Origin of the sequence: Paeniglutamicibacter cryotolerans, from assembly GCF_014190875.1 — a bacterium.
In the GTDB taxonomy this organism is placed as follows: Bacteria; Actinomycetota; Actinomycetes; order Actinomycetales; family Micrococcaceae; genus Paeniglutamicibacter; species Paeniglutamicibacter cryotolerans.
The window spans coordinates 113,208-228,550 of sequence record NZ_JACHVS010000002.1 but is presented as its reverse complement, the minus strand read 5'-3'; the positions used below and the strand labels follow the sequence as shown (position 1 = coordinate 228,550).

Annotated in this window: 92 protein-coding genes and 1 pseudogene (1 of these 93 only partly in view); 28 read left to right on the top strand and 65 right to left on the bottom strand. The window is 66.4% G+C overall.

All coding sequences use genetic code 11. The features are described 5' to 3' along the window. The 5 genes from dxs to E9229_RS14145 form a co-directional block, all read right to left on the bottom strand. Positions 1–469, bottom strand: the 5' end (the start) of a protein-coding gene (dxs, locus tag E9229_RS14165) for a 1-deoxy-D-xylulose-5-phosphate synthase (RefSeq protein WP_183512264.1). 1,499 nt of this gene lie to the left of the window's left edge; only the first 469 of its 1,968 coding nucleotides appear in the window; its start codon is at positions 467–469; the stop codon falls past the left edge of the window. Between the two features lie 260 nt (positions 470–729). Beyond that, positions 730–1,659 (bottom strand): IS982 family transposase, encoded by a 930-nt coding sequence (locus tag E9229_RS14160; RefSeq protein WP_183509723.1) that lies wholly within the window; start codon positions 1,657–1,659, stop codon positions 730–732. A gap of 85 nt (positions 1,660–1,744) precedes the next feature. Further along, positions 1,745–2,503, bottom strand: coding sequence for a succinate dehydrogenase/fumarate reductase iron-sulfur subunit (locus tag E9229_RS14155; protein ID WP_183512263.1), 759 nt, complete (start codon positions 2,501–2,503; stop codon positions 1,745–1,747). Beyond that, positions 2,500–4,443 carry a fumarate reductase/succinate dehydrogenase flavoprotein subunit gene (locus E9229_RS14150; protein ID WP_183512262.1) on the bottom strand — a complete coding sequence of 648 codons (1,944 nt, stop codon included), beginning with the start codon at positions 4,441–4,443 and terminating at the stop codon, positions 2,500–2,502. Before E9229_RS14150 ends, E9229_RS14155 begins: the two co-directional genes overlap by 4 nt. Continuing rightward, positions 4,440–5,156, bottom strand: coding sequence for a succinate dehydrogenase cytochrome b subunit (locus E9229_RS14145; protein WP_183512261.1), 717 nt, complete (start codon positions 5,154–5,156; stop codon positions 4,440–4,442). The genes E9229_RS14150 and E9229_RS14145 overlap by 4 nt, the downstream gene beginning before the upstream one ends. Positions 5,157–5,485: 329 nt before the next feature. Here E9229_RS14145 and E9229_RS14140 point away from each other — a divergent pair, with 329 nt between their 5' ends. Further along, a complete protein-coding gene (locus tag E9229_RS14140) occupies positions 5,486–5,902 on the top strand; it encodes an arsenate-mycothiol transferase ArsC (protein WP_183512260.1) in 417 nt (138 codons plus the stop codon). A gap of 177 nt (positions 5,903–6,079) precedes the next feature. Here E9229_RS14140 and acnA read toward each other — a convergent pair whose 3' ends face one another. From acnA to E9229_RS14125, 3 genes are all read right to left on the bottom strand, one after another. Next, positions 6,080–8,785: an aconitate hydratase AcnA gene (acnA, locus tag E9229_RS14135; protein WP_183512258.1), complete on the bottom strand. Its 2,706-nt coding sequence runs from the start codon at positions 8,783–8,785 to the stop codon at positions 6,080–6,082. A 166-nt stretch (positions 8,786–8,951) separates the two neighbouring features. Further along, positions 8,952–10,307: a class I SAM-dependent RNA methyltransferase gene (locus E9229_RS14130; protein ID WP_183512257.1), complete on the bottom strand. Its 1,356-nt coding sequence runs from the start codon at positions 10,305–10,307 to the stop codon at positions 8,952–8,954. Further along, complete coding sequence (locus tag E9229_RS14125; protein WP_183512256.1) at positions 10,304–12,307, bottom strand: APC family permease; 2,004 nt, start codon at positions 12,305–12,307, stop codon at positions 10,304–10,306. Before E9229_RS14125 ends, E9229_RS14130 begins: the two co-directional genes overlap by 4 nt. A 168-nt stretch (positions 12,308–12,475) precedes the next feature. Here E9229_RS14125 and E9229_RS14120 point away from each other — a divergent pair, with 168 nt between their 5' ends. Beyond that, entirely contained in the window at positions 12,476–13,165 is a 690-nt protein-coding gene (locus tag E9229_RS14120) for a potassium channel family protein (protein WP_183512255.1), read from the top strand. Then, complete coding sequence (locus E9229_RS14115; protein WP_183512253.1) at positions 13,162–13,830, top strand: potassium channel family protein; 669 nt, start codon at positions 13,162–13,164, stop codon at positions 13,828–13,830. Before E9229_RS14120 ends, E9229_RS14115 begins: the two co-directional genes overlap by 4 nt. Positions 13,831–13,902: 72 nt before the next feature. Here the strand turns inward: E9229_RS14115 and E9229_RS14110 are convergent, their stop codons facing one another. From E9229_RS14110 to dut, 4 genes are read right to left on the bottom strand one after another with little or no spacing between them, the layout of a single operon-like run. Beyond that, complete coding sequence (locus E9229_RS14110) at positions 13,903–14,655, bottom strand: DUF3159 domain-containing protein (RefSeq protein WP_183512252.1); 753 nt, start codon at positions 14,653–14,655, stop codon at positions 13,903–13,905. Continuing rightward, a complete protein-coding gene (locus E9229_RS14105; RefSeq protein WP_312855715.1) occupies positions 14,652–15,047 on the bottom strand; it encodes a single stranded DNA-binding domain-containing protein in 396 nt (131 codons plus the stop codon). Before E9229_RS14105 ends, E9229_RS14110 begins: the two co-directional genes overlap by 4 nt. A gap of 4 nt (positions 15,048–15,051) precedes the next feature. Further along, positions 15,052–15,756 (bottom strand): DUF3710 domain-containing protein, encoded by a 705-nt coding sequence (locus E9229_RS14100; protein WP_183512251.1) that lies wholly within the window; start codon positions 15,754–15,756, stop codon positions 15,052–15,054. Positions 15,757–15,787: 31 nt separating this feature from the next. Further along, on the bottom strand, positions 15,788–16,258 hold the full coding sequence (gene dut, locus E9229_RS14095; protein ID WP_183512249.1) for a dUTP diphosphatase: 471 nt from the start codon (positions 16,256–16,258) through the stop codon (positions 15,788–15,790). Between the two features lie 165 nt (positions 16,259–16,423). Here dut and E9229_RS14090 point away from each other — a divergent pair, with 165 nt between their 5' ends. Then, the gene (locus tag E9229_RS14090; protein WP_183512248.1) at positions 16,424–16,906 is read left to right on the top strand and encodes a DUF3093 domain-containing protein; all 483 of its coding nucleotides are present in this window, start codon (positions 16,424–16,426) and stop codon (positions 16,904–16,906) included. Positions 16,907–16,989: 83 nt separating this feature from the next. Here the strand turns inward: E9229_RS14090 and E9229_RS14085 are convergent, their stop codons facing one another. After that, positions 16,990–17,292: a DUF4193 domain-containing protein gene (locus E9229_RS14085; protein ID WP_183512247.1), complete on the bottom strand. Its 303-nt coding sequence runs from the start codon at positions 17,290–17,292 to the stop codon at positions 16,990–16,992. Between the two features lie 322 nt (positions 17,293–17,614). On the opposite strand from E9229_RS14085, the gene sepH reads away from it, so the two are divergent. Further along, positions 17,615–18,766 (top strand): septation protein SepH, encoded by a 1,152-nt coding sequence (gene sepH / locus E9229_RS14080; RefSeq protein WP_183512246.1) that lies wholly within the window; start codon positions 17,615–17,617, stop codon positions 18,764–18,766. Positions 18,767–18,824: 58 nt separating this feature from the next. On the opposite strand, the gene E9229_RS14075 is transcribed toward sepH, so the two are convergent. Beyond that, positions 18,825–19,973 (bottom strand): alkaline phosphatase family protein, encoded by a 1,149-nt coding sequence (locus E9229_RS14075; RefSeq protein WP_246380779.1) that lies wholly within the window; start codon positions 19,971–19,973, stop codon positions 18,825–18,827. Between the two features lie 31 nt (positions 19,974–20,004). Continuing rightward, the gene (locus E9229_RS14070) at positions 20,005–20,670 is read right to left on the bottom strand and encodes a DUF5998 family protein (RefSeq protein ID WP_183512243.1); all 666 of its coding nucleotides are present in this window, start codon (positions 20,668–20,670) and stop codon (positions 20,005–20,007) included. 381 nt (positions 20,671–21,051) lie between these two features. On the opposite strand from E9229_RS14070, the gene E9229_RS14065 reads away from it, so the two are divergent. After that, positions 21,052–21,588, top strand: coding sequence for a hypothetical protein (locus tag E9229_RS14065; RefSeq protein ID WP_183512242.1), 537 nt, complete (start codon positions 21,052–21,054; stop codon positions 21,586–21,588). 291 nt (positions 21,589–21,879) lie between these two features. On the opposite strand, the gene E9229_RS14060 is transcribed toward E9229_RS14065, so the two are convergent. Further along, positions 21,880–24,582 carry a bifunctional acetate--CoA ligase family protein/GNAT family N-acetyltransferase gene (locus E9229_RS14060; RefSeq protein ID WP_183512241.1) on the bottom strand — a complete coding sequence of 901 codons (2,703 nt, stop codon included), beginning with the start codon at positions 24,580–24,582 and terminating at the stop codon, positions 21,880–21,882. Positions 24,583–24,716: 134 nt separating this feature from the next. Between E9229_RS14060 and E9229_RS14055 the strand changes: the two genes are divergently transcribed. After that, positions 24,717–27,383 (top strand): DNA gyrase/topoisomerase IV subunit A, encoded by a 2,667-nt coding sequence (locus tag E9229_RS14055; protein WP_183512239.1) that lies wholly within the window; start codon positions 24,717–24,719, stop codon positions 27,381–27,383. Between the two features lie 147 nt (positions 27,384–27,530). Here the strand turns inward: E9229_RS14055 and cydC are convergent, their stop codons facing one another. From cydC to E9229_RS14040, 3 genes are read right to left on the bottom strand one after another with little or no spacing between them, the layout of a single operon-like run. Further along, a complete protein-coding gene (cydC, locus tag E9229_RS14050; protein WP_183512238.1) occupies positions 27,531–30,983 on the bottom strand; it encodes a thiol reductant ABC exporter subunit CydC in 3,453 nt (1,150 codons plus the stop codon). A 6-nt stretch (positions 30,984–30,989) separates the two neighbouring features. Next, positions 30,990–32,012 (bottom strand): cytochrome d ubiquinol oxidase subunit II, encoded by a 1,023-nt coding sequence (gene cydB, locus E9229_RS14045; protein ID WP_183512236.1) that lies wholly within the window; start codon positions 32,010–32,012, stop codon positions 30,990–30,992. A 27-nt stretch (positions 32,013–32,039) separates the two neighbouring features. Then, positions 32,040–33,620, bottom strand: coding sequence for a cytochrome ubiquinol oxidase subunit I (locus E9229_RS14040; RefSeq protein WP_183512235.1), 1,581 nt, complete (start codon positions 33,618–33,620; stop codon positions 32,040–32,042). A 203-nt stretch (positions 33,621–33,823) separates the two neighbouring features. On the opposite strand from E9229_RS14040, the gene E9229_RS14035 reads away from it, so the two are divergent. Together E9229_RS14035 and E9229_RS14030 are read left to right on the top strand one after the other, a co-directional pair. Continuing rightward, the gene (locus E9229_RS14035) at positions 33,824–34,195 is read left to right on the top strand and encodes a BlaI/MecI/CopY family transcriptional regulator (protein WP_183512234.1); all 372 of its coding nucleotides are present in this window, start codon (positions 33,824–33,826) and stop codon (positions 34,193–34,195) included. A 31-nt stretch (positions 34,196–34,226) separates the two neighbouring features. Beyond that, positions 34,227–35,177 carry a M56 family metallopeptidase gene (locus E9229_RS14030; protein ID WP_183512233.1) on the top strand — a complete coding sequence of 317 codons (951 nt, stop codon included), beginning with the start codon at positions 34,227–34,229 and terminating at the stop codon, positions 35,175–35,177. A 91-nt stretch (positions 35,178–35,268) separates the two neighbouring features. Here the strand turns inward: E9229_RS14030 and E9229_RS14025 are convergent, their stop codons facing one another. Then, positions 35,269–37,374 (bottom strand): DNA gyrase/topoisomerase IV subunit B, encoded by a 2,106-nt coding sequence (locus E9229_RS14025; RefSeq protein ID WP_183512231.1) that lies wholly within the window; start codon positions 37,372–37,374, stop codon positions 35,269–35,271. A 201-nt stretch (positions 37,375–37,575) separates the two neighbouring features. Here E9229_RS14025 and E9229_RS14020 point away from each other — a divergent pair, with 201 nt between their 5' ends. After that, the gene (locus E9229_RS14020; protein WP_183512230.1) at positions 37,576–37,800 is read left to right on the top strand and encodes a DUF7455 domain-containing protein; all 225 of its coding nucleotides are present in this window, start codon (positions 37,576–37,578) and stop codon (positions 37,798–37,800) included. Positions 37,801–38,093: 293 nt separating this feature from the next. On the opposite strand, the gene E9229_RS14015 is transcribed toward E9229_RS14020, so the two are convergent. The 4 genes from E9229_RS14015 to E9229_RS14000 form a co-directional block, all read right to left on the bottom strand. Next, positions 38,094–39,341 (bottom strand): RNA polymerase sigma factor, encoded by a 1,248-nt coding sequence (locus E9229_RS14015; RefSeq protein ID WP_183512229.1) that lies wholly within the window; start codon positions 39,339–39,341, stop codon positions 38,094–38,096. Positions 39,342–39,630: 289 nt separating this feature from the next. After that, positions 39,631–40,782, bottom strand: a complete 1,152-nt coding sequence (locus E9229_RS14010) for a DUF4192 domain-containing protein (protein ID WP_183512227.1) — start codon at positions 40,780–40,782, stop codon at positions 39,631–39,633. Between the two features lie 81 nt (positions 40,783–40,863). Further along, on the bottom strand, positions 40,864–42,162 hold the full coding sequence (locus E9229_RS14005) for an MFS transporter (protein WP_183513066.1): 1,299 nt from the start codon (positions 42,160–42,162) through the stop codon (positions 40,864–40,866). A gap of 26 nt (positions 42,163–42,188) precedes the next feature. Beyond that, complete coding sequence (locus tag E9229_RS14000; protein WP_183512226.1) at positions 42,189–43,154, bottom strand: proteasome assembly chaperone family protein; 966 nt, start codon at positions 43,152–43,154, stop codon at positions 42,189–42,191. Between the two features lie 318 nt (positions 43,155–43,472). On the opposite strand from E9229_RS14000, the gene E9229_RS13995 reads away from it, so the two are divergent. The 5 genes from E9229_RS13995 to E9229_RS13975 all read left to right on the top strand — a co-directional run bounded on the left by E9229_RS13995 (position 43,473) and on the right by E9229_RS13975 (position 49,647). Further along, positions 43,473–44,993 (top strand): leucyl aminopeptidase, encoded by a 1,521-nt coding sequence (locus tag E9229_RS13995; RefSeq protein WP_183512225.1) that lies wholly within the window; start codon positions 43,473–43,475, stop codon positions 44,991–44,993. Positions 44,994–45,273: 280 nt separating this feature from the next. After that, positions 45,274–46,653 carry a dihydrolipoyl dehydrogenase gene (lpdA, locus tag E9229_RS13990; protein ID WP_183512223.1) on the top strand — a complete coding sequence of 460 codons (1,380 nt, stop codon included), beginning with the start codon at positions 45,274–45,276 and terminating at the stop codon, positions 46,651–46,653. Between the two features lie 151 nt (positions 46,654–46,804). Next, positions 46,805–48,523, top strand: a complete 1,719-nt coding sequence (gene sucB / locus E9229_RS13985; RefSeq protein ID WP_183512222.1) for a 2-oxoglutarate dehydrogenase, E2 component, dihydrolipoamide succinyltransferase — start codon at positions 46,805–46,807, stop codon at positions 48,521–48,523. A gap of 173 nt (positions 48,524–48,696) precedes the next feature. After that, on the top strand, positions 48,697–49,047 hold the full coding sequence (locus E9229_RS13980; RefSeq protein ID WP_183512221.1) for a hypothetical protein: 351 nt from the start codon (positions 48,697–48,699) through the stop codon (positions 49,045–49,047). 165 nt (positions 49,048–49,212) lie between these two features. After that, a complete protein-coding gene (locus tag E9229_RS13975; protein ID WP_183512220.1) occupies positions 49,213–49,647 on the top strand; it encodes an OsmC family peroxiredoxin in 435 nt (144 codons plus the stop codon). A 94-nt stretch (positions 49,648–49,741) separates the two neighbouring features. On the opposite strand, the gene E9229_RS13970 is transcribed toward E9229_RS13975, so the two are convergent. Beyond that, positions 49,742–51,268 carry a serine/threonine protein kinase gene (locus E9229_RS13970; RefSeq protein ID WP_183512219.1) on the bottom strand — a complete coding sequence of 509 codons (1,527 nt, stop codon included), beginning with the start codon at positions 51,266–51,268 and terminating at the stop codon, positions 49,742–49,744. 105 nt (positions 51,269–51,373) lie between these two features. On the opposite strand from E9229_RS13970, the gene lipB reads away from it, so the two are divergent. The 4 genes and pseudogenes from lipB (at position 51,374) to E9229_RS13950 (ending at position 55,079) form a co-directional block, all read left to right on the top strand. After that, on the top strand, positions 51,374–52,054 hold the full coding sequence (lipB, locus tag E9229_RS13965) for a lipoyl(octanoyl) transferase LipB (RefSeq protein WP_183512217.1): 681 nt from the start codon (positions 51,374–51,376) through the stop codon (positions 52,052–52,054). Next, positions 52,051–53,055, top strand: coding sequence for a lipoyl synthase (gene lipA, locus E9229_RS13960; RefSeq protein ID WP_183512216.1), 1,005 nt, complete (start codon positions 52,051–52,053; stop codon positions 53,053–53,055). Before lipB ends, lipA begins: the two co-directional genes overlap by 4 nt. 30 nt (positions 53,056–53,085) lie before the next feature. Beyond that, positions 53,086–53,847, top strand: coding sequence for a DUF4191 domain-containing protein (locus tag E9229_RS13955; protein WP_183512215.1), 762 nt, complete (start codon positions 53,086–53,088; stop codon positions 53,845–53,847). A gap of 124 nt (positions 53,848–53,971) precedes the next feature. After that, a pseudogene (locus tag E9229_RS13950) lies at positions 53,972–55,079 on the top strand (transposase domain-containing protein). A 298-nt stretch (positions 55,080–55,377) separates the two neighbouring features. On the opposite strand, the gene E9229_RS13945 reads toward E9229_RS13950, so the two are convergent. Next, on the bottom strand, positions 55,378–55,812 hold the full coding sequence (locus tag E9229_RS13945; protein ID WP_183512214.1) for an RDD family protein: 435 nt from the start codon (positions 55,810–55,812) through the stop codon (positions 55,378–55,380). 268 nt (positions 55,813–56,080) lie between these two features. Here E9229_RS13945 and glnA (E9229_RS13940) point away from each other — a divergent pair, with 268 nt between their 5' ends. Next, entirely contained in the window at positions 56,081–57,505 is a 1,425-nt protein-coding gene (gene glnA, locus E9229_RS13940) for a type I glutamate--ammonia ligase (protein WP_183512213.1), read from the top strand. A 560-nt stretch (positions 57,506–58,065) separates the two neighbouring features. On the opposite strand, the gene E9229_RS13935 is transcribed toward glnA (E9229_RS13940), so the two are convergent. From E9229_RS13935 to glnA (E9229_RS13920), 4 genes are all read right to left on the bottom strand, one after another. After that, positions 58,066–58,326 (bottom strand): GlsB/YeaQ/YmgE family stress response membrane protein, encoded by a 261-nt coding sequence (locus tag E9229_RS13935; RefSeq protein ID WP_183513065.1) that lies wholly within the window; start codon positions 58,324–58,326, stop codon positions 58,066–58,068. A 212-nt stretch (positions 58,327–58,538) separates the two neighbouring features. Next, a complete protein-coding gene (locus tag E9229_RS13930) occupies positions 58,539–58,871 on the bottom strand; it encodes a cupin domain-containing protein (RefSeq protein WP_183512212.1) in 333 nt (110 codons plus the stop codon). A 48-nt stretch (positions 58,872–58,919) separates the two neighbouring features. After that, positions 58,920–61,946, bottom strand: coding sequence for a bifunctional [glutamine synthetase] adenylyltransferase/[glutamine synthetase]-adenylyl-L-tyrosine phosphorylase (locus E9229_RS13925; protein ID WP_312855714.1), 3,027 nt, complete (start codon positions 61,944–61,946; stop codon positions 58,920–58,922). Between the two features lie 9 nt (positions 61,947–61,955). Next, a complete protein-coding gene (glnA, locus tag E9229_RS13920; protein WP_183512211.1) occupies positions 61,956–63,296 on the bottom strand; it encodes a type I glutamate--ammonia ligase in 1,341 nt (446 codons plus the stop codon). A 135-nt stretch (positions 63,297–63,431) separates the two neighbouring features. On the opposite strand from glnA (E9229_RS13920), the gene panB reads away from it, so the two are divergent. Beyond that, positions 63,432–64,292: a 3-methyl-2-oxobutanoate hydroxymethyltransferase gene (gene panB, locus E9229_RS13915; RefSeq protein WP_183512210.1), complete on the top strand. Its 861-nt coding sequence runs from the start codon at positions 63,432–63,434 to the stop codon at positions 64,290–64,292. Positions 64,293–64,319: 27 nt separating this feature from the next. Here panB and E9229_RS13910 read toward each other — a convergent pair whose 3' ends face one another. Next, positions 64,320–64,511, bottom strand: a complete 192-nt coding sequence (locus tag E9229_RS13910; RefSeq protein WP_183512209.1) for an SPOR domain-containing protein — start codon at positions 64,509–64,511, stop codon at positions 64,320–64,322. Positions 64,512–64,622: 111 nt separating this feature from the next. Here E9229_RS13910 and map point away from each other — a divergent pair, with 111 nt between their 5' ends. Both map and ppgK read left to right on the top strand, forming a co-directional pair. Further along, positions 64,623–65,498 (top strand): type I methionyl aminopeptidase, encoded by an 876-nt coding sequence (gene map / locus E9229_RS13905; protein ID WP_183512208.1) that lies wholly within the window; start codon positions 64,623–64,625, stop codon positions 65,496–65,498. 52 nt (positions 65,499–65,550) lie between these two features. Then, the gene (gene ppgK / locus E9229_RS13900; protein ID WP_183512207.1) at positions 65,551–66,348 is read left to right on the top strand and encodes a polyphosphate--glucose phosphotransferase; all 798 of its coding nucleotides are present in this window, start codon (positions 65,551–65,553) and stop codon (positions 66,346–66,348) included. A 92-nt stretch (positions 66,349–66,440) separates the two neighbouring features. Here the strand turns inward: ppgK and nrdR are convergent, their stop codons facing one another. The 25 genes from nrdR to dinB form a co-directional block, all read right to left on the bottom strand. After that, positions 66,441–66,929, bottom strand: a complete 489-nt coding sequence (nrdR, locus tag E9229_RS13895) for a transcriptional regulator NrdR (RefSeq protein WP_183512205.1) — start codon at positions 66,927–66,929, stop codon at positions 66,441–66,443. 147 nt (positions 66,930–67,076) lie between these two features. Next, positions 67,077–68,450, bottom strand: a complete 1,374-nt coding sequence (gene hisD / locus E9229_RS13890) for a histidinol dehydrogenase (protein WP_183512204.1) — start codon at positions 68,448–68,450, stop codon at positions 67,077–67,079. A 133-nt stretch (positions 68,451–68,583) separates the two neighbouring features. Continuing rightward, on the bottom strand, positions 68,584–72,147 hold the full coding sequence (gene dnaE, locus E9229_RS13885; RefSeq protein WP_183512203.1) for a DNA polymerase III subunit alpha: 3,564 nt from the start codon (positions 72,145–72,147) through the stop codon (positions 68,584–68,586). Between the two features lie 119 nt (positions 72,148–72,266). Then, positions 72,267–73,223, bottom strand: a complete 957-nt coding sequence (locus tag E9229_RS13880; protein ID WP_312855713.1) for an RluA family pseudouridine synthase — start codon at positions 73,221–73,223, stop codon at positions 72,267–72,269. Next, on the bottom strand, positions 73,220–73,834 hold the full coding sequence (gene lspA / locus E9229_RS13875; protein ID WP_183512202.1) for a signal peptidase II: 615 nt from the start codon (positions 73,832–73,834) through the stop codon (positions 73,220–73,222). The genes E9229_RS13880 and lspA overlap by 4 nt, the downstream gene beginning before the upstream one ends. 96 nt (positions 73,835–73,930) lie before the next feature. Continuing rightward, a complete protein-coding gene (locus tag E9229_RS13870; protein WP_183512201.1) occupies positions 73,931–74,587 on the bottom strand; it encodes a DivIVA domain-containing protein in 657 nt (218 codons plus the stop codon). Positions 74,588–74,788: 201 nt separating this feature from the next. Beyond that, positions 74,789–75,085, bottom strand: a complete 297-nt coding sequence (locus E9229_RS13865; RefSeq protein WP_183512200.1) for a YggT family protein — start codon at positions 75,083–75,085, stop codon at positions 74,789–74,791. 20 nt (positions 75,086–75,105) lie between these two features. Then, complete coding sequence (locus E9229_RS13860; protein WP_183512199.1) at positions 75,106–75,627, bottom strand: cell division protein SepF; 522 nt, start codon at positions 75,625–75,627, stop codon at positions 75,106–75,108. Between the two features lie 63 nt (positions 75,628–75,690). Further along, the gene (locus E9229_RS13855) at positions 75,691–76,476 is read right to left on the bottom strand and encodes a YggS family pyridoxal phosphate-dependent enzyme (protein WP_183512198.1); all 786 of its coding nucleotides are present in this window, start codon (positions 76,474–76,476) and stop codon (positions 75,691–75,693) included. Next, positions 76,473–77,216, bottom strand: coding sequence for a polyphenol oxidase family protein (locus tag E9229_RS13850; protein WP_183512197.1), 744 nt, complete (start codon positions 77,214–77,216; stop codon positions 76,473–76,475). The genes E9229_RS13855 and E9229_RS13850 overlap by 4 nt, the downstream gene beginning before the upstream one ends. 41 nt (positions 77,217–77,257) lie before the next feature. Further along, the gene (gene ftsZ, locus E9229_RS13845) at positions 77,258–78,412 is read right to left on the bottom strand and encodes a cell division protein FtsZ (protein WP_183512196.1); all 1,155 of its coding nucleotides are present in this window, start codon (positions 78,410–78,412) and stop codon (positions 77,258–77,260) included. A 210-nt stretch (positions 78,413–78,622) separates the two neighbouring features. Continuing rightward, complete coding sequence (locus tag E9229_RS13840) at positions 78,623–79,375, bottom strand: cell division protein FtsQ/DivIB (protein ID WP_183512195.1); 753 nt, start codon at positions 79,373–79,375, stop codon at positions 78,623–78,625. Next, positions 79,372–80,769 (bottom strand): UDP-N-acetylmuramate--L-alanine ligase, encoded by a 1,398-nt coding sequence (gene murC, locus E9229_RS13835; RefSeq protein WP_183512194.1) that lies wholly within the window; start codon positions 80,767–80,769, stop codon positions 79,372–79,374. Before murC ends, E9229_RS13840 begins: the two co-directional genes overlap by 4 nt. A gap of 4 nt (positions 80,770–80,773) precedes the next feature. Further along, the gene (gene murG / locus E9229_RS13830) at positions 80,774–81,904 is read right to left on the bottom strand and encodes an undecaprenyldiphospho-muramoylpentapeptide beta-N-acetylglucosaminyltransferase (RefSeq protein WP_183512192.1); all 1,131 of its coding nucleotides are present in this window, start codon (positions 81,902–81,904) and stop codon (positions 80,774–80,776) included. Between the two features lie 61 nt (positions 81,905–81,965). Next, positions 81,966–83,372, bottom strand: a complete 1,407-nt coding sequence (gene ftsW, locus E9229_RS13825; protein ID WP_183512191.1) for a putative lipid II flippase FtsW — start codon at positions 83,370–83,372, stop codon at positions 81,966–81,968. A 10-nt stretch (positions 83,373–83,382) separates the two neighbouring features. Further along, entirely contained in the window at positions 83,383–84,927 is a 1,545-nt protein-coding gene (gene murD, locus E9229_RS13820) for a UDP-N-acetylmuramoyl-L-alanine--D-glutamate ligase (RefSeq protein WP_183512190.1), read from the bottom strand. Continuing rightward, positions 84,909–86,012: a phospho-N-acetylmuramoyl-pentapeptide-transferase gene (gene mraY / locus E9229_RS13815; protein ID WP_183512189.1), complete on the bottom strand. Its 1,104-nt coding sequence runs from the start codon at positions 86,010–86,012 to the stop codon at positions 84,909–84,911. Before mraY ends, murD begins: the two co-directional genes overlap by 19 nt. Continuing rightward, positions 86,009–87,490 carry a UDP-N-acetylmuramoyl-tripeptide--D-alanyl-D-alanine ligase gene (locus E9229_RS13810; RefSeq protein ID WP_183512188.1) on the bottom strand — a complete coding sequence of 494 codons (1,482 nt, stop codon included), beginning with the start codon at positions 87,488–87,490 and terminating at the stop codon, positions 86,009–86,011. Before E9229_RS13810 ends, mraY begins: the two co-directional genes overlap by 4 nt. A 13-nt stretch (positions 87,491–87,503) precedes the next feature. Then, positions 87,504–89,150 carry a UDP-N-acetylmuramoyl-L-alanyl-D-glutamate--2,6-diaminopimelate ligase gene (locus E9229_RS13805; RefSeq protein ID WP_183512187.1) on the bottom strand — a complete coding sequence of 549 codons (1,647 nt, stop codon included), beginning with the start codon at positions 89,148–89,150 and terminating at the stop codon, positions 87,504–87,506. Next, entirely contained in the window at positions 89,150–91,006 is a 1,857-nt protein-coding gene (locus tag E9229_RS13800; protein WP_183512186.1) for a peptidoglycan D,D-transpeptidase FtsI family protein, read from the bottom strand. The genes E9229_RS13805 and E9229_RS13800 overlap by 1 nt, the downstream gene beginning before the upstream one ends. A 54-nt stretch (positions 91,007–91,060) precedes the next feature. Beyond that, positions 91,061–91,771 (bottom strand): hypothetical protein, encoded by a 711-nt coding sequence (locus E9229_RS13795; protein ID WP_183512185.1) that lies wholly within the window; start codon positions 91,769–91,771, stop codon positions 91,061–91,063. 2 nt (positions 91,772–91,773) lie between these two features. Next, positions 91,774–92,802 (bottom strand): 16S rRNA (cytosine(1402)-N(4))-methyltransferase RsmH, encoded by a 1,029-nt coding sequence (gene rsmH / locus E9229_RS13790; protein WP_183512184.1) that lies wholly within the window; start codon positions 92,800–92,802, stop codon positions 91,774–91,776. Between the two features lie 140 nt (positions 92,803–92,942). Then, positions 92,943–93,371, bottom strand: coding sequence for a division/cell wall cluster transcriptional repressor MraZ (mraZ, locus tag E9229_RS13785; protein WP_183512183.1), 429 nt, complete (start codon positions 93,369–93,371; stop codon positions 92,943–92,945). Between the two features lie 544 nt (positions 93,372–93,915). Further along, positions 93,916–94,284 carry a DUF3040 domain-containing protein gene (locus tag E9229_RS13780; RefSeq protein ID WP_183512181.1) on the bottom strand — a complete coding sequence of 123 codons (369 nt, stop codon included), beginning with the start codon at positions 94,282–94,284 and terminating at the stop codon, positions 93,916–93,918. Positions 94,285–94,541: 257 nt separating this feature from the next. Beyond that, a complete protein-coding gene (gene dinB / locus E9229_RS13775) occupies positions 94,542–95,774 on the bottom strand; it encodes a DNA polymerase IV (protein WP_183512180.1) in 1,233 nt (410 codons plus the stop codon). A gap of 97 nt (positions 95,775–95,871) precedes the next feature. Between dinB and E9229_RS13770 the strand changes: the two genes are divergently transcribed. Further along, positions 95,872–96,978, top strand: a complete 1,107-nt coding sequence (locus tag E9229_RS13770; RefSeq protein ID WP_183513060.1) for a polyprenyl synthetase family protein — start codon at positions 95,872–95,874, stop codon at positions 96,976–96,978. 98 nt (positions 96,979–97,076) lie between these two features. Here E9229_RS13770 and E9229_RS13765 read toward each other — a convergent pair whose 3' ends face one another. After that, positions 97,077–97,430 carry an Rv2175c family DNA-binding protein gene (locus E9229_RS13765; protein WP_183512179.1) on the bottom strand — a complete coding sequence of 118 codons (354 nt, stop codon included), beginning with the start codon at positions 97,428–97,430 and terminating at the stop codon, positions 97,077–97,079. A 206-nt stretch (positions 97,431–97,636) separates the two neighbouring features. On the opposite strand from E9229_RS13765, the gene E9229_RS13760 reads away from it, so the two are divergent. Next, positions 97,637–99,184 carry a lytic transglycosylase domain-containing protein gene (locus E9229_RS13760; protein WP_183512178.1) on the top strand — a complete coding sequence of 516 codons (1,548 nt, stop codon included), beginning with the start codon at positions 97,637–97,639 and terminating at the stop codon, positions 99,182–99,184. Between the two features lie 95 nt (positions 99,185–99,279). On the opposite strand, the gene E9229_RS13755 is transcribed toward E9229_RS13760, so the two are convergent. The 4 genes from E9229_RS13755 to E9229_RS13740 all read right to left on the bottom strand — a co-directional run bounded on the left by E9229_RS13755 (position 99,280) and on the right by E9229_RS13740 (position 107,579). Continuing rightward, on the bottom strand, positions 99,280–100,755 hold the full coding sequence (locus tag E9229_RS13755; RefSeq protein WP_183512176.1) for a sensor histidine kinase: 1,476 nt from the start codon (positions 100,753–100,755) through the stop codon (positions 99,280–99,282). A gap of 4 nt (positions 100,756–100,759) precedes the next feature. Next, entirely contained in the window at positions 100,760–105,574 is a 4,815-nt protein-coding gene (locus tag E9229_RS13750) for an NAD-glutamate dehydrogenase (protein WP_183512175.1), read from the bottom strand. 107 nt (positions 105,575–105,681) lie between these two features. Then, the gene (locus E9229_RS13745; RefSeq protein ID WP_183512174.1) at positions 105,682–106,926 is read right to left on the bottom strand and encodes an AAA family ATPase; all 1,245 of its coding nucleotides are present in this window, start codon (positions 106,924–106,926) and stop codon (positions 105,682–105,684) included. After that, a complete protein-coding gene (locus E9229_RS13740; protein WP_183512173.1) occupies positions 106,923–107,579 on the bottom strand; it encodes a CpaB family protein in 657 nt (218 codons plus the stop codon). The genes E9229_RS13745 and E9229_RS13740 overlap by 4 nt, the downstream gene beginning before the upstream one ends. Before the next feature lie 287 nt (positions 107,580–107,866). Between E9229_RS13740 and E9229_RS13735 the strand changes: the two genes are divergently transcribed. After that, entirely contained in the window at positions 107,867–108,346 is a 480-nt protein-coding gene (locus E9229_RS13735; protein WP_183512172.1) for a DUF1772 domain-containing protein, read from the top strand. A 21-nt stretch (positions 108,347–108,367) separates the two neighbouring features. Here the strand turns inward: E9229_RS13735 and E9229_RS13730 are convergent, their stop codons facing one another. Continuing rightward, positions 108,368–108,928, bottom strand: coding sequence for a hypothetical protein (locus E9229_RS13730; RefSeq protein WP_183512170.1), 561 nt, complete (start codon positions 108,926–108,928; stop codon positions 108,368–108,370). A 125-nt stretch (positions 108,929–109,053) separates the two neighbouring features. On the opposite strand from E9229_RS13730, the gene E9229_RS13725 reads away from it, so the two are divergent. Further along, positions 109,054–109,818 carry a LysM peptidoglycan-binding domain-containing protein gene (locus tag E9229_RS13725; protein ID WP_183512169.1) on the top strand — a complete coding sequence of 255 codons (765 nt, stop codon included), beginning with the start codon at positions 109,054–109,056 and terminating at the stop codon, positions 109,816–109,818. Positions 109,819–109,844: 26 nt separating this feature from the next. After that, positions 109,845–110,459, top strand: a complete 615-nt coding sequence (locus E9229_RS13720) for an Rv3235 family protein (protein WP_183512168.1) — start codon at positions 109,845–109,847, stop codon at positions 110,457–110,459. Here E9229_RS13720 and secA read toward each other — a convergent pair. The 3 genes from secA to hpf form a co-directional block, all read right to left on the bottom strand. Next, on the bottom strand, positions 110,456–113,182 hold the full coding sequence (gene secA, locus E9229_RS13715) for a preprotein translocase subunit SecA (protein WP_183512167.1): 2,727 nt from the start codon (positions 113,180–113,182) through the stop codon (positions 110,456–110,458). The two genes, E9229_RS13720 and secA, sit on opposite strands and share 4 nt — an antisense overlap. A 74-nt stretch (positions 113,183–113,256) precedes the next feature. Beyond that, positions 113,257–114,477 (bottom strand): winged helix-turn-helix domain-containing protein, encoded by a 1,221-nt coding sequence (locus E9229_RS13710; protein ID WP_183512165.1) that lies wholly within the window; start codon positions 114,475–114,477, stop codon positions 113,257–113,259. 93 nt (positions 114,478–114,570) lie between these two features. After that, a complete protein-coding gene (gene hpf / locus E9229_RS13705; protein ID WP_183512164.1) occupies positions 114,571–115,263 on the bottom strand; it encodes a ribosome hibernation-promoting factor, HPF/YfiA family in 693 nt (230 codons plus the stop codon). Between the last annotated feature and the right edge of the window lie 80 nt (positions 115,264–115,343).

Below are 115,343 nucleotides of genomic sequence, written 5' to 3'. Positions count from 1 at the left end.
CCGCTTCCCAGGCCATGCCGCCGGTCAGCGCACCGTCGCCGACCAGGGCCACCACGTAGCGGTCGCCCTCGCCGGTGAGCTTGCGGGCGCGGGAGATTCCGTCGGCCCAGGACAGCGATGAGGAAGCATGGGAGGACTCGACGATGTCGTGCACCGATTCGGCCCGGTCGGGGTATCCCGAAAGCCCGCCCTGCTGGCGCAGCGTAGCGAAGTCCTGGCGGCCGGTCAGCAGCTTGTGCACGTAGGACTGGTGGCCGGTATCGAAGATGACCGAGTCACGGGGGGAATCGAAGATCCGATGAATGCCCATGGTCAGTTCCACCACGCCCAGGTTCGGCCCCAAGTGCCCTCCGGTACGGGCGACGTTGTCGATCAGGAAGGTGCGCACCTCGGCTGCGAGCTCCTGCATTTGGACCATGGATAGGGCACGCAGGTCACGCGGCTCATGAATGGTCTCAAGCAGTCGCACGGAGGCAGTCCTTTCGAAGCGGCAATAATCAGTTAATCGTACCGCCGAGGATGCCCGGTCAACGATTTAGCACGCTTTTCCCGGTTCCAGGCCACCATCTCCCACGCCGGGAAACCCGCGCTTCGGGCACCGGCTCCATCTTCTGCCCATGACCGGCTCCGATCCGATCGACGCGATGCATGAGCCCGCATCGGTGCCTTGGTGTTGAATCAGCAGGCCTTGCCTACCCGCGATACCCAGGGCGCAGGACACCGGGCAGCCTAGATGATTGATTCCAAGGGTTCATGGTCATAGGCGGTCAGCGACCGCAGTGGATGGGAACCGGTGTTCAGGTTGTGCCAGATGGCCACGGTCAGCGCGAGGATGCGTTGCAGGACCCGCACGGTGACCCCGGCGATGGTCCTCCCGCCATGGGCCTCCAGGTCCAGCTGGCCCTTGAGGGTGTCGTTGATTGACTCGATGACCTGACGCAGTGGCTTGAGCAGACTCTTTCCGGGACGGGGTTTCTCACCTTGACGGGTCGGACGGACCAGGGTGATCCCGGCCTCGGAGAGGTCCTGCTCGAAGGCCTTCCCGTAGTAGTTCTTGTCCGCGATGATGATCTGTCCCGGCTCCACCGGGGTGGGCAGGTTTTCCAGGATGCCCAGCAGGGTCTCACGCTCATCGGCCTTCGCCCCGGTCAGCGCGTAGCCGACCGGCAGTCCGGTCGGGGTGCACAGCAGGTGCAGGCGCAGCCCCCAGAACCACCGTGAATGCGAGGCGCAGTACCCGTATTCGGCCCAGCCGGCCAGTTCGGAGCGGTGGGCCGTGGTGTGGGAGCGCCCGCATTCCACAGGGGTGGAATCGGCGAGCCACAGCTCATCGGACCAGAGCCCGGTGGTGTGGGCCAGGTGTTCGTTGAGAGCCTGCAGGGTCCCGCCCAGCTTCCGCAGCCGTTTGTTGTATCCGGGTTGTTGGGGCAGGTCCGGGAACCATCGGCGCAGGTCGTTATGGGATTGGCGGAGCCAGCGGCGTTCGGAGGTGAAGCCGAGCAGGGCCTGGAGGACCGCGATGGTGACCAGTTCGGCGTCGCTGATCCGGGGCCCGAAGCCGATGGCCGGACGCCACGGGAGCAGGTGCGGATTGGCCTTCAGAAAGTCGTCCGCGCAGGCGTACAGTGCTGTTGCAAGGGTGTCCAGATCGGGAGCCATCGGAACTCTCCAGGTTCGAATGTTGGGTATTACATCTCGATTCTGGACACCCTTGCCCGCGCTGTCACCCCTTGGAATCAATCATCTAGTGTCCATGGCCCTTGTTGCGGGGTAGTGCGGCCAGCACGTCGTGGTTCAGTTGGGAAATCATGTCCAGCGGGATCCCGGCCGGACAGACTGCGGTGCATTCCCCGATTTGGCTGCACCCTCCGAAGCCTTCGGCATCGTGTTGCTCCACCATCGCCAAGACGCGGGAATCACGTTCGGGCTGGCCTTGGGGCAGCGAACCCAGGTGGGTGATCTTCGCACCGAGGAACAACGAGGCCGATCCGTTGGGGCAAGCCGCCACGCACGCGCCGCAGCCGATGCAGGCCGCCGCATCGAAGGCCCTTTCGGCATTCTTCTTGGGCACCGGCACCGAGTGGGCCTCGGGGGCCGCACCGGTGGGAGCGCTGATGTATCCCCCGGCGGCGATGATCCGGTCCAAGGCGCTGCGGTCCACGATCAAGTCCCTGAGCACCGGGAAGGCGGTGGCCCGCCAGGGTTCGATGTCGATGACCTGCCCGTCCTTGAAATGGCGCATGTACAACTGGCAGGTGGTCGTCAGTGCTTCGGGCCCGTGGGCGATCCCATTGATCACCAGCGAACACGTCCCACAGATCCCTTCACGGCAGTCGTGGTCAAAGGCCACCGGATCCCCACCGGCGAGCGCGAGTTCTTCGTTGAGCACATCCAGCATTTCCAGGAACGACATGTCACCCGATATCCCGTGGACCTCGTAGGTGGTCATGGCCCCGGCTGCCTCCGCGTCGGCCTGGCGCCAAATGCGCAGCGTGATGTTCATTTGTAGCTCCTTTGCTGAACCTTGATGTATTCGAAGTCCAGCTGTTCGCGGTGCAACAGCGGGGGCATTCCTTCCCCGGCGAATTCCCAGGCCGCGACGTGGGAATACTCCTGGTCCCGGCGCAACGCCTCGCCCTCCGCTGTCTGGCTTTCGGTGCGGAAGTGGGCGCCACAGGATTCGCCGCGGTGCAAGGCATCGATGCACATCAGCTCCGCCAGCTCGAAGAAGTCGGCCACCCGGCCGGCCCGTTCCAGCGACTGGTTCAACTCCTCGTTGATTCCGGTGACCTTCGCATGACTCCAGAAGGATTCGCGCAGCTTGCGGATCAGTCCGATGGCCACCGTCAGTCCCTCGGCATTGCGTTCCATGCCGCAGTATTCCCACAGGATCGAACCCAACTCGCGGTGGAATGAATCCACGGTGCGGTTCCCGTTGATCTGAAGCAGCCGCCGGGTGCGTTCCCTCACGCTGGCCAACGCCTCCAGCACGGCAGGGTGGGTGTCATCGACACCGGCGGGCATCTGGTTCGAGGCCAGATAGTCCCCGATGGTGCCGGGCAACACGAAGTAACCGTCGGCCAGCCCCTGCATCAGCGCGCTGGCCCCGAGCCGGTTGGCCCCGTGGTCCGAGAAGTTGGCCTCTCCGATGACGAAGAGCCCGGGGATCGTGCTTTGCAGGTCGTAATCGACCCATAGCCCACCCATCGTGTAGTGGATCGCCGGGAAGATGCGCATCGGTGTGGTGTACGGGTCCTCGTCGGTGATCTTCGCGTACATGTCGAACAGGTTTCCGTACTTCTCCTCGATCTCGGCCCGTCCCAGTCGTTCGATGGCATCACCAAAATCCAGGTACACCCCCAGCCCGGTGGGACCCACGCCACGCCCGGCATCGCATTGCTGCTTGGCTGCACGGGAAGCCACGTCGCGGGGCACCAGGTTGCCGAAGGCCGGATAGGCGCGTTCGAGGTAGTAGTCGCGTTCGGCCTCCGGGATCTGTGCCGGATCTCGGGTGTCCCCAGCCGCTACCGGGACCCAGATCCGCCCGTCGTTGCGCAGGGACTCGCTCATCAAGGTGAGCTTGGACTGATGGTCGCCGCTGACCGGGATGCAGGTCGGGTGGATTTGCGTATAGCAGGGGTTGGCGAAGTAGGCGCCCTTGCGGTGGGCCCGCCAGGTCGCACTGACATTGCAGCCCATGGCGTTGGTGGAGAGGTAGTACGCGTTTCCGTAGCCTCCGGTAGCCAGCACCACGGCGTCGGCCAGGTGCGTTTCGAAGGCTCCGGTCACCATGTCGCGCACCACCACGCCGCGGGCCTTCCCGTCGACGACGATCAACTCGAGCATTTCGTGGCGGGTATTGACCTCGACCGTGCCGGCCGCGACCTGGCGTTCAAGCGCCTGGTAGGCACCGAGCAATAGCTGCTGCCCGGTTTGCCCGCGGGCATAGAACGTCCGCGAGACCTGCACGCCGCCGAAGGATCTGGTGTCGAGCAGTCCCCCGTATTCCCGGGCGAACGGGACCCCCTGGGCGACTGCCTGGTCGATGATGGACACACTGGCCTGCGCGAGTCGGTACACGTTGGATTCCCTCGAGCGGTAATCCCCTCCCTTGACGGTGTCGTAGAACAGGCGGCGGATGCTGTCCCCGTCGTTGCGGTAGTCCTTGGCCGCATTGATCCCGCCCTGCGCCGCAATGCTGTGGGCACGTCGCGCGCTGTCCTGATAGCAAAAGACCTTGATCCGGTAACCGGCCTCCCCTAGGGTCGCCGCTGCCGATCCCCCGGCCAAGCCGGTGCCGATGACGATGACCGATCGCTTGCGTCGGTTGGCCGGGCTGATCAGTTTGGCCTCGAAGCGGCGCTTGTCCCAGCGTTCCTCGATCGGTCCGCCGGGATCCTTGGCGTCGAACAGCGCGTCGCCCTGGGCGTAGTACTCGCTCATGGTCCCACCCATCCGACCAGGATGCACAGCGGCGGAACGAGGAATCCGAGCAGCAGTATCGCGCTGATCAGGACCGCAAGCTGGTTGAATCGGCGGCGGCGGACCTCTGAGGTGGCGGCCCCGAGCGAGGCGAGCGCACTGAAGATCCCGTGGCGCAGGTGCAGGCACAGCGCGACGAGCGCCACGGCGTAGGAGAGCACGACCCACCAGATGGAAAAGCCGTTCACCATCCTCAGATAAGGGCTTTCCGAGGCGCCACCAGGAGATATCACGTTGACCGTCAGATGCAACAGGTGATAAACCACGAACAAGGCGATGGTCAGTCCGCCCCAACGCATGGTGAAGGACGAATAGCTGCGTTGTACCCCGCGCCGGTGGGCGTTGCTCTGATACCTGTATCCGCCGCGTCCCCCGGTAGCCGCCCGGGATCGGTGCCACAGGACGAAGGCGGCCCAGATGTGGGTCCCGACGCTGAGCAGCAGGATCACGCGCAGGATCCACAACGCCCCGCCATAGGGCAGCAGTGGTTCCAACACCGTGCGCAAGTAGGCGGAATAGCCGTCGAAGGCTTCCTGTCCGGCAAAGACCTTCAGGTTGCCGTACATGTGTGCCAGGAGGAAGAGCACCATGATCAGCCCACCCACGGCCATCAGGGCATGCAACGCGGAGGACGATGCCGTGGCGCGCGTCCGTGTCGGTGAGATGGACATCATCGCTGGTTTCCGATCCCGGGGTGCCGCATCACGCAGCGGTCAGGTGGAAGGAGGGGGCGGGATGCGCTGCAGTTATCCAAGGGGAACCTCGTCCTTCACAGGGAGTGCCATCGGGACCGTTGCCCACCAACCTACGTCGTGGACCGTGCTGCGACAAGGTCCCGGCGAAGATCTTTGCGGCCGACCGCCAATCGAGCCTGCCGCTACTGGACCAGGACCTGCAGGGCGCCTGCCCGCCGTTCCGGCTGCACCGGGTGCCACCGGTCCATAAGATGATGGGTAGCAGAGCGGCAACCGTTTCCGCCCCCAACAGCAAAGGATCCGACACGATGTCCCAGAAGAAGACCCGTATCCTGTTTGTCTGTTCCAGCAACGGGGGCAAGTCCCAGATGGCCGCGGCCCTGCTCAAGCTGGAAACCGGAGCTGCCTTTGACATCACCTCCGCCGGGGTGGACCCGGCCCGGCAGATCAATGCGCTGGCGGCCGACGTGCTGCAGGATATCGGGGCCGACATCCGGTCGCAGGTCCCCACCGCGCTGACGCGCGAAAGGCTGCTGGACGCGGACCGGGTGGTCATCGTGGGATCCAATGCCCGTGTCGAACCCATCGAAGGGTTACGGATGGAGCGGTGGGTTCCCGAGGAGGCCGCCTATGCCCATTTGGAAGAGCATGCCCGGATGGTGGCGCTGCGGGACGATCTGCACGCCAGGGTCCGCACGTTGGAGGCCGAGCTGCACGCAGAATAGATCTGCGCACACCGTATCCGGAGGTTGTTGCTCGAGGCGAGGACCACCCAGCCCTCGGCGGTGTTCCCCCGGGCGCCAGCCCTCTGCCCCTGCGTGATCGGGTTCGTCGGTAAAAACAGCTGGGGCGTGTTGCCCGGTTTCCCGGTCAACACGCCCCAGCGGGGTCGAGCTCGGCTATTAGCTGGCCGTGATCTGACGTAGTACGTATTGCAGGATGCCGCCGTTACGGTAGTAATCGGCTTCACCCGGGGTATCGATGCGCAGAACGGCATCGAAGGAGACGCTCTTGCCGTCTTCTGCCACGGCGGTGACCTTCAGGGTCTTGGGCGTGGTGCCGTTGTTGAGTTCGGTCACTCCCTCGACTGCGAAGGTCTCGGTGCCGGTCAGGCCCAGGGTCTCGGCGTTTTCGCCGACCGGGAACTGCAGCGGCAGGACGCCCATGCCGATGAGGTTCGAGCGGTGGATGCGCTCGAACGACTCGGTGATGACGGCCTTGACGCCCAGCAGCGCCGTGCCCTTGGCTGCCCAGTCACGCGAGGAGCCCGAACCGTATTCCTTGCCACCCAGGACAACCAGCGGGGTGTCGGCTGCTGCGTAGTTCTGCGCCGCATCGTAGACGTAGGCCTGCGGTGCGCCCTCGACGCTGAAGTCGCGGGTGAAGCCACCCTCGACGCCGTCCAGGAGCTGGTTCTTGATGCGGATGTTCGCGAAGGTGCCGCGAATCATGACCTCGTGGTTGCCACGGCGCGAGCCGTAGGAGTTGAAGTCCTTGCGGTCCACTCCGTTGGCCAGCAGGTACTTGCCGGCCGGGGTTTCGGACTTGAAGGAGCCGGCCGGGGAGATGTGGTCGGTGGTGACCGAATCGCCCAGCTTCAGCAGCACGCGGGCACCGGCGATATCCGAAACCGGATCCGGGGTGGCCTTCATGCCCTCGAAGTACGGGGGCTTACGAACGTAGGTCGAATCCTCGGCCCATTCGAACGTGTTGCCTGCCGGGGTGTCCAGGGCCTTCCAACGGGCATCGCCGTCGAAAACGCCCTCGTAGCCCTTGGCGAACATGGTCTCGTCGATCGACGAGTCGATGGTTGCCTGGACCTCGGCCGGGGTCGGCCAGATGTCCTTCAGGAAGATGTCGTTGCCGGCTTCGTCCTGGCCCAGCGCATCGGTCTCGAAATCGAAGTCCATGGTTCCGGCCAAGGCGTAGGCGATGACCAGCGGCGGGGAAGCCAGGTAGTTCATCTTCACGTCCGGGTTGATCCGGCCTTCGAAGTTGCGGTTGCCCGAGAGCACCGCGGTGGCTGCGAGGTCGTGGGCCTGGATGGCCTCCGAGATCTCGGCATCCAGCGGACCGGAGTTGCCGATGCAGGTGGCGCAACCGTAACCCACGACGTAGAAGCCGAGCTTCTCCAAGTAAGGCAGCAGGCCAGACTTCTCGTAGTAGTCGGTGACTACCTTCGAGCCGGGGGCGACCGAGGTCTTGACCCACGGCTTGGACGCCAGGCCCTTCTCCACTGCCTTGCGTGCCAGCAGTGCTGCGGCAAGCATGACCGAGGGGTTGGACGTGTTGGTGCACGAGGTGATCGATGCGATCGACACCAGACCGTGGTCGATGTCGAACGCGCTGCCGTCGTCCTTCTTCACCGTGACGGCCTTGGAGGGGCGGCCGATGTTCAGGGCGTCGGCATCCTCACCGGCATAGGTGAGGATGTCCTTGCGGAACTGCTCTTTGGCACCAGTCAGCTCGATGCGGTCCTGCGGACGCTTCGGGCCGGCGATGGACGGAACCACGGTGGAGAGGTCCAGTTCCAGGAACTCGGAGAACTTCAGCTCGCGGCTCGGGTCGTGCCACAGGCCCTGCTCCTTGGCGTAGGCCTCGACGAGGTCCACGTTTTCGGCCGAGCGGCCGGTCAGGCGCAGGTAGTCAAGGGTCACGTCGTCGATCGGGAACATGGCAGCCGTGGAACCGAATTCCGGGCTCATGTTGCCGATGGTGGCGCGGTTTGCCAACGGCACCTGGGCAACGCCCTGGCCGTAGAACTCCACGAACTTGCCGACGACACCGTGTTTGCGCAGCATTTCGGTGATGGTCAGCACGACGTCGGTGGCGGTGGCGCCGGCCGGGATCGAGCCGTTGAGCTTGAAGCCGACAACGCGCGGAATCAGCATGGAGACGGGCTGGCCGAGCATAGCTGCCTCGGCCTCGATGCCGCCAACGCCCCAGCCGAGCACGCCCATGCCGTTGACCATGGTGGTGTGGGAGTCGGTGCCGACGCAGGTATCCGGGTATGCGCGAAGCACGCCGTCCACCTCGCGGGTCATCACGGTGCGGGCCAGGAACTCGATGTTCACCTGGTGCACGATGCCGGTTCCCGGGGGAACGACCTTGAAGTCGTCGAACGCGGTCTGGCCCCAGCGCAGGAACTGGTAACGCTCGCCGTTGCGCTGGTACTCGATCTCCATGTTGCGCTCGAGCGCACCGGAGTTGCCGAAGGCATCGATCTGGACCGAGTGGTCAATGACCATTTCGGCAGGAGCCAACGGATTGACCCGGGTCGGGTCCCCGCCCAGGTCCTTGACTGCCTCGCGCATGGTGGCGAGGTCAACGATGCACGGGACACCGGTGAAGTCCTGCATGATGACACGGGCCGGGGTGAACTGGATTTCGGTGTTTGGTTCCGCATTGGGATCCCACTCGGCCAAGGCCTTGACGTGGTCGGCGGTGATGTTCGCACCGTCTTCGGTGCGCAACAGGTTCTCCAACAGAACCTTGAGGCTGTACGGAAGGCTTTGCGCGCCTTCTACTGCGTTCAGCCGGAAAATTTCGTATTCTGCACCCTTGACGTCTAGTACGCCTTTGGATCCATAACTGTCCACTTTGCTCATTGGGACTCCTCTCGCCAGGCTTTATCTTTATTGCACGCTCGCACTTCATGCCAGTAAGGCGGACCTCACTGGCATGGTGATGCGTGATTCGCGGCAGAGCTACAAGCAGTCTATCCTTTCAGCGCGAAAGGATAGACGCGACGCGACGCTTTGCCGCCCAACGGGGTCACCTGCTCGTCGAGCGGCGCTCGAACACCCCGACAGATTCCATGTGGTGAGTATTCGGGTACAGGTCAAGGACCTTGACCGATGTCAGCGCATAACCGTTGCGGCGCAGGTCAGCGACGTCGCGGGCGAAGGAAGCCGGGTCGCAGGAAACGTAGGCGATACGCTGCGGTCCGGCCTGTGCGAGCTCACGCACTACCTGCTTGCCGGCACCGGTGCGCGGCGGATCCAGCACTACGCCGTTCAGCTTGCGCCCGTGTTCGCGCAGCTGCGCAGCGAGGGCGTTTTCGACCCTGCCCTGGGTGACTTTCGCCTGCGGGAAGTGATGCAGGTTCCGGCGTGCGTCCTTGCTGGTGCCGGGGGCACCCTCGATGGAATGCACGAGGCCCGACTCCCCCACGGCCTGCGCCAGCGGGGCGGTAAACAGCCCTGCCCCGGCGTAGAGGTCGGCCAGCACCTGGCCGGGCTTCGGGTCCAGGATCGCCATGACCTCATCGGTCAGCACCTGCGGCGCCAGCCGGTGGATCTGCCAGAAACCCTCGCCGGAGACCCGGAAGGTGTGTCCGGCCGCTTCCTCCGCCACCCAGGCACGTCCGCGGATCCGGCGCAGCTCTCCGCGCCCGTCAGCAGCGGTGCCGCGGGACTGGGTCAGTGCGGCGGCGCTGACGCCTGCGGGCAGCTTCGCTGCGGGCTTGTCGGCGGCGCCGGGACGGGTTCCGTCCTCGACGAAGAGCACCAACAGTTCGCCTCCGGCGGCCGGGGCCGCTACCTCGACCCGGGAAATGCCGCGCAGCGGCAGCTCCCACAGGCGCAGCGCGTTGATCGAGTCGAGCGCCAGCGGCATCTCGGTAACCGGAATCAGGTCGTTGGAGCGGAATCCGTTCATGGACAGGCGGCCGGAGCCGTCAACGGCGAAGGCGACCCGGGTGCGCCAGGCCAGCCCGTTGTCAGATTCGCCCGGCACGCCCCGGACACCGGTGAACCCGGCGTCCGCTGCATCCATGCCGCCCAGACGGGCCAGCTGCTCGGTGAAGATCAGGGACTTGAGTTCGCGCTGCTTGGCCAGATCCATATGCCCGAATTCGGCACCACCCACGGGCACTTTGCCGGCGGCGCCGGCCTTCAGCGCGTCGGCGGCCGCCCAGAAATGAGGGCGGCGTGATGCGTCGGCTTCCAGCACTTCGATGACGTCGCCACGCCAGAAGCGGGCGTCCTCGCCAGAGTCGGTCAGCCGGATCTTAGCGAGCTCACCCGGGATGCCATGGCGGACGAAGATGACTCGTCCCTCGTGGCGGGCGACGCAGTGTCCGCCATGGGCCGGCGCGCCGATGCGCACCGTGAGTTCGAGGGCAGTCATGATGGTTCTCCTGTGTTTCTTTGAGGGGCGCCGGACGGCAGCCACCTGCTGTTTTCAGTGGAGGATAGGCGCCAGGGCACCGATGCGACCACGACTCCGGATTCGAAGTGCAACCGGGTCTTGATCCGCAGGGCGGTCTGGTTGTGGACGAGCTGTTCCCACCAGCGACCCACCACGTATTCGGGAATGTAGACAACCACCAAGTCACGCGGGGTATCGCGCTTGATGGCCTTGATGTGGTCGATGATCGGGGCCGCGATTTCGCGGTACGGGGAGGCAAGCACGGTGATCGGCACCGGGATTCCCAATGCCTCCCATTGTGCCAGTGTCTGCTCGGTCTGTGCGTCGTCGACGTTGACCACGAGCGCCTCGAGCTTCGAGGCACGCGAAGCCCTGGCGAAGGAAACCGCCCGCAACACCGGCTTGCGCACCGTGGAAACCAGGATCAACGCGTGTACCCGAGCCGGCAGCGCCTTGGGCGCATCCTCCAGGTCCACTGCGAGTTCGGCGTCGACCGCCACGTAGTGGCGCTTGAGCGCATCCATCACCAGGAACAGCAGTGCGATGCCCAGCACGGCAAGCCAGGCGCCGTGGATAAGCTTGGTGACCAGCACGATGACCAGCACCGCCGCCGTCAGCAGGAAGCCGAGCAAGTTCAGCGAACGCGAGCGGCGGATGCGTGAACGCACCCGGCGGTCTGGAGCAGCAGTCAGCTGTCGACCCCAGTGCCTGATCATGCCCAGCTGAGAGAGCGTAAAGGAAACGAAGACGCCCACCACGTAGAGCTGGATCAGCGTTGCCACGTGCGCGTTGAAGATCCAGACCAGTGCCAGTGCAGCGACGGACAGGGAGATGATGCCGTTGCTGAAACCCAGCCGGTCCCCGCGGGTGCGCAGCTGGCGGGGCAGGTACCCGTCGGTGGCCAGATGCGAGGCGAGGTTCGGGAAGGAGGTGAAGGCGGTATGTGCCGCGACCAGCAGCACGGCGGCCGTTACGGCAAGGATCAGATAGAAGCCGACCGAGCCGCCGCCGAACACGGCATGGGCCAGCTGCCCAAGCACCGGGTTCTGCACGTATCCGGTCGGGATCGGGCCGCCGTTCAGGCGCAGGCTGGTGGCCGGGTTCTCGGCCAGGTGCACACCGGTGGCTCGGGCCAGGAACATCGTACCCAAGGTCAGCACAGCGGCAATCAGCCCGATCAGCAGCAGGATGGTTCCGGCGTTGCGGGCGCGCGGCGGGGCAAGCGTATGCACGTTGCTGATCGGCACCTCGACACCGGTCAACGCCGCCGAACCGGTGGAGAAGGCGCGCAGCACCAGCAGCACGCCGGCGATTCCGGTCAACCCGGCCGGGTAGGCCGGGTCGGGGATCAGTTCGAAGCCGGCGCTGGGCGCCGCTCCCAGCGCACCGATGGCCGCCATGACCCCGCCTGCGGCGAGCATGGCCAGCAGCGCGCCCATGAACAGGTAGGCGGGCAGCGCGTTGCCCAGCCGGGAGCGCCCGCGTCCGCGCAGATTGAGCAGCGTCAACAGCACCACGCCGACGCTGGCGATCAGCGGCTCGTGGCCGGCCAGGACCGGGAACGCGGCAATCACGTAGTGGGCGGCGGAGGAGACCGAAACGGCTACCGTCAGCACGAAGTCGACCAGCAGCGCAGCGGCAACAGTGGTTCCGGCGCGCGGCCCCAGGTTCACCGAGGCTATCTCGTAGTCCCCGCGGCCTGAGGGGTAGGCCTTTACCGACTGGCGGTAGGAGGCGATGATGACCAGCATCACGGCCATGATCGCGATACCGACCTGCGGCGAGAAGGAGATGGCTGCCATTCCGGCCAGGGCCAGGGTCAGCAGCACCTCGTCGGGGGCATAGGCGATCGAGGAGAGCGCATTCGCCGAAAAGATGGGCAGGGCCGAGCGTTTGCGCAACGGGGCCTGCTTGAGCCGTTCGGTCCGGAAGGGACGGCCCACCAGAATCCGCTTGAGCGCGTCGAGAAAGGTCAACACCCGTCAAAGTTAGCGCCTTTGGAGCCGTACTGTCATACGCACCGCCGTGCACCGGGCCGTATGCTTGCCTACGGCGGCCCGCCGGCTGATCCGTGGCAGACTAGGGCAGGAAACAAAAGCGGTCCGCCCGGTGGGCGTTCCGAAGGATGAGGAAGCGGGAACTGAAGCGTGGCGCATTTCGTCATCATGGGGTGTGGCCGCGTGGGCATGACCCTGGCCCATACGCTCGAGGATGCCGGCCACACGGTCGCCATTATCGACCAGGACGAACGTGCGTTCCGGAGGCTGCGCCGCGGTTTCGCCGGAACCATGGTGACCGGCATCGGGTTCGACCGCGACACCCTCGAAGAGGCGGACATCGCCAACGCCTATGCGTTCGCGGCCGTCTCCAGCGGTGACAACTCGAACATCCTCGCAACCCGCGTGGCCCGCGAGACCTACCACGTTCCTCACGTGGTGGCCCGCATCTATGACCCGGGACGGGCTGAGATCTACCAACGCCTGGGCATCCCCACCGTCGCCGCGGTGCGCTGGAGCGCCGATCAGGTGCTGCGCCGGATCCTGCCCGAACAGTCGATCAACGGCGACTTCCGCGACGCGTCGGGCAAGCTGATCCTCGGAGAAATCGAGGTGAACCGGGACTGGTACGGCTCCTCGCTGCAGGAGATCGAGGCCGCGGCGCGGATCCGCGTGGCCTATCTGACCCGCTTCGGCGAGGGCATGCTGCCGCGCGCCGACACCCGTTTCCAGGAGGGCGACATCCTGCACGCCATGATGCCCGTTGCGGCCACGGCGGAGATCGACCGCGTGCTCTCGCAGGGTCCGGGCACCGACGACGAGGACGAGGAACAAGCATGAAGGTAGTTATTGCCGGAGCCGGTTCGGTGGGCTGCTCCATCGCCAAGGAACTGCTGCATAACGGCCACGACGTGCTGCTGATCGACGAGAAGCCCGAAGTAGTCGGCCGCTCGGGTGTTCAGGGTGCGCGCTGGCTCTTCGGCGACGCCTGCGAGCTGAGCACGCTGAAGGAGGCCAAGCTCCAGGACGTCGATGTCGTGGTGTCCGCCACCGGGGACGACAAGGTGAACCTGGTCGTCTCGCTGCTCTCGAAGTCCGAGTTCGGCGTCGGGCGCACCGTCGGACGGGTGAACAACCCGAAAAACGACTGGATGTTCGACGATTCCTGGGGCGTGGATGTGGCGGTGAGCACGCCGCGGCTGATGACTGCCTTGGTCGAGGAGGCCGTGGAGATCGGGGATCTGGTCCGGTTGATGACGCTGCAGTCCGGCGTCGTCTCGATCGTCGAATTCACCGTCCCGCACGATTCGCCGCTCATCGGGCGCACGCTCGGCGCCGTCGCCTGGCCGGTCGATTCCACGGTGGTGGCGATCCTGCGCGACGACTCCCCCATCACCCCGAGCCAGGACGATGTCATCGAAGGCGGCGACGAGCTGTTCTTCGTCACGACCATCGCCGCCGAGGCCGAACTGCGCACCGTGCTGCGCCCGCACCACCAGGCCTGAGCGGTTCACGGCGCTCCGGCCCCTGCGCTCCGAACCGGCATTTTCCCTCGCCATCAAGCGCGTCCGGCTGCCTTACGCTCCGGCCACCGGCCCGGACCCCCCGGCCTTTTCGGGGGCCGGCGCCGCGGCGCGGGAAATCATCCACGCCGCCCACAAACCGGCGGCATACAGCGGAACGCCCATGGCCAGCCGCGCCGCACCGAGCGCCGGGACGTTATCGGCGAAGTACAGCGGTACCTGCACCGCCAGCCGGGCGATGAACACTGCCGCCACGGCCCAGGTGGCGTACGCGTAGAGACGGACCGCGGCCGGGTCCTTGCGCCATTCGATGCCGCCGCCGCGGATGAAGCCGAAGATCAGGCCCATCAACGGCCAGCGCACCAGGATCGAGGTGATCAGCGCCGCTCCGTAACCGATGTTCGTGAAGAATCCCGGCACGTAATAGTCCTTGGCGTTGCCCGAGGCACGGGAGAAGACGGCGCAGATCGCCACGCCTGCCAGCCCGGTCAGGGCCTGGGTGAGCGAGCCGCGGCGCACCAGCCGGGCGATGGTGAACGCCAGGGCGACGGCCAGCGAGGCGATCAGCGCCGGATTCAGGTTCTGGCCGATAGTGAACACCACGAGGAAGACCACCCCGGGGGCCAACGACTCGATGAGTCCACGCACCCCGCCCATGGTCTTGAGCACGTCGATCTGCCCGTTGGCGCCGCGTTCGATGCCCGCATTGCGGGAGATGTTGCGGGCGATGTCCTCGGCCGAAGGCTGCTCGGGCTTCTGCTGCCCGGGCTGCTCCGGTTCGGAGGCGGGATCGGGGTGCTGGCTCATGGCTGTTCCGTACGTCCTTCGGTTCGGGCGCCCGCCCCGGATGCTGCGTGGGGATCGGGCAGGATTTCATAGCGCGGATTGTGGATCGTCGCAATGCCATCGACCAGCGCGACCATGCCCTCGCAGCGCAGCCGCGAGCCGGCGAAGATGCCCGGAACCCTGCGCTGGCCCAGCCAGATCAGCCGCACCTGCGCCGCGGGGCGCCGGCGGCCACCCGGTGGAGCCGGGTGGTCCGAGACGATGGCGGTGAAGGCCGGTGCAGAGGTGCCGGGCTGGATGGTGATCGCGTCGACGTACCCGTTCAGGACGACCCGCCCGCGTTCGGGCAGTTCGGCCAGGGCGCCGAGCATCACCGGGCCCGCCCCGCCGGGGGGCGTGCTTGTTGGAGGCACCAGGTTAGCCGATCTGCGTGACTTCGGGGCCGCGCTCGGGACGTTCTAGCCCGTCCGGGGATTCCTCGGCCTGGGCCACGGCTCCGGCCGGGACGGTCAGCGGCAGCAGCTCGGCCGGGGGCATCGGCTTGTCGCCGCGCACCACGATGACGCGGGCCAACAGGTCCTCGAGCGCCTTGGACTCTGCCTCGTTGGTGAGCGCCTCTCCACCGATGACGCCACGCAGGAACCAGCGCGGCCCGTCGATGCCCAGGAAGCGCAGCGCGATGTAGCCGGCGCTGCCGTCGGGCGCGGTCGAGGGAACGCGGGCGAGCATTTCCTCGCCGAAGCGCCCGGTGCTGCGCTCGATGGAGCCTGCTTGTTCGGTGATGCCTGCGGCGATCTGCTCGGAGATGCCCTCCCACAGCCCGGCGGTCTTGGGTGCCGCGAAGACCTGCAGCTGCAGGCGCGAGCCACCGACCTCCAGGCCCACGGCAATCACGCGTTGGGTGGAGTCCTCCACCTCGAGTCGCAGCTGCATGCCGGGGACCGGCTCGATCTGCAGGGCGCCGAGGTCGAGGTAGCCGTCGCGGCCCTTGACCAGATCGCCATCGAACGGCCCGTCGGCGGTGACAGCCGCCTCGAGGGAATCCACCGCGGCATCGGGAGCCCCGGCGGCATTTTTTTCGGTTGCGGTTTCTTCGGCCTTGTTCTTGCGCTTGAAAATCATCGGTAATGCTCCTCGGTAAAGCCTGGCTCGATTACTGTAACGGCTGCTGCTGGGAGAATCCCCCGGTGGACCCGAAACCGTCGGCGCCGCGCACCGTTTCGTCCAGGTCGGCCACGGGGATGAAACGGGCCGTCTCCACGCGCTGGATGACCAGCTGCGCGATCCGGTCCCCGCGCTTGAGCACGATGGGTTCGGTGGCGTCGGTGTTCAGCAGCGTGACCGAGATTTCGCCACGGTATCCGGCATCGACGGTGCCCGGCGCGTTGACGACGGTCAGCCCGTGCTTGGTGGCCAGGCCCGAGCGCGGGTGCACCAGGCCGACGTAACCGAACGGCAGCGCCAGGGCCACACCGGTGGGCACCAGCGCACGCTGTCCCGGAGCCAGCGTGAGATCCACGCGGGCGCGCAGGTCAGCGCCGGCATCGCCGGGGTGGGCGTAGGACGGGGCCTCAAGGCCCTCATCCAACATTTTCAGGGCAATATCGACTGTGGTGTCGGACATCGGGTGGCGAACTCCAAGCATCGGGATCGGAAACGGGGGGCGGGGAGCCGTAGGTCGATCCCCGCGCGCGTGCCTTGCACGCCCGCATCAACTGTAGTCGTTCCCACACCTGCGTGCCCCGCCACCGGGCGAAAACGACGCGCCGCAGCACATATGCTGGAAGGCATGCACGAAAACACCTCAGCACCCGTGTCAGCCACCGTCCAGTACAGCGAAAAGCTGTGGCCGGCCTGGTGGATCTGGATCGTTGTCCTCGGTCTGGCCGGCACGGCCAGCGTTGCCTTCGTCCCGATCGGACTCGGCGTGGGCCTCACTGCCGGAATATTCACCCTGGTGACGATGCTCGTCCTGCTCATGATCTCCACTCCGTCCATCATTGTCACCGATACCCGGGTGCAGGTCGGCCGCGCTTCGATCGAACGTGAATTCATCGGCGCCGCCTCGGCACACCGCAGCGACGACGCGTTCCAGGAGCGCGGACCGCGCCTGAACGCCACAGCCTTCATGTGCATCCGCGGCTGGATCGACCCAGTGGTGCGCATCGAGATCACCGATGAGCGCGACTCCACCCCGTACTGGCTCACCTCCACCCGCCGCCCCGAGGAACTGGTCAAGGCCCTGGAATTCGGCGGCACCCCCGCCCACTAGCCGCAGATCCCCCGTCCGCGTGAAAACGCCGATGGCGGCGGCAGCCCTCGGGCCACCGCCGCCATCGGCGCGTTGCCAGGGGATCAGCCCTCGCAATCCTTGCAGTAGAACATTCCGCCCTTTTCGCGGGCCACCTGTGAACGGTGGCGCACCAGGAAGCAGGAGGCGCAGGTGAACTCGTCGGACTGGGCCGGCATCACATGGACCAGCAGTTCCTCGCCGGAGAGGTCGGCGCCGGGCAGCTCATAGCTGTCGGCGAGCTCCGCCTCGTCCTCGTCGACGACGTTGGAACCGGAGTCCGCCCGCCGCCCCTTGAGTTCCGGCGGGGCGGAAGCCTCCTTGAGCTCTTCTTCGGTCTTGCGCGGCGCGTCGTAGTCGGTCGCCATAGTTGCTGAATCACGCTCCGGTCATTGCTGCTGATAAGTGGTGGCGGGCACTGGTCCGGCCCGAACCGGCGGGCCCCGGGGGCCCCGTTTTCTCCCGGCGTTGGTACAACACCGGCGGGCCCGCTTTTGTGCCCGTGACGCACAGATTGTTCACTATCGGCACCGAAAAAGCCAATCGGTGCCCCCCGCGGACGCACGGGGGCACCGGATGCGGGAAATAGCCGCATCGATGCGCGCCACACCTGAAGATACCGTAGGAAAACCGGGTGCGGGGTGGCAGAGTTCTACTCGAGAAACACAATGGTTTGTGGAGGGTGTATACATGCGTCAACTCCGACTGGTGGGCATCCACGAGAACGGCGAGGAGCTGCTGCTGAGCAGCGACGACGGATCGGGCTTTGCGCTGCCGATCGACGAGGCACTGCGTGCCGCGCTGATCCGTGCCGCCCGGGCCGACCGCGGGACCCCCGAGGGCTCCGTCCTCGCACCCCGGGAAATCCAGACCAGGATCCGCTCGGGCAGCACCGCCGCACAGGTGGCAGCCGAATCGGGAATGCCGCTGGCCCACGTGATGCGCTACGAGGGCCCGGTGATGGCCGAACGCGAATATGTGGCCCAGCAGGCCCGCAACGTGGAAGTCTCGGCCCCGCAGACCCACGAGGGCTACCGTGCCGTATTCGGCGAGGAACCGGCGAACCTCGGCGAGATGGTCGCGCACCGCCTGCACGCCTTCGGCATCGAGGCGTCCTCGTTGAACTGGGACGCCTGGCGGACCAACGACGGGGCCTGGGTGGTGGTGGCCGAATTCGACCTGGCCGCGGCCAACGACCGGACCAACATCGGGAGCATCGACGAGGACACCCAGGCGCGCTGGTCCTTCCACCCGGCACGCAAGTCGCTGCAGAACTCCAACCGCTGGGCCCAGGTGCTCAGCGAACTGGAGCCGCTTGACGCACCCGCCGCCGGCCGCCGTCTCACCGCGGTGGCGGATTCCCCCTTCGACGTGGACGCGGGGGCGGACGATGCCGGCTTCGAAGCCGCCGTCGCCGACTCCGAGGAACTGCTCGACGTGTTGCGTTCGCGCCGCGGACACCGCCTGGGCACCGACGAGGACGCCGACGACCAGCTCGCCATGATGCTCTCCCGCGGCCCGATCCCCTCCGCGCACCCGCGCAGCCACGATCTGGACGACGAGCTCTCCGGCGACGAGGACTTCACGCTCGTCGACGACCCGGAGGAGCTCGACGGGCTGCCGCGGCTCTATGACGGGGTATCAACCCGCACCAGCCACATCACGGTGGTCCCCGGCCCGGGAGCCCGCACCGTGGGCCACGCTGAACCCTCCGCCACACGCCCCGCGGACGAGCTGATCCCGGATAAGTCAGACGACGACGGGCCGGTCAAGAAGAAGCTGCAGCGCCGCTCCTCGGTGCCCAGCTGGGACGAGATCGTCTTCGGCCGCAAGAACGACTAGCTGCCCACGCGAAAAGCGGGGCCGGTTCATTGAACCGGCCCCGCTTTTCGTTCCAGGCTCAGCGCCGGGGCGCCACCAGCGTCAACAACGGGACCTCGCGCTCGGCCCGCGTCAGCGACCCGTGCTGACCGACCATGTTGAACGATTCGGGCTTGGCCCGACGCCCATCGTAAAACGCCACCTCATCGGCGGCCAGCACCAGCAGGTCGCCGATCCGCGGGCGCACCGCATCGTCCACGGCACCGAATAGGCCGTGTTCGATGGCCGCCTCGCGGTCCAGCACCCAGGCCTTTTTCCCAAAGCGGGCCCGCCAGGCATCGGCAACGCGGGTCCGGGTCTGCGCATCGGCTTCGGCGGCGAAATGCAGCTGCACCCCGCGCGGTTCACCGGCGGTGACTTCGACTCCCTGGAGCAGCTCGGGGAACTGCGAGTAGTCGATCCGGTGCTGCTGCGCCACATCGACCATCCCGTGGTCGGCCGTGAGCAGCAGCAAGGTCCCGGCCGGCACCCGGGCGGCCAACGTCTTCATCGACGAGTCCAGGTCTTCCAGCGCTTCTCCCCACTGTCGGGAGCCGGCACCGAAGCGGTGCCCGGCCTTGTCCAGCTCGTTCCAATAGCAGTACATCAGCGCGCTCGGGTGCTTGGCCAGGATCTCGGTGGCCGAACGCACGCGGGCCTGCGGGCTGGAGGCCTGGACGAAATCGCCCCCGCGGAGTGCGGCCCGGGTCAGCCGGGAGCCGGCGAATTGCGGCAGGCTGACCGTCGACACGTGGATGCCGTGGTCCACGGCCGCCTCGAAGACCGTGGGGTGCGGCTGCCAGGAAAGCGGGTCCAGGTCCTCGGGCCAGTTGCCCAGCTGATTGACCAGGCGCCGGCGTTCCGGATCCAGCACGTCGTAGCCGACCAGCCCGTGCCGTCCCGGGGGCAGCCCGGTGCCGAACGATGCCAGCGAGACGGCAGTAGTGGTCGGGAACGCGGCCTGCAGCGTGCGCGATCCGTCCAGCTTCTGGCGCAGGAACGGGGCATGGCCGCCGCGGGATTTCAGCAGGGATTTGCCCAGCCCGTCGGCCATCACCACACAGATCCTCCGGGCCGCCGGAAGCCCGAGCGTGTTCTCGAATCCGGGCACGCCCAGGACGGCCGCAGCGCTGGGCAGCACCTGGTCCAGCGTCGCTCCGCCATAGGGCGGTGCCGGTGGTAGGTCCATGGCGGGAACGTATCCGGCGTTCATCCGCCCTCTAGCCCTGGTGCAGGCCGCGGGCAAATCGCGAGCCGACGCGGCCGCGCTGCTCGGGTGCCACCGAGGGCGCGTGGACCTCGGCTGGTGAGATGCTGGCCCGGCGCAGGGCCTTGGCGAACGTGCGCGCGTCCTCCACGGCTCCGGCTCCGTCCGCCTCGGCACTGACGCGCAGCACCAGGTCCTCCTGCTGCGAGGTGCCGGTGTAGCCGTGATCGGCATCGCACTCAGGATCCCCACACCCGGCCGGTGCCAGGTCGATGCGCTGGCCGCCGGACCAGGACATGCCCACCGTCAATTCGCGGATCTTGTCGCTCGACTTGTAGTTCTGCGGCTGGTGGTAGACGTAGCTGAGCACCACGGAAGCGATCCGGGAGACGGGAATCGTTTCGGTGGACACCTGCGCCATCACCTGTTCGCCCATGTCATCGAGCATCTGGTCATCGACGTGGGCTATCACCAACACGTCGGCGGTGAGCACCAGCACGGTAATGTGGCGGTGCACCTCGTTGCGGTCGAAGTGCGTTTCGAGGTGGATCAGGTGCGACACCGGGTCGCGGCCGTCCAGCGCGTCCTCGACGACGTCGGCAACCATGCGCGGGTAGAAGCCCGCGCGGTCCAGGGCACTGTGCAGGTCGCGGCCGGGGGCCGAAGTTCTGGAGGTCATGGCATCCAGTCTACCCAGCACCCACGACACGATGACCCGCGGCGGCCCGGCATGACATCCCTGAGACCGCCATGACGCCGGACGGGTTATCCACAATCCCGCCCGGACCCCTGGCCACACCCGGCCAAACCGCGCCAAGCCGGGCAGCACGAGTACCAGCCAACCGGAATGCGCCGCCCCGGGAAACCCCGATCCCGCGACGCCGGTGGAGGCTCCCGGGTTCGCCGTGCTCGTCGAGCGGCGGCACCGGGCCACCGTCCGGCGGCAGCTCGCTGCCGACCGGCTCCTGCCCCCACCCGCACGGCAAGCCGCTGTTCTCCAGCACCACCGCCTTCATGACCCGGGTGCTGGGCATCGGCCCGGCGTGGATCCGGCCACCGGTTGGACGCCTCCGCCGTGCTGCTGTCCTGGCGCCGTCCCGACGGATCACCTGCACCAGCTGCCTACCCGCACCTCGCAGGTTTGTTGGATGTCGGAACCGTCGATCCGCAGACGACGCTCGCCGCCGCAAAACGGCTGGACAGCCTTGTCCCGACGCTCGCCAAGCACCCGGATGCGGCGGCTCGCATTGCCGCCGTCGAGGAGGAATTCGCAGCCGCCGTGGCCACCGATTCCCCGCACACCGCCTATAAGGTCATCCAAAACCTCTTCGACGTGGTGGACAACCCACACCTGCCCGAGCATGGAACCCGCACCCCGTTCACCGCTCCCCCGGCCTCGTCCTACGGGCCCGCCGCGGGGTCTGTTCCCCGGCCATCGTTCGATGCCGGCCTGCTCGACGCCGACGGCATCGGGATCTCCGCCCCCGACTGGGCGGTTGAACCCGGAACCCCCGCAGCGAAGCGACCGCGCAGCACGCTCTCCGACGGCCGCGGATGGAGCGACGGCAGCGATCCGATGCTAGGCACCCCTGCCTAGCGCCGGCTGATTGTGCTGATCGGCTACCGGACCCTGCCCGGCCGGCTGGGAATTCGGACCATCTCCGGGGTGCCCTTCGTCATCCCGTTGCCGAATATAGACCCGGCCCGGAGCGCAACCTCTATGGGGATCCGGAGCTTACCGGCAATCCGCACCCTCCGGTACATGAACATGGACCTACGCACGAGAACGAACTCCCGGGCAAGGATCCGCCTGTGCTCCGGAACTTCAATCATCCAAGGCTCTAGGGCCGTGGGCCACCGGCGAGCCGGATCGCCGCGACATGTCCGATCAGCTGGACAGGGCTCGGCGGGCCGAGTCGGTGCGCTGCTCCGGGTTCCCGATCCAGACCTCGGCCGAGAGTACCGTCAGCCCGGAGTCGGAGGCCATCACCGGGTTGAATTCCAGCAGCGAGACCTCGGGGTGCTCGTCTTTCATCCGTGCCACGCGGTTCAGGAAGTCCTCAAGCAGCCCGACGTCCACCGGCGGCAGGCCCTGGTAGCCGAAGAGCCGTGCCGCGGCACGCGGCGTGCGCACCAGTTCCGCGAGGTCCGTGTTGGTCAACGGCGGGATGCCATGGGCCCAGTCATCGAGCAGGTTCACCGCGTCGCCGGCCAGGCCGAAGGAGATCAGCGGACCCAGCAGTGGATCCTCCAGCGCACGCACCACGCACCCCTGCCCGCCGGGGGCCATCGACTGGATCTCCAGCTCGTGGTCGCCGTACGGGGCCAGCGTCTCGCGCATGTGCTCGATGTTGCTCCGCAGCACCGCCTCGTCGGTGATGTTCAGCCGCACCCCGCCCAGGTCAAGGCGGTGACGCAGGTTCGCCTCACGGGTTTTGATGGCCACCGGCCAGCCCAGCCTCCCGGCCGCGGCCACAGCTTGGTCCGCAGTGGCGAACTCGACCGATTCCAGCACCTGGATCCCGTAGCAGGCCAGCAGCGCGGCGGCCTGCTCCCGGGGCAGGCGCAGCAGGTCGGTACCGCCGACCTTCGCACGGGCCGCGTCGATCAACACGGCCGCCCGGTCGGAGTCGATGCCGGCCGGGAGCGTCGGTTCGCCGAAATCACGGGCACGCCACTGGGCATAGCGGACCACGGCGGCCAGTGCGATGACCGCCTGGCCGGGGCTCGAATAGCACGGCAGCCCGAGCTGGTTTCCGGCCTCGGTCAGTTCGGTGTCCAGCAGCCCCTCGACGGGAACAGACGCGTCGGTGATCCCGGTGAACGCCACGACCACCGGTTTGCCGCTGGAACCGGCGCAGCGGCGGATGGTTTCGGCCAGCGCGAGGGTGCTGATTCCCCGGGCCGGGAGCAGGCAGATGACGGCGCTGTGCACCGCTTCGTCTGCCAGCAGCCCGGCCAGCCTGGTCGCCAGCAGCGGCAGCGCCCCGGATTGGCCGTCTTCCAGGGCGATGTCCGAAACGTTGTGGATCACCCGCAGCCCATGCTGCTCGGCGGCATCGGCCACCACCGAGGCCAGCGCGACCGAGTTGGTCAGCACCGCCACGCCATCGCCGGCGGGCAGCGGCTGAGCCGCGACGATCTGCGCGATGTCCATCAGTTCCTCATTGGTCTGCACGCGGATCACCCCGGACTGGCGCAGCATCGCATCCACGGCGCCCAACGGGGCCTGCGTCGTGCGCACGGCATGTCCCGGGGGCAACCGCAGGCCCATGACATCGGACTTTGCGACGATCACCGGTTTGGAGCGCGAGAGACGGCGGGCGATACGTGAGAACTTGCGCGGGTTGCCGAAGCTCTCCAGGTACAGTCCCACCGCGCTGGTGCCGGGGTCGTCCTCCCAGAACTGCATCGCGTCGTTGCCCGAGACATCGGCCCGGTTGCCGGCGGAGATGAACGTCCCCAGCCCCACCGAGCGGCGCGAGGAGGCGGCATAGAGCAGCACGCCGATGGCCGCCGACTGGGAGAAGAGCCCCAGCGAGCCAGGGCTCGGCATGCCCGGCGAGACGGACGCGTTCAGGCGCACGGCAGGGTCGGTGTTGAGCACCCCGAGCGAGGCCGGGCCGATCATCCGCATGCCGTTGGCACGGGCCAGGCGCACCAGTTCGCGTTGGCGCACCAGCCCGTCCCGGCCCTCGTCCTCGTACCCGCCGGTGACCACCAGCAGGCCCTTGACCCCGAAGGCGGCGCAGTCGTTGATGACGGCGGTGATTTCGCTTTGCGGCACGGCGATCACCGCCAGGTCAACCGGTCCGGGCACCTCGGCGAGCGAGGCGTAGGAGATCATCCCGGCCAGTTCGAACGCCTTCGGGTTGATCCCGTAAACCGCTCCGGTGAAGCCTCCCTCGATCACGTTTTCCAGCAGCGTATAGCCGATCGAGCCCCAGGCCCGCGATGCGCCGATCACGGCGACGGAGGAGGCGGTGAGCAGCTCGCGCAGCGATTGGGCCTCCGCGCGGTGTTCCCGCGATTCCATCACGGCGCGGGAGCGCTCGGTCGGGTCGATCGGGAATTCGAGCATCACCACGCCCTCGTCGAAGTGCCGCTTGACCTCGTAGCCGGCCTCGGCGAAAACGGTGAGCATCTTGCGGTTCTCCGGAAGCACCTCGGCACAGAATCGTTCGATGCCGTTCTCGCGGGCCGCCGCCGCCAGGTGTTCGAGCAGGATCGATCCCACGCCCATGCCTTGGTACGCGTCGGAAATGTTGAACGCGACCTCGGCCTGTTTGCGGTCCTCGAGCCGGTCGTAGCGGCCTACCCCGATGATCGCCTCTCCGCGCAGCACCACGAACGCGACGCGGTCCACGTGGTCCACCTCGGTGAAGCGTTTGAGCTCTTTGGCGGTAAGCGCCGATTTGTACGTAAAATAGCGGAGATAGACCGATGCCTCCGACTGGCCCCGGTGCAGCGCCTGCAGGGCGTCGGCATCGGTGGCCCGGATCGGGCGCAAATGGGCCGTGGACCCGTTGCGCAGCACGACATCGGCTTCCCAGTAAGCCGGATATTCGCCCGGTTTGCGTCCATCCACCATAGGCTTAGCCTATCCGCAGTTATCCCCCACAGGGAGTGTTGGACGCGCCGCCGGCGCACACCCATCCGGCGCACTCACCCCCCTTTTCCGGCCCAGGTGCCGGAATAGCCCCGATTCGAGGATCCGAGAACAGCATGGCCCGTAGGAAACAGGAAACACCCGCAGAGGACTTCGTCGAGCACATCGTCGATATCGACGTGACCAGCGAGATGGAGGGCTCCTTCCTGGAGTATGCGTATTCGGTGATCTATTCCCGGGCCTTGCCCGATGCCCGCGACGGACTCAAGCCCGTGCAGCGCCGCATCCTGTACATGATGTCCGAAATGGGCTTGCGCCCGGACAAGGGACATGTCAAGAGCGCCCGCGTCGTCGGTGAGGTCATGGGCAAGCTGCACCCGCACGGCGACACGGCCATCTACGACGCGATGGTGCGCATGAGCCAGTCCTTCGCGCTGCGGCTGCCGCTGATCGACGGGCACGGAAACTTCGGTTCGCTGGACGACGGGCCCGCCGCCCCCCGTTACACCGAAGCCCGGCTCGATGCCGCCGCGGTGGCCATGACCGGGCACCTGGACGAGGACGTCGTGGACTTCGTCCCGAACTACGACAACCAGTTCATGCAGCCCAAAGTGCTCCCGGCCGCGTTCCCGAACCTGTTGGTCAACGGCACCACCGGCATCGCCGTGGGCATGGCCACCAACATGGCCCCGCACAACCTCGGCGAAGTGATTGCCGCAGCGCGCTTCCTGATCGAGGAGCCCGATGCCACCCTCGCCCAGGTGATGAAGTTCATTCCCGGCCCCGACCTGCCCACCGGCGGCATCATCGTGGGCCTGGACGGGATCAAGGACGCCTACGCCACCGGCCGCGGCTCCTTCAAGACCCGGGCGAAGGTGGCGCTGGAGCAGATCACCGCGCGCCGCGCCGGGCTGGTGGTCACCGAGCTGCCCTACATGGTCGGCCCGGAGAAGGTCATCGAGAAGATCAAGGCCGCCGTCACTGCCAAGAAGCTGCTGGGCATCGCCGACGTCGTCGATCTGACCGACCGCAAGAACGGGCTGCGCCTGGTCATCGAGCTGAAGAACGGCTTCAACCCGAATGCCGTGCTGGCCTCGCTGTACAAGCACACCCCGATGGAGGACTCCTTCGGCATCAACAACGTGGCGCTGGTCCAGGGCCAGCCGCGCACGCTGGGGCTGCTGGAGCTGCTGCAGGTCTATGTGGGTCATCGGCTCTCGGTGGTCCGTCGGCGCACTGCCCACCGGCTGGCCAAGAAGCAGGCGAGGCTGCACCTGGTCGAGGGCCTGCTTACCGCCATCGTCGACATCGACGAAGTCATCGCGATCATCCGCTCCTCCGACGAGACAGCGATGGCCCGCACCCGGCTGATGGGCGTCTTCGACCTCTCCGAGATCCAGGCCAGCCACATCCTGGAGCTGCGCCTGCGCCAGCTGACCAAATACTCGCGGATCGAGCTGGAGGCCGAGGCGCAGGAACTGCGCACCGCCATCGCGGAGCTGCAGGAGATCCTGGACTCGGAGCCGCGACTGCGCGCGCTGGTCTCCGCCGAGCTGCAGGAGGTCGCCGACGCGTTCGCCACCCCCCGGCGCACCGTGCTGCTGGCCACCGAGGCCGGCAAGCCGCTGAAGGGCACCACCATGCCGGCAGTGGAGGGCACCGGGAAGAAGGCGCCGCTGGCGCTGGAAATCACCGACGACCCCTGCTGGGTGCTGCTCTCGGGCTCCGGCCAGGTGGCCCGGACCAGCACCCGTGAACCGTTCGGCGACGACGCGCCCCGGGCCAAGCACGATGTGCTGTCCTCGCTGGTGCCCACCAGTGCACGCGGCGAGATCGGCGGCATCACCTCCACCGGCCGCATGCTGCGCCTGCAGGTCGTCGACCTGCCGATGCTGCCGGACACCAACGGGTTCCCGCAGCTGGCCGGCGGGGTGCCCATCGGCGAGTTCGCCCAGCTGGCCAAGGGCGAGAAGATGGTTGCGCTGGTCCCCTTGAACACCGTGATCGGCCTGGGCACGGCCGCCGGCGTGGTCAAGCGGCTGACCCCGGACTACCCGCTGAACCGCGACGAATGGGAAGCGATCACGCTCAAGGGCAAGGACGTGGTCATCGGTGCCGCCCCTGCCGAGGAGGAACAGAACCTGGTCTTCGTCACCACCGGCGCACAACTGCTGCACTACCCGGCCTCCGCTGTCCGACCCCAAGGCCGCACCGCCGGCGGCATGGCCGGGGTCAAGCTGCCCGATTCCGACGCCGCGGTGTTCTTCGGCGTGCTTGATCCGGCCGATCCGCAAGCCGTCGTGGTGACCATCGCCAACGGCAGCAGTTCGCTGCCGGGCACCGGTGCCGGCACGGTGAAGGTCACCGCCTTCGACGAGTACCCGGCCAAGGGCCGCGCCACCGGCGGCGTGCGTGCGCACCGCTTCCTGAAGGGCGAGGACGAGCTGACCCTCGCCTGGGTCGGACGTGGTCCGGCACGGGCCTCCTCCACCGCCGGGGTGCTGCGCGCCCTGCCGACCGAGCACGGGCGCCGCGACGGCTCCGGAGTTCCGCTGGCGCAGGGCATCGACCTGCTCGGCGGACTTCCGTCGGCCAAGGGCGCGGCGGGCACCGGCCCCCAGGGCCTGGGCTCCGGGACATCTGCCGGTCTTCCGGCACCGGGCACGGCAACCCGCGCCCCGCTCGCCGCGCCGGAAACCGATTCGGTGCCGTTTGCCGGCTCCGGCGTCGTCGAGGTCGAGACGAAGCGGGTTACGCCGATTCAGGATTCGCTGCTGGACTGATCCACCACCCGGGGACCACCCGGGCAGACCGCTCCCCGCTGCTCCGAGTCGGTGGCGCAGGAGCGGATGCGGCAAGGGCGGTACCGGCAACCATGGTTGCGGCACCGCCCTTTGGTGTCCTCGGCGCAGTCCTCCTGCCGCGATGGCCTACCGCGCCGCGGCACCTGCGGCCACAGGGGTGCCACGCACTGCGGCCCCCCACCACTCTGGCGAAGTGTCCCGGGGCGCAGCATCCAGGCGCAGCACGGAATCAGCATGGGCCTCCAGCCGCCGGTCGTGGGTGACCAGCACGACCGCCTTCCCGGCGAGCGCCCGACGCAAGTCGGTGATCAGTTCCACCGATTCGTCCTGGCCCAGGTGCGCCGTCGGTTCATCGAGCAGCAGGACGTCGGCCCGCGCCAGCAGCGCCCGAGCCACGGCAAGGCGTTGGCGCTGGCCGCCGGAGAGCCGGTGCCCGCCGGAACCGATCCGGGTGTCCAGCCCCTCCGGACTGGAGGCCAGCCAATCCCCGAGTCCGATGGCCCCGAGCACCTCGGACAGTTCGGCGTCGCTTGGCTGGTCGGCCTCTTCCCGGCCCAGGCCCAGGTTCCGGCGCACCGATGAATCAAAGAGGTGCGCCTCCTGCGGGCACCAGGCGATCCGCGCCGCATCCCCGGCGGACATTCTCCGCCAGCCGCCGCCATCGCCCACCGATAGCGTGCCGGCGCGCGGCGCCAGCGCCCCGAGCATCGCGGCCAGCAGCGTGGACTTGCCGCTTCCCGATGGCCCGGTGACCGCCAGCCAGTGTCCGGGCAGCACCCTCGCGTCGATCCCGCTGAGGACGTCGTTCCCCCGGCCCCAGCCCAGCGTGACGCCCTGGAGCCGCAGGCCCATCGGGGCTGCCGCGGCGGTCCCCGGCCGGCCGGCCGTGGCCACGGATTCGGCCGCTGCACGGATGCCGGCCGTCCCGGTTCCCAGCGAAGATTCGATGCGCCGCAGACCGTCGTCCAGCTGCGGCACCAGCGATGCCGACACGGCGGCATCCGCCAGCGGTTCGGCCATGGCCAGCAGCAGTAATCCGGCCACGGCGGCCATTTCACCGCTTCCGCCCGTCGCGCCCACGGCTACCACCGCGGCAACGGCTGCCAGCGAGCACAACAGCACGCTCGCTCCCTGGCCGAGCCCGGCACCGCGGGCACTGCGCCGCAGCACGGTGCTGGCCCGGGCATCGGCCGCCGTGAATTCGCCGGTCGCCCGATCCACGGCGCCATGGGCACCCAGGTCGGCGCTGGCACGCAGGATCGTGGGGATCCGCTCCCCCAACGCGATCCGGTGGGCCGAAAGTTCCACCGAGTGGCGTTGTTCCACCGCCAGCACCAGCGGCGGTAGCAGCACGAAGGCGAGCACCCCGAGTCCGATCGATACCCCGAGCGCTCCCGGCGCCCAGAAACCGATGCCCACGCTCACTGCCGCCCAGCTCAGCAGTGCCGAAGCCGGAGGAACCAGCACCCGCGGCACCGTGTCGCGGACCTCGTCGACCTCGGCGACCAGGCGGCCCAGCGCGGCACCCGAGCGGGTCATCCTGCCCCAGTGTTCGGGGCGGGTGGAAAGCGCATCCCAGATCCGGGTGCGCAGCGTGCCGGCCCACCGCAGCACGGCGTCGTGCACGGCGAGGCGTTCGGCGTATCGCAGCACAGAGCGTCCGATTCCGAAGGCCCGCACTGCCACAATCGCGACCAGCAGGTGCATGATCGGCGGCTGGTGGCTGGCCGAAACGATCAACCACCCGGACACGCCGGTGAGTCCCACTGCGGCCAGCGCGGCCAGCGCCGCGAGGACGATGCCCACGGCCATGCCCTGTCTCCCGGTCCACGGAAGCGTGCGCAGCATGCGCCAATGGCTGCGGGCGCCCGCTGCTGGCGTCCGGTCACCGGCAGCGGTGGAAGAAAACGTTCCGGGCGCCGGGTGAGTGGCGCTCGCATGCGCTGTCGTCGAAGTCGAAGTCGCCGTCGAAGTCGCGGGAACGATGCTGGCAGGTTCCCCTCGACGCAGCAGTGCTGCCAGCACGGGGTCGTGGCTTGCCACCAGCAGCGCTGTATCCCCGCGCAGGGCCGCCAGCGCCGTGCGGACCGCCTCGGCACTGACCGGGTCAAGATGGGCCGTGGGCTCATCGGCCACCAGCAGCCTTGGCCCGGGCGCGTCCTTGAGATGCAGCAGGGCGCGGGCCACCGCAATGCGGCGCAGCTCCCCCGGGCTGGCATCGCTCAGCCGGGCCCCGATCAGGTGCCCGGCATTCACCGAGCCGAGGACGGCAAGCACCTCGGCGCCATCCACCCGGCGCCCCGCGTGCAGGCGCAGTTCGTCCTCCGCGGTGTCCTGGCTGAAGGCCGGGTGCTGGGAAATCCAGCCCACCGTGTCGGCTCCGGTCCGAAGCATCCCGGTGAGCACTGCCTCGGCATCGGGTCCGCGGTGTTCCAGCACCCCCGCCACGGCGTTCAGCAGCGTACTCTTGCCGGTTCCGCTGGCCGCATCAAGCACCAGCACCCCTCCGACGTCCAGCGTGAATGTCGCCTCGGTGACGACGACGTCGGGACGGGCCCGGTATCCGATCCGAAGACCCTGCGCCCGCACGGCGATACCGTCCATGGGCGCCAGCTCGTCATTCTCCCCGGTTTCCCCGGTTTCCCTGCTGGCCAGGATCTCCCGGGTTCGGCGTAGCGCCTCGGACCCGTCCTCCGCTGAGTGGTAGGCCGAACCCAGTTCCCGCAGCGGTGAGAAGCATTCGGGGGCCAGCATCAGCGCGAGCAGGCCGGCCTCCAGCCCCATGCCGCCGTGGACCAGGCGCACGCCGATGAATACGGCGAGGACCGCCACCGAAATCGTGGCAATCAGTTCAAGGGCCAGGCCGGACACGAATGCCGTGCGCAGCGTGCCCATGGTCGCGCGGCGGTAGTCCTCGGTGACGCGCTCCAGGGCGCGGCCCTTGGCCCCGGCCCGGCGGAGCCCGATCAAGGCCGGCAGCCCCTGGGCCAGTTCCATCAGCTGGTTGGCCAGCCGGTCCAGTCCGACGGCCGCCACGCGGACGCGGTCCTGGGTATGCAGGCCGATCAGGATCATGAAGGCGGGCACCAGCGGCAGGGTAAGGGTGAGGATCAACGCGCTGACCCAGTCGGCGACCAGGATCCGCACCAGCAGCATCAGCGGTATCACGGCGGCGGCAAACAGTGCCGGCAGGTACTTCGTGTAGTACTCGTCCAGCGCGTCGAGCCCGCGGCTGGCCAGCGCCGAGAGCGCCCCGTGGCCCAGCTTCCCGGCCACCCCCGGCTGCCCCTCGAGCCCGGATTTGAGCAGGCGTCCCCGGAGCTGCTCCTTGGCACCGAGGCCCGCGCGGCGGCTGAGCAGTGCAGTGGCCCAGACGGCAAGGGCGCGGGCCAGGGCCCCGGTGATCCCAACCACCAGCAGCCGCCGCACAGACAGCGTCCCTCCGCCAGCCAGTTGCGCGATGCCCGTGGCGAGCGCATCCGCTATCAGGATCAGGCCTGCTGCCTTCAACGCGGCCAGCAGGACCAGTCCGGCGGCGACCCTGCGCCCGCCGGGTCCCTCGGGTAGTTGCGGTTTCATGGCGTCCTAGACGATCGGTGTCACGGGATGGGCTGCGGGAATCTGCGCCTCGGAGATGCGTTTGCGGAACACCCAGTAGGTCCACCCCTGGTAGGCCAGCACCAACGGGACGCCGAACGCGGCAACGATGCTCATCAACTTCAAGGTGTACGGCGAGGATGAAGCGTTCGCGACGGTGAGGTTGAACGCGGCATCGAGGGTGGAGGGAAGCACGTTCGGGAACGCTGCGGTGAAGATCGTCGCGACACCCAGCACCAGGAACAGGCCCAGCGAAATGAACGTGCGGCCCTCGCCATCAGCGCGGGCAAAGAGCCAGGCGGCAAGGGCGGCCAGCACCGCCAGCACCAGCAGCACCCAGGGCAGCGCCTTGCCGTTGAGCAACACCACGGCGATGGCCCAGCCTGCCATCGGCAGCAGCCCCACTGGCATCCAGCGCGCCAGCAGGGCGCGGGCCCGCACCCGGATCTCCCCGTCGGTCTTCAGCGACAGGAACGCCAGAGCATGTATCAGCGAGAAACCCACCACTGCCAACCCGCCCAGCACGGCGTACCCGGTGAACCAGGCGAAGGGACCGCCAACCCGGTCTCCGTTGGCGTTCAGCGGCAATCCGGTGGTACTCAGCGCAAGCATCGCGCCGATGCCGAACGCCGTCACGAAGGAGCCGATGGCGATCGCGTTGTCCCAGAGGTTCCTGGCCGTCCGGGTGCGCGCCTTGCCGCGGTATTCGAAGGCCACGGCCCGGAAGATCAGCGCGGCCAGCACGAAGACCAAGGGGATGTAGAGCGCGGAAAACAACGAGGCATACCAGTAGGGGAAGGCGGCGAACATCGCACCGCCGGCGGTGATCAGCCACACCTCGTTACCGTCCCAGACCGGGCCGACGGTGTTGAGCAACACGCGGCGTTGGGACTCGTTGCGGGCGAACAGCCGCATGAGCATGCCCACGCCCAGGTCGAAGCCCTCGAGGAAGAGGTAGCCGGCCCAGAGTACGGCGATGAGTATGAACCACAGGGTGGGGAGGGAATCCATGATCGTCCTTTGTCTCGGATCGGCGGGCTAGTAGGCGAAGGCGAGCACGTCGCTGTCGTCGTGTTTGTCCCCGCCCGGGTCCGCCGGGTCGTTGAGTTCGGGCATGCCTGCGGCGACCCCGCCGCGTACGTAGCGGGTGAGCAGAACCAGTTCGACGACCAGCAGGACCGCATAGATCGCCGTGAGGCTGATCAACGAGAAGAGCATTTCGCCCGCGCTGACGCCCGGGGAGACTGCCGCGGCGGTGAACATGAAGACCTGGTCGATGCCGTCGAAGGTGGGGTTCGGCGCCACGACGAAGGGCTGGCGGCCCATCTCCGTGAAGATCCAGCCGGCGGCGTTGGCGCCGAACGGGGCCGCGATGCCAGCGACAGCCAGACGCGAAAGCCACTTGCTGTTCGGCACCGTCCCCTTGCGGGTGATCCATAGCGCCACGGCTGCGGCCGCGGCGGCCATCCCGCCGAGGGTGATCATCAACCGGAAGCCCCAGTAAGTGACCTCCATCAGCGGCAGGTAATTGATCTCGGAGCCGGCGCGCTCCCCATACATCGGGTCCTCGGGCAGGTGGGTGCCGTATTTGGCCTGGTACTCCGGCAGCAGCGTGTTGACGCCCTTGATTTCGGTGGTGAAGTCGTTCTTGGCCAGGAAGGAGAGCAGCCCCGGGATCTCGTAGACCCCGACGACGTCCTCACAGGTGCTCGCCCCGCCGCGCAGTGAACCGATGGACAGCACGGAGAAGCCGGTGCCGTCGTGGCAGGCGGCTTCCGCGGCGGCCATCTTCATCGGCTGCTGTTCGAACATCAGCTGTGCCTGGGCATGTCCGGAGAACGCGACGCCGAGGAAGGAAACCAAGGCGACCATGGCGCCAAGGCGCAGGGACTTGATCCACACGGCGTGGTCGGTCTTGTCGCGGTTCCTGCCCAGTTTCGGGTCCTCGCCGACGATGACCCTGCCCGCCGCGTCGACCGTGTCGATACCGGCCGCGCGCCTGCGGTAAAGCTGGAACCAGGCGATGCCCAGCAGGAATCCGCCGGCTACGGCGAAGGCTCCGAAGAGCGTGTGTGGCAGGGTGACCAGTGCGGTGTTGTTGGTGAAGACGGCCCAGGCGTCGGTCATCACGGCGCGCCCATCGATTAGTTCGACGCCGACGGGGTGCTGCATCCATGAGTTGGCGACCAGGATGAAGTAGGCGGAGAGGACGGTGGCCAGCGTCGCGCACCAGATGGTGGCCAGGTGCACCCGCTTGGGCAGGCGCTTCCAGCCGAAGATCCACAGGCCCAGGAACGTCGATTCGACGAAGAAGGCCAGCAGCGCTTCCATGGCCAGCGGCGCGCCGAAGACGTCGCCGACGAAGCGGCTGTACTCGCTCCAGGCCATGCCGAACTGGAACTCCTGCACGATGCCGGTGGCAACGCCCATGATGAAGTTAATGAGGAAGAGTTTTCCCCAGAACTTGGTCATGCGCAGGTATTCTTCCTTCCCGGTGCGGTACCAGGCTGTCTGGAGGCTGGCCACGAGGATGCCCAGTCCGATGGTCAGTGGGACCATCAGGAAGTGGTAAACGGTGGTGATGCCGAATTGCCAGCGGGCAATTTCCAGGGGATCCATGCGGATTACCTCTCGTGGACTCTGGGTACGCACCGGGGTGGTCCGGACGTGAGTTCTACGTTCTGTAGAACTTTACTTTCTACCGAGTGTAGAACATTTTGCAAAAGCCGGGTAAAATCGAAGCTGTGGCTTCCAATACACGGTGCCACCGAACCGCTTTTTACCTGCCGGATCGCTGTACTGCTCAAACTAAGGATTATCGATTGGCCACTCTCGGCGACCTGGAACGCTCGGTGATGGAACTCCTGTGGGATTCCGTCGAACCGCTGACCGCCAATGACCTTCGCGATCGCCTCGCTGATTCCGCCGACGACAGCAAGGAACTGGCCGTCACCACGGTGCTCACCGTCTTGGCGCGCCTGGAAAAGAAGTCTCTGGTCTCCCGCGAACGCAGTACGCGTCCGCACCGCTACCAGCCGGTGACCAGCCGCGAAGAGCACACCGTTGCACTCATGAACGAGGCACTGGGCACCGTCATGGACCGCGAGGCCGTGCTGGCCCGCTTCATTGGCGGGATCTCTGCACAGGAGGCCGCGACACTGCGCAACCTGCTCGACACACCGCGCAGCGCATAGCCCGGACAACTCACCCGGGCCGGCGCGGCGCATGCTGCTCACTTCCTACCTCTTGGCCGCATTGGCCTTAGTGCTGGCATGGCCGGCACCGGTCATGCTTTCGCGCGCCCATTGGCCGGCCCGATCCCCTTTTGCAGCGATGGTGCTCTGGCAATCCATCGCCCTGGCGGGCGGGCTCTCCATGATCGGAGCCATGCTCTGTTACGGGCTAGTACCGCTGGGCGACAACCTGCCCGATGGCCTGCGGGGACTGATCAGGGTCCTGCTAGGCCAGGAATCACTTGATTCACTTGGCATCCTGCACGCGTTTGCGCTCAGTGCCGCCGCATTGCTCTCCGTACATCTGGTGTTCACGCTCTGGCTGACGTACTTCAGGATCAACCGCCAGCGCCGCCGGCATCGTGACATGCTGCACCTGCTCAGCTCCCCCTCCAGCGAGCGGCCAGCCACACTGGTCATCGACCACGAGGCGCCGGTGGCCTACTGCCTGCCCGGCGGGTCACGGTCGGTCACGGTGCTGTCGGAGGGCCTGATGAAGCTGCTCTCCCCGACCGAGCTGCGCGCCGTGCTGCTGCATGAGGAAACCCATCTGGCCCAGCGCCACCACCTGCTACTGTGGGCGTTCGCGGCCTGGCGCTCGGCGCTGCCCTGGCTGCCGACCTCCAAACTGGCCCAGCGCGCCGTTTCCTCGCTGATCGAGATCATGGCGGACGACGTCGCCCTGCGCTCAGTGGACAAGTCGACCCTCGTCACCGCCATCGCACTGGTGGCCAGCGGGGCGGCCCAGCTGCCCGCCGCATCGCTGGTCAGCGGAGGCGGGGAGAAGATCGACACGCCGACCACCACCTCCGCCCGGCTGAGCCGCCTGCTTACACCCGAACCGGCGCTGGGTGCCGGATTCCGCTCCACGGTGCTTGCCGTGGCCGTTTTGCTCATGGCCGTACCCACCGTCCTGCTGCTGGCCCCCGGACTTTTCGGATAGGTCTCCACCTTGCCCGACGGGCAGGACCGCGGCAACCCCGCCCCAGCGCCGCCCCCGCCTCCCCAGGCAAAAAACGGTGGGGCGATTCGCGCTACACGTCGATGCGGTCGCGTTCCAGGCGCTCGGCGCCCGAAATAATGAAGTCCTTGCGCGGCGCGACATCGGACCCCATCAGCAGGTCAAAGACCCGCTCAGCCGATTCGGCGTGCTCCAACCCGACCCGGCGCAACGTACGGTGGCGCGGATCCATCGTGGTCTCGGCCAACTGGTCCGCGTCCATCTCGCCTAGGCCCTTGTAGCGCTGAATCGGCTCCTTGTAGCGTTTGCCGTCCCGCTCCAGGCCGTCCAGGACCTGATGCAGCTCGGTCTCCGAGTAGGTGTAGACCATCTCGTTCTCCTTCGAGCCGTGGTTGATGACCTCGACCCGGTGCAGCGGCGGCACTGCGGCGTAGACGCGCCCGGCTTCCACCATCGGGCGCATGTAACGGAAGAAGAGGGTAAGCAGCAGGGTGCGGATGTGTGCCCCGTCGACGTCGGCATCGGTCATCAGCACGATCTTGCCGTAGCGCGCCTGGGCGATGTCGAAGCTGCGCCCGGAACCGGCTCCGACCACCTGGATCAGCGCCGCGCACTCGGCATTGGAGAGCATGTCGGCGACGGAGGCCTTCTGCACGTTCAGGATCTTGCCGCGGATCGGCAACAGGGCCTGGAAGTCCGAGGAGCGCGCCAGCCGGGCGGTGCCCAGGGCACTGTCGCCCTCCACGATGAACAGTTCGGTCTTCTCGGTGTCGGTGCTGCGGCAGTCGGCGAGCTTGGTGGGAAGCGAGGAGGTTTCCAGCGCATTCTTGCGGCGCTGAGTCTCCTTGTGCACGCGTGCGGAGATGCGCGACTTCATCTCGCTGACGACCTTTTCCAGCAGCATCGCCGACTGGGTCTTCTCGTTCTTCGCCGAGGAGTTCAGCTTGGCCGACAGTTCCTTCTCCACCACCTTGGACACGATCTGACGCACCGCGGAAGTGCCGAGGATCTCCTTGGTCTGCCCCTCGAACTGCGGTTCGGCCAGGCGCACCGTGAGCACAGCTGTGAGTCCGGCAGCGACATCGTCGCGTTCGATCTTGTCGCTGCCGGCCTTGAGCTTGCGGGCATTGGCCTCGATCACCTTGCGGAAGGTCTTGAGCAGCGCCTGCTCGAAGCCGGTCTGGTGAGTTCCGCCCTTGGGCGTGGAAATGATGTTCACGAAGGAACGCAGGTTCGTCTCGTAGCCGATGCCCCAACGCAGGGCGATGTCGACCTCGCAGACGCGCTCGACTTCGGTGATGCGGCTGTGTCCGGAACCGTCGATCACCGGCACGGACTCCTTGAACGTGCCCGAACCGTGGATCCGCCAGGTTTCGGTAACCGCCGGGTCGTTGGCCAGGAACTCGACGAACTCGGAGATGCCACCGTCGTGGTGGAAGACCTCCTCGATCGGGCCGGCTTCGCCCTCGGTGCCGGGAAGTCGCCGGTCATCGCGCAGGGTGATCTTCAGGCCCGGGACGAGGAAGGATGTCTGCCGGGCGCGCGCCTGCAAATCGACGTAGGAGAATTTCGCGTCGGGGGTGAAGATCTGCCGGTCGGCCCAGTAGCGGACCCGGGTGCCGGTGACGCCGCGCTTGGCCTTGCCGACGACATCGAGCACCGATTCCTTTTCGAAGGGCTCGAATGCAGCATCGGGCTTGGCCTTGCCGGCGTCGATGAAGCGACCGGGCTCGCCGCGGCGGAACTGCATGCCGTAGGTCTTGCCGCCGCGGTCGACCTCGACGTCGAGGCGTGCCGAAAGCGCGTTGACGACGGAAGCTCCGACGCCGTGCAGACCACCGGAGGCGGTGTAGGAGCCGCCGCCGAACTTGCCGCCGGCGTGCAGCTTAGTGAAGACCACCTCGACACCGGTGAGCCCGGTTTTGGGTTCCACGTCGACGGGAATGCCGCGGCCGTCGTCGTGGATTTCCACCGAGCCGTCGGGATGCAGGATCACCGCGATGGACTGGCCATGGCCTGCCAGTGCCTCGTCGACCGAGTTGTCAATGATTTCCCACAGGCAGTGCATCAGGCCGCGCGAATCGGTGGACCCGATGTACATGCCGGGGCGTTTGCGCACGGCTTCCAGGCCTTCAAGCACCGAGAGGTGTCGTGCGTTGTAGTCAGAGCTCTGGGCCACGGTTTTTGTTACTCCTCGTTGTCCTGCGGATAGACCACTCAAGCGTAGTGCCCGGCCCCGTCATTTGGAGCCTTCCGCGCCACACTGAGGGGCAGCTCACCGTGGATCATGCTACGCGGTGAGCGAAAGTGGCTTAAAAAAGGCTGGATTCGGGGTTGAAACTGGTTCTATTGAATAGACATCTAGATGAGGGAGGTCGTCATGACGGCAACAGCAGTCACCAGGGAACTCAATGCCCTGGATCGTTGCGATCGCTGCGGGGCTCAGGCCTACGTCCGCGCGGTCCTGGAGACCTCTGGTGGAGAATTGTTCTTCTGCGGCCACCACGCCCGCGCCGTGGAAGCCAAGCTCCGCCCGCTGACCACCGAGTGGCAGGACGAAACGGGCCGGCTGAACGAGAAGCCGGTAATCGACGAAGAGGATTAGCACCATCCGCCCGGTACCGCCGTGCTGATGGCACCGGGCCCGGACAGGTCAACCGTGGGGGCCGCAACCGTTTGATCGGTTGCGGCCCCCACGTCGCTTAACTCGTCCTTCGCCCGCTCGGTTGACCGCCACGGGGCAGCACGAGACCGGACCAGGGTCCATGCCGGCACCGGCGTACCGCCGCCATGCGGTTGCCCCGGCGCCTTAACGCACGGTGCCGGCGGCGGAGTCATTCCCCACCACCGGCACAGCGCCTCGGCTGAAGCCGGGCCCTCGGGACCCGGCAGCGCTTTTTAGTCCAGGTAGTCGCGCAGGACCTGCGAGCGCGACGGGTGTCGCAGCTTCGACATGGTCTTGGACTCGATCTGGCGGATGCGCTCACGGGTCACGCCGTAGACCTTGCCGATTTCGTCCAGCGTCTTCGGCTGGCCGTCCGTGAGGCCGAAGCGCATGGCAACGACTCCGGCTTCACGCTCGGAGAGCGTGTCCAGCACCGAGTGCAACTGTTCTTGCAGCAGCGTGAAGCTGACCGCGTCGGCCGGGACAACTGCCTCGGAGTCCTCGATGAGGTCACCGAACTCCGAGTCGCCGTCCTCGCCCAGCGGCGTGTGCAGCGAAATCGGCTCGCGGCCGTATTTCTGGACCTCGACGACCTTTTCCGGGGTCATGTCCAGCTCGGCTGCCAGCTCGTCCGGGGTGGGTTCGCGGCCCAGGTCCTGGAGCATCTGGCGCTGGACACGGGCCAGCTTGTTGATGACCTCGACCATGTGCACCGGGATGCGGATGGTACGGGCCTGGTCGGCCATGGCGCGCGTGATCGCCTGGCGGATCCACCAGGTGGCGTAGGTGGAGAACTTGAAGCCCTTGGTGTAGTCGAATTTCTCGACGGCACGGATCAGGCCCAGGTTGCCTTCCTGGATCAGGTCCAGGAAGAGCATGCCGCGGCCGGTGTACCGCTTGGCCAGCGACACGACGAGGCGCAGGTTGGCCTCGAGCAGGTGGTTCTTGGCGATCTTGCCGTCGTGGACGATCTGTTCGTAGTCCCAGCGCAGGCGCTTGTCCATGGAGCCGTCATCGGCGAGCAGCTTTTCGGTGGCGAACAGACCGGCCTCGATGCGCAGGGCCAGGTCGACTTCCTGCTCGGCGTTCAGCAGGGCGACCTTGCCGATCTGCTTCAGGTAGTCCTTGACCGGGTCGGCGGTGGCACCAGCGACCATGACCTGCTGCTGCGGGGCATCGTCCTCGTCGGCGGTCAGGACGAAGCCCTTGGAACCGTCCTCGGGGACCGTGGCTGCGGCCGGGGTCGACTCGTCGTCGTCGTGGTCCTCGGGCTCCACGTCCTCGCCGTCGACATCCTCGGCGTCAGACTTGGACTTGGACTTGGCAGCGGGTTTCTTGGCGCTCGGGACCGTGCCGCCGGCGTCCTTGATGGCCTTGTTGCGTGCACGCGTTCGGGCGGCCTTCTGCTGAGGCGTCATCGATGCCTCATCCTCGGGCAGATCGGCAGCATTAGCCTTGGAGGTCGTCTCAGATGATGACACGAAATACCTTTCTCACGGTTCGTCCGCGATGCACCTGTCGGCAACACCACTATGACCCTGTCAAGTCCGCGTCCCGCCTGACGGCGGATCGGTACCCAGGGCCTGCAATGCAAAACGCCTGAAACCGAGCATTTGTTCCCCACCGGTCCAGCACGGGAAACACGGGCCGAAGCCCATGAACGAGGACCCAACCGGGTCTACTGGTTACCAGTCTCTCACGCTTCAAGTAGTACATGGGCATCGGAGCCGATTAAGCAACGAGATTTTCACCATGCCCGTCCCGAGAGGCTCACGCGGAGGCGGCCGGCATCGCCTCGGGATGCCATGCACGGTCCTTGTCCGCCACCCAATCGGGCATTTCACCTTGTTCAAGCAGTTGGCGCAGGAGCACTGCCAGACGGTAACCGGGCTCCTTGGCCAGACAGCCGCCCAGGAGCGCCAGGGCCGAGCTGCCGCGCCCGCGTGCCCATTCGATCCACGCCAGCAGGCAGAGCAGGGCCGCCTCGTCCGCGCCCGCTGCCACACCGAGCAGATCACGCAGGAGATACCAGAACCCATCCAGGCGCCGCCAGTCCGGCGCCAGCTCGCTGTGCCCCAGCAGGAAGCCGCTGAACAGCGCGGCCGCGGCACCCGGTGTGGCATCGGCCGTTGTTTCGGCGAGCGCACACACGGCCGGGCGCAGCCCGTGGCCAGCGAGAAAGGGCAGCATGTCGCGCACCGGCTTCTCATGCAGCGTCGCAAGCAGCGAGGCGCAGAAGACGGCATCGGAACGCATCCGGCGTTCGGCTGCCGCCGGGTCCTGGGCCAGCAGGTCGCCCCAGCGGCGCAGCAACAGCTCGTGGCGTTGCGGGCCGGCGAAACGTGCCAGCATCAACTCCAAGTGGTCGCGGATCTGGCCGCGGTTTACCCAGGCCGGAGCCCCGGATCCGTCCCAGGGCTCATGAGTCGGGGCGCTTCCGGCCACGACCAGGCGCAGGTGGGTTTCGGTCAGCGCGAGCTCGGGAACCGGATGGCCCGCCTCCGGACAGCAGCCAGGCCCCTGGCAGTGGTAGCTGTACCAACTTTCGGGACCCACCAGCCAGGCGTCGCGCACTTGGATCCCGGCACCCCGCAGCCGGTCGCCCAGCTCGGCGACCAGCCCGCTGTAGGGCAGGGGGCCGGGATGCGGATCGGCGCATTCGGGTGGGTACACGGCCAGGAAAACCGCCGTGGCCTCCTGGACCTTGCGCAGGATGCCCAGGTAGTGCCGGGCGGCGATCCTGGTGTCGTCGGCTCCGGGGCCGAGCAGCGGCAGGTCAACGCGCAGCGTGGCGCTGAGCGCGTTCCGTTCCAGGATCAGCATCACCAGGCTGTTGCGCGGCTGGAAACCGAGCGCGTGCGGGATGTAGGCGAGGACGTCCTCGGGACGGTTCAGCGAGTGGGTTTCGGGTGAGGTAGTCATGGGCATCACGATCCCGCTGCCCGGGCGAGGGCGGCAGGGGCACCCCGCAGCGCTGTGGACAACGCCGGCCCGATCCTCCGGCTAGGACTGGCGCCGGCGCCGGGCGAGCGCAACGAGCAGCGGCTGGACGATGGTGCCGTTGCTCGCCATCCGTGCCCGCGCGGTGCGGCGGCTGAGCAGCATGCCGATCACTCCGACCGCCATCGGAATGAATTGGAAGGACATGGCCCAGCGGAAGGCATCGAGCGTGTAGAGCTCCGCACCCTCTCCGGCGGCGCGCTGGATCAGGTCCAGGATCAACCCGATGACGTAGACCGTGATCAGCGCGGCAAGGAAACCGCCGACGTTGACCACCCCGGTTGCGGTGCCGATGTTGCCCGGGCGGTTGAAGGTGCGGGCGAAGTCGAAGCCGATCATCGAGGCCGGGCCGCCGACGGCGATGGCGATAACGAGGATGACCAGCATCCACAGCGGTGCACCGCCGGGCCAGAACAGCACCACGGCCCAGCAGGCGGCAATCGTCCCGATGACGCCGAAGGCCAGCGTGGAGCGGCGCAGCGGGTAGCGCGCCGTGGCTGCCCCGACCAGCGGCCCGAAGACGATGGCCACCACGACGAACATGCTCATCAGCAGGGAGGCGGTGGCCGGTGCCACGCCCTGGCCGGAGACCAGGAACGGGTAGCCCCAGGTGAGCAGGAAGACGTTGGTGGTGAATTGGGTGGTGAAGTGGGTCCAGAAGCCCAGCCGGGTGCCTGGCTCGCGCCAGGCGGCGGCCAGCAGCGCCCCGGATTTCGGTGTGGCTAGCGCCGGCGGCCGGGCGATGGCGCGCGGCCTATCGCGCACGAGCAGGATTCCCAGCGCCGCGGCAAGAACCGAGAGCGCGGCCAGGGACAGATAGGCGCTGCTCCAGCCCCACCGGTGCAGCAGGGCGACGAAGGGGATCAGGCTCAGCAGCTGACCGAGCTGGCCGATCATGCCGGTGACCTGGGTCAGCATCGGAATGCGGTAGCTGGAGAACCAGGCGGGCAGCAGCCTGATCACCGACACGAAGGTCATGGCGTCGCCGGCTCCCACGAAGAAGCGCCCGACCAGTCCGGCGCCGACCGATTCGGCCATGGCCAGCAGTCCCTGGCCCACGACCATCAGCACGGCGCCACCGGTGATCATCGCGCGCGGGCCCCAGCGGTCCACCAGGATGCCAACGGGGATTTGCAGTCCCGCATACACAACGAGCTGGACGACGGAGAAGGTGGCCAGGATAGACGCCGTGGCGTTGAAGCGTTCGGTGGCCTCGAGTCCCGCCACGCCGAAACTGGTGCGTTGGGTGACGGCAATCAGGTAGGCGGCCACCGCGGCACCCCAGACCCACCAGGAGCGCATGGAGTCCAGGTGCGCCTTCGCCGCAGTCACTGGTTGGTGACCGGAGGGGTTCCGGGGGGCGGGTTGACTGCCGGTGGAATAACCTTCGGGTCGAGCCCGAAGAGGAAGGCCTCGGCCGCCAGCGCGATTTCCTCCCCGTCAGGCACCCCGTCGAGCGCGTCGAGCAGCAGCGACCGGCGTCCCTCATCGGGCAGCTGCTCGTCGAAGCGCTGCTCGAAGGCCGCGACCATGCGCTTGATTTCCGGGTTGGAGGCTACCTGCTCGGAGACCTCGGCCTCGATGCGGCGGCCGGACTCCCGCAGGCTGTCTGTGGGTAGTCCCAGTTCCAGCGCAGCTCCCAGGTATTCCAGCGCCGCGACGGCGGCCTGCGGGTATTCGGCCTCGGCCAGGTAGTGCGGAACGTGGATGGAGTAACCCACGGCATCGCGCCCGGCCTCGATGAGCCGTAGTTCGATGAGTTGGATGACGGAAGCCGGAACCTCGGCCGTGGGCTTCCAGGTGGAAATGCCCTCGATCAGGTCCGGCCGGTTCCCGTGCACCGTCACGCCCAGCGGCCGGGTGTGCGGCACCGGCATCGGCACGGCGGAGAAGGAGGCTCCCAGGCGCACGTTCAGCGCATCGGCCAGCAGCAGGACGGCGGCGGAAAAGCGGTCCCATTGCAGGTCCGGTTCGGGGCCGGTGAGGAAGAGGAAGTCGCGCTCCAGCCCATCGGTGAGCCGGTATAGCTCGATCCGGGGGGCCTGGTAGGCGGCGAAATGGTCGCCCAGGAAGGAAACCTGGGGACGGTGTTCGCGGTAGTCGACCAGCTGGTCGGCATCGAACGTGGCGATCAGGCGCGGGCTCAGCGCGTCGAGCAGTTCGTGTCGGACCTGGCGCAGCGCGTGGCCGGCGTCGGCGTGGCCTGACAGGGCGATGATCATGTCCAGGCCCTGCAGCGTGGGGTCATCGGGATTTTCGACATCGAACCTGATGAGGGACTGTGGATCAAGCATGGCGGCGACGTCTCCTTTCAGGTCTTCCGGCCGGGTCGTCCGGCGCGGGCGCGGCACCGGGAAGGGCCGCGGGGGTGTCCCGATCTCTTACAACTCCGGATGGCGCCGGTTTCTTCCCCCGGACCCGGATTGAACCGGGGGGCCACGGGCGGGCAGCTGCTTTCCAACCAGTCTAATCACGGCGCGCGGGCCGGCGGGCGACACGTCGCGCAGATCACGGACTAGGCTCGGATGAATACCCCGGCGCGCGGGGCGATCGACGGGGCAGGCCGCGCACCGCAATCCATCAGAGCCCCACTACCACTTAGGACAGGTCTCGTGATCAACCCCGGCGAACTCAAGCTGACAGCTGTTTCCCTCGACATCAAACGCGTTGCGGCCGGGGCACTCGTGCTCGGCGTGGCCCGCGGCACCGATGGGCCCCGACTGCTGGCTTCCCCGCTCCCCGCTGCCGCCACCGCGGCACTGCAGGCATCGCTTTCCGTTCTGGGCGTGGGCGGCGCCGCGGACGAGGTGCGCCGCGTGCCGGCCGGCGCCGGCCACCTGGCCGATGTCATCGTGCTCACCGGGCTCGGCAAGGTCGAGGGCGACGCCCCCACCTCCGAGGCGCTGCGCCGCGCAGCCGGTGCGGCAACCCGCGCCCTGTCCGGCGTACCGACGGTCCTGTTCGCCCTGCCCGCCGAAACGCTTGAGCAGGCGGCCGCCGTGGCCGAGGGCATTTCCTTCGGCGCCTACGCGTTCGCCACCCACCGCTCCGAGAGCCCCCGGGCCTCGGCCCTCCCGCCGACCGCCGCCGTGCTGGCCACGGCGGCCGCGGCCGACCCGGCACTGCCCGCGGTCTTGAAGCGCGCCGCGGTACTGGGCCGTGCGGTTCGTGCCACCCGAGATCTGGTCAACCTGGCGCCGAATGTCCTTTACCCGGAGTCCTTCGCCCAGCTGGCCAAGGATGCGGCGAAGTCGCTGCCGGTCAAGGTCACCGTGCTCGATGACAAGCGCCTGGAAAAGGACGGCTACGGCGGCCTGATCGGCGTGGGCCGTGGTTCGGCCCGCTTGCCGCGCCTGGTCAAGGTCGAGTACTCCCCCGCCAAGGCCGCCAAGCACCTGGCCCTGGTCGGCAAGGGCATCACCTTCGACACCGGCGGCATCTCGATCAAGCCGGCCGGCTCCATGCACGAGATGAAGTCGGACATGGCCGGCGCGGCCGCCGTGCTGCAGACGGTGCTGGCGATTGCCGAGCTCGGCCTGCCGGTGAAGGCCACCGCCTGGCTGTGCCTGGCCGAGAACATGCCATCGGGAACGGCAACGCGCCCGGGTGATGTGATCTCCATCTATGGCGGGAAGACCGTAGAGGTGCTGAACACCGACGCCGAGGGCCGCTTGGTCATGGCCGACGGGCTCGTTGCCGCTTCGGCGGACGCACCGGACGCGCTGATCGACGTCGCCACGCTCACCGGTGCGCAGATGGTCGCGCTGGGCACCCGCACCGCTGGGGTCATGGGCGACACGACCCTGCGCAACGCCGTGGTGGACGCTGCAGACCGCGCCGGCGAATTCGCCTGGGCGATGCCGATCCCCGAGGAGCTGCGCGCCTCCATCGATTCACAGGTCGCGGACCTGGCCAACATCGGCGAGCGTCACGGCGGCATGATGACCGCTGCGGCGTTCCTGGCCGAGTTCGTCGGGGAGGTCGACGGGGTGAAGATCCCCTGGGCCCACGTGGACATCGCCGGCCCGGCGTTCAACACCGGCTCCGCCTACGGCTACACGCCGAAGAACGGCACCGGGTTCTCGGTCCGCACCCTCGTCGCTCTGGCCGAGGCCATGGCGGCCGGCAACTAGGCACCTGCACAAGCCCGCACGTTCCTGACCGGGACGTGCGGGCTTGTGCTACCCGTCGGATACCCGCCCTTTTTCTACAACTTGTAGCGGAGTGTCATCCCCGTCACACCACCTCGATAGCTCCGTCACCGCGTGTGACTGACGGGCGCGGAGGGGGCTAAGGTGATTCTGAAGCATCACTAGCCAGCTCCGCGCCGTGCCCGATCGGGACCGATGTGGAAACCCAAACGAATGTCCCTGCCGATGGCGGGGTCCTACTCACTTACGAGGGAGCGTTCACGTGGCCGAATCGGCAGCAACGCAAGAATTTGATGTGCTCATCCTGGGCGGCGGTTCCGCCGGCTACTCGGCGGCCCTGCGCTCCGTACAGTTGGGGTTCTCGGTAGCCCTGATCGAAAAAGCCAAGCTGGGCGGCACCTGCCTGCACACCGGGTGCATCCCGACCAAGGCTTTCCTGCACTCAGCCGAACTGGCCGATAACGCCCGTGAAGGTGCCAAGTACGGCATCAACACGACGCTGGAGTCAATCGACCTGGGCGCCGTGCGCAGCTACAAGGACGGCATCGTCGCCGGCAAGTACAAGGGTTTGACCGGCCTGCTGAAGATGAAGAAAGTCACCGTCATCGAGGGCAACGGCCGCCTTGTCGGCCCCAACACCATCGACGTTGATGGCGTGTCCTACTCCGGGAAGAACATCATCCTGGCCACCGGCTCCACCACCAAGACGATGGGCATCGAAATCGGCGGCCGCGTGCTGACCTCCACCGAGGCCCTGAACTTGGAGACCCTGCCGCAGAGTGCCATCGTTCTCGGCGGCGGCGTCATCGGCGTCGAATTCGCCTCCGTATGGAAGTCTTTCGGCGTAGACGTGACCATTGTCGAGGGACTGCCCTCGCTGGTGCCGAACGAGGATCCCTCGATCATCAAGAACCTGGAGCGCGCGTTCAAGAAGCGCGGCATCAAGTTCAACACCGGCGTGTTCTTCGAAAACGTCGAGCAGGATGCCAACGGCGTCAAGGTTTCCTTGGCCGATGGCAAGGTGCTCGAAGCCGAGATCGTCCTCGTGGCCGTGGGCCGCGGCCCGGTCACCCAGGGTCTGGGATACGAGGAGCAAGGCATTCCGATGGACCGTGGCTTCGTGCTTGCCAATGAGCGCTGCCATACCGGCGTGGGCAACATCTACGCCATCGGCGACATCGTTCCGGGTCTGCAGCTGGCCCACCGCGGCTACCAGCACGGCATCTTCGTCGCAGAGGAAATCGCCGGACTGAACCCGGTCGTGGTCGAAGACATCAACATCCCCAAGGTCACCTACTGCGAACCCGAAATCGCATCGGTGGGCTACTCGGAGCCCAAGGCCAAGGAGAAGTTCGGCGAAGACCAGATCGAGGTCGTCGAGTACAACCTCGCTGGCAACGGCAAATCCTCGATCCTGGGCACCGCAGGCATCATCAAGATGGTGCGTGTGAAGAATGGCCCGATCGTCGGAGTCCACGGCATCGGCGGACGCATTGGTGAGCAGGTCGGAGAGGCACAGCTGATCGTGAACTGGGAAGCCTACCCGGAGGACGTGGCCCAGCTGCTCCACGCCCACCCGACGCAGAACGAGTCCCTAGGCGAGGCCGCGATGGCCCTCGCCGGCAAGCCGCTGCACGGCTAGCCACCCCGGCGCACGTGGGGGTCCGCCACCCCGTCCGCGGGAGCGGGCCCCCACGTGCACTAAACTGGCGAAAACGCCCCCTGGCCGAACGCGTCTTGCCACCGGTCACCACGCACATTCATGAATTAGTTTTGAGGAGAACGGGGACACCATGTCTGAAACCGTGAACTTGCCGGCACTTGGCGAGAGCGTCACCGAAGGAACCGTTACGCGCTGGCTTAAGCAGGTCGGGGACCGCGTAGAGGTCGACGAGCCGCTGCTGGAAGTCTCGACCGACAAGGTCGACACCGAGATTCCGTCGCCGGTCGCCGGCGTCATCGAGGAAATCCTCGTGGCCGAGGACGAGACGGCGGAGGTCGGCGCCGCACTGGTGCGCATCGGCGATGGCTCCGGCGCAGGCGCCCCGGCAGCTGCTGAGGCTCCGGCCGCGGCCGTTGAGGCTCCGGCAGCCCCGGTTCCCGCTCCGGTCCAGGAAGCACCCGCCGCTCCGGCGGCGGCAGCCGCACCGGCCGCCGGCACCGACGTCGTGCTTCCGGCACTGGGCGAATCGGTCACCGAGGGCACCGTCACCCGCTGGCTGAAGCAGGTCGGCGAGGAAGTCGCGATGGACGAGCCACTGCTGGAGGTTTCCACCGACAAGGTCGACACCGAGATCCCATCGCCGGTTGCCGGCACCCTGCTGGAAATCCGCGTTGCCGAGGACGAGACGGCCGAGGTCGGCTCCGTGCTGGCAATCATCGGTTCGGCGGCTGCCGCAGCTCCGGCGGCACCGGCTGCCGCACCGGCACCCGCTGCCGCACCGGCACCCGCTGCCGCACCGGCACCCGCTGCCGCACCGGCTCCGGTCGCAGCACCGCCAGCACCGTCTGCCCCGGCACCCGTTGCTGCTCCGGCTCTGCAGGCTCCGGCCGCCGCGTCACCGGCAGCTACCCCGGCTTCCGACGGATATGTCACCCCGCTGGTGCGCCGCTTGGCATCGCAGTCCGGCGTCGACCTCTCCATGATCACCGGCACCGGTGTCGGTGGACGCATCCGCAAGCAGGACGTGCTCGACGCAGCAGCCAAGGTCACCGCCCCATCCGCTGCCGCCGCGGTCGCCTCCGCTCCGGCAGCCAAGGCCGCACCGGCCCCGGTCGTCGCATCGAGCCTGCGCGGCACCACGGAGAAGGCCCCGCGGATCCGCCAGGTCATCGCCCGCCGCATGCGTGAGTCGCTGGACATCTCCACGCAGCTGACCCAGGTGCACGAGGTCGACATGACCCGCATCGCCAAGCTGCGCACCGCTTCCAAGGACGGCTTCGCCGCCGTCAACGGCACCAAGCTGACTTTCCTGCCGTTCATCGCCAAGGCGGTCGCCGAGGCGCTGAAGCAGCACCCGAAGCTGAACGCCGAGTACGACGAGGCCAAGCAGGAAATCACCTACTACAACGCCGAGCACCTGGCGATTGCAGTAGACACCGACAAGGGCCTGCTGGTTCCGGTCATCTCCAACGCCGGCGACCTGAACCTGGCCGGCCTGGCCGGCAAGATCGCCGATGTCGCATCGCGTACGCGCAACAACAAGATCGGCCCGGACGAGCTGTCCGGCGGCACGTTCTCGATCACGAACATCGGTTCGGTCGGCGCGCTCTTCGACACCCCGATCATCAACCAGCCGCAGGTGGCCATCCTGGGCATCGGCGCCATCGTGAAGCGTGCCGTCGTCATGACGGACGCTGACGGAGACGACACCATCGCCGTCCGCCACATGATGTACCTGTCGCTGACCTACGATCACCGCCTGGTCGACGGTGCCGATGCCGGACGCTTCCTGCAGACGCTGAAGGCACGCCTTGAAGCGGGCGCCTTCGAATCGGATTTGGGCCTCTAGGCACATCTCCAGTGGGCGGCCCCTGCGGCAGCCCCGGCCACGGCGGGCGTTTCCCTTTGGCGGGAACCGCCCGCCGTGGCATTTAACTGCACCGCGATGATGCGCACGATGCCTCAGCCGCACCTGCCTTCCGGTTTCGACATGGCCTCTGAAACCGCCCTAGACTAGGGCTCATGGACTTCCTATTCAATCTGCTCATTTTCCTGCACATCCTCGGAGCAGCTGCCCTCGTCGGCGGCTGGCTGGCCTACTTCAAGACCCCGACAGTGACCCAATGGCAGTGGATTGGCGCGCTGGTCCAGCTGGTGACCGGCCTGCTGATGGTCGGCCTGATCTACATGGATGACGGCCAGCCGAACAACGCCAAGATCGGTCTCAAGACGCTGATCCTGATCGTCATCCTCGTCGCCGCCTTCCTTGGCCGGCGCAAGGTCAAGAACGGCGAAACGGTCCCGAAGGGCATCGCCCACGCAGTCGGTGGCCTGGCCCTGATCAACGTCGCCATCGCGGTGTTCTGGAACTGATTCCGAAATTCCCCGAGGGGAGATCCCGGCCTGCCTGTCCGGAGTCTCCCCTCGTCATTTAACGACCAGTGACCGGCGGCACTTTGGCGATGTGATCGGGCGCACCTAGGATGGCAAGTAAAGGGCCGGACTGGCCCGCCACGTTCGATCGAAGGAGTAGCCCGCATGGCAACCACCCGTTCAGCTAGCACCGTCTGGAGCGGCGACCTCGCCACCGGAACCGGCCAGACCACGTTTGAAACCTCTGGCATCGGTTCCTTCCCGGTAACCTGGAAGGCCCGTGCAGAGTCTGCCGAGGGCAAGACCAGCCCCGAGGAACTGATCGCCGCCGCGCACGCTGCCTGCTACTCGATGGCCCTGAGCAACATCCTCAAGGAGGCCGGCTTCACCGCCGAGCGCCTGGAAACGCGTGCCGAGGTCGATTTCGACACGAGCAACGGCGCCAAGATCTCCGCGATCCGCCTCTCGCTCTCCGCTTCGATCCCGGGCATCTCCCCGGAACAGTTCGAGCAGAGCACACAGGCCGCCAAGGAAGGCTGCCCGGTATCGGTCGCACTTGCCGCCGTCCCGAGCATCACCTTGGACGCCGTGCTGGTCTAGTCCGGCCCGAGGGGGGGCGCGTTGTGGTTTCGGGCTGTGTTGGCATCCCGGAAACCACACCGCGTCCCTTTTCGCTGCCCGGCGACGGGCCCTGTCAGTCCGCAGCGGTCACGGACCAGATCTTCCAGCCCTGCTCCGACAGGCGCAGCTCGAAGCGCACCCTGTCGCCCCGCCCATCGGACGTTGCCAGCACCTGGCCCCGGCCGTCTTCCACCCGGTAGGACGCCTGGACGCTACGGGCGGTCAGCATCATCACTCCACCTCCAGGCGATTCCGCTGTCCTCACGTCGCTCAGGACGGTTTCCAAATCGACGAAGCGCACCCCGCGCGCTTTCAGGGCCTCCACGGTCCGCCGGTCATGAGCGAGCGCGGGCGAGCCCGACGCGTGAACGCGATCGAGCTCCACGGCGCTTCCGCTGGCCAGCGCCTCATCGCGCAACGCCGCGAGCCGTACCAACGCCCGTGCTGGAGCCTCGGCATTGTCGGCGCTCCGGCGGGGTGCGGTCGATGGCACGGGCGATGGGAGCGTGGACGGCCGCAGTGAAGGCGATGCAGTTGCCCGGGGTCCTAGCCGTGCAGCGGTTGATGGCGCCGGCACGGAAGCCATCGGCGCCGCCGCATCCATCCGCGGGCCCGAAGACAACCAGAGTCCGGCCCCGGCAACTATCAGCAGCGCCAGCACGCCCAAGGCCACTCCGGGCACCCACGGGGTCCGTGGTGTCCGGCCGCGGCGAACCCTCCGAGGCCGAGGCCGGGCCGTGGGCCATCGCAACCGCCGCGCCTCCCGCTCCCCCGAAACCACCGTTGCCATCAGTCCCGAATCCTCCGGGCCGACCACGTCCTCGAGCTCGATGGGACGCGCCGTGGTGCCGGTGAAGATCCGCTGGGCCACGTCCTCGGCGGTCGGCCGCAACGCCGGATCCTCCTGCAGGCAGGACTCGATCAGTTCAACCAGTTCCTCCGGGATCCCGGGCATCAACGTCGACAGCGGCGGGCGCTGTCGCGTGGCTCCCGCCGTACGCCCGGTCAGCAGATACCACAGCACGGCTCCGAGCCCATAGACATCGCGGGCCGGATGCAGCAGCCCTGGCTGCCCGCCACCGGTTTCTGGCGCCATGAACCCCGGGGTGCCGCCGCTGGGCGCCCCTCGGCCCAGCACGGCGCGCAAGCCAAGATCCGCAAGCTGGGGCATTCCCTCGGCGGTGAAGAGGATGTTCCCCGGTGATACGTCGCCGTGGACCACTCCCTCGGAGTGCAGGTAGGCAAGTGCTGCGGCGATCGGAGCACATACCGTCACGGCTTCCCCCGTGCCCAGCGGTCCGCGCACCGCCAGCAACCGGGCCGCCGATCCACCCGGACAGTACTTGAGTAACAATCCCTGCCCCCGGTCCGTGTCCACCAGCCCGTAGTTGGCAAGCAGGAACTCGTGCTCCACCCCGAGCCGCGCCTCGTCGGCCACCGACCCAGGGTCCAACGGATCAAGTAGCTTGAGCGCCAGCAGGGTGCCGTCGCCCTGGCGGCGCAGTACATAAACGCTGGAGCTGGCCCCGGAGCCGAGCCGCCGCTCGGTCACATATCCGGACACCACCGGAGTGGGCATGAGGGCATCAGATGAATCCATGACCCAGTTCTACGCCGTTTGCCGGCATCGCACTTTCGTTATCCACAGGCAATATGTCGATATGCGATTCTTCCACCGACCTGCTACCTGCCTATCATGGTCGCCATGAGCATCACGTTTCAACGAATCGGCCATGCCCCGGACCTGGTGGACTACCGCGAGGCCTGGGACCTGCAGCGCCGCGTACACGACGAAGTCGGCGCTGGCGGGTGTGGTCCCACCGTGTTCTTGCTGGAACACGCGCCCGTCTACACCGCCGGGCGGCGTACCGAGCCGTCGGACCTGCCCGCGGACGGCACCCCGGTGATCGATGTGGATCGAGGCGGCAAGCTGACCTGGCACGGGCCTGGACAGCTGGTCGGCTACGCGATAGTGCGCCTGCGTGATCCCCTGGCGATCCGCGACTACGTGGCACGGTTAGAAGACGCGCTGATCGCCGTCTGCGCCACCTACGGGGTCACCGGCGTTCGCATCCAGGGCCGATCCGGGGTCTGGGTCAGGGGTACCGACGGCGCGCGCGATAACAAGCTCGCCGCCATCGGCATCCGGGTAGATCACGGCGTCACCATGCACGGCTTCGCACTGAACTGCTCCAACGACCTGTTCCCCTACGAACAGATCATCGCCTGCGGCATCACTGACGCCGGCACCACTACCCTGAGCATCGAAGCCGGATCCGCCATCGATCCGGCCGATGTCATGGACAGTATTGAGCAGGAACTGCTGACCCGGCTGACCCCTGCCATCCACACCATCGCCGTCATCCCAGAAGGAGCCATCCGATGAACGCAGCACCCGAAGGCCGCCGCCTGCTTCGCATCGAACAACGCAACTCAGCCACCCCGGTGGAGCGAAAGCCGGACTGGATCAGGACCAAGGTCAACATCGGCCCCGAATATGTGGAGCTCAAGAAGCTGGTGAAGTCCGAGGGGCTGAACACCGTCTGCGAGGAGGCCGGCTGCCCGAACATCTTCGAGTGCTGGGAGGACAAGGAAGCCACCTTCCTGATCGGCGGCTCCGAGTGCACTAGGCGCTGCGACTTCTGCCAGATCGACACCGGCAAGCCGCAGCCGATCGACCGGGCCGAACCGTTCAAGGTAGCGATGAGCGTGAAGAAGATGGGCCTGCGCTATGCCACGGTGACCGGCGTTGCCCGGGATGACCTCGAGGACGAGGGCACCTGGCTCTACGCCGAGACCGTGCGCCGGATCCACCAGATGAACCCGGGCACCGGCGTCGAGCTGCTGATCCCGGATTTCTCCGGCAAGCCCGAATTCCTCAACGAGATCTGCGCGGCCGCCCCGGAGGTCTATGCGCACAACCTGGAGACGGTGCCGCGGCTGTTCAAGTCGATCCGTCCTGCCTTCCGTTATGAGCGCTCGCTCGATGTCATCGCCCAGGGCCGGAAGAACGGGATGATCACCAAGTCGAACCTGATTTTGGGCATGGGCGAGACCCGCGAGGAGGTCACCTCGGCGATGCGTGACATGGTCGATGCCGGCTGCGACCTGCTGACCATTACGCAGTATCTGCGCCCGACCGAGCGCCACCACCCGGTGGTGCGCTGGGTCAAGCCGCAGGAGTTCGTCGAGTTACAGGACGAGGCCCAGGAAATGGGCTTCCTGGGCGTCATGAGCGGACCACTGGTGCGCTCCTCCTACCGTGCCGGGCGGTTGTGGGCCGGAGCCATGCGCAGCAAGGGACTGCCGATTCCGGCGGAGCTGGAGCACATTGCCAGCTCTGGCGATACGCGCCAGGAAGCCTCGAGCCTCGTCGGCAACTTGTAACCTTGATGGATCACGTAGAATTGAATCACTATGGCCAAAACCACCGATAGCGCCTCGACCGAGGCCTCCCAGCCCAAACGCGGACTCTTCTCGCGCAAGCCCAAGGCCGAAAAGGCCGCCAAGGAACCAGGCCGGCTGAAACAGCTCGGCCAGGTCTTCCAGATGACCCGCAAGAACGACCCGATGGTCGTCTGGCTGATGCTTCTGGCGTTCCTTGGTGCCATCGTTCTCGGCCTGCTGATCAGCCTGTTGCTGCCCGGCAACAACTGGATCACTGCACTGCTGATTTCGATCCCGGTCGGCCTGCTTGGCGCGACCATGATCCTCTCCCGGCGCGCCGAACGTGCCGCGTTCTCCCAGCTCGAGGGACGTCCGGGTGCTGCCGGTGCCGCCATGAGCGTGCTGCGCCGCGGCTGGATCCTGAAGGACCAGCCGGTCGCCGTGAGCCCGCGCACCCAGGACCTCGTGTTTCTGGCCATCGGCCGCGCCGGGGTCGTGCTGGTCACCGAAGGCCCGATCTCGCGTGTGAAGCCGCTGGTCGACGCCGAGCGTCGTCGTCTGGGCCGCGTGCTGCCGAACGTGCCGATCCACGTGGTCAACGCCGGCAACGACGAGGGTCAGGTCCCGCTCGCAGCGGTGGGCAAGAAGATGAAGAAGCTGCCCAAGGCCATCACCAAGCTCGAGGTCAGCGCCGTCGACAAGCGCATCAGCACCCTGGGCAGTGCCAAACTGCCGATCCCCAAGGGCATCGACCCGACCCGTGCCCGGCCTTCGCGCCGCTCCGGCAGGTAGCTTGACCCCCTGGTTCGATCACGGGGCGGGATGGGATGGAAACCACGGTTTCCGGCCCATCCCGCCCCTCGGCTTTTAAACCAATGTCGTTTACTTCGGCGCATGGTGTTTCCAGCGTATTGCTGTGGAACATCTGGGATGGGTTTCCCCTCAAGGACCCGACCGGTTGACCGATCATGTTTTGATCGGTGTGGTGACGAAGGTTCCCGTCGGATCTGGTGGCAAGGCCCTCAAGGACGCTGGTGTAGAGGAACACCGGAACCGGTTGTTGCCGGCCCGGCTGATGGTCTGTTAGTGATGGCTTTGGCGTTGTTTTCACCGGGTCCTGCCAAGAGGTGATGCGTTCCCTGATGGCCGGACTCGAGTGGGTTGCCAGCCGGTTCACGGCATGGCAGATGCCCCCGAAGGCGGTGATCTTCAAGGTTCGAACCCGGTTGGGATACCCCGTTATGGCTCAGCCCTTAGATGAGGTCGCCCACCCACTGGGCCGGGATCCGGAACCCGGGTTCCTGCCCGGGCTGCGGTTGGCAGCCGTGGACGGCGCCGTCCTGGAAGTCCCCCGATAAGCCGGCCAACGAACGGTCCTTCGGACGGCCAGGCACCAAAACCCCCGAAAAGCCGGTCCTCGCAGGCCAGAGTGCTGGCCGTGGCCGAATGCTGAACCCACCTGGTATTCGGAGCGGCGCTCAGCGGCTGCAGCACCTCGGAACACGATATCTCTCCCCGGGATTGCTGCACTATCTGGATCCTTCGCTGCGTCAGGTCGCAGACCGAGGGTTCTTCAGTTCCGAGACCTTCACCCAAAGCACAGCCACCGGCGCTCAACTGTTGTGTCGGCTGAAATCGAATTCGGTGCTTCCGGTCAGGGAAGGACTCCCAGATGGTTCATTTCCGAGATCGGGCCGGGGTTCCACCAACGCAACGCCGACCGGCGAGGCAGGCCCCCGCCTGTCCGGGTCGTGGAATACCTCGTAAACAGCGGTGGGAAATCGGGGACTGTTTCGACGAGCTCAAGTCCCGCCAACGCGACGTTGGCGCCGTGGTGCGCTCGAAGACTCCATTCGGGAGTGGTTCAGGAAATCCACGGATACCTTTGCAGGCATTACGTGTTGCGCCCCCTGGTTGCCGACGCCGCCCAGGAATTCACGGAAGACCCGCTACGGCTTTCCTTGGCCTCCGCCCTTCGGGCCTCCCGGCGTTCCCTGACCCGGCCTCCGGATTTCCCCCCCTGAGATGTCAGGCGTGGCGTTCGTTGGCGCCTGCTGGGAAATCCTCAACGAACTCCTGCGTGGGTGCAGGAAACGCAACAGCACACGTCAGGCCATGCGCAAAGTGACCCTCGGACCACCCGATCAGATCCTGAAGAGCACGCCAAAGTAAACGGGATTGCATTCATAATTCATGACTATGGCCCGACTTTGCAGAAGCCCTGCCTTCAAGCTGGGAGACTACCGCTAATCGCATGGGCGAAAAGCATGGGGCCCGGATCCAAACGGATCCGGGCCCCATGCTGAAGAATCAGTCTTGGTACTAGATGCGCACCAAGACCGTGTTAACGATCTTGTCGTGGTAACCGCGCTGATCGGCGTCGCTGATCAGCACCGGGATCACCAGCAGGATCAACAGCGTGCGCACGACGCCCTTGAGTGGCGTGATGGCCTTTCCATCCATGCCCTGAACCTGCAGGCTCATGATGCGGTGCCCAATCGAGTGCCCGGTGACGCCGACGAAGAGCATCTGCGTGACGGCGAAGATAGCCAGATCGGCGAATTGCGCGCTCTTGAAGATCAGTGCAGCGAGGATCATCGCTATCGCCCAGTCGATGCACAGGGCAACGACGCGACGACCGATGCGTGCCACGCTGCCCGGTCCGGCCTCGGGGCGGCCTAGGCGCTGGCCCGGCCATTCCTGGTTGCTCAGTTGCGGGGGGCCCTCGAGCCACGATCCAAAGTCTTTTCTTTCCACCCCTTCAGGGTACCGGCGTTTCCCGGGCGCCCTCCTTACTTGGGGCGCCCACTACGCTCCCACCGTGGCCCAACACTCGGCCAACGGTGAGAATGTGGCATATCACACGCTCCCAGCGTTCAGATCGGCGCCATGTAACGCGCCGGAAACAAAAGAGACACGGACGGTTAACGCCCACACGCTATCGTTGTTCATGGAGACGGGCCGTTCAGGGCCCCACGGATGCGACAAACGCAGAGCCGGAAAAACCAACGAGGAGCAGTACAAGATGTTCAAGAATGCTGACGAAGTTCTCAAGTTCATCACCGACGAAGAGGTTAAGTTCGTCGACATCCGTTTCACCGACTTGCCGGGCATCCAGCAGCACTTCAACGTGCCGGCCAAGACCGTGGACGCGGACTTCTTCATCAACGGGCAGCTGTTCGACGGCTCCTCGATCGCCGGCTTCGCGGGCCTGGCCGACTCGGACCTGCAGCTGATCCCAGACGTGACCAGCGCCTTCATGGATCCGTTCCGACTGGAGAAGACCCTGGCGTTGAACTTCTCGATCGTGAACCCGCGCACCGGTGATCCGTACCACCGCGACCCGCGCTCCGTCGCCGAGCGCGCCGAGGCCTACCTGACTTCCACCGGCATCGCCGATACCGCCTTCTTCGCCCCCGAGGCCGAGTTCTTCATCTTCGAAAACGTCCAATACGAATCCAAGCCGCAGGGCTCCTTCTACAAGGTCGATTCCGATGAGGCACCGTGGAACTCCGGTCGCAAGGAAGAGGGCGGCAACCAGGGCTACAAGACCCCCTTCAAGGGTGGCTACTTCCCCGTCTCCCCCACCGACAAGCAGGCCGACCTGCGCGATGCCATTTGCCTCGAGCTGGATGCGGCGGGCCTCGAGGTCGAGCGCTCGCACCACGAGGTCGGCGCAGCCGGGCAGGCCGAGATCAACTACAAGTTCAACACGCTGACCCACTCGGCCGATGACATCCTGAAGTTCAAGTACATCGTCAAGAACGTCGCCGACGCATGGGGCAAGTCAGCCACGTTCATGCCGAAGCCGATCTTCGGTGAGAACGGCTCGGGCATGCACTGCCACCAGTCGCTGTGGGCCAACGGCATTCCCCTGTTCTACGACGAGAAGGGCTATGCCGGCCTCTCGGACGTGGCCCGCTGGTACATCGGCGGCCTGCTCAAGCACGCTTCCGCCGTACTCGCCTTCACCAACCCGACGGTGAACTCCTACCGCCGTCTGGTCAAGGGCTACGAAGCCCCGGTCAACATGGTCTACTCGCAGGGCAACCGATCGGCCGGCATCCGCATCCCGATCACCGGATCGAACCCGAAGGCCAAGCGCATCGAGTTCCGCGCACCGGACGCCGCGTGCAACCCGTACTTGGCCTTCGCCGCCCAGCTGATGGCAGGCCTTGACGGCATCAAGAATCGCATCGAGCCGGCGGACCCGATCGACAAGGACCTCTATGAGCTGCCCGCCGAGGAAGCCAAGGACATCCAGGTTGCTCCGGGCTCGTTGGAAGAGGCGCTCGCTGCATTGGAGGACGACTTCGATTTCCTGCTGGCGGGCGACGTCTTCACCGAGGACCTGATCCGCACCTGGATCGAGTACAAGCGTGAGCACGAAATCAAGCCGCTGTCGCTTCGCCCGAACCCGTACGAGTTCGAGCTGTACTACGGCTGCTAGTAGCCTCCCGCCGATGAGCGGGGCGTAGCAAACACAAGAGGGGTCCGCGCGGGCCGCCCAAGGACATCGTCCTGGCGGTCCGTGCGGACCCCTCTTGCGTGCGTCCGACAACGGCCGGAGACACCCCTGCTGCTGTCGTTGCTGTCGCGTGGTGCCGCCCCGTATGGGGAGCCCTGGCGTCGGCACGAAAACCGATCACCCGAAATGCGAGGGTACCTCGGACCCTGACTGCGGAAGCCTCACGATCCCCCAGTTGGCCCGGCGGCTCAGAACCGGGCGCCGCATGTGCAACGAACCTCCGAACGCGCTGGCCACAAACGCCGCGTTCACCCTCGGTGCCGGACTCCCCTGGCGTTCGAGAGCCGGAATCCACGCCTGCGGGACGGGGAAGTAATTGCCTTCCACGTGCAGAGGCTGGCGAGCCAGCATCCAGCCTTGTCCCGCGAGCTGCCATGGGCCCGTGCCTCCGCAATGACGCCGGCACGGGGAGCCGGAACATCGGGATCAAGCGAAAGGGAGGCCCCGGTCTCGAAAGACCAGGACCTCCCCAGGTGCTCAGACTATGCCTTCTTGCGCGTTAGCAGTCCCCAGATAACGAGGACGATCAACGAACCGCCAATGGCCAGCAACCACGTTGACAGCGACCAGAACTCGCTAATGTCCACTCCGAACAATTTCGAGCCGATCCAACCGCCGACAACGGCGCCAACTACGCCAAGCAGCAAGGTGGCGAGCCAGCCGCCGCCTTGCTCCCCTGGCTTGATTGCCTTCGCAATCGCACCGGCGATCAGGCCTAGAACAATCCAACCAATGAATCCCATGACTTTTCTCCGTTCGGATGAAGTTACGTCGTTCAGCATCAGAAAGCAGATGCACTCGGTTGATTTTACTGACGAGTAGGTATCGGTCGGTGCGACACGCCACCGGCAAGAGTGTGATTCATGCGACACCAGGGGTGGGTTGGCTCCCGTCGCCGACAGAGCCGATGGCGATACGGGCGGCAGCCCGTTTGAACAACCGAAAACCTCGTCAGCTAGCCCGCAATGGTGGTGAGCAAGAAGGCCGAGTCCCCGTTGGCCACAACGTTGTGGACGGCCTCGGGCAACACGTAGAGCCCGCCTTCCTCGACGGTGACCGGTTCGCCGCCGGACCAGTTCACCGTGACCGATCCCCGCAGCACGAGCAGCGTCGCGGAGGCCGGCTTGGTGTGGTCATCGAGCCGAGAACCGTCGGTGATGGCCAGCAGCGTGTGGCGCAGCTTCCCGTCGCGCAATACCGCATGAGCGCTGCGGCCATGCGGGTTGGCTGCTGCCTTGGCGAGGTGTTCCGTCGTGAGGGAGGTCAGTTCAGCCTGCGTGATGTGCATGTCCTTCTCCTTGCTTAATGTGGCGGTCCCCGGTCCGGGAGCCGTGAATCAGTGGTCGAAACCGTAGAAATGCCGTTCGAAGACGGACCGGGCCAGCCGGGTGGCCTTGAGGTAATCATCCTCCATCTGCGCCGCCTGGCCAGGCTCGTAGCCGCACCAACGGGCAACGGCCTCCATCTCGTTGCGGTCCTTCGGCAGCACGTCGGAGGCCCGTCCGGTACAGGCCATCGAGGCCGACCGGATGCGCGATGCCAACTGCCAGGCCCTGTCCAGCGTCTCCACATCGTCACCGGGCAGCAGCCGCTCCCCATCGATCGCCGCCAGCGCCTCGGGAGTCGAGGTGGTGCGCAGCGCGGGGTACTGCCCGGCGTGCTGCAGTTGCAACAGCTGGACCAGCCATTCCACGTCGCTCAGTCCGCCGCGGCCCAGCTTCACGTGCCGGGCCGGATCGGCCCCGCGCGGCAGTCGCTCGGCCTCCACCCGGGCCTTGATCCGCCGGATCTCACGCAGCTCGGTCTCGGTGATGTGCTGGCCGTAGCGCAGCGCGTCGGCCATGACCATGAACTCGGCGGCAAGGTCGTCGGATCCCGCCATCGGACGGGCACGCAGCAGTGCCTGGATTTCCCAGATCTGCGCCCAGCGCCCGTAGTAGTCGCGGTAGGCCTCCAGCGAGCGCACCATCGGGCCCTGTTTGCCCTCGGGGCGCAGGTCGGCGTCGATCTCCAGCCGTGGTTCCGCGGCGATGGCGGGGACCAGCGGCTTCTTCATGAGCCCGGTGAGCCGGGCGACGATGCGCAGCGCCTGTTCCTGGGCACCCTGCACATCGGCCCCGGGCAGTGCCCGCTGCACGAACATCACGTCGGCATCCGAGCCGTAGCCGATCTCGCGCCCGCCCTGGCGGCCCATGGCCACCACCAGCAGGTCGGCGAGTTGGGGGGTTTGTGAGTATTCAATGCCCTCGGCCACGCGCAGTGCGCCGAGCACGGCTGCCCGGTCGATATCCGAGAGCGCGATCCCGACCTGGGGGCGGACGATGAGCCCGGCGCCGTCGGCCAGCGCAACACGCAGGATCTCACGGCGGCGGATCAGCCGGATGAAGCGGATCAGCTGGCCCTCGGGGGCGGGGCGGTTGAGCTTGGAAGAGATCTCGGCCCAGAGCTGGTCGAAAGTGCGCGGGACCAGGTCCCTGTCGTCGCCCAGCCAAGCGGCCGATTCCGGGGAGACCTCGAGCAGGTCGGTGAGGAAGCGGGAGTTGGCCAGGATGTGGCAGAGCCGCTCGGCCCCGGCACTCGAGTCACGCAGCATGCCCAGGTACCAGTGCGATTCGCCGAGGGATTCACTGAGCCGGCGGAATCCCAGCAGGCCCGCGTCCGGGTCCACTCCCTCGGCGATCCAGCCCAGCAACACCGGCAGCAGCTGGCGCTGCAGCGCGGCACGGCGCCTGACCCCTGAGGTGAGCGCCTCGATATGCCGCATGGCGGCCTTCGGATCCGCATAGCCCAGGGCCTTCAGCCGCGCCTGGGCCGCCTCGGGGCTCAGCCGCACCTCGTCCTCGGAGAGGTTCGAGGCATTGCTCAGCAACGGGCGGTAGAAGATCCGCTCATGCAGCGAGCGGACGGTGCGTTTGGTGGAGGCCCAGGTCGCCAGCAGGTCGGCGGCGCCGGTGCGCGGTTTCGGTCCGGCCCCCAGCACGGCCCGGGCCAGCACCCGCTGGGCAGGTTCCTTGGCCGGCATCAGGTGCGTGCGGCGCAGGTGCACCAGCTGGATCCGATGCTCGAGCACGCGCAGGTAGCGGTAGGCGCTGTCGAACACCGCCGCATCGTCGCGCCCGATGTAGCCGGCGGCGCTGAGCGCGGCAATGGCACTGGTGGTATCACGCATCCGCAGCGACTCGTCGGTGCGGCCGTGGACCAGCTGGAGCAGCTGGACGGTGAATTCGACGTCGCGCAGCCCGCCGGGGCCCAATTTGATCTGCCGGGCCACCTCGGCGGCGGCGATGTTTGCCGTGACCCGCCGGCGCATCGCCTGCACCGATTCGACGAAGCCCTCGCGTTCCGAGGAGGACCAGACCAGTGGCGCGACCATGGCCTCGTAGTCGGCACCGAGCTCCGGGTCACCGGCAATGTGCCGGGCTTTGAGCAGCGCCTGGAATTCCCAGCTCTGCGCCCAGCGTCCGTAGTAGGCGGCGTGGGATTCCAGGGTGCGCGAGAGGGCGCCGTCGCGTCCCTCCGGGCGCAGGTTCGCGTCCACCTCCCACAGCGGTGGTTCACTTCCGGGCCCGCTCAGCACCCGGCTGATTCCCGCTGCCAGGCACTCGGCGATGGAAGTAGCCAGGTCCAGATCGATACCCGTGGAGGAATGCACGTAGATGACATCGACATCCGAGACGTAGTTCAGTTCCCGCGCCCCGCACTTTCCCATGCCGATCACGGCAAGGGACACGGCGGCTATGTCATCGGCGGCGAAGCGCTCGGCGGCTTCCAACCGGGATACGGCGAGCGCGGCTTCGATCGCGGTGGCTGCGAGATCCGCCAGCTCGCGGCCCACCTTGGGCATGGCCTCCAGCGGGTCGGCGGCGGCCAGGTCGCGCAGCGCCAGATCGGTCAACCGGCCCCGGTAGGCGATGCGCAGCGCGGCATGGGCCTCAGGGCCGGACATCGTCGCGACCGGTGCCATCGAGCCGGGGTCCGCGCCCACGGCCCACAGCATCATGGTGCGCAGTACGCCCGGCTCGGTGCCGGCCATGATCGCCGGGTGCACGACATGGAGCACGTTGAGCTGCTCCGGCCGGCGGATCAGGAACTCGGTCAGCGCCTCGGAGGCGCCGAGCAGCCGGGCCAGGCCCGGACGCAGCTCGGCCCGTCCGGCGACCTCGATCACCCGCGGGGTGCGTTCGATGAGCCGGATCAGGCCCAGCAGCGCCTGGTCGGGATCGGCGGCGTCAGCCAACGCGCCAACGACGATTTCCGGGGAAGCGGCTGCCAGTTCCGGTGCGGCGAGGAAGTGCCGGGCCCGATCCAGGTCATCGAAGCCGGCACTGATCAGGCTGCGGGTCAGGTTGGGCGGCAGGGACACGACGCCGCCCTAGAGGATGCCCAGGTAGCGCTTGAGCTCGAACGGGCTGACGTTCTGGCGGTAGCCCTCCCACTCGTCGCGCTTGTTGCGCAGGAACGACTCGAAGACCTGCTCGCCGAGGATCCCGGCAACCAGCTCCGATTCCTCCATGGAGCGGATCGCGTCGTGCAGCGAACCGGGCAGCGGGTCGTGTCCCATGGCACGGCGCTCGGCCGTGCTGAGCGACCAGACATCGTCCTCGGCATGCGGTTCGAGTTCGTATCCCTCCTGGATGCCCTTCAGGCCGGCGCCGAGCAGGCATGCGTAGGCCAGGTAGGGATTGGTGGCCGAGTCGATGCCGCGGTACTCCACGCGGGCGCTCTGGCCCTTGTTCGGCTTGTACAGCGGCACGCGCACCAGCGCGGAGCGGTTGTTATGGCCCCAGGAGCGGTGGCTGGGAGCCTCTCCCCCACCCCAGAGGCGCTTGTAGGAGTTCACGAACTGGTTGGTGACGGCGGTGAATTCCGGGGCGTGGCGCAGGATGCCGGCGATGAACTGGCGGGCGGTGTCCGAGAGCTGGAACTCGCGGCCGGCCTCATAGAACGCGTTGGTATCGCCCTCGAAGAGCGAAAAGTGGGTGTGCATCCCGGAGCCCGGCTCGTCGGAGAACGGCTTGGGCATGAACGTCGCGTAGATGCCCTGCTGGATCGCCACCTCCTTGATCACGGTACGGAACGTCATCACGTTGTCAGCGGTCTGCAGCGCGTCGGCGTAGCGCAGGTCGATTTCGTTCTGGCCCGGGCCGTTCTCGTGGTGGCTGAACTCCACCGAGATACCGACGGCCTCGAGCATGGTCACGGCGGTGCGCCGGAAGTCCTGGGCGACGCCGCCGGTGACGTGGTCGAAGTAGCCGGCGCGGTCCACCGGCACCGGTGAGCCATCGGGCCCCAAGTCGCTGGACTTGAGCAGATAGAACTCGATTTCCGGGTGGGTATAGCAGGTGAAGCCCATGTCCGAGGCGACGGCGAGCTGGCGCTTGAGCACGTGTCGGGGGTCGGCCGCGGAGGGCGCCCCGTCGGGAGTCAGGATGTCGCAGAACATGCGCGATGTGGATTCGGTTTCACCGCGCCAGGGCAGGATCTGGAACGTGGAGGGGTCCGGCTGGGCAAGCATGTCGGATTCGGAAATCCGCGACAGGCCTTCGATGGAGGAGCCGTCGAAGCCCAGTCCCTCCTCGAACGCGCCCTCCACCTCGGCCGGAGCAAGGGCAACGGATTTCAGCGAACCCACGACGTCAGTGAACCACAACCTGACGAAGCGCACGTCGCGCTCTTCGATGGTCCTCAGAACGAATTCCTGCTGGCGATCCACTGGTGTGTTCCTTCCCTGACGAAACGCTGGGCAACGGCCTTCGCCGCTGCCTCCCACTTTATACGGAAGTGCCACAGACTAGGGCGTTCATTGCCCGCGATGCGCCGCACGAGTCGCTGGCGTATCGTCTTTTCCATGAGCGAGCAGAGCCAGGCCCCCTACGGCCAGAACACATCGGCCCCGGCCGGTACATCCCTTCCGTCCCGGGTGCGCATCCCGCACCTGGCCCGGGCCAAGGCCGAGGGGCGTCACTTCGCCATGCTGACCGCCTACGACTGCCAGATCGCATCGATCTTCGACGAGGCCGGGATCGAGGTGCTGCTGGTTGGCGATTCGGCGGCGAGCACCATGATGGGCGCCTCCTCGACGCTGCCGATCACGATGGAGGAGATGATCGTCTTCGCCCGGTCCGTGGTGGCCGGGACCAAGCGGGCCCTGGTGGTCTGCGACATGCCCTTTGGTTCCTACGAGGTCTCGGTGGAACAGGCCGTGGCCAACGGGATCCGGCTCCTGAAGGAGGCCGGGGTGCATGCGGTGAAGTTGGAGGGCGGTGCGCGCTATGCCCCGCATGTGGAGGCGATGACGGCGGCAGGAGTGCCGGTGATGGGCCACATCGGCTTCACGCCGCAGTCCGAACACGTGCTCGGAGGCTACCGGATCCAGGGCCGCGGGGAGGCGGCCCAGGTCATGATCGACGATGCACTCGCGCTGCAGGATGCCGGTTCCTTTTGCGTGCTGATGGAGATGGTCCCCACCGAGGCCGCCCGCGCCGTGGATGCGGCGCTGCGGGTGCCCACCATCGGCATCGGGGCCGGCCCGGTGACCACCGGCCAGGTCTTGGTCTGGCAGGACATGCTGGGGCTGGGCTCAGGCAGGAACCCGCGCTTCGTGAAGAAGTACGCCGAGCTGCGCCCGCTGATCACCTCGGCGGCCGCCGCGTACCTTCACGACGTGCACGCCGGCACGTTCCCCGGCCCGGAGCACGGCTTCGAGTAGCCCAGCGTGCCGGGCACCGGCATCCTGCTAGTCCTGGTCTTCGGCGTCCTCCTCATCGAACTGCTCATTGCGCCGGCGCACCTTATCCATGGCCGCTTCCGCCTCCGCCAGGGAGTCGTAGGGTCCCAGCAGCTGCGTCCAGTCCGACTGCGGCCCCTTCTCGACCTGGTGCGTCACGACATTGAACCAATACTGTCCTTCACCCGGGTTGCCCAGCATGCTGCCACCGTCCTTTCTCGTAGCCGATTCCTGGCCCCAGACTACAGCCGATGCCCCGGTACCGGAGGCCCCGGCTCGTGGCCGGAGGGATCCGGGCGATAAGATCTACTCATGCCTATTGCCTCGACAGCGCCCATCGGATCCCTCGTGCCCGGAACCATCGGTCCGGCCCGGCCGGTTCCCGCCTCCATCCCCCGCCCCGAGTACGTGGGGCGTCCCGGCCCGACCAAGTCCGAGGCCTCCGAGGTGCGCAGCCCCGAGATCATCGCGGCCATGCGCGTCGCGTCGAAAATCGCCGCCCGGGCGCTGGCCGAGGTGGGCAAGGCCATCGTCCCTGGCGTCACCACCGACGAGCTGGACCGGATCGGCCACGAATTCCTGCTGGACCACCAGGCGTACCCCTCCACGCTGGGCTACCGCGGCTTCCCGAAGTCGTTGTGCTCCTCGATTAACGAGGTCATCTGCCATGGCATCCCCGACAGCACCGTGGTGCGGGACGGGGACATCGTGAACATCGATATCACCGCCTTCATCGGTGGCGTGCATGGGGACACCAACGCCACGTTCCTGGCCGGCGACGTGGACGAGGAGTCCCGCCTGCTGGTGGAGCGCACGCAGGAATCGCTGCGCCGGGCCATCAAAGCGGTCATGCCGGGCCGCGAGATCAACGTGATCGGGCGGACCATCGCCTCCTACGCGAAGCGCTTCGGCTACGGCGTGGTGCGTGACTTCACCGGACACGGCGTGGCAGAGTCATTCCACACCGGACTGATCATCCCGCACTACGACGCCGCCCCGGCGTACAGCCGGCTGATCGAACCGGGAATGACCTTCACCATCGAACCGATGCTCACCTTGGGCACCATCGAATGGGACATGTGGGACGACGACTGGACCGCGGTGACCCGCGACCGGAAGCGCACGGCACAATTCGAACACACCCTGCTCATCAACGAGGACGGTGCCGAAATCCTCACGCTGCCCTGATCCGGAGCCGCCAGAAGCACCCAGCACGAGAGAGATCCAACGAGGAAAACCATTGTCTAAGCATAAGAACAGCCACCGGCACACCGTTGCCATCGGCGTCGACATCGGCGGCACCGGCATCAAGGGCGGCATCGTCGACCTGGAATCGGGCACGCTGCTCGGAGACCGGTTCCGCATCGATACCCCCCAGCCCTCCACCCCCGAGGCCGTGGCCGAGGTCGTGGCGCGGATCGTGGCCGAACTCGACTCCCGCCCCGAGGCGCCGGGGTCCGGCTCCCCGGTCGGCGTCTGCTTCCCGGCGATCATCCACCACGGAGTGGCCCGCTCGGCGGCGAACATCGACAAGTCCTGGATCGATACCGACGTGGACGGGCTGCTCCGCTCCGCGCTCGACCGTCCCGTGCACGTGATGAACGATGCCGATGCCGCAGGACTCTCCGAGGTCCGCTACGGCGCGGGCCGCGACGTGGCCGGCTCGGTGCTGGTGATCACCCTGGGCACCGGCATCGGTTCGGCGCTGATCCACGACGGCGTGCTGGTTCCCAATGTGGAGCTCGGCCACCTGGAGCTCGACGGCGCCGGCGCCGAGACGCGGGCCTCGGCCGCCGCCCGCGAACGCGAGGACCTGTCCTGGCCGGACTACGCCGCGCGCCTGCAGCGGTTCTTCTCGCACGTGGAGTTCCTGTTCTCCCCGAACCTGTTCATCATCGGCGGCGGGATTTCCAAGCGCAGCGACGACTACCTTCCACTGCTGGAGATCAACACGCCGATCCAGGTCGCCGCGTTGAAGAACAACGCCGGCATCGTCGGCTCTGCGCTGCAGTCGGCCATCGCTGAGAAGCTGGCCTGATCAACGGCTCTGGCGGTTAAACAAGAATCCGGGGTGGTAGCTGCGGCCCTCGGGCCGCAGCTACCACCCCGGATTCTTCTGAAGGCGGCTTCCTAGCTGGCGCCGAGCGGACGCTGGCGCCCGGTGACCACGGAACCGCGTTCGGCGCGCAACTTGGCGATCGCCCGTTCGAAGTCCTCAAGCGAACCGAAGTCCTGGTACACGCTGGCGAAGCGCAGGTAGGCGATCTCGTCGAGCTGCTGCAGCGGGGTCAGGATCGCCAGGCCCACCTGGTGGGCGTCGATTTCGGCGGCACCGGAGGAGCGCACCGCCTCCTCGACCTCCTGGGCGAGCAGAGCCAGGTCGTCATCGGTGACCGGGCGGCCCTGGCAGGCCTTGCGGACGCCGTTGATGACCTTGGCGCGGGAGAACGGCTCGGCGACGCCGGAGCGCTTGAGCACGTTCATGCTGGTCGTTTCGGCCGTGGTGAAACGTCGCCCGCAGGCGGCACACTGGCGGCGCCGGCGGATCGCCGTTCCGTCGTCGGTGAGCCTGCTGTCAACGACCCGCGATTCGGAGTTTCTACAGTACGGGCAATACATGACTGCGTCCTCCTGGTTCCTGTTGTGGCCCGGCCCGGGGACCGGAACGGGTTTCTACTTGACACAACTACATCACAACACCGTCGGTCGCGCCGCTTTTCCGCCATCCGGCAGCGTCGTGGCGCGCACGGGCCGGCCAGATGACTGCTAGGCGTCATCCGCCGCGAAGCGGATGGCCACGGCATCCCCGTGCGCCGGCAGGTCCTCGGCATTGGCCAGCGTGATCACGTGCCCGGCGACCTCGCTCAGGGCCGCACGCGGGTAGTCGATGACCTGGATCGCCTTCAGGAACGTGTTCACGTTCAGACCCGAGGCGAAGGCGGCAGTGCCGCTGGTGGGCAGCACGTGGTTGGATCCGGCGCAGTAGTCGCCCAGCGACACCGGGCTGTTCTCGCCGACGAAGACGGCTCCGGCGGAGGTGATCCGGGCCGCCACGGAGGCGGGCTCGACGGTGAGGATTTCCAGGTGCTCGGCCGCGTACACGTTGGCCACGCGCACCGCCTCGTCGATGCCGTCGACAAGGATGATCGCCGACTGCGTGCCGGTCAGCGCGGTAATCACGCGTTCTGAGTGCTTCGTGGTGCCGGTCTGGATTTCCAGCGCACCGCGGACGGCAGTGGCCAGCTCGGTCGAGTCGGTGATCAGCACGGCAGCGGAGTCCGGCGCGTGTTCAGCCTGGGAAATCATGTCCGCTGCGATGTAGGCGGGGTTCGCCGCCGCATCGGCGATGATCGCGATCTCGGTGGGACCGGCTTCGGCGTCGATGCCGACGACGCCCTTGACCAGGCGCTTGGCGGTGGCAACGAACAGGTTACCGGGACCGGTGACGACGTCTACCGGCTCGATGGACAGGGCCGGGTCGGCTCCCTCGGGCACCTGGACGCCATAGGCGAACGCCGCGATGGCCTGGGCACCACCCATGGCGTGGACCTCGGTGACGCCAAGCAGCTTCGCTGCGGCCAGGATGGTCGGGTGCGGCAGCCCACCGAATTCCTTCTGCGGCGGGGAGGCCAGGGCGAGCGAGCCGACGCCGGCGGCCAGTGCGGGAACGGCGTTCATGATGACCGAGCTCGGGTAGACGGCCAGGCCGCCGGGGACATAGAGCCCGACGCGGCGGACCGGCACCCAGCGCTGGGTGACGGTCGCGCCCTGCGGGTAGCTGGTGGTGGTGTCGCCGGGCACCTGGGCGGCGGAGAAATCGCGGGCGCGGGAGATGGACTCCTCCAGCCCCGCGCGGATGGCCGGATCCAGGTTCTCCAGCGCGGCATCGATGGCCTCGGCCGGGACGCGAGTGTACTCCTGCTCGACGCCGTCGAACCGCTTGGCTAAAGCCGCCAGTGCGGCGAAGCCTTCGGCGCGCACCGAAGCGATGATGGTTTCCACGGCTTCGGCCGCCGTGGCGAAGTTCAGTTCTGCACGCGGCAGCGTCGCCTTCAGCCCCGCGTGATCCAACCGCGTTCCACGCAGGTCAAGGGTGTCGAGGGCGGAAAAGGGCACGGTGCTGGCTGGGGAAGTCACCATGCCAGTTTACCGGGGGCCGGACACATCTCCTGTTTGCCATGGTCCAGCGGCGCTTAATAATCGATCACGTGCGTTCCTGCGCGTCGCACCGGCCCGATGGTTGCCGCACCACGCGCGCGAGGGCCGTCCATGGCTAGACGTCCAGGCAGGTGGGGCCAAGCAGCACTTTCAGGTCACCGAAGAGTGCCGAGTTCGGGTTCACCCGGTACTCAATGCCCAAGCGCATCAGCTGGATGCTGCGCGAGCCGGTGAGCTTGACCCGGACCTCGTTGGTGCCGGGGTGGGTCTTGAGCACATCGCCGAGGCTGGCAACGACCTCCTCGGTGGCCTTGTGCGCAGGCAGGGAGATGACCACGGGCCCCCCATCGCCGTCCTCGTTGATTTCCGGGACCGTCAGTTCCTGGGCGTTCAGCGTGATCTGCCCGTCGTCGCGCTTCTGCAGGCGGCCCTTGACGACCACGATCAGGTCCTCGGCGAGGACATTGGCGATCGGCTGGTAGGCGTTGCCGAAGAACATGACCTCCATCGAGCCGGAAAGGTCCTCGATCTCGCAGCGGGCGTAGGCGTTGCCGCTGTTCTTGGCGATCCTGCGCTGCAGCGAGGTGATCATGCCGCAGATGGTGATGATGTGGCCGTCGGCTGGTCCGTCGTCGGAGAGCACCTGCGTGACCGAGAGGTCCGCGTTCTGGCTCAGCAGCCCGCCCAGGCCTTTGAGCGGGTGGTCGGAGACGTAGAGTCCGAGCATGTCGCGCTCGAAGGCCAGTTTGTCCTTCTTCTCCCAGTCTGGGACGTCGGGGACCTCCACTGCCAACGACGAACCGACGGAAGGGTCGTCGAACGCACTGAAAAGGTCGAACTGGTTGGCTGCCTCGTTGCGCTTGAGCGTGATGACCGAGTCGACGGCTTCCTCGTGGATCATCACCAGCGAGCGTCGGGTGTGGCCCATGGAGTCGAACGCGCCGGCCTTGATCAGCGATTCGATGGTCCGCTTGTTGCAGACCACCGCCGGGACCTTCTGCAGGAAGTCCGAGAAATTCTCGAAGGTTCCCTTTTCCTCGCGCGAAGAGACCATGGCGTTCACGACGTTGGCGCCGACGTTGCGGATGGCGCCCATGCCGAAGCGGATGTCCTTACCGACCGGGGTGAAATTCAAGGCGGATTCGTTGACGTCCGGAGCCAGTACGGTGATGCCCATGTGGCGGCATTCGTTCAGGTACAGGGCAAGCTTGTCCTTGTCATCGCCCACCGAGGTGAGCAGCGCCGCCATGTATTCGGAGGGGTAGTGCGCCTTGAGGTAGGCGGTCCAATAAGACACGACGCCGTAGGCGGCCGAGTGGGCCTTGTTGAAGGCGTAGTCGGAGAAGGGCAGCAGGACATCCCAGAGGGCCTTGACCGCGGCGTCGGAGAAGCCGTTGTCGTTCATGCCCTGGCGGAAGCCGGCGTACTGCTTGTCCAGCTCCGACTTCTTCTTCTTACCCATGGCACGGCGCAGGATGTCTGCCTGGCCCAGCGAGAAGCCTGCCAGCTTCTGCGCAATGGACATGACCTGCTCCTGGTACACGATCAGGCCGTAGGTTCCACCCAGCACCTCTTCTAGGGCATCCTTGAGCTCGATGTGGATCGGGGTGACTTCCTGCAGCCCGTTTTTGCGCAGTGCATAGTTGTTGTGCGAGTTCGCGCCCATCGGACCCGGGCGGTAGAGCGCGAGCACAGCGGAGATGTCTTCGAAGTTATCGGGGCGCATGAGCTTGAGCAGTGAGCGCATGGGCCCGCCGTCGAGCTGGAACACACCCAGGGTGTCACCGCGCGCCATCAGCTCGTAGGCTGCCGGGTCGGTGAGCTCGAGGCGTTCAAGGTCCAGATCGACGTTCTGGTTGGCCTTGAGGTTTTCGAGCGCGTCGGAAATGATGGTCAGGTTTCGCAAGCCCAGGAAATCCATTTTGATCAGCCCCAGGCCCTCACAGGTCGGGTAGTCGAACTGCGTAATGACCTGGCCGTCCTGGAAGCGGCGCATGATCGGGATGACGTCGATGATCGGGTCCGAGCTCATGATCACGCCGGCGGCGTGCACGCCCCATTGGCGTTTGAGGCCCTCCAGTCCCTTGGCGGTCTCGAAGACCTTCGCGGCATCCGGGTCGGTGGCGACCAGCTGGCGGAAGTCCGCTGCCTCGGAGTAGCGCTTGGCCTTGGGGTCCTCGATATCCGAGAGCAGGATGTCCTTGGCCATGACTGCCGGGGGCAGCGCCTTGGTCAGCGATTCGCCCATGCTGAAGGGGTAGCCCAGCACGCGAGAGGAGTCCTTCAGCGCCTGCTTGGTCTTGATCGAGCCGTAGGTCACGATCATGGCAACGCGTTCGTCGCCGTACTTCTCGGTCACGTACTTGATGACCTCGGCGCGGCGCCTATCATCGAAGTCAACGTCGAAGTCGGGCATGGAAACGCGTTCCGGGTTCAGGAAGCGTTCGAAGATCAGGCCGTGGACCAGCGGGTCCAGGTCGGTGATGCGCAGCACGTAGGCGATCATCGAGCCGGCGCCCGAACCACGGCCGGGACCGACGCGGATCCCGTTTTCCTTGGACCAGTTGATGAAGTCGGCAACGACCAGGAAGTAGCCGGGGAAGCCCATCTTGGTGATGACATCCAGCTCGTAGTCGGCCTGCTTGCGCGAGGCGTCCGGGATGCCGCCCGGGTAGCGGTAGGCCAGGCCCTTGTCGACCTCCTTCACCAGCCAGGAGTCCTCGTTCTCCCCCGGCGGGCAGGGGAACTTGGGCATGTAGTTCGCGTCGGTGTTGAACGAGACCTCGCAGCGCTCGGCAATGCGCAACGTGTTGTCGCAGGCCTCGGGCAGCTCGCGGAACAGGTGGCGCATCTCGGCCGGGGACTTGAGGTAGTAGCCGGAACCGGAGAACGCGAAGCGCGACCCGCCCTGGTCGTAGGTCGGCTCGTCCAGCCGGGAGCCGGACTGCAGCGCCAGCAGTGCCTCGTGGGCCTTGGCATCGTGCTCATGGGTATAGTGCAGGTCGTTGGTGGCCACCAGCGGGATGCTCAGGTCCTTGGCCAGACGCATCAGGTCCCCGGTGACGCGGCGTTCGATGTCCAGCCCGTGGTCCATCAGTTCGCAGAAGTAGTTCTCCGCACCGAAGATGTCCTGGTACTCGGAGGCGGCTTTCACCGCTTCCTTGTACTGGCCCAGGCGCAGCTTGGTCTGCACCTCGCCCGAGGGACAGCCCGTGGTGGCGATCAGGCCCGGGCTGTAGGTTTCGAGCAGTTCGCGGTCCAGCCGCGGGTACTTTCCGAAGGCCGAATCCAACGACCCGATCGAGGAAGCGCGGAAGAGGTTGCGCATGCCCTGGTTGTTGTAGCTGAGCAGCGTCATGTGGGTATAGGAACCGCCGCCGGAGACGTCGTCCTTGCGCTGGTTTTCTTCACCCCAGCGCACACGGGTTTTGTCGTTGCGTGCCGTTCCCGGGGTGATGTATGCCTCGACGCCGATGATCGGGCGGATGCCGGCGTCCGTTGCCTTCTTCCAGAAGTCGAAGGCACCGAAGAGGTAACCGTGGTCGGTCGTGGCCAGGGAGGTCATCCCCAGCCGTTCGGTTTCCTTGAATAGCTCCCCCAGGCGCGCCGCGCCGTCGAGCATGGAGTATTCGGTATGCGTGTGAAGGTGAACGAATCCCTCGGAGTCTGAGCTAGCCACCCCTCCAGTCTAGGTTGTCCCGTGGAGCCCTCGGGCACCTCGGGCCGGCTACCCGGTGTGAGAACAATGATGCCCCGCCGGGAAACCGGCAGGGCATCAGTGTGGCTTGGGCAGGCGGCCTAGAACTGGCCGTCGCGCAGCAGTTCCAGTGACTGCGTCAGATCCAGCGGGTATTCGCTGGTGTACTGGACCCACTCCCCGGTGACCGGGTGCGGGAAGCCGAGCTTGTAGGCATGCAGCCACTGCCGGGTCAGCCCCAGGGAAGCTGCCAGCTTCGGATCAGCTCCATAGGTCTGGTCTCCGACGCAGGGGTGGCGCAGCGCCGAGAAGTGAACACGGATCTGGTGGGTGCGGCCTGTTTCCAGGTGGACCTCCACCAGCGAGGCCCGGCCGAAGGCCTCGAGCACCTCGTAGTGGGTGATGGAGTCACGGCCGTCCTCGATGACGGCAAACTTCCAGTCGTGTCCCGGGTGACGCCCGATGGGGGCATCGATGGTCCCCTTCATCGGATCGGGCAACCCCTGGACCACCGCGTGGTAGATCTTCTCGGGTGTGCGTTCCTTGAACGCGCGCTTCAACGCGGTGTAGGCGCGCTCCGACTTGGCCACTACCATCAGCCCGGAGGTGCCGACGTCCAGGCGGTGCACGATGCCCTGGCGTTCGGCCGCACCGGAGGTGGAGATGCGGTAGCCCGCGGCGATCAGTGCGCCGACGACAGTGGGGCCGACCCATCCCGGCGAGGGGTGGGCAGCAACGCCGACCGGCTTGTCGATGACTACGTAGTCCTCGTCATCGGCGATGATCTTCAGGTCTTCCACTAATTCAACCCTTATTTCGAGCGGATCCGGGCGTACCGGAATGGTGATCTCCAGGACGTCTCCGGCATTGACCTTCTTGGACTTGCCCAGGGGCCGTCCGTTGGAGACCACGTTGGACTCGGAACACAGCAGGGCAGCCGAGGCTCGCGAGATGCCCAGCTCCACCGAGACATAGGCATCGGCCCGCGTCCCGGCGTCCTCTTCGGCCACCAGCAGCGTGGTGTGCCCGACTGGTGTTGTGCCTACGGGTCCGGTCACGTGGCTTCCCCCTCGGTGTTTGACTCGTCGGCGGCGGGATCGGAGGCGTGCTTCTTATTGTTTCCCACGCGTCCGCCACCGATCTCGCGACCGGTGAACATCAGCAGGCAGATGCCGATCATCGAGCAGACGATGAGCATGTCGGCGACGTTGAAGATAGCGAAGTTCGGCAAGGCGATGAAGTCGACCACGTGTCCGTGCCCGAAGGACGGAGGGCGGAAGATGCGGTCTGTCAGGTTTCCAGCGACGCCGCCGATCAGCCCGCCCAGGGCAAGTGCCCAGGGCCGGGATCCGAGCTTGCGCAGGAGGAAGACGACCACGTACAGCAACACCACGGCCTGGATGATGGTGAAGATCCAGGTGGAGTCCGCTCCCATGGAAAAGGCCGCCCCGGGGTTGCGGATGGAGTACCAGCGCAACAGCGGCGGGAAAACGTCGATGATTTGCCCTTCGTACATCCTGGTGACCACGAGGTGCTTGGTGTACTGGTCAAGGGCGTAGCCGACGAGGGCGACCGCCACCGATACGAACAGCAGTCGACGAAGCAGGGGGCTGCGGGCCGGGGCCGCGGGACGGGGAGCGCCGTCGGTCGGATCAGTCTCTTTTTCCATGATTCCCTTTAAACGTGTTGTTGGCGGCCGGGAGTTCCCGACCGCCAACAACTTGAGGCCGTGGCCGATCCTGGGGATCGGTCGTGGCTGATAATGCTAGGCGTTTTCCTTGGAATCCGGCGAGTCCATGGAGCCCTTGGCTTCGAGGTCGCGGAGCTGACCCTCGATGTAGGTCTTCAGGCGGGCACGGTAGTCGCGCTCGAAGCCGCGCAGCTGCTCGACCTTGCGCTCAAGGACCGACTTCTGCTGCTCGAGGGCGGAGAGCGTCTTACGGCTCTTCTCCTCGGCGTCGTTGACAAGGCTGTGTGCTTCGACCTTGGCCTCGGCAATGATCTTGTCACGCTGCTCCACACCGGCTCCGACGTACTCGTCGTGCAGGCGCTGGGCCATGGCCAGGACACCGGCTGCCGATTCGGCGGTTGAGGTCTGTGCCGGGGCCGCGGGTGCAGCTGCTGCCGCGACCTTCGGTGCCTCGGCCTTTGCCGATTCGACGACGGGCTTGGCTTCTTCCTTGGCCGGTTCCGCTGCCTTGGCGGCGGGGGTGGCTGCGACGGGAGCGGGCACTGCCTGCTCGCCTTCGCCGGCTCCGGACTCGGAGAGGCGGCGACGCAGCTCCTCATTCTCCTGGGTCAGTCGACGCAGTTCCACGACGATCTCGTCAAGGAAGTCGTCAACCTCGTCCTGATCGTAGCCTTCACGGAATTTAGTGGGCTGGAAGCGTTTGTTGACTACATCTTCTGGCGTGAGCGCCATCTGGTCACCTCGATACTTGGTTCTCTCCCCCGACCGCTGCTGCGGCCCGAGTACACTTACCGTTCTTGGCGCGCCGACCAGTGTCGCCGTTACGCCTAATGTGACAAGACTATAACGACGAAACCGGCCATGGCTAAACACCACGACGTTTGCTTCAGACACCGGACCTTTCGGTCGGCATCATCCTTCTCTTCAAACAGCCTAGACCGAACTACCCACTCCGCGCACTATCAACTTCAAGATGATGGTAGCGAAGTACAAAATGATAAAGGCCAGATCAAGCCGCATTCCCCCGAGATCTAGGGGTTTAATGCGTGAGCGCAACCAGCGCATGGGCGGGTCCGTCACACGGGCCACGACACTGACTGTCAGCAGCGCGATGCCCCGAGGCCGCCAGGAGCGGGCGAACATTTCAGTGACGTCCAACACGATGCGCATCAACAACATGACTTGCAACACGGTCAGTGCCGCGTAGATGATTCCAAAGAGCCAGGTCACGGTATCAGGTATTCCCGCCGCTAGCTCTGGTTGAAGAACGTGGCCTGGGTGTCCGAGGACTTCTTGTCCTCGCCCAGCACCTCGACCGTGGAGGGGGACAGCAGGAAGACCTTGTTCGTGACCCGCTCGATGCTGCCGTGCAGGGCAAACACCAGCCCGGCGGAGAAGTCCACCAGTCGCTTGGCGTCCGCTTCACCCATGTCTGTGACATTCATGATGACCGGGATGCCGTCGCGGAAGCTCTCGCCGATGATCTTCGCATCGTTGTAGGAGCGGGGGTGAACCGTGGTGATCTGACGCAATGAAGAGTCCTCGTCCCGTACTGATGGTGCGCGCTTAATGGGTGTTACCGGAGCGCGGTATTCGTTTTCTGCAGGCTCCGGGGTGGGGGCGACCTGGGCTAATGGCCGTTCCTCCTTGGCAGCAGGTTCCGGGGCGCGCACTTCTTCCCGCACGCCGGTGTCGTACTGCTCTGAGTCGTAGTTCTCGTCACCGTCGGCGAGTCCCAGGTAGATCATCGTCTTGCGCAGGGCGCCAGCCATGGTCTTCTCCTTATGATCGTGCGCGGTCCGCTACCGGCCGCTGAGTCTCCGCTACTTTCGACGCTACAGTAACCCCGGGCGCGGCCCGAGGACATCCGAGCCAATGCGCAGGTGTGTCGCACCAGCCGCCACCGCAGCCTCCAGGTCCTGGCTCATCCCGGCCGAAACCACACCGGCTTCGGGGTATTCGACCCGCAGCTGCCCCGAGAGTTCCATCAGCTTCGCGAAGGCCGGGACCGGGTCGGTTCCCAGTGGTGCGACGGCCATCAGGCCCCGCAGCCGCAGGTGCCGCGTGGAGGCGATGGATGCAGCCAAATCGAGCATCGTGGCGGGGTCCGCTCCCCCGCGGCCGAATCCGGTACCCTCCTCGGGCACCGAGGGATCCTCCCGCAGATCCAGCTGGATCAGCACGTTCATCGGTTTCCGTTCGGGCAGGCCTTGTTCAGTACGGCGTCCGATTTCACGATCCATCGCGTTATCCAATGCCGCAACTAGCGCTGGCCGGTCAACGGACTGGACGGTTGCGGCGTAACGAACCACGGATTTTGCCTTGTTGCTCTGCAGCTGGCCAATGAAGTTCCAGTCCAGCGCGATGCCCTGGGCACGTGTCTCGGCGGCCTTGAGGGACGCCTCCTGGTCGCGGTTCTCACCGACCTGGCGCACGCCCATGGAGGAGAGAAGCACGACATCGGAGGCGGGGAAGAACTTGGTGACGACGATCAGTTCGGGTTCGGCATCGCGTCCGGCGGCCAGCGTGGCCGCGCTGATGCGCGTCCGCACCCGGGTGAGCCGCTCGAGCAGGTCGGCCCCGCGGTCGGGGCCCTGTGTGGTTTCGGGGGTCGTGCTCACTGTGCTGCGTTCCTCGCCTTGTCTTGATCCACGGGCCAGAGCAGGCCCGCAAGCCTGCCTGTGCTGTTGTCGCGCCGGTAGGAGTAGAAACGTTTGTCCTCCAGCGTGCAGATGCCGCTTTCCTCGACGCGTACGCCCAGCGCGCGTAGCTGTGCCGCCGCGGCCGCGGGCAGGTTCAGGGCCGGAGTTCCGGTCCGAGTGCTGGTGGTGATGCCTGGGAGCTGCAACTCGGCCTCGGCCGACATGTCCCGCGGGACCTCGTAGCAGGCTCCACAGATGGAGGGGCCGATCCAGGCGTGGACGTCGGTGCCGCCAGCGGCACGCAGCCGCTCCACTGCATCGGGAAGGATGCCGTCGAGCAGTCCGCGGCGTCCGGCGTGCGCAACGGCCGTGGCCGTGCCCGAGGCCGTGGACGCAATGAAGAGGACGGGCAGGCAGTCGGCGACCATGACGGCCAGCGCCCCGTCGCCGCACGGGCTGATCAGCCCGTCGGCCGTCGGGTGCCCTGAGGCGGTCGATGCCGTCAGCACATCGGCTCCGGCGTCGAGAATGATCGTGGAGTGGATCTGATCCATGTACCAGAACCGCTGAGCGTCCAGGCCCAGGGAGGCTTCCAATTCCCGGCGCCTCATGAGCACGGCCTCGGGATCGTCGCCCACATGCAAGGCGAGGTTGCCCTGATCCACCGTCGTGAAAGCTACACCGACACCGGGAAAACGCGCGGGGTAATAGCGGAGCATCTGGACAACCTCATGGCCTTGCAGTGGATGTTGCGCGGGTTCTACTTCAGGAAGTCGGGGACATCGAGGTCATCGTGCGAACCGGTCAGGTCCTGTTCGACGATGGCCGGGAGTTCCTCGAAGGCCGGCTCGTTGCTGGCAACCGGAGCAGCCACGGGAGCGGCGGCGGGAGCGGCAGCCGGAGCCGCCGGGATGGCCGGAGCCGAGCGGTGGCTGGCGTAGGCCGGGACGGCCGGGGCGCTGGTGACATCGACCTGGTCGAAGCCGGCGGCAATCACCGTGACCCGGGCCTCGTCGCCCAGGGCGTCGTCGATGACGGCGCCGAAGATGATGTTGGCTTCCGGGTGGGCGACTTCCTGCACGAGGCGGGCGGCCTCGTTGATTTCGAACAGGCCAAGGTCCGAGCCACCCTGGATGGAGAGCAGCACGCCATGCGCGCCGTCAATGGAGGCTTCAAGCAGCGGCGAGGCGATGGCCAGCTCCGCAGCCTTGACCGCGCGGTCTTCACCGCGGGCCGAGCCGATGCCCATGAGCGCTGAACCGGCGCCCTGCATGACCGACTTGACGTCCGCGAAGTCGAGGTTGATCAGGCCCGGAGTGGTGATGAGGTCGGTGATGCCCTGGACGCCCGAAAGCAGCACCTGGTCGGCCTGGCGGAAGGCGTCGAGCACCGAGACGTTGCGGTCGCTGATCGAGAGCAGGCGGTCGTTCGGGATCACGATGAGCGTGTCGACCTCGTCGCGCAGCGCCTCGATGCCGTTGTCGGCACTGGTGGCGCGCCGGCGGCCCTCGAAGGTGAACGGACGGGTGACGACGCCGATGGTCAGTGCGCCCAGCGAGCGGGCGATGCGGGCCACCACGGGCGCGCCACCGGTACCGGTGCCGCCGCCCTCGCCGGCCGTCACGAAGACCATGTCCGCTCCGCGGATGACCTCCTCGATTTCCTCGGCGTGATCTTCAGCGGCCTGACGGCCGACGTCGGGATTGGCGCCGGCGCCAAGGCCGCGCGTGAGTTCGCGTCCGACATCGAGCTTGACGTCGGCATCGCTCATCAGCAGTGCCTGGGCATCCGTATTGATCGCGATGAATTCAACGCCGCGCAGGCCAACTTCGATCATGCGGTTCACGGCATTGACGCCGCCACCGCCGATGCCGACGACCTTAATCACGGCGAGGTAGTTCTGTGGAGCTGCCACGTCCTGTTTTCCCTTGTTCGATGTACTGCTGGCCGGTGGGGCTTGCCCGGAACAAACATTAACCCTCAAGTCGAAGGTTATAGTTATGTCAAGTCAAGCAAACGATATAACGACGCTATGTTCAGCGTCCCGCTCATGCAACGACCGCGCCCGCGTGTCGTTGCAAAACTGAAAAAACCGGCGCGGCGCGCCGTGAAACGCCGGGTGTGCCTACCTCGTCACCGGATGGTCGGGGCTCGAGACGTCGTAGACCTTCACCGGTTCCGTCGCCTTGTCCTTGACCCCGAGCAGCGCCTCGAGCACCAGCGACTTGTCCCGGCCCCGCGAACCATCTCCCCAGATGACGCTGCGGCCGTTGGTGAGCTTGAGTTCGACGAAGTCCCGGCTTTCGGCGCTGGCGTGATCGACCCTGCTCAGCAATCCGGCGGGCAGCTCGGAGAGGACCTTCGTGACGGCCGCGAAGACCTTCGGGTCCGCGGTCACTCCGTTGCCCTTGATCACCGGGAGCCGCACCGCATCGCGCTTGGGCAGTGGCACCAGCACCCGCCCGTCGGCGTCGACCAGGGAAAAGGCCTTGCCGTCCTGCAGCACGGCCACCGGCTCATGCTCGACGATCTGCACGTGCAGTGTTCCGGGTGCCTCGGCCTGGATCACGACGTCGGCGACCGCTGGTTCGCCCTGGAGCAGGCCCAGCACCCGCCCAGAACCCACCTGCGAGAGCGGGACGCCCAGCAGCGGGGCCAGCGCGGATTGGACCGCGTCCTCCGTAACCAGGCTGTTCCCCTGCACCTCGACCGATTTGATGGCCAGGATCGGGGAAAAAGTCAGGACCAGGATCAACGCGACGATAACGGCAAGCACGCTGGAGCCGATAATGATCCAACGCCGCCCGACCCGGCTCCGGCGAACCGGGTGCCGGGTCAGCTCCAGCACGTTGCCGGGCCCGGCCTCGTGAGTGCTCATGCCTCCCCGGCAGCCAACGCCCCGAGGATCGCCACACCCTGTTCGGTCACGTCCCCGGCGCCGATGGTCATGATCACGTCACCCGGCCGGGCGCGTGATGCCAGCACCGCCGCGACCTCGCCCGCGGTGGCGGGTCCGCCCTCGGTGTTCAGCAGGTCGGTGACCAAGGCGCTGGTCACTCCCTCGATCGGGGTTTCGCGGGCCGGGTAGATCTCCAGCACCAGCGCCGTGTCCGCCAGCGAGAGCGCATCGGCGAATTCGCGGTGGAACTCCCGGGTACGCGAAAACAGGTGCGGCTGGAAGACCACATGCACCTTGCCGTCTCCCGCCACGGCACGGGCGGCCCGCAGGGCCGCCAGGACCTCGGTCGGGTGGTGGGCATAGTCGTCGTAGACCCGCACGCCGGATTCCTCACCGCGCAGCTCGAAGCGACGTGACGCGCCGCTGAAAGCCGAGAGCCCGGCCACGGCGGCCTCCGGCTCCAAGCCGCAGTCCAGGCCCACGGCAAAGGCGGCCGCGGCATTGAGCAGGTTGTGGTTGCCGGGAACGGCCAGGTCCAGCACCGCCGACGTGCCGGCACCCCACTCCAAGGTGCACTCGAACCGGGTCCCGTGGGGTGCCGGATCCAGCAGCCGGCGGTCCGCATCCTCGGAGAAGCCGTAGGTCTGCACGCGCAGGTCCGGGCGTTCGCGGCGCATCCGTGACGCCAGGGCATGGGAGCCCGGATCGTCGGCGCAGCAGATCAGCAGGCCATCGGCGGGAAGCAGCGAGGCAAAGGAGAAGAACGCCTGATGGACGGCCGCTTCGGTACCGTAGTGGTCAAGATGGTCCGCCTCGATGTTCGTCACCACGATGACCTGGGGGGCGTAGTTCAGGAACGAGGCGTCGGACTCGTCGGCTTCCGCCACGAAGACGCGCCCGGCACCGTGTTCGGCGTTCACGCCCAGCCCGGCGATGTTCGCACCGATGGCGAAGGACGGGGAAAGCCCGGCTTCGCGCAACATCACGGCGATCAGCGAGGTGGTGGTGGTCTTGCCGTGGGTTCCGGCGACGGCGATGACCTGGTGGCCGTTCATCGCGGCTGCCAGGCCCTCGGAGCGGTGCAACAGACGCAGGCCGCGGCGGACCGCCTCGTCGTACTCGGGGTTGCCTGGCTTGACCACGGAGGACATGACCACTGTATCGACGTCACCGATGTTCTCGGCGCGGTAGCCGACGTGGATTTCAGCGCCCAGGGCGCGGAGCTCGTCGAGCACCGGAAGGTCCTTCGCGTCGCTGCCGGTGATGGTGACCCCGCGGGCGAGCATCAGCCGGGCGACGGCCGAAACGCCGACACCCCCGATCCCCATGAGGTGGACGCGGCCGAGTTCTTCGAGTGTTCGTTGTTGCTGCATGCTTCTAGCTTCCCATCTTCGGGTGCCGGCCGGTGGATTGTTGCTTGGTCCCTTCCAGAACCATGGCCGCCATGGCCTCGGCCGCGTCGTTGCGTCCCTGGGCCCGGGCAGCTGCGGACATGGCGGCCAGCGCCGGCGCATTGGCGAGCAGCGGCAGCACTTCGGTGGCGAAGTATTCCGGGGTGAAGCCGGCATCGTCGATGAGCACTGCCCCCCCGGCGCCTACCAGGTCCGCGGCGTTGAGCTTCTGTTCGCCATTGCCGATGGGCAGCGGGACCAGGACCGAGGGGACGCCGGCGACCGCCAGTTCGCAAACGGTTCCGGCACCGGAGCGGGCCACGATCAGATCCGCCGCGGCGTAGGCGTTCTGCATGCCATCGACGTATTCGACCTGCCGGTATCCGGCCCCGGCCAGCAGGGCGCCGGATGCGTCGGTGATGCCCTTGCCCGCGCCGGTGATGTGCAGGACCTGGACGCCGGCCTCAGCGATGGCGGGAAGGCTGGCCGACACCGCCCGGTTGATCGACGCGGCACCGGAGGATCCGCCGGTCACCACCAGTACCGGCGTGTGCTCGTCCAGGCCCAGCGCGGCGCGGGCCGCCGGGCGAAGCGCGGCGGTGTCCATGGCGGCAATGGACTTGCGCATCGGCATGCCCACCACCCGGGCACCGGCCAGCCCGCTGGAGGCATAGGCGACGCCGATGCCGGCCGCCTTGCGTGCGCCCAGCTTGTTGGCCAGACCGGCGCGCGCGTTCGCCTCGTGGATGAACACCGGGATGCCCAGCTTGTTGGCAGCCAGGTAGACCGGGGTGCACACGTAGCCGCCGACACCGACCACGGCATCGGCCTTCGCCTCGGTCAGGATCGCCTTGGCCTGGTCGATGGCCGCCTTGAACTTGAACGGGAAGGAGAACATCGCGGCATTTGGCCGGCGCGGGAAGGGGACCTTGTTGATCGTTTCAAGCCGGTAGCCCGCTGCCGGTACCAGCCGGGCCTCCAGCCCGTCAGCCGTGCCGAGGGCCGTGATCTCCACTCCGGGGGCGGCGGCACGGAGCGCGTCGCCGATGGCCAACAGGGGCGATACGTGCCCGGCGGTTCCGCCGCCGGCCAGGATCACGCTGAGTTCGGTTGTCATGGGGTGGGTTCCTGCCGTGTTGATGTCGAAATGAAGAACTGGGGGTCGGGGGCGGAGGCCGTTACGGGGCGCCGGACGTGATGCCGCGTACCTTATTCCAGATCGGGTTCCCGGAGCGCGGACCTCCGGATTCGATGCGCTGCTGCCGGGCGAAGCCCAGCACCACGCCCACCGCGGCCAGCGTAAAGATCAGCGCCGAGCCGCCGGAGGAAATGAAGGGCAGCGGGATGCCGATGACCGGAAGCATCCCGGCAACCATCGCGATGTTGATGAAGGCCTGGCCCACGATCCAGACCATGATCGAGCCGACGGCAATACGGCCAAAGACGCTTTGGGTGCGGACGGCGATCCGGTACATGGCCACCGCCAGCAGCGCGAAGAGCAGCACCACGAACAGGGCGCCGACCAGGCCGAGCTCCTCGCCGAGGATGGAGAAGATGAAGTCGTTCTGGGCCTCGGGGACGTGGCTCCACTTCTGCCGCGACTGCCCGGGGCCGACGCCGAACCAGCCGCCGGAGGCCAGCGCGTAGAGCCCTGCCTGGGCCTGGTCGCACAGGCCGCTTCCGTCGTCGCAGTTGCCCATCCAGGCGGTGATGCGGTCCATGCGGTTGCGGGCGAAGAGCGCCATGCCGAGCACGACGAGCACGACGGCTGAGCCGGCCATGGCGAAGTAGCGTTTCCTGGCTCCGCCGAGGAACATCGCGGTGCCGATGACCAGCATCAGGATCATCGCCGTACCCAGGTCGCGCCCCGCCAGGACGAGTCCGACGATCAGCAGGCCACCGGGGAAGACCACCGGGACCATGGTGTGCTTGAAGTCGTGCATCAGGTGCGACTTGCGCTCCAGGATCATGCCGCACCAGATCGCCAGCATCAGCTTGGCGAATTCGGAGGGCTGGATCGTCATCGAGCCGATCTCGATCCAGTTCCGGTTGCCGCCGGCCCCCTTGCCCAGCGGCGTGAGCACGGCTGTCAGGGCCAGAACAGTCAGGAAGTAGGCAATCCAGGACCAGGAGCGGATCCGTTCGCTGGGGATCCTGGCCGCGACGAGCATCACCACCACGCCGATCACCGCGAAAATGCCCTGCTTGATGAACAGCGAGTAGGAATTACCGCTCCCCTTGGTGATGAATTCGACCGAGGAGGCGGAAAGCACCATGAATACGCCCATCGTGGTCAGCGCCAGCACGGCCCCGAGCACGACGAAGTAGTTGAACTGGGCGGCCTTCAGCGACGTGTCACCGAGCCAGCCCCCGATGCCTCGCGGAGAAGGGGAAGCCGATGCCGGGGCCTTGCGCGGTGCGGCCGAAATGACCCGGACCTCGCGGTCGGCTCCGGGCTCCCGGCGCTGGGCCTGCTTAACGGCGGCAGGCCCGGCCGCAGTGGCGGCGGGGGCCTGCGGCTTGTGGACGCGTGGGCGCGGCTTGCGCCCTGCTGTGTGGTGCGGCGGGTGGCTGCTACCGGTCACGGCTGCTCCTTTACTTGCTGTTGGCCTCCATCAGCGCGCCGACCGCGTCGATGAACGCGTTGCCGCGGTGTGCGTATGAGGAGAACTGGTCCATGGAGGCGGCCGCTGGGGCCATCAGGACGGTGTCCCCGGGCTCGGCGACCCGGGCTGCGGCCGCTACGGCCTCGGCCATGACGCTCCAGCCGCGGGCGGTGCCGGTGGCGCCGTCCGGGGCTATGCTTCCAGTTTCCCGCACGCTGGCCTCGAACACGGGCACCTGTGGGGCGTGTCGTTCCAATGCCTGGCGCAGGCCCGTGTTGTCGGTGCCGATGAGCACCACGGCCTTGAGCCGGGCTGCATGGGAGCTGACCAGCTCCTGGTAATCAACTCCCTTGGACAGGCCGCCGGCGATCCAGACAACGGAGCTGAAGGCGCCGAGCGAGGCGTTCGCCGCGTGCGGGTTGGTGGCCTTGGAATCGTTGATCCAGAGGATGTCGTTTTCCCGGGCCACGGCCTGGATGCGGTGGTCGCCCGGGTCGAAGTCGGCCAGCCCGGCGGCGATGGCTGCCGGGCCGACGCCATAGGCCCGGGCCAGGGCCGCGGCGGCGAGTGCATTGGCTGCCGTGTGCCGCGGCACCACCTCGCCGATCTGGTTCAGAGCGATCAGCTCGATGGCCGAATTCGCGCGGTCGTCGTTGAAGGCGCGGTCCACCAGCAGGTCCTCGACGATGCCCAGCATGCTGCGGGCCGGGACGCCGGTGGTGAAGCCGATGGCCCGGCAGCCCTCGATGACGTCGGCGTTCTCGACCATGGCCTCGGTTTCGCGCTGGTCGGCGTTGTAGATCGCCGCCACGCGCGTGCGCTCGTAGATCTTGGCCTTGTCGGCCAGGTAGTGCTCATAGCCGCCGTGCCAGTCGACGTGGTCCTCGGCTACGTTGAGCACCACGGAGGCCAACGGGGAAATGCTGTGGGTGAAGTGCAGTTGGAAGCTGGAGAGTTCAACGGCGATGGCGTCGAAGCCCTCGGGATCCCGAATCGCATCCAGGATCGGGGTGCCGACGTTGCCGGCTGCGATCGCGCGCAGCCCGGCTGCCCGCAAGATCGACTCGGTCATCCCGACGGTGCTGGTCTTGCCGTTGGTGCCGGTGATGACCAGCCATTCGGCCGTCTTGCGTCCGGCGCGTTCGCGCACGCGCCAGGCCAGTTCCACGTCTCCCCAGATCGGGATTCCGGACTCCGCTGCGGCGGCCAGCAGTGGCTGGCGCGGGTTCCAGCCCGGAGAGGCGATGAGCAGTTCGGGGGCCAGCCCACCGAACAGCGGCAACGCATCCACGTGCGCGGCGCCCAACAGCACGTCGGTGGCGCCGACAATGCGCAGCGTGTCGGCTCGCGACGCGTTCGCCTCATCGTCACGGCCGTCGACGATGATGACCTGCGCACCAAGCTCGATCAGCGTGTCGGCGGCGGAGAAGCCCGAGAGCCCCAACCCGGCTACGATGACGCGCAGGCCGGCCCAGTCGGCGTCCCAGCTGGTGAGCGATTCAAGCGGTGCGTGTGTCACAGTCCAACGACCCATTCGGAGTAGAAGATGCCCAGGCCCGCGGCGACGAACAGCCCGCCGAGGATCCAGAAGCGGATCACGACGTTGACCTCGGGCCAGCCTTTGAGCTCAAAGTGGTGCTGCAGCGGTGCCATGCGGAAGACCCGCTTGCCTCCGGAGATCTTGAAGTAGCCGACCTGGATGATTACGGAGAGGGTGATCATCACGAACAGTCCGGCCAGCACGACCAGCAGGATCTCGGTGCGGGACAGGATGGCGAAGGCAGCGATCGCGCCGCCGATGGCCAGCGATCCGGTGTCGCCCATGAAGATCTTGGCCGGCGCGGCATTCCACCAGAGGAAGCCGATCAGGGCGCCGCTGAGGATGGCCCCGAGCAGGGCCAGGTCCATGGAGTCGCGGACCGTGTAGCAGACGTTGGTCTGGCCGGGCAGGCCGCAGGCCTGGTTGGTCTGCCAGATGCCGATCAGGGTGTATGCGCCGAAGACCATGATGGCGGCGCCCGTGGCGAGCCCGTCGAGTCCGTCGGTGAGGTTCACCCCGTTGGTGGTCGCGGTGACTATCAGGTTCGCCCAGATCACAAACAGGATCACGCCGGCCACCGGCCCGAAGAACGCGAAGTCCAGCGACGTATCGCGCAGGAAGGAGATTGCCGTCGAGGCCGGGGTCAGACCCTGCTCGTCGGGGAAATTCAGCGCCATCAAGGCGAAAGAGATGCCCACGGCGGCTTGCAGCACTATCTTTTGCCAGGCCCGCAGGCCCAAGCTGCGCTTCTTGGCGATCTTGATGAAGTCGTCGAGGAAGCCGACGAGGCCCATCCCCGCGAAGAGCAGCAGCACCAGCAACCCGCTGGCGGTGATGCCCGCATTGCGCGCATCGATCAGTTCGAGGATGCCATGGGTCAGGAAGTACGCGGCAACGACCGCCAGCACGATCACGACCCCGCCCATGGTGGGCGTGCCGGACTTGACTGCATGGGTGGTCGGCCCGTCGTCGCGGACCACCTGGCCGTACTTGCGGCGGATCAGGACCTTGATGTAAAGCGGGGTTCCGAGCAGGGTCAGGAGCAGGGCCATGCCTGCTCCTGCGATCAGGGCGATCACTGGGTGGATTCCTCCTTTGCGGCATTGCTGCCGCTGTTTTGTGAAGCTATCCGATCGCCCAGGAACCGCAGGCCGGCCCCGTTGGAGGACTTGAAAAGCACGATGTCGCCGGGTTCGAGGTGTTCGCGCAGCATGGCCTCTGCCTGTACGTCGTTTTCCACGTAATAGGCTTCGTCACCCCAGCTGCCCTCCAGGACGGCCGAATTGTAGGCGGGCTTGGCGCCCCGGCCCACCACGAGAAGCTTCTTGATGTTCAACCGGACCGCGGCCCGGCCGAGCAGGTCGTGTTCGAAGATCGATTCACTGCCGAGCTCGAGCATTTCCCCGAGGACCGCCCAGGTCCGGCGTGCCACACCGTCCGCGTTGGGCAACCCCAGCTCGGCCAGTGCGCGCAGCGCGGCCCGCATCGACTGCGGGTTGGCGTTGTAGGCGTCGTTGATGATGGTCACGCCGTCGGTACGCTCGGTGCGTTCCATGCGCCAGCGGCTGCCCGGACCCAGGTCGATGAGCGCCTGGGCGATCACCGACGGGGCGATGCCGGCGGCAAAGGCCGCCGCAGCCGCCGCCAACAGGTTGGAGACGTGGTGGTGTCCGATGAGGCCGGCGCGTACGTGGTGCATTTCGCCGCCGGGGAAGGACAAGTCGAATTCGGGGTGACCCTGGGCGTTCACGAACACCGAAGAGGCGCTGATGCCCGGGGCCGTCCCGCCGTGCTGCGAGTAGTCGACGCCGAATCCCAGCACCGGTGCCGCCGAACGCGCGGCCATGGCCGCGACGATTCCGTCGTCCTGGTTGAGGATGGCGACGCCGGAGGCGTCAAGGGCCTCGACGAGCTCGCCCTTGGCTCGAGCCGTGTTTTCCGGGGAGCCGAACTCGCCGGCGTGCGCGCTGCCGACGCAGAGCACCACGCCGATCTCGGGCCGGACCATCGCACCGAGGTACTCGATGTGGCCGATGCCTGTGGCCCCCATCTCCACGACGAGGTACTTGGTGGATTCGGTGGCGCGGAAGACCGTCAATGGGACGCCGACCTCGCCGTTATAGGACCCCACCGGGGCAACGGTCTCGCCGTCGGTGGCCAGAATGGTCGCCAGCAGGTCCTTGGTAGTGGTCTTGCCGGCAGATCCGGTAATGCCGATGACGCGCATCGAGTTGCGCTCCTTGAGCACGCTCACCACGTGGGCGGCGATCCGGCCCATGGCGATGACTGCGTCCTTGACGATGATCGCCGGGTGCACGAGGCCGTTGGCGTCGGTGGTTTCGCGTTCGGCAAGGGCCAGCACGGCGCCTGCGGCGAGGGCCGTGTCGATGAAGTGGTGGCCGTCCGAGGACTCGCCGGGCTTGGCAACGAAAAGCCAGCCTGGCGCGCATTCACGCGAGTCCGTGGCGACGCCCAGGATCGTCTGATCGCCGGGGGCCGTCGAAGTGGGTCGGCCGCCCGTGATGGCGGAAATTTCGGCGGTATTTAGATCAATCATGGCAATGAGGACTTTACCCCTCGGTCCCCTCTGTCGTGGAATCGTTCGGCTCTGGGGCGGTGCCCGGCGCCACGGTGAACCCGTTGGCGATCAGGGCCGCGCGCAGCTCCTCACGGTCGTCGAGGGCCAGATTCACGCCCTTGACCTCCTGCCAGATTTCATGTCCCCGCCCGGCCACCAGAATGGTGTCCGCCACAGTGGCCAGGGCGGCTGCCTTGGCGATGGCGGCGGCGCGCGGGTACTCAATCATGACGGTGCTGCTCAGGCCCTCGGCCGCAATGGCGGCGCGGGCCCCGGCGGCAACGGCCTCGCGGATGCCCGCGGGCTCCTCGTCGTGCGGGTCATCGTCGCTGACGATGACGATGTCCGCATGGCGGGCCGCGATGGCCCCCATGATCGGACGTTTCGTGGCATCGCGCTGTCCGGTGGCGCCGAAGACGACGATGACCCTCGAGCCCTGGATGGTGCTGCGGACCGATTCCAGGGCGCGGGCCAGGGCATCCGGGTTGTGAGCAAAGTCAACAATCGCGGCCGGCTCCCGGCAGATGACCTGCATCCGTCCGGGGACCTCCACGGTGAGCGGATCGGCCGTGTCCAGCGCATGCTGCAGCACCGCCGGGTCGACGCCCGAGGCAAGCACCATCAGCACCGCCAAGGCGGCGTTGGCGATGTTGAAGTCCCCGGGCAGGCCGGTCCGGGCACGCAGCAGCGTGCTGCCGGGACCACGTAGTTCAAAGGCATGCCCCAGCCCGTCTGGGCGTACAGCGGCGACAGACCACTGCGCGGCGGCATCGGGGTCCCCGGTGGTCGAAAGCGTCAGGGCACGGTCTCCGCACTCCGCGGCCAAGCGCGCGCCCCATGCGTCATCGACGGTGATCACGGCTCGTTCGCTGCGTTCGGGGGCGAATAGGGACGCCTTGGTGGCGTAGTAGTCTTCCATGTCGCCGTGCAGGTCCAGGTGGTCCTGGGTGAGGTTGGTGAAGCCGGAGACGGCAAAGCGCAGCCCGTCAACACGGCGGTAGGACAGCGAGTGGGATGAGACCTCCATCACTGCGGCACCGATGCCGAGCCCGGCCATGCGGGCCATCAGTCCGTGCAGTTGAGGTGCCTCTGGAGTGGTGAGAATACTGGGGATCCGGGTTTCCCCGGCAACGATCTCGATGGTTCCGATGAGCCCGGTGGTTTCACCAAGCGCTGCGAGGATCGACCGGATCAGGTAGGTCGTCGTGGTTTTGCCGTTGGTTCCGGTGAGCCCGAAGAGCCGTGGGGAACGCTCGCGGGTTCCGTAGACGGCGGCCGCCAGCAGCCCAATGTCCTCGCGGACGTCATCGATCACCAGCACCGGCAGCCCGGTGGCTGCTGCCATCGGCTCGCCCGCGGCGTCGGTGAGGATCGCCGAGGCACCGGCCGCCGCGGCGGCGGCCGAGAACTCCGAACCATGCCGGTTGGCTCCGGGCACTGCCGCGTAGAGGTCTCCCGGGAGCACGGCACGGGAATCCAGGCACAACCCGGTGACCGCGCTGGTGCTGATGTCGTTCAGGATATGCGCCGCCCGGCCCTGGGCCTTCACGGCGAGGGCCAGGTCCGCGAGGCGGACCGGTACGGTGGAGCTCGGACGGAGGACTTGCTCCGCTTGTCGCGGAGTCAGTGGTGCAGGCATTACCAGGATTTCTGTTGATCGGTTCCCACGAAGACGTTATAGCCATTGGGCTTGGACTTGCTGGGCGGAACATTGTAGGTATTCAGGGTCTTGCTCATGATCTCGGTGAAGGTATCCCCCACGCTCCAAGACTTCCAGTTGCCCTTGGGCCGGTGCATGGTGACCACCACGACGAATTGCGGGTCATCCAGCGGGGCGACCCCGGCGAAGGAGCTGGTGTATCCATCGTACTTTCCGGTGGGACCGGCGGCCTGCGCCGTGCCGGACTTGCCGCCCACGCGGTAGCCCTCAATGGCCATCTTCTTGCCGGTGCCCTCCTGCACCACCGTTTCCATCATCCGCAGCATTTCATCGGATGTCTTCTTGGAGAAAACGCGTTTGGGCTTCGCCTCGGGGACCTTGTGCTCGGTTCCGTCCGCGTCGATGTAGGCGTCGATGAGGCTCGGTTCCATCTGCACGCCTCCGTTGGCGACGGTCTGGAAGATCTTCGCCGTATGCAGGGCCGTCTGCGTGTAACCCTGGCCAAACATGATGTTGTACTGCTGGCGGCGCTCCCAGTCGCTCGACGGGGCCAGGATTCCCTTGTTGAAGCCGCTGACGCCCAGGTCGATGGGGGCACCGATGCCGAGCTTGCGCATGTAGTCTTCGCGGACCTTGTTCTCCAGCTTGTTGCCCACCATCACCGTGCCGGTGTTGTACGAGCGGGCAAAGATGCCCGCCGCCGTCATCTCGAAGGTGGAGTGCTTCAACGAGTCGTTGATGGTTTCGCCGTTGATGCGCAGCGAGTTGGCCACCTTGAACTGGTCGGTGGGCTTAATGACGCCCTCCTCCAGCGCCGCGGCGAACGTTGCCACCTTGCCGGTGGATCCAGGTTCGAAAGCCTGGGTCAGTGTGGTGGAAGTCCGGGATTCGGCATCGGTGGCACCGGGGTCATTGGGATCCATCGACTTCGAGTCGCCCAGGGCGATGATCTCCCCGGTCTTGAGGTTCAAGACCGTTGCATTGACCCACTCAGCCTTGAATTCCTTGGCTTTTTTAGCCACGGCCTCCTGCGCCACGTACTGGATGTCAGTGTTGATGGTCAGGCGGACGCTCTGGCCGTCCTGCACCGGGATTTCCTCGTTGGTGGCGATCGGGATGCGGATGCCGTCGCCACCGGCCTCGTACTTCTTCTTGCCCGCCGTTCCGGCCAGCTTGGCTTCCTGCGAGAGTTCCAGCCCTTCGGCGCCCTTGCCCTCGGAATCCATGAAACCGAGCAGCGGTCCGGCGACCACGCCGTTGGGGTACTGCCGTTCGCTGAGCAGCATGCCGTTCATCGCCGGCAGGCTCACCTCCATGGCGGCGTTGCGCATTTCGGGTGTCACGGACTTCGCAATGACCGAGTAGGTCTTCTTTTCGGCGCCTTCGACCCCGACGACGGATTCCTTCACCATCGCCTCATCCAGGCCAAGGATCTGGGAGAGCTCCGCGACGGCCTGGTCCACGGTGATGCGCTCGCGCTTGCCCGTCTCCGGATTCTTGCGCGGGTAGGTTTCCGTCGTGGACTTCGCGATCTCCGAGGCAAGGTCCTTCTGGCTGATGACCAGGTCGTACCGGTCGACGCTGGTGGCCAGGATTGTGCCATTGGCGTCCAGAATCTGTCCGCGCCTGGGCTCGATGGATACTTCCTTCGTCCGGTTTTTGACTGCCTCTGCCGCGACCCCCTGCGGGTCCATGCCCTGGATGTAGAACAGCCGTCCGCCGAGGGTCACAAGCAATAGCAGGGAGAGCAGCAGGGCAATGAACAAGCGGAGGTTGCCGCTGGTGCCCGCTCCGCCCGGCGCTTGGGCTTTCCCTGTCGCGGGCGTCTTGTTCATCTGTTCCTCAGCTCATGCCATCGTGGTCGATCCTGCACACCCTACATGGGCAAACTAGTTGCCAGATGTGCGAACCGTGGGTGCCGGAATCGTTCCACCGTTGAGTTCCTCGGCTGTGAAGGCAGGGCGCGTGCCGGTTCCGGTGCGCACTGCTTCTTCGGGAGCCGTTGTGCCCTCCTGCTGGTTGCCAGCGGTGGAGGGCTGCGCCGGGACGGTTTGCTGCTGCTGTGTCGCCGCGGTGGATCGATGCGGTGCTGTGACCTCATTTTTTGGCTTCGAAGGTGCCTTGATCAGTAGCTTTTCGGATTCTCCCTTTTTCGCGGGAGTCGCCTTTCCGGTGACTTTTCCGGTGGCCAGATCGATGGCTGCGGGAACGCCCGGTTCCACCATCCCCAGCTTGGCCGCCTTCTTGGCAACGTTCTGCGGGGCCTGGAGGAAGTTGACTTCCTGGCGCAGGGCCTCGTTTTCCTGCGAGAGCGAACGTTCCTGCCCCTTGAAGCCCACGACGGAGTACTGGCCGTTGGCCATGGAGATGTTCAACACCAGCATTCCGATGACTGCGGCAAGCATGATCCCAGCAATCAACAACATGAAGGGCACTCGGCGGCGCCTGGCCAGACCGGGAACAATGGAGAGCGTGATGCGCCTTTTGGGTTCCTGCTGCTCCGGCACATGCGCCGGGATAGGAGCTATTTTGAGCGCATTGGCACCAGAGGTCGAGTCATAGATGTGTGACTTCTCCTGCGTTGGTGTCCTAGTGCTCATCATCAGCTCCTTTTCAGAATGCGTTCCACCGCGCGCAGCTTGGCTGACGCGGCTCGGGGGTTTTCAGCAATTTCCCGGTCCGTCGGCTTCTCGGTTCCCCGGGTCAGCGTCTTGAACTGGGCCTTGTGCTCCTCAAGCTCCACGGGGAAGCCGACGGGAGCCGACGATCTGGAACCTGCGGCGAAATGCCGCTTGGTGACCTTGTCTTCCAGCGAGTGGTAACTCATCACCACGACACGTCCGCCGAGGTTCAGCGCACCCATCGCCGCGGGGATGGCCCGGTCGAGTACGTCGAGTTCCTCATTGACCTCAATGCGCAGGGCCTGGAAGGTTCGCTTGGCCGGATGCCCACCGGTGCGTGCAGCGGCTGCCGGCACCACGGAGCGGATCGCTGCCACCAGTTCGCCGGTGGTGCTCAACGGTGCGGCGTCCCGCGCAGCGACAATGGCCGAGGCAATCCGTCCGGCGAACTTCTCCTCGCCCCAGGTGCGGATGATGCGCACCAGTTCGGCTTCGGAATAGTTGTTGACGACATCGGCAGCGGTGGGGCCGGTGGAGGTGTCCATGCGCATGTCCAACGGTGCGTCGTAGGAATAGGCGAAACCACGTTCGCGTTCATCGAGCTGAAGCGACGAAACGCCCAGATCGAAAAGTACCCCGTCGACGCCATCGAACCCGAGGTCTGCAACGACATCCGCGATTTCGTCATAGACGGCATGGACGAGGTCCGTCCGGGCGGCGAATCGCTCGAGCCGAGCACCGGCCAGCTTGTGAGCCTGTTCGTCGCGGTCGAGACCGATCAGGTGCAGCTCCGGGAAGCGTTCCAGCATGGCTTCGGAGTGTCCGCCCATGCCCAATGTGCAGTCGACGACGACAGCGCGGCCCCTAGCCGCGATGCCTGCTTCGATACCCGGCGTCAGGAGACCGATGCACCGCTCAAGTAGTACCGGGACATGACGTTCCGAGGCGGGTCGCTCAGCGGCGCCGTCTGTATTCACCGGGTCCCTTTCATAAGTGTTCACACTGGTCATTTGGCCTGCTTGAGCCAGGTCCCCCTCCGACCCGACGGTTTCCGCCTGGCTCAGGGGAAGTTGAGCCAGGATGAATCCCGTTCGGGCGGCTGGAGACCTGATCCAAGCCAACGCCGGATATCCGACGGATGACAACTCCGTTAGATACCTGAAAGCAATTCGTCATCGGTTTCGGAGAACAGGTTTTCCTGCTCTTCCAAATACGAGTTCCAAGCGGGGGTATCCCAGATTTCAACCCTGGTACCTGCACCGATAACCGTTACCTCGCGGTCCAGTCCGGCATAGGTGCGCAAGGCCGCTGGAATGGTGACGCGGCCTTGCTTATCTGGCATTTCATCCGAAGCCCCCGAGAGGAAAACGCGGGCATAGTCCCTAGCCTGTCGAGAAGAGAGCGGTGCTTGGCTGATTTGCTCATGCAACTTCTCGAATTGACGTTGGCTGAAGACGTAGATGCAACGCTCCTGGCCCCTGGTCAGGACCAACCCATTGGATAGTTCATCACGGTATTTGGCCGGGAGAATTAGTCGTCCCTTTTCATCGAGTCGCGGCGTATACGTTCCTAGGAACACACGCACCGCCTTCCCGTTTGAAGGGCAACTCCACCCGATTCCCTCTCTTTCGCTCCACTTTACTCCACAACCCTCCACTGTCAACGACACTGCCCACTTCCCTTCCCCGGGAATGGCCCGACTTTCCCCGAAAACCACTGGTGGGAAGGCAGAGAGGCCAGTGGAGGGATTTATGAATCCCAGTGCCTCACGGGGGAAAAACGAGAGAAATCGGGGCCAAATCTGGTGACTTCCAGCACAAAATCGGGCACAAATGGCACCACTATGGCTGATTGGGGTCTGAAGTGGAGGAAAAAGTGAGGGCGAAGTGGAGGATCCGCGCGGCACGGTTCACGACGCCGGGACGCCCCAAGGCCACGGAGCTCCTCCGAACCAAGTGGCATATTTTTCAAATTCCATGGTTATATTCAGCGCGTCGACTACGGACATTGCCTAACGGACCGGGATGCGGGCTTGGGCATAAAAAAAGCCCCACCTAGGTGGGGCAGACAAGAGGCCAAGACCGCTTGCATTTTCCGGAACGAGTTCCGGGGTTGAACTCGGCTTAGGACTCTTCTCGTTTGCGCTGTTCCCACTTGTGTTCAAGCTCTGTCATGAAACTCGAACGCGGCCCCGATGGAGAAGCTCCGCCGCGGGCCTTCTCGCGTCCGCGCCCCTTGCGCGACAGTGCCAAATAGACACCGGCAAACATGATCGCGAAGCCGACCACGCCCACCGGGATCAGCTGGCTGGAGATGCTCCAGATCAGCACGATGACACCCGCCACTGCTAGCAGCGCACCCAGCGCAAGATTGCGCGTCGAGTACGCCCCGGTAGTGGCTGCTGATTTCATGTTCGAGGCGAAGCGGTGATCTTCATGAAGCTGCTTCTCCAGCTGCTCCAGAAGTCGTTGCTCGTGTTCGGAAAGCGGCATGATCCCTTCCCTTTCATCCAGCGCTATGGCTCTCGCCCTTGTCATGGTGAACGACCGGCTCAAGCGAAAAGTTCCCGCCCGTGGTCACCGGCAATTCTTTACCTCAAGAGTAGTCCCGGATTGCCTCCAGAAGATAGTCGACACCACGTGTTGTGACACCCCTTTTGGACGAACTTTCATCCTTTCCGCTACCGGGCGTCGCCGCTTTACCGCCATGTCCCCGACATGCCCGGGTTCCGGCTTGAGCGGGTACCCTCTCAGCCCGCCTCGGTGCCGATGGATCCGGGATCGGATCGGTGGCCATCTGGCACGTTTCCGTGCAGGGGGCGGACCAAGGAGGCGGGGCGCAGGGCGCCGGCCGGGAAACGCTCACGGATCCTGTCCACGGCCTGCTCGGCCTGGCGCCAGTTGTCTTCTTGCGCGTCGATGCTCAGCTGATACCCGCCAGCACTGCTTTCCAGCTTTTCGGCACGTACCCCGACTAGCCGCACGGCCTGCGGCCGCTCCCCCAAGCCCTGTAGAAGCGCATGGGCGGTCTTGGCAATGACCCCGGTGGCACTGGTGGGATAGTCGATGCGTTTGCTGCGAGAGAGCGTCGTGAAGTCTGCATAGCGCAACTTCAGCACCACGGTGCCCGCTTCCTTTCCGGACGCACGCAGCCGCGCCGAGACCCTGTGGGCCAGACGCAGGATCTCCCGTCTCAGCACCTCGGTGTCGAAGACATCCACGGCGAAGGTCTCCTCGGAACCGATGCTCTTTTCTTCCCGGGTTACTTCCACCGGCCGGTCGTCCATGCCATGGGCCAGCGCGAAAAGATGGGTCCCCGAAGCCCCATAGCGTCGTTGCAAAGACTTTTCCGTCAGGGCGGCAAGTTGCGCGACCGTGGTGATCCCCGATTCCTGCAATGACTGTGCGGTCTTGGCACCGACACCCCACAGCGCACGGACCGGAAGCGTATGCAGGAACTCCACGGTCCGCGCCGGGGCGATCAGCAGCAGCCCATCGGGCTTGGCCCGGGTCGAGGCGATCTTGGCAACGAATTTATTGCGGGCTATTCCCACGCTTGCCGGCAAGCCCAGCTCCTCATGCATCCGGCGCCGAATGAGTTCGCCGATCTCCCGCGGACTACCCAACCGGCGCATGCTCCCGGTGACATCGAGGAATGCCTCGTCGACGCTGAGCTGTTCCACCAGCGGGGTAATTTCCCTGAAAATGGCCATGATGCTACGTGAGAATTCCTGATAGAGCCCTTGGCTGGGTTCGATCACCACGGCATGCGGTGCCATCCGCATGGCCTGGGACATCGGCATCGCCGAACGCACTCCCAGTGCCCGGCATTCATAGGAGGCCGAAAGCACCACGGAGCGCTCCCCCGCGTGTCCCACGATGACTTGGCGGCCATTTAGCTCGGGCCTAGTCAACAGTTCGACGGAGACGAAAAAGGCATCCATGTCCACATGCAGGATTGCCCGTTCGGTTGCCGTTGCCATGGCATTCATCATAGCCAGCGGCACCGACGGCGACCCCCGGTCTCCGAGCGCTACAGTTGATGCCTAAGCACCTCACCCCTTACAACGGATGGAAATGATGACTGACTCTGCCACGGGCATCCCGGGAACCACAGACGCCCGAGCCTTGTCAGCGGACTTTGCGACGCGTGTGGAAGACCTGCTGGACACGTTCCTGGAAGAACAGCGCGAGATTCTTGCCGGGATCTCACCGGCGGCAGTGGAGCTGGTGTCGGCCATCAAGGACCTGACCCGGGGAGGAAAGCGGCTGCGCCCGATGTTCGCCTTCTGGGGCTTCTTGGGCGCCGGAGGCTCCCCGGATTCGCACCAGATCGTCCGGGCCGGCGCCGCCCTTGAACTATTCCAGGCAGCAGCCTTGATCCATGACGACCTGATCGACCGCTCCGATACCCGCCGCGGCCAGCCCGCTATCCATCGGCGCTTCGAGGCGCTGCACCGCACCGAGGGGTGGCACCGCGACGCGGCACGCTTCGGCGAAGCGGCATCAGTGCTGGCCGGGGACCTCTGCCTCTCGCTGAGCGAACAACTTTTCAGCACCATCATCCCCGCCGTCCCCGGCGCACGGACAATCTTCGACACCATGCGCACCCAGGTGATGGCGGGGCAGTATCTGGACGTGCTCGAGGAATCGGCCGGTCCCAGCTACGGCCCGGCCGAGGCGGTAGCCCGGGCACGGACGATCGTCCGCTACAAATCGGCGAAGTACTCGGCCGAGAACCCAATCCTCCTGGGCGGAGCCCTCGCCGGAGCCGACCGGGGCCTGCTCGAGGCGTATTCCCGCTTCGCCCTGCCCATGGGCGAGGCCTTCCAGCTGCGCGACGACGTGCTGGGCGTCTTCGGCGACCCCGGGATCACCGGCAAGCCTGCCGGCGACGACCTGCGCGAAGGCAAACGGACCGAAATCATCGCCCACGCGCTGACGCTGGCATCGCCCTCCGAGCAGGAATTCATCCAGCAGCGGCTCGGGGCCGAAGACCTCGCCGAAGCCGAGGTGGACTCCATGCGTACGCTGCTTGAATCCTGCGGGGCGCTGAAGGCAACCGAGGATTCCATCTCCGCACTGACTGCCCAGGGGCTCTCAGCCCTGGAGTTGCTGCCGGTTCTGCCCCACCTGCGCGAGGCGCTGCGGGTGCTTGGGCTGGCCGCCATCGAACGCAAGTCATGATTCGGACCTCCACGTGAAACAGGCACGTCCCGCAGATGCGGGCCGTGCCTGTTTTGTCATGCAATGGTGTTACCGGCGCGAGTCCGGTGACCGGTTCGTTACCAGCTCAGGGCCTGCGCGCGGCGGCGGATTTCGGTCTTGCGGCCCAACCGCAGGGCTTCCATCGGGGTTCCGGGCAGGGATTCATCGGCGGTGAACAGCCACTCCAGCAGTTCCTCATCCGTGTAACCGGAGTCGACCAGCACGGAAATGGTGCCCTTCAGGCTTTCGACCAGGTGCCCGTCGAGCATGAAATCTGCCGGAACGGCGCGGACCTTGCCCTTGCCAATGCGCGCGCAGACGATGGCGCGCTCATCGAGCAGACTGTGCACCCGCTTGATGGATACATCCAGCTGCTCGGCCAGGTCGGGAAGGGTCAGCCACTTGGTGACGAGGTTTTCAATATTGCTCACCCACCAAGCGTGCCACATCCACCGCGCCCGCGGGTGCATAAACGCCCAAAACAATCGTTATGAATCTTTCATTTGTTCACTTAAGTGGTGTAGATTCACTTACGTCACACTCGCAACATCAGTCACAGTAGTCACACGCTCCCCTGGGGGGACCACTGCACGGCTGTGCCCAGACGGTCTCCGTCACCACCAGCAGAGGATGTTCCATGGCCCACGTCCCGCAGCGCCGGACCCGTAATATCAGCGTCGTAGCCGGCGCTGCCATCCCCGCCGTAGTTTTCGGGTCGCTAGCCGGCCCCGCACTCGCCATCGAGGCTCCGGCCCGTAGCGGGCTGCAGCCCCGGCTCGTCACCGGAGCAAACCTGCAGGCAGCCGAGGCACGCATCAGCGCACACCTGGTCGCCTCCCGGGTTCCCTCCCTGGGTGCCGCAGCGCCCAAGGCACCCGCCACCACGGTTCGGGTAAAGGGCGGCGACACGCTTTCCGGCATCGCCAAGAAGTACGGCGTCGATGTCGCTGCGCTCGTGAAGCTGAACAAGCTCCCTTCCGCCAATGTCATCGGTGTCGGCCAGGTGCTCACGCTGCGCGGAAAGTCAACCACCTCCTCCGCACCCGCCACCAAGGTGGCCACCGGCACGGCCATCACCTACACGGTGGCCTCCGGCGACACGCTTTCGGGCATCGCCGCCCGCCATGGCCTGACCCTGGCCCAGGTGCTGGCATCCAGCGGGCTGAACCGCAACTCGACGATCTATGTCAACCAGAAGATCAAGCTCAGCGGTACCCGGGCCAAGCCCGCGGCGGCCGCGGCCAATCCTGCAGGCCCCAAGCATTCGGCCGGACCCTCCAGCTATACCGTGGTCGCCGGGGATACTCTCTCGCGCATCGCCGCCCGCCATGACATGAGCCTGGCCGAGCTGTTGGCAACCACCGGCCTGCGTGCCAGCGACACGATCTTCGTCAACCAGAAGCTGAACCTGGGCGGCGGGCAGGCCAAGGCGCCCACCGCATCCACCGCGCCCAAGGCGCCGGCCGCCACGGCCGCCACGGCCGCCACGGCCACAGCCGGTACCGGAAGCCACCTGGTGCGCTCCGGTGACACGCTCTACGGCATTGCCCGGGCCAAGGGCGTCTCGCTGGCGACGCTGCTGACGGCCAACGGCTTCACCTCCTCCACGATCATCTACCCCGGGCAGAAGCTGAAGCTCTCCGGCGTGGCGAACTCTACCCCGAAGCCCGCCACGTCCAATCAGGGAAGCACCACCAAGCCGCTGGTCTCGAACCAATTCCTGCATTACACCTACCCGGGTGCGACGGTGGCCTCGGCCAACGAGAACAAGCGTGAGCTGCTTTCACGTAACCTGCCCAGCCGCGCGGCCATGCAGGTAATGATCGCCTCCACCGCCCGCTCCATGGGCGTGGACCCGTCGCTGGCCCTGGCTCACGCGTTCCAGGAATCAAGCTTCGACATGGCCTCGGTCTCCCCGGCCAACGCCATCGGCGTCATGCAGGTGATCCCGAGCTCCGGCAAGTGGGCCTCCGACCTGGTCGGCCGTCCGCTTGACCTGTTGGTTCCGCAGGACAACGTGACCGCCGGCATTGCGATCATCCGCGCACTGCAGAAGACCAGCCCGAACCTGGACATCGGCATCGCCTCCTACTACCAGGGCCAGGGTGGCGTGCGGAAGTACGGCATGTATCCGGACACCAAGCGCTACGTCGCCAGCGTGCGCACACACATGCTGCGCTTCTAACAACAGGCGAAAAAGCAGCTGCCCGCGACCGGGATTCTCTCCTTGGTCGCGGGCAGCTGCTTTTTCGCCTAGCGGGGGTCCAGTGCGGCCGAGGCTCAGCGCCGCTGGTCGGGCACCGGCAGGTCGATGACCACCCGGGTCCCGGGGCCCTTGCGGTCGGACCAGGAGATGGTCCCGGCCAGCTCGGAGTCCACCAGGGTCCGCACGATTTGCAGGCCCAGGCCCTCGGCGCGAGGCTCGGGCGGCAAACCGACCCCGTCGTCGCTGATGGTCACGCGCAACCGGTCATCGCCCTCCGTGCCGGTGAAGCGTTCGGCGTCGAGCGAGACGAGACCGCTCTTTTCGCGTAGGCCATGTTCGACGGCGTTGGTGACCAGCTCGTTGATCACCAGCGACAGCGGGGTGGCCAGCTCGGCCGGAAGCGGGCCGAAGGTGCCGGTGCGCTCGGTGCGCACCGTTTGGCCCGGTGAGGCGATCTCGGCAATGAGCCGGAACTGGCGCTCGATCAGTTCGTCGAAGTCCACGCTCTGGCTCAGCCCCTGGGACAGCGTCTCGTGCACCGAGGCGATGGTCGCCACGCGGCGCATCGCCTGGTCCAGGCCCTGCCGCCCCTCCTCGGACTTCATCCGCCGCGACTGCATGCGCAGCAGTGCGGCGACGGTCTGCAGGTTGTTCTTCACGCGGTGGTGGATCTCGCGGATCGTCGCGTCCTTGGAGACCAGCTCCTTTTCGCGGCGACGCAGCTCGGTCACGTCGCGGCACAGCACCAGAGCACCGTAGCGGTGCCCCCCGTCGCGCAGCGGGATGGCCCGCAGCGAGAGCGTCACGCCGCGCGATTCGACCTCCGTACGCCAGGGCATGCGCCCGGTAACCACCAGTGGCAGCGACTCGTCGGTCATCCGACGGTCCTTCAGCAGACCGGTGGTGACCTCGGCCAGGGACTTGCCCTCCAGCGTGTCCGCACCGCCCAGGCGGCGGTACGCAGAGACCCCGTTGGGGCTCGCGTACTGCACGATCCCCTCGGAGTCCATCCTGATCAGCCCGTCACCCACGCGCGGGGCCCCACGCTTGGATCCGGTGGGCGTGGCGAAGTCGGGCCACAGCCCCTGGGTGCACATCCTCAGCAGGTCCTGGGCACACTGCCGGTAGGTCAGCTCCAGCCGCGAGGGCATGCGCGAACTGGTCAGGTCCATATGCGAGGTGACGACCGCCAGGGTTCGGCCGTTGCGCACCATCGGCACCGCCTCGATGCGCATCTCTGCGTCCCCGGACCACTGGTCCTCGTCCGGGTGCTGCATCAGCTGGGTTTCCCAGGCGCGCTGCACCAGCGGCTTGAGGTCCTTGCGGATCCGCTCCCCCACGAAGTCGGTGTGGAAGGCGGTGTGCGAGGTGGAGGGACGTACGTGGGCCAAGGCCACGTACGTCCCCTCGGGGGCCGGGAACCATAGCACCAGATCCGAGAAGGCCAGATCCGATACCAGTTGCCAGTCCCCCACCAGCAGGTGGAGCCATTCCTCATCTCCAGGGCCGAAATCGGCATACTCGCGAATCGGGTCCGTGAAGATGGCCAAGGAATTACCTCCGTACGATGGAACGCAACAGCCGCAGGGCCACCGACAGGGACGCCATGTCATCGCGCTCCAGCCGGTTCACCTCAGCGAACATGTTCTTTGCACGATCCAGATTAGCCGCGTTGCGGCCTTCCCAGGTGATGACGCGCGCGAGCGCCTGACCCGGTTCCGGTGCGTCCTCGAGCACGTCGCGGGTGAAATCGATGACCGTGGAGTACAGGTCATCGCGCAACGCAGCCCTCGCCAGTGCCTGCCAGCGGTCGGCCCGCGGCAGGGAAGTGATGCGCTCGAGCAGCGAATCCACCATGAAGCGCTCGTAGATCACGTAGTAGATCTTCGCGATCTCTTCCGCCGGCTCGCTCCTGCTGGCAGCGAGCCGCGCAATGTCCAACAGCACGAAGCTCTCGAACTGGCTGCTGCGCAACTTGGCGAGATCCTCGGGCATGCCCCAGGCCAGCGCTTCTGCCTTCCAGGCCTTCTCGCGTTCGGCATCGACACCGCGGACCAGCGAACCAACGCGCGATCGCAACGAACGCACTGTCGCGGAGTACTTTTCAATGTTCTGCGAGACAGTATTACCGCGGTCGACGTGGTTGATGAACCAGCGCGTACAACGGTCGAGCATCCGGCGCATGTCCGAGTGCGCACGGCAGGCGTGCTCGGCCGGGAAGTCCGCCGGCAGCGCGGCAAGGCCGTCGAACTGCTTATCGAACTCGTAGATCCCCCGCAGTGCGACGAAGGCCTTGGCTACCATCGCCTCGGACGCACCGGTTTCCTCCATGGCCCGGAACGCATAGGTGATGCCACCCATGTTGACCATGTCGTTTGCCACCATGGTGGAGATGATCTCCCGGCGCAGCGGGTGCGTGTCCAGTTCGGCGGCGAAACGGTCGCCGATCTGGTGCGGGAAGTAATCGCGCAACGTGGCGGCAAAGTGCGGATCATCCGGCAGGTCGCTGGCGGCAAGGGCCGATGCCAGCTGGATCTTCGCGTACGCAACGAGTACTGCGAGCTCCGGTGCCGTGAGCGACTTGCCGGTTGCCAGGCGTGCCTCGAGCTCCTCCGTAGTGGGCAGGAACTCCAGCGAACGGTCAAGGTCAGCATGCACCTCGAGCCAGTCCATCAGCCGTTCGAAGGCCGCGGCCCAGGAGGAAAGCTCCTGCTTTTCGTTGAGCAGCAGTACGTTCTGGTCGAAGTTGGTCTTCAGCACCAGGCGGCCGACCTCGTCGGACATCGAGTGCAGGAACGCGGCGCGTTCGGCCGGATCCAGCTTCCCTGCGCGAACCATGCGGTCCACGAAGATCTTGATGTTCACCTCGTGGTCCGAGCAGTCGACACCGGCGGAGTTGTCGATGGCGTCGGTGTTCAAGATGACGCCGTTCAGTGCCGCTTCGATGCGGCCACGCTGGGTCATGCCAAGGTTACCGCCCTCGCCGATCACCTTCACGCGCACCTCGGCGCCGTCGATGCGGATCGCGTCGTTTGCGCGGTCTCCGACCTCCTGGTGAGTCTCGGCGGAGGACTTGATGTAGGTTCCGATGCCGCCGTTGTAGAGCAGGTCGGCCGGTGCGCGCAGGATTGCCTTGAGCAGGTCGTTCGGTGCCATGGCGCTCACCGTCGCATCCAAGCCGAGCGCGGCGCGGATTTCCGGGGAGACCGGGACCGACTTCAGCGAGCGCGAGAAGACGCCGCCTCCGGCCGAGATCAGGTCCTTGTCGTAGTCGGCCCAAGAGGAACGCGGCACCTCGTACAGGCGCGCACGCTCGTCGAAGGCGGCACCCGGCTCCGGGCTCGGGTCCAGGAAGATGTCACGGTGGTCGAACGCGGCGATCAGCTTCACCGTGCGGGTGCGCAGCAGCCCGTTGCCGAACACGTCACCTGACATGTCGCCGATGCCGACGGCGGTGAATTCGTCGGTCTGGGTGTCCAGGGCGAATTCGGAGAAGTGGCGCTTGACCGATTCCCAGGCGCCGCGGGCCGTGATGCCCATGGCCTTGTGGTCGTAGCCGATGGATCCGCCTGAGGCGAAGGCATCGCCAAGCCAGTGGCCGCGGTCTTCGGAGATCACGTTGGCAATATCGGAGAAGGACGCCGTGCCCTTATCGGCGGCGACCACCAGGTAGGTGTCATCCCCGTCCAGGCGCACGACGCCGGTCGGCGGGACCACGTGCTCGCCGGTTTCGTCGGTGACTAGGTTGTCGGTGAGTTCCAGCAGCGAACGGATGAAGATCCGATAGGCTGCCTTGCCCTCCTCCATCCAGCCGTTGCGGTCAACTGCCGGGTTCGGAAGTTCCTTGGCAAAGAAGCCGCCCTTGGCGCCGGTGGGCACGATGACCGAGTTCTTCACCATCTGCGCCTTGACCAGGCCCAGCACCTCGGTACGGAAGTCCTCGCGGCGGTCGGACCAGCGCAGCCCGCCACGGGCGACCTCGCCGTAACGCAGGTGCGTGCCCTCCACGCGCGGGGAGTAGACCCAGATCTCATACTTCGGTCGCGGGAACGGTGCGCCGTCGATCTTGCCCGGCAACAGCTTGAAGGCCAGCGCCTCGGGGTCGTTGTAGTAGTTGGTGCGCACCGTGGCCTCGATGAGGTTCACGAAGCGGCGCAGCAGCCGATCTGCGTCAAGGGTCGGGACCTTTTCCAGAGCCGCCGCCAGCGCCTCGTGCGCCGCGGTGCGGATAGCCTCGCGTTCGGAAGCCGAACGCTCCGGGTCGAATGTGCCCTGGAACAGTGACAGCAGCGCGTGGGTGACGTCCGGGTTGCCCAGCAGCGTGTCGCAGATGAACAAATAGGAGTTGGTCACACCGAGCTGGCGCAGGTACTTGGCGTAGGCACGCAGCAGGCTGACTTCGCGCCAGTCCATGCCCTCATGCAACACCAGGCGGTCGAAGGCGTCGGACTCGGAGCGCCCGAGCACCACGGCGGAGTATGCGTCCGAGAGCCGATCCTGAGTGGCCAGCGGTTCCACACCGTCGGGGAAGTGCAGTCCCAGGTCGTAGAGGTAGCGCACTTGGCCGTCGCCGCGGGTGATCTCGAACGGGCGTTCCTCCACGACCTCCAGGCCGAGGTTCTGCAGCACCGGAAGGATCCGGCTCAGCGAGATCGGGGCCGTGAGGTAGAGCTTCATGCGGGCGTTCAGCGGGCTGTCTTCGGGCAGGTCGGCCGGGACGTAGAGGTGGATGACCGGACCCTCGTGGCCCGGTTCGTCCAGGACCCAGAAGCGTTCGATGTCGGCCAGCGCGTCCTCGACCTCGAATTCGACGCGATAGGCGGCCGGGAAGGCGTTCGCCCACTCGGCGGAGAGTCGGGCGGCTTCCTCGCCAGCGAAGCGCTCGCGCATCACCTGGTCCACTCCCTCGGACCAGGAACGCACGGCGCGAACCAGGCGGTTCTCCAGTTCTGCGCGGTCGACCTGCGGGACGGAGGCGCCCTTGCGCAGACGGATGCGGAAGAACACGCGTACCAGCGAGGACTCGGACATGCGGACCTCGAAGTCCACCGTCTGGGCGCCATAGGCTGCCTTCAGCTCGGCTTCGACGCGCAGGCGCACGCTGGTGGTGTAGCGGTCACGGGGCATGTACACCATCGCGTTCATGAAGCGCCCGTACACGTCGGGGCGCAGGAACAGCGAGGTCCGGCGGCGTTCCTGCAGGCTCAGGATGCCCAGCACGGTTTCGGTGAGGTCACCGACCTCCATCTGGAACAGTTCGTCGCGCGGGTAGGTCTCGAGGATGGTCAGCAGGTCCTTGCCGGAGTGCGAGTCCGGGGCCAGGCCCGAGTGCTCGAGCACCGCGTCGACCTTTTCGCGGACCACCGGCACGCTGCGCACCGAGGAGGTGTAGGCACTTGAGGCGAAGAGGCCGATGAAGCGGCGCTCGCCATTGACGTTGCCCTGCGCGTCGAAGGACTTGATGCCGACATAGTCCAGGTAGACCTTGCGATGCACGGTGGAGCGCGAGTTGGCCTTGGTAATGACCAGGGCGCGCTTTTCGCGGGCCTTGGCGCGGCCGGCCGGGGTCAGCTGCTGGGTCTCGGAGGCCCGCACGGCCAGGCGCATCAGGCCCAGACCGCTTTCGGTGTTGATGCGCAGCGCATCCTCGCCGTTCTCGGTGATCAGGTCGTAGTCGCGATAGCCCAGGAAGGTGAAGTTCCCGTCGTCGAGCCAGCGCAGCAGGTCGATGGCTGCCTGCAGGTCCGGGATCTGTTCGGCACCGGCAACGGTGCCCAGCGAATCGGCGATCTGGTGGACCCGGTCGCGCATTGCGGGCCAGTCTTCTACCGCGGCACGCACGTCGGCGAGTACGCGCTCCAGGCCGGCGATCAGTACCGCCGCCGCCTCGGCGGACGAGCTCCCGCCGATTTCGATGGCGATCCAGGACTCAATCCGGGTGTTGCCGCCGGTTTCCAGCAGTTTGGAGATGTCGGGAAGGGCCGCCGTGTCGCCGCTGGCGATGGAGGCATGGGCCGGAACCTCGTTCAGCGCGATGATCTCGTTGCGTCCGTCGCGGCGGTTGACCAGGAACGTCGGGTGCACGACCAGGCCGATGGCCAGGTGCTGGGCGACGATTTCCGCGGTGACCGAGTCAACCAGGAACGGCATGTCGTCGGTGACCACATAGACCACCGAGGTTCCGCCGTGGGTGCGCACCGCGACCCGTGAGGTGCCCGGATCCCGGTGGTAGCCCACAGCCAAGTGCGCGGCAACCCGTGATGCGAGTTCGTCCGGGGTGTACACCCGGGCGTCCTCCTCGGCCACGTGCCCATAGTAGTTTGCAACAAGTTCCGGGGTGATGGTCTCAGCGATGAATGCTTCGGACATGCCGGACTCCGACGAGTTCAAAAGAACGCCTCCGTGTGTGGATTTTGCCCGACGCGCCATTGCGTCGAGCCGATATTATTCAACCCTAGCGGTCATGATTAGTCGCGTCACTTTCGACGCGGAAAACCGGTGGAAAATCCGCTTTTCGGTCGGATTTCGTGCCCGGCGAGCCGGGCCATGGCCTCCCGGGCCGGAGACCTGGGCGCGGTTTCTGCCAGAACGGTGCCGGCGAGCAGAGCGGCATCGGTCGCCGCCCTGTCCGAGGGCACGTATACCCCGATGGGCACAGCGGGTCCGAAGCGCTCCCACGTCTCGTTCAGGGCCCGTTGCGGGGAGGGGCCGACGGTGGCGGTCGCAACCTTGTTGAATACCACCTGCGGGTTGGCGGCCGGCAGGACCTCCGCCAGTTCCTCCAGAGCCCGCAACAGCCTCGGCACGCCTATCGCGTCCGCGGACCCCACGGCATGGAGCGTGTCGGCCTGGCCGAGCACGGCAATCGTCGCCCCGTTGCGTTGCGGTGCGAGCGTGTCGAAGCTCAGGTCCTCGTCCAGTTCCAGCGGCGCCGCGACGTCCACCACTATCGTGTCGAAGCGTGTACGCAATGCTGCGAGCACCCGGTGGATCGAGGCCGGACGCAGCTCGGGCCAGCGGTTGGGCCGCGGCAGCCCGGTGGCCACGGCCAATCCGGTTCCGGCAATGCGCACCCTGGCGCAGGCACGGTCGATGCCCTCGCTTTCCAAACGGCCCTGATCCGCCAGCCGGCAGAGCTGGGCAAGTCCCGCGGCCTCATCCAGCAGCCCCAGCTGGATGGCGATGGATGCGCCATAGGTATCGGCATCCACCAGGATCACCCCGCGCCCGGCCAGCGCAGATTCGGCCGCATAGTTCACCGCGAGCGTCGAACGGCCTGGCGCTCCCCCGGGACCCCAGAAGACCACCACCTTGCCGCCGCCGGCCGGATCGGCAGACTGGTCAGCCATCGTGGCACCCGGGGTTGAACGCCCTGCCGAGACTGCGGCGCAGGCACGTTCGAGGATTGCATTGATCTCCTCGGCCCCGGCATCCGGCGGGGCCAGGATGGCCCCGAGGGCAGTCAGCCGTTCCGACTCCCCCTGCTCGGCTCCAAGGACCAGGACGGGAATGCCGCGCTCAGCCAGCGCATCGAGGGTGGCGGCGTCCACCAGCACCGAGGGACCGGCCAGCAGCACCACGTCGATGAGGCCGGTCTCGGCAAGGGCCACCGCCTCGAGCAGGTCCTCGCAAATGCGGGCCACGGTCACCGCGCCGCGGTAGTGTTCGAGCCGCTCGACGATGCCCCGCTCATCGCCCCAGATGGCAGCGGAGATGCTCATGGGGTGGTGGCCGACGGATTGAACACCACGGTAATGTGCGCCTCGTTGGCCATGGCATCGAGCAGGGGCGCCAACTTGTCATCGGGGACGAGAAGCTCGATGACTTCGCCCTGGCTGCCACCGAACCCCGATTCGAGCTCGCGCCGGGCGCTGACCTCGGTGGCCTGGAGCAGAAGAGTGGGGACGGCGTAGCCGTTGGCCGTCTTATCGCGCAGCGCCACCCAGACATCGACACGGGCACCGGTGGTGATGGCCGCGGGCAGCGACTTCGGAAGCTCAATGGACACCGGTCGGCGGTTTCCGGTCCCGGGCAGACCCAGATCTCCCACGGGTATCAGGTGTCCGGCCCGCAGCAGCGTGTTCGCCCGGGTCCCGGGTGCCGGGGCCGCCCCTGCGCCCAGATAGCGGTCCGCCAGGCCCTCCAGCCTGACGTTTGCGATGGCGAGGGAGTCGGCAGTGACCGGACCACCCAGGGGGATGTCGGCTTTTGCCACGTACATGGGCGTGGTTTCATCCAGCCCCGCGACCAGGGCGGCGGTTCCCGCCACGGAGGCCAGCACGATCAACGTGCCCACTATCAGGCGCGGATCCTTCCATCCGGGCTTGCGCAGCCGTCGGGCGCCCTCCTCCGCCGTTTTCCCGTTCGTGCCCATTGCAGCCCCCTCCATGTGCCTGCCGGCGGCGGGGAATGCCGAGCAAGGAGCCGGGATCCCGCCGTGGCGACTAACGATATGCCCGCGGACACCCTGTGGCCAGAGGCCGAGGGTCCGGATCCGCCTCCTGGCTCGTGCGGCTGCCGTTCGCGGGCCGCCAGCTCGGAGGGGGCCGCGTGGCCCCGGCGGGCCCGGCGGATCCACACATCAGACCAGGTCCGGCCCGTCGGCCAGCGGTTTTCCACAGCGGTCGGTCCCGGGGTCGTTCAATCGGGCATGATGAGGCAATGGTCCAGGTGATCATGGAGTTCGACGGACTCTTCCGGGCGGGAATACTCGCCGGCGAGGAGTTCATTGTCCGCTTCCGTGCACAGCCCGCGCTGGACGCCCTGGACGCCTTGGTGGACAGGGCGCATCTGCTGGCCCGCATTTCGTTGGTTCGCAAGCTCATCATCGTGGTGCCGTCCATCATGGTCCCCACCATCAGCACCGGCGTCATCGTGCTGCCGAGCGGTGGAATCGGGCTCGGATTCTCCGTCCGCATAATGGGCGCCGCCGCGCTTCTGGCCTTCTTGCTCCGCGCGTTCGTGGGTACGATGCCGATGAACATCAAGGTCAACGAGACCTGGAGCGCCGATGACCCGCGGGCCGACTGGAAACGGCTCGTCAAGCGCTGGGAATTCACCGGTATGTTCAGGGCAGCGGTGGCCCTGCTCGCCTTCGCGTTACTCCTGGTCGCTGTCGCCGTGCGGATCGCCTGGGCCTGAACCGGGCGATCGGCCGACGCCTCAGGTTTCGCGGCGGATGGCGGCGATGGCGTGCAGGGGGATGAGTTGCACCCGGCGCACGGCGGGTGCCCGGCGGTACTGGTCGCGTTCGTGCACAGCCAACTGCACGAAGTCCCGAGAGGCGCGGTCCAGTGTCCCTTCCCCGAGGCTGGTTCCGTCGATGCCATAGACCCTGACCCGGCAGCGGTCTCGCACCAGTGCCCGCAATGCGCCGCCGATCCCCAGCCCCCGATCGGCGGCAGCGTCGGCTGCGGCTGCGGTTCCCTGCCCGTCGGGGGTAAGTCCGATCGATGCCATGCCCGCTTCGATTACCAAGTATTCACGGCCCTCGGCGTCGAGGATCAGCCATCCGCGCCCGGTATGCGCCAGCCGTCCGTGGATCGCAGTGCCGCCTAGCAGCCTGACCTCCAGCTGACGGCCAACCAGCGGACGCAGCCTGTCCGCGAGCAGGTGCCGGGTCAGTTCGACGCGGACCAGCTCTTGGATTTCCGCAGCTTGACCGCTCCATTGCTCGGCCCGGAGCTGGGCTTCCAGATCCTCGAAGAGCGATTCCCATCTCATGGCCATACCTTAGGCGTCTTGCCCTCCACACCCCTAGACAGCGATGTCCCGGGGTGGCATTCTAAATGAACCAAACGAACACAAATAACATCAAATGTACTCAAACAACATTGGATGACGTTGAAATGAATCGTTACGCGCTGCGCGACATCGCCTCGCTGGCCGGCATGGTCGGATTCGGGTTTGTCCTGGCCCACAGCGGCCTTTCGCTGCTCCAACACCTCCCGCCTGGTTTCGATGGCAGGCAGACCATCACCGTGCCGGAACTCGAATACCTCATCGGCATCGCCTATTCAGCACTGGGACTGCTGTTGCTGGGCTGGGTCCTGCTGGGAGCCATCGCCGCGTCGGCATCGGTCGTCCTGTCCCGCCTGGGACTCACGCATTGGGCCGACTCCGCCAGGCGGCTCGCCCCGGGCTTCATGTACCGGCTCCTCGCCGTTGCGCTGGGCGGTTCACTGGTGCTGGCACCCGCGGCTCAGGCCGCGCCCGTTCCCCCGGAGACCACGGCCGCCGCATCCATCGGGCCCCGCTCCGACCCGGCTGCGCTACGGGACCCGGCAACGGCAAAACCCTCGCCCGGAACGGGCCTTGATTCCATCCCGGGACCGGGCTGGCAGCCGCAGCATGTTTCACTGCCGCTCAAGCGCCTCCTGGGCGGCAGCACACGGGACCCGGATTCCCGGCAGGTGGTGGTGCGCCGGGGCGACTCGCTCTGGACACTGGCCCAACGGGAGCTGGGCCAGGATGCCCGGATGGCCGATGTGGCCCGCGCCTGGCCCCGGTGGTACGAAACCAACCGCCGCACGGTAGGCCCCGACCCGGACCTGCTGGAGATCGGCACCGTCCTGGAAATTCCAGCACGGCAACGACCAGAAGATGCCCACTAGCTTCCACCCACCACGAGGAGACCGTCATGACGCTTTTGGCAGCACCGGAACCGCTCGTCCTGCACCTTGCCAACACGGCTGCTTTCGGAGCCACCCCGGCCCATGCGCCCCGGGCCCGGCGCTTCCCGCCACAGGCGCCGCGACTCGACCCGCAACGCCACGAGCCAGGCGGGCCTGCAGTCCGGAACCCCGCGGTTCCGGCCGAGAGGCCCGGCGAAGACATAGAGGACATCGGCGAGTCGCTGGCGGCGCTGGGCGCCGCACCCGATACCGGGGCACCCTTCCTTTCCACGCACACCAAGGCCGATCACGAGGTGGCCCTACTGGCACGCGCCCTGGCGGCCGCGACGTTCGAGTCCCTCATCGGCCAGCGTCCGGTGCAGCAGCTGGCCCGCTGGTATTCCGCCGACTGCCTGGCCAAGCTCAGCCGGCGCCGGGAGCTGCTGAGGGCCTCCTGCCCCGACCCGGGGGCACGCTCATTCCATTGCCCCTGCGTCCGCCAGGTACGGGTGTCGCGGCTCAGCGACACCATCTACGAGGCGGCCGTCGTCGTCGACGAAAAAACCAGCGTCCGTGCCGCCGCCCTGAGACTGGAGCGGTGGCGCGGACGCTGGTTGGCTACTGCGCTGGAGATCGGTTAGCGCTTGTTGCCCTTCTTCTTCTTGTTGCCCTTGTTGGCCGGCTTCTCGGCCTTGGCCGACGCCGAACGCTCGATGTGGGTGCTCGCCTCGCCATCCTCGGTCGGAGCGGTGAACTGCAGCTGCGAGGGCTTCTGCGGTGCGTCGAGGCTCGGGGTGTTCAGGACGGGGCCGCTGGTGACGCCGCGGCCGTCCTTGACGCCCGGCAGGGACACCGGAGCCGGAGCCGCCACCTCAACCTCGATGTTGAACAGGAAGCCGATGCTCTCCTCACGGATCGCCTCCATCATCGTCTGGAACATGATGAAGCCCTCGCGCTGGTACTCGACCAGCGGATCGCGCTGGGCCATGGCGCGCAGGCCAATGCCCTCTTTGAGGTAATCCATCTCGTAGAGGTGTTCCTGCCATTTGCGGCCGATCACCGAGAGCACGACGCGGCGTTCGAGTTCACGCATGTTCTCCTCGCCGAGGGATGCCTCACGGGCCGCGTACTGCACGCGGGCGTCGGAAAGGATCTCGTTGTGGAGGAACTCGCTGGTCAAAGCGCCGACGCCACCTGCTTCGGCAACCACCTCTTCGATCGTCAGCTCGATCGGGTAGAGCTGCTTGAGGTTGGTCCACAGCTGTTCCAGGTCCCAGTCGTCCGCGTGGCCCTCGGCCGTTGCCTCGGAGACCATGGCGGTGACCACGTCCTCCAGGAAGTGCTCGACCTTCTGCTTCAGGTCCCCGCCCTCGAGAATGCGGCGGCGGTCCCCGTAGATGGCCTCGCGCTGGCGGTTCATCACGTCGTCGTACTTCAGCACGTTCTTGCGCTGTTCGGCGTTGGAGGATTCCACTTGGCCCTGCGCCGTTTCAATGGCCTTGGAGACGATCTTTGATTCCAGCGCCATGTCATCGGGCATGGAGGGGTTGTTCATGATGCGCTGGGCAGCGTTGGCGTTGAAGCGGCGCATCAGCTCATCGGTCATCGAGAGGTAGAAGCGCGATTCGCCCGGGTCGCCCTGACGGCCGGAACGGCCGCGCAGCTGGTTGTCGATCCGACGCGATTCGTGGCGTTCGGTGCCCAGCACGTACAGGCCACCGGCGTCGCGGACCTCTTCGGCTTCGCGCTCGACCTTGGCCTGCGACTCCTCGAAGACACCGTCCCAGACGCGCTCATATTCCTCGGAGTTGTTCTCCGGGTCCAGTCCGCGACGGTCCATTTCGGCCACGGCCAGGAACTCGGCGTTTCCTCCGAGCATGATGTCGGTACCGCGGCCAGCCATGTTCGTGGCGACCGTGACGGCACCCTTCTTGCCTGCCTGGGCGACAATTGAGGCCTCGCGGGCGTGGTGCTTGGCGTTGAGCACCTCGTGGCGGATGCCCTCCTTGGCCAGCAGCCGGGAAAGGTATTCGCTCTTCTCGACGCTGGTGGTGCCGACCAGGATCGGCTGTCCGGTTCCGTGGCGTTCGGCAATGTCCTTGACGACCGCATCGAACTTCACGATTTCGTTCTTGTAGATCAAGTCCGACTGATCGGAACGGCGCATCGGCTTGTTCGTCGGGATCTCCACGACGCCGAGCTTGTAGGTGCCCATGAATTCGCCGGCCTCGGTCTGGGCCGTGCCGGTCATTCCGGAAAGCCTGCCGTAGAGGCGGAAGTAGTTCTGCAGGGTGACCGTGGCCATGGTCTGGTTCTCGGCCTTGATTTCCACCCCTTCCTTCGCCTCGATGGCCTGGTGCATGCCCTCGGAGTAGCGTCGGCCGGCCAGTGAACGACCGGTGTGCTCATCGACGATCATGACCTCGCCGTTGATCACGACGTAGTCCTTGTCCTTCTTGAACAGTTCCTTGGCCTTGATGGCGTTGTTCAGGAAACCGATGAGCGGAGTATTCGAGGCCTCGTAGAGGTTGTGAATGCCGAGCTGGTCTTCGATCTTCTCAATGCCCGACTCGAGCACGCCGATGGTGCGCTTCTTGATGTCGACCTCGTAGTCCTCGTCCAGGACCAGCTTGTCGACCATGCGTGCGAACTCGGAGTACCAGCGGTTAACGTCGCCCTGGGCCTGGCCCGAGATGATCAACGGGGTACGTGCCTCGTCGATGAGGATCGAGTCGACTTCATCGACGATGGCGAAGTTATGGCCGCGCTGGACGAGTTCATCCGCGTTCCAGGCCATGTTGTCGCGCAGGTAGTCGAAGCCGAATTCATTGTTCGTCCCGTAGGTGATATCCGCTTCGTACTGCTTGCGGCGGACCGAGGGATCCTGGTTGGCAAGGATGCAGCCGCTGGTCAGGCCCAGGAAGCGGTAGACGCGTCCCATGATGTCCGACTGGTACTCGGCAAGGAAGTCGTTGACCGTGACTACGTGCACGCCCTTGCCGGAAATGGCATTGAGGTAGGCCGGGCCGGTGGCGACCAGGGTCTTGCCCTCGCCGGTTTTCATCTCGGCAATGTTGCCCAGGTGCAGAGCGGCACCGCCCATGAGCTGGACATCGAAATGGCGCATGCCCAGGGTCCGGTCGGAGGCTTCGCGCACCGCGGCAAATGCCTCGGGCAGCAGGGCATCGAGCGAAGTCCCGTCCTGGTAGCGCTGCTTGAACTTGTCCGTCTCGGCACGCAGCTCGGCATCGGTAAGACCCCGGAATTCATCTTCCAGGACGTTGATCGCGTCGGCGTATCCCCGCAGTTTCTTCAGCGTCTTCTTGTCGCCGGTCCGCAAGATACGTTCAAGCATTGATGCCACGTGGCAGCTCCCAAATCTCAAGCACAGGATTTCTGGCTAGTTCAGTCTACGCGAGAGACGCATTTCGCCAGCGATTATGCCCGTGTCCCCTGAAACCTCATGGCAATTGACAAGGCAACGCTCAGGTTCCCGGCCGATTCGACCTCAATCCGCTCCAATTTCAGCCATCGGGCCAGTTCTCCGAGCTCTCGGGCAAGCTCGTCGGCCGTGTCGGGTGGCGCGTCGGGTTCGGCGTGGGCCGAACGCACCAGCAGTCGACCCGATTCCCGGTCGGCCTTCAGATCGACGCGGGCCACCATCGCATCGCGCAACAGAAACGGCAGCACGTAATAGCCGAAGCGGCGCCTGGCCGCCGGGGTATAGATTTCGATCCTGTAATGGAAACCGAATAGCTGTTCCAGCCGGCGCCGTTCGAAGACCATCGAGTCGAAGGGGCTCAGCAACGCGGCGCCCTCGGCCTTTCTCGGCTTGGCGGCCGCTGCGTGCAGATACTGCGGGCCCGGCCATCCCGCCACCTCAACGGCTTCAAGCGTTCCGGCGGCAACGAGTCGAGTAATCGACTGGTTGGCTTCGCGAAGGGGCAGACGGAAGTAGTCGGCCAGGCACCTGGCCGTGCCGATGCCGTGGGCGCTAGCCGCGGCGGTGATGAGACGGTCGATTGATGCATCCGCCTCCGCGGGACCCAGCAGAACACCGGCCGGCAGCACCCGGTGTGCCGGGGCGTATCGGCGTTCGAACTGGGAGGTCCGCCCCGCTGCTCCAACCTCGCCACGGGCGAAGAGGATCTCGAGTACCTCCTTGGCCTCGGACCAGTTCCAGCCCCAGTTGTCAGTGCTGGTTTGCGGCGCATGGCCCAGGCGCTCCCTCACCTCCCGCGCGGTCAGCGGCGACGAGGCATCGAGCAGGCCTGTGATCCGCTCGGCAAGCTCGATCCGGTGGACATCGTCCTGCGCGATTCGACCCATCCAGGTGCGGCGCTGCCAGTTGCGCAGGTCGGCAAAGTGCTCGGGCCTGATGTAGGAGGCCTCATGGGCCCAGTATTCGACCATCTTGCGCGGCGAGGTGGAACCCATGCGGTCAAGCGTCGCCGTGTCATAAGGGCCAAGCCGGGAGAACAGCGGCAGGTAATGGGCCCGGGTCAACACATTGACGGAGTCGATCTGCAGCAGCTGCAGGCGGTTGAAGGAGCGCGTCAGCGCAGCTGTGCCCACCGGGGCCGGCGAACGCCTGCGCGCCAGTCCCTGCGCGGCAAGCGCGATGCGCCGCGCCTGCCCGATGCCCATCCGTGTGCCCATCGCCATATTCTATTCCCGCCATCCCCCGGACTGGGGCAAGGCCCGGTCCCCGCCGATGCGGGAAACGGGCCTTGCTTTGTGGCGACTCGGGGCTCAGGCCCCGGCGGGTTCGGTTTCACGGTAGGAGCGGACTTCAACAGTCTCTTCGACCTCAGCCTCGGTGTCGAGGGTGATGATGCCGTACGCGTAACCCTTGCGGCGGTAGACCACAGAGTTCATCCCGGTGACTTCGTCGACGAACAGGTAGAACGGGTGACCGACCAGTTCCATCCGGTCTACCGCGTCATCGACGCTCATCGAGACCGAGGGGAAGACCTTGCGCCGGATCTCCACTGCGCTGGAAGCAGCACCATTGGCCTCGGCCACTTCATCGGCTGCAGCCTGCTGGGCCTTGAGCGTCGCTTCGTGCAACGGCAGCGAGGAGTCTGCGGGTTCCAAGGTAGAAGTCGCCTCGAACACGGCCTGTGGCGTCTTGCGCCCGTGGTGGACCTTGCGGCGCTCGCTGGCCCGGCGAAGACGCTCGAGCAGCTTGCCGAAAGCGATGTCGAAGGCTGCGAACTTATCGGATGCCTTGGCTTCGGCTCGGATGGCGGGGCCCTTGCCGACGACGGTGAGCTCGACTGTCAGAGCGGTGTCCGCTTGGCGTGCGTTGGCCTCCTTGGTGACCTTGATGTCCAAGCGCTGGATCTTGGCGGCGAACTGGTCGACCTTGTCGATCTTGTCTTCCGCGTACTCCCGGAAGCGGTCGCTGACAGTGACATTTCGTCCGCTGATCTTCATCTCCATGGTGTCCTCCAACATAGCTCAGGTGACACATCAGCGACTGTAGAGTCCTCCTCCCAGTCGCTGAAGATGGGGTGCTTATC

What these genes read in the sequence shown, in the direction of transcription:
- E9229_RS14160 (WP_183509723.1), bottom strand. Translation starts at nt 1,659, where the DNA reads ATGGCTCCCGATCTGGACACCCTTGCAACAGCACTGTACGCCTGCGCG.
- E9229_RS14155 (WP_183512263.1), bottom strand. Translation starts at nt 2,503, where the DNA reads ATGAACATCACGCTGCGCATTTGGCGCCAGGCCGACGCGGAGGCAGCC.
- E9229_RS14150 (WP_183512262.1), bottom strand. Translation starts at nt 4,443, where the DNA reads ATGAGCGAGTACTACGCCCAGGGCGACGCGCTGTTCGACGCCAAGGAT.
- E9229_RS14145 (WP_183512261.1), bottom strand. Translation starts at nt 5,156, where the DNA reads ATGATGTCCATCTCACCGACACGGACGCGCGCCACGGCATCGTCCTCC.
- E9229_RS14140 (WP_183512260.1), top strand. Translation starts at nt 5,486, where the DNA reads ATGTCCCAGAAGAAGACCCGTATCCTGTTTGTCTGTTCCAGCAACGGG.
- acnA (WP_183512258.1), bottom strand. Translation starts at nt 8,785, where the DNA reads ATGAGCAAAGTGGACAGTTATGGATCCAAAGGCGTACTAGACGTCAAG.
- E9229_RS14130 (WP_183512257.1), bottom strand. Translation starts at nt 10,307, where the DNA reads ATGACTGCCCTCGAACTCACGGTGCGCATCGGCGCGCCGGCCCATGGC.
- E9229_RS14115 (WP_183512253.1), top strand. Translation starts at nt 13,162, where the DNA reads ATGAAGGTAGTTATTGCCGGAGCCGGTTCGGTGGGCTGCTCCATCGCC.
- E9229_RS14110 (WP_183512252.1), bottom strand. Translation starts at nt 14,655, where the DNA reads ATGAGCCAGCACCCCGATCCCGCCTCCGAACCGGAGCAGCCCGGGCAG.
- E9229_RS14100 (WP_183512251.1), bottom strand. Translation starts at nt 15,756, where the DNA reads ATGATTTTCAAGCGCAAGAACAAGGCCGAAGAAACCGCAACCGAAAAA.
- dut (WP_183512249.1), bottom strand. Translation starts at nt 16,258, where the DNA reads ATGTCCGACACCACAGTCGATATTGCCCTGAAAATGTTGGATGAGGGC.
- E9229_RS14090 (WP_183512248.1), top strand. Translation starts at nt 16,424, where the DNA reads ATGCACGAAAACACCTCAGCACCCGTGTCAGCCACCGTCCAGTACAGC.
- E9229_RS14085 (WP_183512247.1), bottom strand. Translation starts at nt 17,292, where the DNA reads ATGGCGACCGACTACGACGCGCCGCGCAAGACCGAAGAAGAGCTCAAG.
- sepH (WP_183512246.1), top strand. Translation starts at nt 17,615, where the DNA reads ATGCGTCAACTCCGACTGGTGGGCATCCACGAGAACGGCGAGGAGCTG.
- E9229_RS14075 (WP_246380779.1), bottom strand. Translation starts at nt 19,973, where the DNA reads ATGGACCTACCACCGGCACCGCCCTATGGCGGAGCGACGCTGGACCAG.
- E9229_RS14070 (WP_183512243.1), bottom strand. Translation starts at nt 20,670, where the DNA reads ATGACCTCCAGAACTTCGGCCCCCGGCCGCGACCTGCACAGTGCCCTG.
- E9229_RS14060 (WP_183512241.1), bottom strand. Translation starts at nt 24,582, where the DNA reads ATGGTGGATGGACGCAAACCGGGCGAATATCCGGCTTACTGGGAAGCC.
- E9229_RS14055 (WP_183512239.1), top strand. Translation starts at nt 24,717, where the DNA reads ATGGCCCGTAGGAAACAGGAAACACCCGCAGAGGACTTCGTCGAGCAC.
- cydC (WP_183512238.1), bottom strand. Translation starts at nt 30,983, where the DNA reads ATGAAACCGCAACTACCCGAGGGACCCGGCGGGCGCAGGGTCGCCGCC.
- cydB (WP_183512236.1), bottom strand. Translation starts at nt 32,012, where the DNA reads ATGGATTCCCTCCCCACCCTGTGGTTCATACTCATCGCCGTACTCTGG.
- E9229_RS14040 (WP_183512235.1), bottom strand. Translation starts at nt 33,620, where the DNA reads ATGGATCCCCTGGAAATTGCCCGCTGGCAATTCGGCATCACCACCGTT.
- E9229_RS14030 (WP_183512233.1), top strand. Translation starts at nt 34,227, where the DNA reads ATGCTGCTCACTTCCTACCTCTTGGCCGCATTGGCCTTAGTGCTGGCA.
- E9229_RS14020 (WP_183512230.1), top strand. Translation starts at nt 37,576, where the DNA reads ATGACGGCAACAGCAGTCACCAGGGAACTCAATGCCCTGGATCGTTGC.
- E9229_RS14010 (WP_183512227.1), bottom strand. Translation starts at nt 40,782, where the DNA reads ATGACTACCTCACCCGAAACCCACTCGCTGAACCGTCCCGAGGACGTC.
- E9229_RS14005 (WP_183513066.1), bottom strand. Translation starts at nt 42,162, where the DNA reads ATGCGCTCCTGGTGGGTCTGGGGTGCCGCGGTGGCCGCCTACCTGATT.
- E9229_RS14000 (WP_183512226.1), bottom strand. Translation starts at nt 43,154, where the DNA reads ATGCTTGATCCACAGTCCCTCATCAGGTTCGATGTCGAAAATCCCGAT.
- sucB (WP_183512222.1), top strand. Translation starts at nt 46,805, where the DNA reads ATGTCTGAAACCGTGAACTTGCCGGCACTTGGCGAGAGCGTCACCGAA.
- E9229_RS13980 (WP_183512221.1), top strand. Translation starts at nt 48,697, where the DNA reads ATGGACTTCCTATTCAATCTGCTCATTTTCCTGCACATCCTCGGAGCA.
- E9229_RS13975 (WP_183512220.1), top strand. Translation starts at nt 49,213, where the DNA reads ATGGCAACCACCCGTTCAGCTAGCACCGTCTGGAGCGGCGACCTCGCC.
- E9229_RS13970 (WP_183512219.1), bottom strand. Translation starts at nt 51,268, where the DNA reads ATGGATTCATCTGATGCCCTCATGCCCACTCCGGTGGTGTCCGGATAT.
- lipB (WP_183512217.1), top strand. Translation starts at nt 51,374, where the DNA reads ATGAGCATCACGTTTCAACGAATCGGCCATGCCCCGGACCTGGTGGAC.
- lipA (WP_183512216.1), top strand. Translation starts at nt 52,051, where the DNA reads ATGAACGCAGCACCCGAAGGCCGCCGCCTGCTTCGCATCGAACAACGC.
- E9229_RS13955 (WP_183512215.1), top strand. Translation starts at nt 53,086, where the DNA reads ATGGCCAAAACCACCGATAGCGCCTCGACCGAGGCCTCCCAGCCCAAA.
- glnA (WP_183512213.1), top strand. Translation starts at nt 56,081, where the DNA reads ATGTTCAAGAATGCTGACGAAGTTCTCAAGTTCATCACCGACGAAGAG.
- E9229_RS13935 (WP_183513065.1), bottom strand. Translation starts at nt 58,326, where the DNA reads ATGGGATTCATTGGTTGGATTGTTCTAGGCCTGATCGCCGGTGCGATT.
- E9229_RS13930 (WP_183512212.1), bottom strand. Translation starts at nt 58,871, where the DNA reads ATGCACATCACGCAGGCTGAACTGACCTCCCTCACGACGGAACACCTC.
- panB (WP_183512210.1), top strand. Translation starts at nt 63,432, where the DNA reads ATGAGCGAGCAGAGCCAGGCCCCCTACGGCCAGAACACATCGGCCCCG.
- E9229_RS13910 (WP_183512209.1), bottom strand. Translation starts at nt 64,511, where the DNA reads ATGCTGGGCAACCCGGGTGAAGGACAGTATTGGTTCAATGTCGTGACG.
- map (WP_183512208.1), top strand. Translation starts at nt 64,623, where the DNA reads ATGCCTATTGCCTCGACAGCGCCCATCGGATCCCTCGTGCCCGGAACC.
- nrdR (WP_183512205.1), bottom strand. Translation starts at nt 66,929, where the DNA reads ATGTATTGCCCGTACTGTAGAAACTCCGAATCGCGGGTCGTTGACAGC.
- hisD (WP_183512204.1), bottom strand. Translation starts at nt 68,450, where the DNA reads ATGGTGACTTCCCCAGCCAGCACCGTGCCCTTTTCCGCCCTCGACACC.
- lspA (WP_183512202.1), bottom strand. Translation starts at nt 73,834, where the DNA reads ATGGAAAAAGAGACTGATCCGACCGACGGCGCTCCCCGTCCCGCGGCC.
- E9229_RS13870 (WP_183512201.1), bottom strand. Translation starts at nt 74,587, where the DNA reads ATGGCGCTCACGCCAGAAGATGTAGTCAACAAACGCTTCCAGCCCACT.
- E9229_RS13860 (WP_183512199.1), bottom strand. Translation starts at nt 75,627, where the DNA reads ATGGCTGGCGCCCTGCGCAAGACGATGATCTACCTGGGACTCGCCGAC.
- E9229_RS13850 (WP_183512197.1), bottom strand. Translation starts at nt 77,216, where the DNA reads ATGCTCCGCTATTACCCCGCGCGTTTTCCCGGTGTCGGTGTAGCTTTC.
- E9229_RS13840 (WP_183512195.1), bottom strand. Translation starts at nt 79,375, where the DNA reads ATGAGCACTCACGAGGCCGGGCCCGGCAACGTGCTGGAGCTGACCCGG.
- murC (WP_183512194.1), bottom strand. Translation starts at nt 80,769, where the DNA reads ATGCAGCAACAACGAACACTCGAAGAACTCGGCCGCGTCCACCTCATG.
- murG (WP_183512192.1), bottom strand. Translation starts at nt 81,904, where the DNA reads ATGACAACCGAACTCAGCGTGATCCTGGCCGGCGGCGGAACCGCCGGG.
- murD (WP_183512190.1), bottom strand. Translation starts at nt 84,927, where the DNA reads ATGGGTCGTTGGACTGTGACACACGCACCGCTTGAATCGCTCACCAGC.
- E9229_RS13810 (WP_183512188.1), bottom strand. Translation starts at nt 87,490, where the DNA reads ATGATTGATCTAAATACCGCCGAAATTTCCGCCATCACGGGCGGCCGA.
- E9229_RS13805 (WP_183512187.1), bottom strand. Translation starts at nt 89,150, where the DNA reads ATGCCTGCACCACTGACTCCGCGACAAGCGGAGCAAGTCCTCCGTCCG.
- E9229_RS13800 (WP_183512186.1), bottom strand. Translation starts at nt 91,006, where the DNA reads ATGAACAAGACGCCCGCGACAGGGAAAGCCCAAGCGCCGGGCGGAGCG.
- E9229_RS13795 (WP_183512185.1), bottom strand. Translation starts at nt 91,771, where the DNA reads ATGAGCACTAGGACACCAACGCAGGAGAAGTCACACATCTATGACTCG.
- rsmH (WP_183512184.1), bottom strand. Translation starts at nt 92,802, where the DNA reads ATGACCAGTGTGAACACTTATGAAAGGGACCCGGTGAATACAGACGGC.
- E9229_RS13780 (WP_183512181.1), bottom strand. Translation starts at nt 94,284, where the DNA reads ATGCCGCTTTCCGAACACGAGCAACGACTTCTGGAGCAGCTGGAGAAG.
- dinB (WP_183512180.1), bottom strand. Translation starts at nt 95,774, where the DNA reads ATGGCAACGGCAACCGAACGGGCAATCCTGCATGTGGACATGGATGCC.
- E9229_RS13770 (WP_183513060.1), top strand. Translation starts at nt 95,872, where the DNA reads ATGACTGACTCTGCCACGGGCATCCCGGGAACCACAGACGCCCGAGCC.
- E9229_RS13760 (WP_183512178.1), top strand. Translation starts at nt 97,637, where the DNA reads ATGGCCCACGTCCCGCAGCGCCGGACCCGTAATATCAGCGTCGTAGCC.
- E9229_RS13750 (WP_183512175.1), bottom strand. Translation starts at nt 105,574, where the DNA reads ATGTCCGAAGCATTCATCGCTGAGACCATCACCCCGGAACTTGTTGCA.
- E9229_RS13745 (WP_183512174.1), bottom strand. Translation starts at nt 106,926, where the DNA reads ATGAGCATCTCCGCTGCCATCTGGGGCGATGAGCGGGGCATCGTCGAG.
- E9229_RS13740 (WP_183512173.1), bottom strand. Translation starts at nt 107,579, where the DNA reads ATGGGCACGAACGGGAAAACGGCGGAGGAGGGCGCCCGACGGCTGCGC.
- E9229_RS13735 (WP_183512172.1), top strand. Translation starts at nt 107,867, where the DNA reads ATGGTCCAGGTGATCATGGAGTTCGACGGACTCTTCCGGGCGGGAATA.
- E9229_RS13730 (WP_183512170.1), bottom strand. Translation starts at nt 108,928, where the DNA reads ATGAGATGGGAATCGCTCTTCGAGGATCTGGAAGCCCAGCTCCGGGCC.
- E9229_RS13725 (WP_183512169.1), top strand. Translation starts at nt 109,054, where the DNA reads ATGAATCGTTACGCGCTGCGCGACATCGCCTCGCTGGCCGGCATGGTC.
- E9229_RS13720 (WP_183512168.1), top strand. Translation starts at nt 109,845, where the DNA reads ATGACGCTTTTGGCAGCACCGGAACCGCTCGTCCTGCACCTTGCCAAC.
- E9229_RS13710 (WP_183512165.1), bottom strand. Translation starts at nt 114,477, where the DNA reads ATGGGCACACGGATGGGCATCGGGCAGGCGCGGCGCATCGCGCTTGCC.
- hpf (WP_183512164.1), bottom strand. Translation starts at nt 115,263, where the DNA reads ATGGAGATGAAGATCAGCGGACGAAATGTCACTGTCAGCGACCGCTTC.